This is a genomic window from Rhodoferax sp. ZS1R8, from assembly GCF_056521325.1.
Genome location: NZ_JBWMBA010000001.1, coordinates 627,384 through 739,114, shown reverse-complemented (window position 1 = coordinate 739,114; position 111,731 = coordinate 627,384). Strand labels below are relative to the sequence as shown.

At 61.9% G+C, this 111,731-nt stretch carries 107 protein-coding genes and 2 riboswitches (2 of these 109 cut by a window edge); of the genes, 50 read left to right on the top strand and 57 right to left on the bottom strand.

Annotated elements, in window-relative coordinates; all coding sequences use genetic code 11:
- The 8 genes from AC097P_RS03470 to metH all read right to left on the bottom strand — a co-directional run.
- On the bottom strand, positions 1–163 hold the 5' end (the start) of the coding sequence (locus tag AC097P_RS03470; protein ID WP_479608962.1) for a class I SAM-dependent methyltransferase. It extends 572 nt beyond the left edge of the window; 163 of the gene's 735 nt are visible here — the first part of the coding sequence; it begins with the start codon at positions 161–163; its stop codon lies off the left edge, out of view.
- Between the two features lie 11 nt (positions 164–174).
- The gene (locus AC097P_RS03465) at positions 175–456 is read right to left on the bottom strand and encodes a hypothetical protein (RefSeq protein ID WP_479608961.1); all 282 of its coding nucleotides are present in this window, start codon (positions 454–456) and stop codon (positions 175–177) included.
- Positions 457–556: 100 nt separating this feature from the next.
- A complete protein-coding gene (locus AC097P_RS03460) occupies positions 557–940 on the bottom strand; it encodes a prepilin-type N-terminal cleavage/methylation domain-containing protein (protein WP_479608960.1) in 384 nt (127 codons plus the stop codon).
- Positions 941–1,136: 196 nt separating this feature from the next.
- Positions 1,137–1,634: a hypothetical protein gene (locus tag AC097P_RS03455; RefSeq protein ID WP_479608959.1), complete on the bottom strand. Its 498-nt coding sequence runs from the start codon at positions 1,632–1,634 to the stop codon at positions 1,137–1,139.
- A gap of 4 nt (positions 1,635–1,638) precedes the next feature.
- Positions 1,639–2,877 (bottom strand): type II secretion system F family protein, encoded by a 1,239-nt coding sequence (locus AC097P_RS03450; protein WP_479608958.1) that lies wholly within the window; start codon positions 2,875–2,877, stop codon positions 1,639–1,641.
- 6 nt (positions 2,878–2,883) lie between these two features.
- Positions 2,884–4,650: a GspE/PulE family protein gene (locus tag AC097P_RS03445; protein ID WP_479608957.1), complete on the bottom strand. Its 1,767-nt coding sequence runs from the start codon at positions 4,648–4,650 to the stop codon at positions 2,884–2,886.
- A gap of 78 nt (positions 4,651–4,728) precedes the next feature.
- On the bottom strand, positions 4,729–5,322 hold the full coding sequence (locus AC097P_RS03440) for a DUF4124 domain-containing protein (protein ID WP_479608956.1): 594 nt from the start codon (positions 5,320–5,322) through the stop codon (positions 4,729–4,731).
- Between the two features lie 30 nt (positions 5,323–5,352).
- Positions 5,353–8,178, bottom strand: a complete 2,826-nt coding sequence (gene metH / locus AC097P_RS03435; RefSeq protein ID WP_479608955.1) for a methionine synthase — start codon at positions 8,176–8,178, stop codon at positions 5,353–5,355.
- A gap of 23 nt (positions 8,179–8,201) precedes the next feature.
- A riboswitch (S-adenosyl-L-homocysteine riboswitch) is annotated at positions 8,202–8,276 on the bottom strand.
- Positions 8,277–8,387: 111 nt separating this feature from the next.
- On the opposite strand from metH, the gene AC097P_RS03430 reads away from it, so the two are divergent.
- Positions 8,388–8,957 (top strand): cyclic nucleotide-binding domain-containing protein, encoded by a 570-nt coding sequence (locus AC097P_RS03430; protein WP_479608954.1) that lies wholly within the window; start codon positions 8,388–8,390, stop codon positions 8,955–8,957.
- A gap of 186 nt (positions 8,958–9,143) precedes the next feature.
- On the opposite strand, the gene AC097P_RS03425 is transcribed toward AC097P_RS03430, so the two are convergent.
- Positions 9,144–10,238 (bottom strand): homocysteine S-methyltransferase family protein, encoded by a 1,095-nt coding sequence (locus tag AC097P_RS03425; RefSeq protein WP_479608953.1) that lies wholly within the window; start codon positions 10,236–10,238, stop codon positions 9,144–9,146.
- Positions 10,239–10,265: 27 nt separating this feature from the next.
- Positions 10,266–10,356, bottom strand: a riboswitch (S-adenosyl-L-homocysteine riboswitch).
- A 150-nt stretch (positions 10,357–10,506) separates the two neighbouring features.
- Here AC097P_RS03425 and recQ point away from each other — a divergent pair.
- Positions 10,507–12,402 carry a DNA helicase RecQ gene (recQ, locus tag AC097P_RS03420; protein ID WP_479608952.1) on the top strand — a complete coding sequence of 632 codons (1,896 nt, stop codon included), beginning with the start codon at positions 10,507–10,509 and terminating at the stop codon, positions 12,400–12,402.
- 173 nt (positions 12,403–12,575) lie between these two features.
- On the opposite strand, the gene AC097P_RS03415 is transcribed toward recQ, so the two are convergent.
- Both AC097P_RS03415 and AC097P_RS03410 read right to left on the bottom strand, forming a co-directional pair.
- The gene (locus tag AC097P_RS03415; protein WP_479608951.1) at positions 12,576–12,878 is read right to left on the bottom strand and encodes a hypothetical protein; all 303 of its coding nucleotides are present in this window, start codon (positions 12,876–12,878) and stop codon (positions 12,576–12,578) included.
- Between the two features lie 158 nt (positions 12,879–13,036).
- Positions 13,037–15,370 carry an ATP-binding protein gene (locus AC097P_RS03410; RefSeq protein WP_479608950.1) on the bottom strand — a complete coding sequence of 778 codons (2,334 nt, stop codon included), beginning with the start codon at positions 15,368–15,370 and terminating at the stop codon, positions 13,037–13,039.
- Between the two features lie 65 nt (positions 15,371–15,435).
- Between AC097P_RS03410 and AC097P_RS03405 the strand changes: the two genes are divergently transcribed.
- The 3 genes from AC097P_RS03405 (at position 15,436) to AC097P_RS03395 (ending at position 19,156) form a co-directional block, all read left to right on the top strand.
- On the top strand, positions 15,436–16,665 hold the full coding sequence (locus AC097P_RS03405) for a threonine ammonia-lyase (protein WP_479608949.1): 1,230 nt from the start codon (positions 15,436–15,438) through the stop codon (positions 16,663–16,665).
- A gap of 81 nt (positions 16,666–16,746) precedes the next feature.
- Positions 16,747–16,890 (top strand): hypothetical protein, encoded by a 144-nt coding sequence (locus AC097P_RS03400; protein ID WP_479608948.1) that lies wholly within the window; start codon positions 16,747–16,749, stop codon positions 16,888–16,890.
- Between the two features lie 379 nt (positions 16,891–17,269).
- Complete coding sequence (locus tag AC097P_RS03395; RefSeq protein ID WP_479608947.1) at positions 17,270–19,156, top strand: phosphoenolpyruvate carboxykinase (GTP); 1,887 nt, start codon at positions 17,270–17,272, stop codon at positions 19,154–19,156.
- Positions 19,157–19,346: 190 nt separating this feature from the next.
- Here AC097P_RS03395 and AC097P_RS03390 read toward each other — a convergent pair whose 3' ends face one another.
- The gene (locus AC097P_RS03390; protein ID WP_479608946.1) at positions 19,347–19,751 is read right to left on the bottom strand and encodes a hypothetical protein; all 405 of its coding nucleotides are present in this window, start codon (positions 19,749–19,751) and stop codon (positions 19,347–19,349) included.
- A gap of 146 nt (positions 19,752–19,897) precedes the next feature.
- Between AC097P_RS03390 and AC097P_RS03385 the strand changes: the two genes are divergently transcribed.
- Together AC097P_RS03385 and AC097P_RS03380 are read left to right on the top strand one after the other, a co-directional pair.
- Positions 19,898–20,863 (top strand): LysR family transcriptional regulator, encoded by a 966-nt coding sequence (locus AC097P_RS03385; protein WP_479608945.1) that lies wholly within the window; start codon positions 19,898–19,900, stop codon positions 20,861–20,863.
- A gap of 5 nt (positions 20,864–20,868) precedes the next feature.
- The gene (locus AC097P_RS03380; protein ID WP_479608944.1) at positions 20,869–21,741 is read left to right on the top strand and encodes a metallophosphoesterase; all 873 of its coding nucleotides are present in this window, start codon (positions 20,869–20,871) and stop codon (positions 21,739–21,741) included.
- Between the two features lie 58 nt (positions 21,742–21,799).
- On the opposite strand, the gene AC097P_RS03375 is transcribed toward AC097P_RS03380, so the two are convergent.
- The 3 genes from AC097P_RS03375 to AC097P_RS03365 form a co-directional block, all read right to left on the bottom strand.
- Positions 21,800–22,699 carry a DNA ligase gene (locus tag AC097P_RS03375; RefSeq protein WP_479608943.1) on the bottom strand — a complete coding sequence of 300 codons (900 nt, stop codon included), beginning with the start codon at positions 22,697–22,699 and terminating at the stop codon, positions 21,800–21,802.
- Positions 22,700–22,796: 97 nt separating this feature from the next.
- Positions 22,797–23,426 (bottom strand): TetR/AcrR family transcriptional regulator, encoded by a 630-nt coding sequence (locus tag AC097P_RS03370; RefSeq protein WP_479608942.1) that lies wholly within the window; start codon positions 23,424–23,426, stop codon positions 22,797–22,799.
- A gap of 47 nt (positions 23,427–23,473) precedes the next feature.
- Entirely contained in the window at positions 23,474–24,391 is a 918-nt protein-coding gene (locus AC097P_RS03365; RefSeq protein ID WP_479608941.1) for a LysR family transcriptional regulator ArgP, read from the bottom strand.
- A 183-nt stretch (positions 24,392–24,574) separates the two neighbouring features.
- On the opposite strand from AC097P_RS03365, the gene AC097P_RS03360 reads away from it, so the two are divergent.
- The gene (locus AC097P_RS03360; RefSeq protein WP_479608940.1) at positions 24,575–24,745 is read left to right on the top strand and encodes a hypothetical protein; all 171 of its coding nucleotides are present in this window, start codon (positions 24,575–24,577) and stop codon (positions 24,743–24,745) included.
- A gap of 13 nt (positions 24,746–24,758) precedes the next feature.
- On the opposite strand, the gene AC097P_RS03355 is transcribed toward AC097P_RS03360, so the two are convergent.
- Entirely contained in the window at positions 24,759–25,691 is a 933-nt protein-coding gene (locus AC097P_RS03355) for a LysR family transcriptional regulator (RefSeq protein WP_479608939.1), read from the bottom strand.
- Between the two features lie 92 nt (positions 25,692–25,783).
- Between AC097P_RS03355 and aptA the strand changes: the two genes are divergently transcribed.
- Positions 25,784–27,163 carry an omega-aminotransferase AptA gene (gene aptA, locus AC097P_RS03350; protein ID WP_479608938.1) on the top strand — a complete coding sequence of 460 codons (1,380 nt, stop codon included), beginning with the start codon at positions 25,784–25,786 and terminating at the stop codon, positions 27,161–27,163.
- Between the two features lie 83 nt (positions 27,164–27,246).
- Positions 27,247–28,758 carry a CoA-acylating methylmalonate-semialdehyde dehydrogenase gene (locus AC097P_RS03345; RefSeq protein ID WP_479608937.1) on the top strand — a complete coding sequence of 504 codons (1,512 nt, stop codon included), beginning with the start codon at positions 27,247–27,249 and terminating at the stop codon, positions 28,756–28,758.
- Positions 28,759–28,785: 27 nt separating this feature from the next.
- On the opposite strand, the gene AC097P_RS03340 is transcribed toward AC097P_RS03345, so the two are convergent.
- Positions 28,786–31,170: a putative bifunctional diguanylate cyclase/phosphodiesterase gene (locus AC097P_RS03340; RefSeq protein ID WP_479608936.1), complete on the bottom strand. Its 2,385-nt coding sequence runs from the start codon at positions 31,168–31,170 to the stop codon at positions 28,786–28,788.
- Positions 31,167–31,775 (bottom strand): methylamine utilization protein, encoded by a 609-nt coding sequence (locus tag AC097P_RS03335; protein ID WP_479608935.1) that lies wholly within the window; start codon positions 31,773–31,775, stop codon positions 31,167–31,169. The genes AC097P_RS03340 and AC097P_RS03335 overlap by 4 nt, the downstream gene beginning before the upstream one ends.
- Positions 31,776–32,000: 225 nt before the next feature.
- Here AC097P_RS03335 and AC097P_RS03330 point away from each other — a divergent pair, with 225 nt between their 5' ends.
- Positions 32,001–33,347, top strand: coding sequence for a DUF3034 family protein (locus AC097P_RS03330; RefSeq protein WP_479608934.1), 1,347 nt, complete (start codon positions 32,001–32,003; stop codon positions 33,345–33,347).
- Between the two features lie 174 nt (positions 33,348–33,521).
- On the top strand, positions 33,522–35,492 hold the full coding sequence (locus AC097P_RS03325) for an ATP-binding cassette domain-containing protein (RefSeq protein WP_479608933.1): 1,971 nt from the start codon (positions 33,522–33,524) through the stop codon (positions 35,490–35,492).
- A 19-nt stretch (positions 35,493–35,511) separates the two neighbouring features.
- Here the strand turns inward: AC097P_RS03325 and AC097P_RS03320 are convergent, their stop codons facing one another.
- The 5 genes from AC097P_RS03320 to AC097P_RS03300 all read right to left on the bottom strand — a co-directional run bounded on the left by AC097P_RS03320 (position 35,512) and on the right by AC097P_RS03300 (position 40,603).
- Entirely contained in the window at positions 35,512–36,267 is a 756-nt protein-coding gene (locus AC097P_RS03320; protein ID WP_479608932.1) for a DNA-formamidopyrimidine glycosylase family protein, read from the bottom strand.
- 120 nt (positions 36,268–36,387) lie between these two features.
- Positions 36,388–37,641 carry a CaiB/BaiF CoA transferase family protein gene (locus tag AC097P_RS03315; RefSeq protein ID WP_479608931.1) on the bottom strand — a complete coding sequence of 418 codons (1,254 nt, stop codon included), beginning with the start codon at positions 37,639–37,641 and terminating at the stop codon, positions 36,388–36,390.
- 384 nt (positions 37,642–38,025) lie between these two features.
- Positions 38,026–39,216 (bottom strand): acyl-CoA dehydrogenase, encoded by a 1,191-nt coding sequence (locus AC097P_RS03310; protein WP_479608930.1) that lies wholly within the window; start codon positions 39,214–39,216, stop codon positions 38,026–38,028.
- Positions 39,217–39,332: 116 nt separating this feature from the next.
- Complete coding sequence (locus AC097P_RS03305; RefSeq protein ID WP_479608929.1) at positions 39,333–39,896, bottom strand: hypothetical protein; 564 nt, start codon at positions 39,894–39,896, stop codon at positions 39,333–39,335.
- An 83-nt stretch (positions 39,897–39,979) separates the two neighbouring features.
- The gene (locus AC097P_RS03300) at positions 39,980–40,603 is read right to left on the bottom strand and encodes a response regulator (protein WP_479608928.1); all 624 of its coding nucleotides are present in this window, start codon (positions 40,601–40,603) and stop codon (positions 39,980–39,982) included.
- Positions 40,604–40,742: 139 nt separating this feature from the next.
- On the opposite strand from AC097P_RS03300, the gene AC097P_RS03295 reads away from it, so the two are divergent.
- The 7 genes from AC097P_RS03295 to AC097P_RS03265 all read left to right on the top strand — a co-directional run bounded on the left by AC097P_RS03295 (position 40,743) and on the right by AC097P_RS03265 (position 48,546).
- A complete protein-coding gene (locus AC097P_RS03295) occupies positions 40,743–41,645 on the top strand; it encodes a LysR substrate-binding domain-containing protein (RefSeq protein WP_479608927.1) in 903 nt (300 codons plus the stop codon).
- 107 nt (positions 41,646–41,752) lie between these two features.
- Complete coding sequence (locus AC097P_RS03290) at positions 41,753–42,262, top strand: hypothetical protein (RefSeq protein WP_479608926.1); 510 nt, start codon at positions 41,753–41,755, stop codon at positions 42,260–42,262.
- A gap of 163 nt (positions 42,263–42,425) precedes the next feature.
- Positions 42,426–43,772: an NAD(P)-dependent oxidoreductase gene (locus AC097P_RS03285; RefSeq protein ID WP_479608925.1), complete on the top strand. Its 1,347-nt coding sequence runs from the start codon at positions 42,426–42,428 to the stop codon at positions 43,770–43,772.
- A gap of 106 nt (positions 43,773–43,878) precedes the next feature.
- Positions 43,879–45,192, top strand: a complete 1,314-nt coding sequence (preA, locus tag AC097P_RS03280; protein WP_479608924.1) for an NAD-dependent dihydropyrimidine dehydrogenase subunit PreA — start codon at positions 43,879–43,881, stop codon at positions 45,190–45,192.
- Between the two features lie 151 nt (positions 45,193–45,343).
- Entirely contained in the window at positions 45,344–46,786 is a 1,443-nt protein-coding gene (gene hydA, locus AC097P_RS03275; protein WP_479608923.1) for a dihydropyrimidinase, read from the top strand.
- Positions 46,787–46,940: 154 nt separating this feature from the next.
- The gene (locus AC097P_RS03270) at positions 46,941–48,131 is read left to right on the top strand and encodes a Zn-dependent hydrolase (RefSeq protein WP_479609463.1); all 1,191 of its coding nucleotides are present in this window, start codon (positions 46,941–46,943) and stop codon (positions 48,129–48,131) included.
- A 67-nt stretch (positions 48,132–48,198) separates the two neighbouring features.
- Positions 48,199–48,546, top strand: a complete 348-nt coding sequence (locus AC097P_RS03265; protein ID WP_479608922.1) for a low molecular weight protein tyrosine phosphatase family protein — start codon at positions 48,199–48,201, stop codon at positions 48,544–48,546.
- A 111-nt stretch (positions 48,547–48,657) separates the two neighbouring features.
- On the opposite strand, the gene AC097P_RS03260 is transcribed toward AC097P_RS03265, so the two are convergent.
- A complete protein-coding gene (locus AC097P_RS03260) occupies positions 48,658–49,704 on the bottom strand; it encodes an NAD-dependent epimerase/dehydratase family protein (RefSeq protein ID WP_479608921.1) in 1,047 nt (348 codons plus the stop codon).
- A 100-nt stretch (positions 49,705–49,804) separates the two neighbouring features.
- Between AC097P_RS03260 and AC097P_RS03255 the strand changes: the two genes are divergently transcribed.
- A complete protein-coding gene (locus AC097P_RS03255; RefSeq protein ID WP_479608920.1) occupies positions 49,805–50,716 on the top strand; it encodes a LysR family transcriptional regulator in 912 nt (303 codons plus the stop codon).
- A gap of 7 nt (positions 50,717–50,723) precedes the next feature.
- On the opposite strand, the gene AC097P_RS03250 is transcribed toward AC097P_RS03255, so the two are convergent.
- Together AC097P_RS03250 and AC097P_RS03245 are read right to left on the bottom strand one after the other, a co-directional pair.
- Positions 50,724–51,215 carry a GNAT family N-acetyltransferase gene (locus tag AC097P_RS03250; protein ID WP_479608919.1) on the bottom strand — a complete coding sequence of 164 codons (492 nt, stop codon included), beginning with the start codon at positions 51,213–51,215 and terminating at the stop codon, positions 50,724–50,726.
- 130 nt (positions 51,216–51,345) lie between these two features.
- Complete coding sequence (locus tag AC097P_RS03245) at positions 51,346–52,257, bottom strand: LysR family transcriptional regulator (protein ID WP_479608918.1); 912 nt, start codon at positions 52,255–52,257, stop codon at positions 51,346–51,348.
- A 97-nt stretch (positions 52,258–52,354) separates the two neighbouring features.
- Between AC097P_RS03245 and AC097P_RS03240 the strand changes: the two genes are divergently transcribed.
- The gene (locus AC097P_RS03240) at positions 52,355–52,981 is read left to right on the top strand and encodes an NADPH-dependent F420 reductase (protein WP_479608917.1); all 627 of its coding nucleotides are present in this window, start codon (positions 52,355–52,357) and stop codon (positions 52,979–52,981) included.
- A 92-nt stretch (positions 52,982–53,073) separates the two neighbouring features.
- Entirely contained in the window at positions 53,074–53,550 is a 477-nt protein-coding gene (locus AC097P_RS03235; protein ID WP_479608916.1) for a YybH family protein, read from the top strand.
- A 46-nt stretch (positions 53,551–53,596) separates the two neighbouring features.
- Here the strand turns inward: AC097P_RS03235 and AC097P_RS03230 are convergent, their stop codons facing one another.
- Both AC097P_RS03230 and AC097P_RS03225 read right to left on the bottom strand, forming a co-directional pair.
- Positions 53,597–54,577 (bottom strand): MYG1 family protein, encoded by a 981-nt coding sequence (locus tag AC097P_RS03230; RefSeq protein ID WP_479608915.1) that lies wholly within the window; start codon positions 54,575–54,577, stop codon positions 53,597–53,599.
- 37 nt (positions 54,578–54,614) lie between these two features.
- Positions 54,615–55,175 (bottom strand): fasciclin domain-containing protein, encoded by a 561-nt coding sequence (locus AC097P_RS03225; protein ID WP_479608914.1) that lies wholly within the window; start codon positions 55,173–55,175, stop codon positions 54,615–54,617.
- 161 nt (positions 55,176–55,336) lie between these two features.
- On the opposite strand from AC097P_RS03225, the gene AC097P_RS03220 reads away from it, so the two are divergent.
- Both AC097P_RS03220 and AC097P_RS03215 read left to right on the top strand, forming a co-directional pair.
- Positions 55,337–55,969, top strand: coding sequence for a LysE family translocator (locus tag AC097P_RS03220; protein ID WP_479608913.1), 633 nt, complete (start codon positions 55,337–55,339; stop codon positions 55,967–55,969).
- 34 nt (positions 55,970–56,003) lie between these two features.
- A complete protein-coding gene (locus tag AC097P_RS03215; RefSeq protein WP_479608912.1) occupies positions 56,004–56,354 on the top strand; it encodes a hypothetical protein in 351 nt (116 codons plus the stop codon).
- 54 nt (positions 56,355–56,408) lie between these two features.
- Here AC097P_RS03215 and AC097P_RS03210 read toward each other — a convergent pair whose 3' ends face one another.
- The gene (locus AC097P_RS03210) at positions 56,409–56,927 is read right to left on the bottom strand and encodes a hypothetical protein (protein WP_479608911.1); all 519 of its coding nucleotides are present in this window, start codon (positions 56,925–56,927) and stop codon (positions 56,409–56,411) included.
- A 39-nt stretch (positions 56,928–56,966) separates the two neighbouring features.
- Complete coding sequence (locus tag AC097P_RS03205) at positions 56,967–57,251, bottom strand: DUF2277 domain-containing protein (RefSeq protein WP_479608910.1); 285 nt, start codon at positions 57,249–57,251, stop codon at positions 56,967–56,969.
- 257 nt (positions 57,252–57,508) lie between these two features.
- On the opposite strand from AC097P_RS03205, the gene AC097P_RS03200 reads away from it, so the two are divergent.
- Both AC097P_RS03200 and AC097P_RS03195 read left to right on the top strand, forming a co-directional pair.
- On the top strand, positions 57,509–60,037 hold the full coding sequence (locus AC097P_RS03200) for a DUF6600 domain-containing protein (protein ID WP_479608909.1): 2,529 nt from the start codon (positions 57,509–57,511) through the stop codon (positions 60,035–60,037).
- A gap of 27 nt (positions 60,038–60,064) precedes the next feature.
- Positions 60,065–60,709, top strand: a complete 645-nt coding sequence (locus tag AC097P_RS03195) for a tRNA-uridine aminocarboxypropyltransferase (RefSeq protein WP_479608908.1) — start codon at positions 60,065–60,067, stop codon at positions 60,707–60,709.
- A 94-nt stretch (positions 60,710–60,803) separates the two neighbouring features.
- Here AC097P_RS03195 and AC097P_RS03190 read toward each other — a convergent pair whose 3' ends face one another.
- The 3 genes from AC097P_RS03190 to AC097P_RS03180 are packed head-to-tail and all read right to left on the bottom strand — an operon-like array spanning position 60,804 to position 63,444.
- Positions 60,804–62,012 carry a YbfB/YjiJ family MFS transporter gene (locus AC097P_RS03190; protein ID WP_479608907.1) on the bottom strand — a complete coding sequence of 403 codons (1,209 nt, stop codon included), beginning with the start codon at positions 62,010–62,012 and terminating at the stop codon, positions 60,804–60,806.
- A gap of 40 nt (positions 62,013–62,052) precedes the next feature.
- A complete protein-coding gene (locus AC097P_RS03185) occupies positions 62,053–62,430 on the bottom strand; it encodes a VOC family protein (RefSeq protein WP_479608906.1) in 378 nt (125 codons plus the stop codon).
- A 21-nt stretch (positions 62,431–62,451) separates the two neighbouring features.
- Positions 62,452–63,444, bottom strand: coding sequence for a threonine ammonia-lyase (locus tag AC097P_RS03180; RefSeq protein WP_479608905.1), 993 nt, complete (start codon positions 63,442–63,444; stop codon positions 62,452–62,454).
- Positions 63,445–63,546: 102 nt separating this feature from the next.
- Between AC097P_RS03180 and AC097P_RS03175 the strand changes: the two genes are divergently transcribed.
- From AC097P_RS03175 to AC097P_RS03165, 3 genes are all read left to right on the top strand, one after another.
- Complete coding sequence (locus AC097P_RS03175; RefSeq protein WP_479608904.1) at positions 63,547–64,020, top strand: Lrp/AsnC family transcriptional regulator; 474 nt, start codon at positions 63,547–63,549, stop codon at positions 64,018–64,020.
- A 49-nt stretch (positions 64,021–64,069) separates the two neighbouring features.
- Positions 64,070–64,282 carry a hypothetical protein gene (locus AC097P_RS03170; protein WP_479608903.1) on the top strand — a complete coding sequence of 71 codons (213 nt, stop codon included), beginning with the start codon at positions 64,070–64,072 and terminating at the stop codon, positions 64,280–64,282.
- A gap of 104 nt (positions 64,283–64,386) precedes the next feature.
- Positions 64,387–65,109, top strand: a complete 723-nt coding sequence (locus AC097P_RS03165) for a CPBP family intramembrane glutamic endopeptidase (RefSeq protein ID WP_479608902.1) — start codon at positions 64,387–64,389, stop codon at positions 65,107–65,109.
- A gap of 237 nt (positions 65,110–65,346) precedes the next feature.
- Here the strand turns inward: AC097P_RS03165 and AC097P_RS03160 are convergent, their stop codons facing one another.
- The 4 genes from AC097P_RS03160 to AC097P_RS03145 form a co-directional block, all read right to left on the bottom strand.
- Positions 65,347–66,216 (bottom strand): AraC family transcriptional regulator, encoded by an 870-nt coding sequence (locus tag AC097P_RS03160; RefSeq protein WP_479608901.1) that lies wholly within the window; start codon positions 66,214–66,216, stop codon positions 65,347–65,349.
- Positions 66,217–66,247: 31 nt separating this feature from the next.
- Positions 66,248–66,607: a nuclear transport factor 2 family protein gene (locus AC097P_RS03155; RefSeq protein WP_479608900.1), complete on the bottom strand. Its 360-nt coding sequence runs from the start codon at positions 66,605–66,607 to the stop codon at positions 66,248–66,250.
- A gap of 76 nt (positions 66,608–66,683) precedes the next feature.
- Entirely contained in the window at positions 66,684–67,307 is a 624-nt protein-coding gene (locus tag AC097P_RS03150; RefSeq protein ID WP_479608899.1) for a DUF4136 domain-containing protein, read from the bottom strand.
- 69 nt (positions 67,308–67,376) lie between these two features.
- The gene (locus AC097P_RS03145; RefSeq protein ID WP_479608898.1) at positions 67,377–71,054 is read right to left on the bottom strand and encodes an ATP-binding cassette domain-containing protein; all 3,678 of its coding nucleotides are present in this window, start codon (positions 71,052–71,054) and stop codon (positions 67,377–67,379) included.
- 104 nt (positions 71,055–71,158) lie between these two features.
- Here AC097P_RS03145 and AC097P_RS03140 point away from each other — a divergent pair, with 104 nt between their 5' ends.
- Positions 71,159–71,896, top strand: a complete 738-nt coding sequence (locus AC097P_RS03140) for an acetoacetate decarboxylase (protein ID WP_479608897.1) — start codon at positions 71,159–71,161, stop codon at positions 71,894–71,896.
- A 53-nt stretch (positions 71,897–71,949) separates the two neighbouring features.
- Positions 71,950–72,732, top strand: a complete 783-nt coding sequence (locus AC097P_RS03135) for a 3-hydroxybutyrate dehydrogenase (RefSeq protein ID WP_479608896.1) — start codon at positions 71,950–71,952, stop codon at positions 72,730–72,732.
- Positions 72,733–72,739: 7 nt separating this feature from the next.
- Here the strand turns inward: AC097P_RS03135 and AC097P_RS03130 are convergent, their stop codons facing one another.
- Positions 72,740–73,750: a hypothetical protein gene (locus AC097P_RS03130; RefSeq protein WP_479608895.1), complete on the bottom strand. Its 1,011-nt coding sequence runs from the start codon at positions 73,748–73,750 to the stop codon at positions 72,740–72,742.
- Between the two features lie 97 nt (positions 73,751–73,847).
- Entirely contained in the window at positions 73,848–74,558 is a 711-nt protein-coding gene (locus AC097P_RS03125; RefSeq protein WP_479609462.1) for a glutathione S-transferase family protein, read from the bottom strand.
- Positions 74,559–74,645: 87 nt separating this feature from the next.
- Between AC097P_RS03125 and AC097P_RS03120 the strand changes: the two genes are divergently transcribed.
- Entirely contained in the window at positions 74,646–75,545 is a 900-nt protein-coding gene (locus AC097P_RS03120; protein WP_479608894.1) for a LysR family transcriptional regulator, read from the top strand.
- Here the strand turns inward: AC097P_RS03120 and AC097P_RS03115 are convergent.
- Complete coding sequence (locus tag AC097P_RS03115; RefSeq protein ID WP_479608893.1) at positions 75,542–76,228, bottom strand: glutathione S-transferase family protein; 687 nt, start codon at positions 76,226–76,228, stop codon at positions 75,542–75,544. The genes AC097P_RS03120 and AC097P_RS03115 overlap by 4 nt on opposite strands.
- A gap of 134 nt (positions 76,229–76,362) precedes the next feature.
- Between AC097P_RS03115 and AC097P_RS03110 the strand changes: the two genes are divergently transcribed.
- Positions 76,363–78,411, top strand: coding sequence for a prolyl oligopeptidase family serine peptidase (locus tag AC097P_RS03110; RefSeq protein ID WP_479608892.1), 2,049 nt, complete (start codon positions 76,363–76,365; stop codon positions 78,409–78,411).
- A 158-nt stretch (positions 78,412–78,569) separates the two neighbouring features.
- Complete coding sequence (gene hisS, locus AC097P_RS03105; RefSeq protein WP_479608891.1) at positions 78,570–79,889, top strand: histidine--tRNA ligase; 1,320 nt, start codon at positions 78,570–78,572, stop codon at positions 79,887–79,889.
- 37 nt (positions 79,890–79,926) lie between these two features.
- On the opposite strand, the gene AC097P_RS03100 is transcribed toward hisS, so the two are convergent.
- The 3 genes from AC097P_RS03100 to AC097P_RS03090 all read right to left on the bottom strand — a co-directional run bounded on the left by AC097P_RS03100 (position 79,927) and on the right by AC097P_RS03090 (position 83,913).
- Entirely contained in the window at positions 79,927–82,065 is a 2,139-nt protein-coding gene (locus AC097P_RS03100) for a carboxy terminal-processing peptidase (RefSeq protein ID WP_479608890.1), read from the bottom strand.
- A gap of 142 nt (positions 82,066–82,207) precedes the next feature.
- Positions 82,208–82,852, bottom strand: coding sequence for a glutathione S-transferase family protein (locus tag AC097P_RS03095; RefSeq protein ID WP_479608889.1), 645 nt, complete (start codon positions 82,850–82,852; stop codon positions 82,208–82,210).
- Positions 82,853–82,908: 56 nt separating this feature from the next.
- Positions 82,909–83,913 (bottom strand): questin oxidase family protein, encoded by a 1,005-nt coding sequence (locus AC097P_RS03090; protein WP_479608888.1) that lies wholly within the window; start codon positions 83,911–83,913, stop codon positions 82,909–82,911.
- Between the two features lie 71 nt (positions 83,914–83,984).
- On the opposite strand from AC097P_RS03090, the gene soxR reads away from it, so the two are divergent.
- Positions 83,985–84,470: a redox-sensitive transcriptional activator SoxR gene (gene soxR, locus AC097P_RS03085; protein WP_479608887.1), complete on the top strand. Its 486-nt coding sequence runs from the start codon at positions 83,985–83,987 to the stop codon at positions 84,468–84,470.
- Positions 84,471–84,486: 16 nt separating this feature from the next.
- Here the strand turns inward: soxR and AC097P_RS03080 are convergent, their stop codons facing one another.
- From AC097P_RS03080 to AC097P_RS03070, 3 genes are all read right to left on the bottom strand, one after another.
- A complete protein-coding gene (locus AC097P_RS03080; RefSeq protein WP_479608886.1) occupies positions 84,487–85,089 on the bottom strand; it encodes a lytic transglycosylase domain-containing protein in 603 nt (200 codons plus the stop codon).
- A 170-nt stretch (positions 85,090–85,259) separates the two neighbouring features.
- The gene (locus AC097P_RS03075; RefSeq protein ID WP_479608885.1) at positions 85,260–86,279 is read right to left on the bottom strand and encodes a glycosyltransferase family 4 protein; all 1,020 of its coding nucleotides are present in this window, start codon (positions 86,277–86,279) and stop codon (positions 85,260–85,262) included.
- A gap of 276 nt (positions 86,280–86,555) precedes the next feature.
- Positions 86,556–87,464, bottom strand: a complete 909-nt coding sequence (locus AC097P_RS03070) for a DMT family transporter (RefSeq protein ID WP_479608884.1) — start codon at positions 87,462–87,464, stop codon at positions 86,556–86,558.
- Between the two features lie 132 nt (positions 87,465–87,596).
- Here AC097P_RS03070 and AC097P_RS03065 point away from each other — a divergent pair, with 132 nt between their 5' ends.
- Entirely contained in the window at positions 87,597–88,406 is an 810-nt protein-coding gene (locus tag AC097P_RS03065; protein ID WP_479608883.1) for an AraC family transcriptional regulator, read from the top strand.
- A gap of 82 nt (positions 88,407–88,488) precedes the next feature.
- Here the strand turns inward: AC097P_RS03065 and AC097P_RS03060 are convergent, their stop codons facing one another.
- The gene (locus AC097P_RS03060) at positions 88,489–89,028 is read right to left on the bottom strand and encodes an Rrf2 family transcriptional regulator (protein WP_479608882.1); all 540 of its coding nucleotides are present in this window, start codon (positions 89,026–89,028) and stop codon (positions 88,489–88,491) included.
- Positions 89,029–89,150: 122 nt separating this feature from the next.
- On the opposite strand from AC097P_RS03060, the gene nhaR reads away from it, so the two are divergent.
- The gene (gene nhaR / locus AC097P_RS03055) at positions 89,151–90,044 is read left to right on the top strand and encodes a transcriptional activator NhaR (RefSeq protein ID WP_479608881.1); all 894 of its coding nucleotides are present in this window, start codon (positions 89,151–89,153) and stop codon (positions 90,042–90,044) included.
- 2 nt (positions 90,045–90,046) lie between these two features.
- Here nhaR and AC097P_RS03050 read toward each other — a convergent pair whose 3' ends face one another.
- Positions 90,047–90,991: a tetratricopeptide repeat protein gene (locus AC097P_RS03050; protein WP_479608880.1), complete on the bottom strand. Its 945-nt coding sequence runs from the start codon at positions 90,989–90,991 to the stop codon at positions 90,047–90,049.
- A gap of 168 nt (positions 90,992–91,159) precedes the next feature.
- On the opposite strand from AC097P_RS03050, the gene AC097P_RS03045 reads away from it, so the two are divergent.
- The gene (locus AC097P_RS03045; protein WP_479608879.1) at positions 91,160–92,185 is read left to right on the top strand and encodes a sulfate ABC transporter substrate-binding protein; all 1,026 of its coding nucleotides are present in this window, start codon (positions 91,160–91,162) and stop codon (positions 92,183–92,185) included.
- 246 nt (positions 92,186–92,431) lie between these two features.
- Positions 92,432–92,683, top strand: coding sequence for a hypothetical protein (locus AC097P_RS03040; protein WP_479608878.1), 252 nt, complete (start codon positions 92,432–92,434; stop codon positions 92,681–92,683).
- Here the strand turns inward: AC097P_RS03040 and AC097P_RS03035 are convergent, their stop codons facing one another.
- Together AC097P_RS03035 and AC097P_RS03030 are read right to left on the bottom strand one after the other, a co-directional pair.
- Positions 92,684–93,229, bottom strand: coding sequence for a carboxymuconolactone decarboxylase family protein (locus AC097P_RS03035; protein ID WP_479608877.1), 546 nt, complete (start codon positions 93,227–93,229; stop codon positions 92,684–92,686). It abuts the gene before it with no gap.
- Between the two features lie 44 nt (positions 93,230–93,273).
- The gene (locus tag AC097P_RS03030) at positions 93,274–94,008 is read right to left on the bottom strand and encodes a hypothetical protein (protein WP_479608876.1); all 735 of its coding nucleotides are present in this window, start codon (positions 94,006–94,008) and stop codon (positions 93,274–93,276) included.
- Positions 94,009–94,118: 110 nt separating this feature from the next.
- On the opposite strand from AC097P_RS03030, the gene AC097P_RS03025 reads away from it, so the two are divergent.
- Positions 94,119–94,997 carry an AraC family transcriptional regulator gene (locus AC097P_RS03025; RefSeq protein ID WP_479608875.1) on the top strand — a complete coding sequence of 293 codons (879 nt, stop codon included), beginning with the start codon at positions 94,119–94,121 and terminating at the stop codon, positions 94,995–94,997.
- Between the two features lie 27 nt (positions 94,998–95,024).
- On the opposite strand, the gene AC097P_RS03020 is transcribed toward AC097P_RS03025, so the two are convergent.
- Positions 95,025–97,190 carry a TonB-dependent receptor gene (locus AC097P_RS03020; RefSeq protein ID WP_479608874.1) on the bottom strand — a complete coding sequence of 722 codons (2,166 nt, stop codon included), beginning with the start codon at positions 97,188–97,190 and terminating at the stop codon, positions 95,025–95,027.
- Between the two features lie 155 nt (positions 97,191–97,345).
- On the bottom strand, positions 97,346–97,945 hold the full coding sequence (locus AC097P_RS03015; protein WP_479608873.1) for a hypothetical protein: 600 nt from the start codon (positions 97,943–97,945) through the stop codon (positions 97,346–97,348).
- Positions 97,946–98,126: 181 nt separating this feature from the next.
- Here AC097P_RS03015 and AC097P_RS03010 point away from each other — a divergent pair, with 181 nt between their 5' ends.
- The 3 genes from AC097P_RS03010 (at position 98,127) to AC097P_RS03000 (ending at position 99,794) form a co-directional block, all read left to right on the top strand.
- Positions 98,127–98,561 carry a YeeE/YedE family protein gene (locus AC097P_RS03010; RefSeq protein ID WP_479608872.1) on the top strand — a complete coding sequence of 145 codons (435 nt, stop codon included), beginning with the start codon at positions 98,127–98,129 and terminating at the stop codon, positions 98,559–98,561.
- Positions 98,558–98,995 (top strand): DUF6691 family protein, encoded by a 438-nt coding sequence (locus AC097P_RS03005; protein ID WP_479608871.1) that lies wholly within the window; start codon positions 98,558–98,560, stop codon positions 98,993–98,995. Before AC097P_RS03010 ends, AC097P_RS03005 begins: the two co-directional genes overlap by 4 nt.
- A gap of 190 nt (positions 98,996–99,185) precedes the next feature.
- Positions 99,186–99,794: an RBBP9/YdeN family alpha/beta hydrolase gene (locus AC097P_RS03000; protein WP_479608870.1), complete on the top strand. Its 609-nt coding sequence runs from the start codon at positions 99,186–99,188 to the stop codon at positions 99,792–99,794.
- On the opposite strand, the gene AC097P_RS02995 is transcribed toward AC097P_RS03000, so the two are convergent.
- On the bottom strand, positions 99,721–101,787 hold the full coding sequence (locus tag AC097P_RS02995) for a prolyl oligopeptidase family serine peptidase (protein ID WP_479608869.1): 2,067 nt from the start codon (positions 101,785–101,787) through the stop codon (positions 99,721–99,723). The two genes, AC097P_RS03000 and AC097P_RS02995, sit on opposite strands and share 74 nt — an antisense overlap.
- Before the next feature lie 143 nt (positions 101,788–101,930).
- Here AC097P_RS02995 and AC097P_RS02990 point away from each other — a divergent pair, with 143 nt between their 5' ends.
- The 5 genes from AC097P_RS02990 to AC097P_RS02970 all read left to right on the top strand — a co-directional run bounded on the left by AC097P_RS02990 (position 101,931) and on the right by AC097P_RS02970 (position 107,919).
- Positions 101,931–102,932: a sulfate ABC transporter substrate-binding protein gene (locus tag AC097P_RS02990; RefSeq protein WP_479608868.1), complete on the top strand. Its 1,002-nt coding sequence runs from the start codon at positions 101,931–101,933 to the stop codon at positions 102,930–102,932.
- Positions 102,933–102,936: 4 nt separating this feature from the next.
- Positions 102,937–103,815: a sulfate ABC transporter permease subunit CysT gene (gene cysT / locus AC097P_RS02985; protein WP_479608867.1), complete on the top strand. Its 879-nt coding sequence runs from the start codon at positions 102,937–102,939 to the stop codon at positions 103,813–103,815.
- A complete protein-coding gene (gene cysW / locus AC097P_RS02980) occupies positions 103,812–104,708 on the top strand; it encodes a sulfate ABC transporter permease subunit CysW (RefSeq protein WP_479608866.1) in 897 nt (298 codons plus the stop codon). Before cysT ends, cysW begins: the two co-directional genes overlap by 4 nt.
- Positions 104,709–104,727: 19 nt before the next feature.
- A complete protein-coding gene (locus AC097P_RS02975; RefSeq protein WP_479608865.1) occupies positions 104,728–105,840 on the top strand; it encodes a sulfate/molybdate ABC transporter ATP-binding protein in 1,113 nt (370 codons plus the stop codon).
- Between the two features lie 93 nt (positions 105,841–105,933).
- Positions 105,934–107,919, top strand: a complete 1,986-nt coding sequence (locus tag AC097P_RS02970) for a sensor histidine kinase (RefSeq protein ID WP_479608864.1) — start codon at positions 105,934–105,936, stop codon at positions 107,917–107,919.
- On the opposite strand, the gene AC097P_RS02965 is transcribed toward AC097P_RS02970, so the two are convergent.
- Together AC097P_RS02965 and pyrE are read right to left on the bottom strand one after the other, a co-directional pair.
- Positions 107,916–108,566, bottom strand: coding sequence for an NUDIX domain-containing protein (locus AC097P_RS02965; protein WP_479608863.1), 651 nt, complete (start codon positions 108,564–108,566; stop codon positions 107,916–107,918). The genes AC097P_RS02970 and AC097P_RS02965 overlap by 4 nt on opposite strands.
- Before the next feature lie 39 nt (positions 108,567–108,605).
- Positions 108,606–109,121, bottom strand: coding sequence for an orotate phosphoribosyltransferase (gene pyrE / locus AC097P_RS02960; protein WP_479608862.1), 516 nt, complete (start codon positions 109,119–109,121; stop codon positions 108,606–108,608).
- 161 nt (positions 109,122–109,282) lie between these two features.
- Between pyrE and AC097P_RS02955 the strand changes: the two genes are divergently transcribed.
- Positions 109,283–109,723, top strand: coding sequence for a CC0125/CC1285 family lipoprotein (locus AC097P_RS02955; protein ID WP_479608861.1), 441 nt, complete (start codon positions 109,283–109,285; stop codon positions 109,721–109,723).
- Positions 109,720–110,163, top strand: coding sequence for a hypothetical protein (locus tag AC097P_RS02950; protein WP_479608860.1), 444 nt, complete (start codon positions 109,720–109,722; stop codon positions 110,161–110,163). The genes AC097P_RS02955 and AC097P_RS02950 overlap by 4 nt, the downstream gene beginning before the upstream one ends.
- Positions 110,164–110,266: 103 nt before the next feature.
- On the opposite strand, the gene AC097P_RS02945 is transcribed toward AC097P_RS02950, so the two are convergent.
- Positions 110,267–111,352 carry a patatin-like phospholipase family protein gene (locus AC097P_RS02945; protein ID WP_479608859.1) on the bottom strand — a complete coding sequence of 362 codons (1,086 nt, stop codon included), beginning with the start codon at positions 111,350–111,352 and terminating at the stop codon, positions 110,267–110,269.
- 87 nt (positions 111,353–111,439) lie between these two features.
- On the bottom strand, positions 111,440–111,731 hold the 3' end of the coding sequence (locus AC097P_RS02940) for a TetR family transcriptional regulator C-terminal domain-containing protein (RefSeq protein ID WP_479608858.1). The gene runs 389 nt beyond the window's last position; the window shows 292 of its 681 coding nt (coding positions 390–681); its start codon lies beyond the right edge, outside the window — the gene reads right to left on this strand; its stop codon occupies positions 111,440–111,442.

Below are 111,731 nucleotides of genomic sequence, written 5' to 3'. Positions count from 1 at the left end.
GGGAACCCCCGCAGCCCACGTGCAGGAAGCTGCGATGTCCGGGTTGTGTTGTCCAGTCGAACGTCGCTCCCGCTTTGGGTTGGCCATTGGCCCCACCGGACAGGCCCTGGCTACTTTTAAAACGCTCCAGCCACTGACTGCAAAGGCGTTCAAGCCAGGCCATAGGGTGCTTCCTCAGCCCACAAAGGCGTGCAAGACCATGGAAAAGAGAATTTGGCGCACTACATCAGGTGCATACCCGGCAGCGATCAAGCGTGGCTGCAAGCGGTACGCCACAGCAGCCCGGCCCCACAATCCTAGCCGGTACCGGTCGCGCACGCCGCGTGCTTGTGTGTTGAACTGCTCCAGTGCCTGCGCCCACTCTGCCTTGCTGGGAGCTTTGTTCTTCTTAGGCTTGGGTATGACTGCCATGAACGCAGACTCCAGGGCCTGCGTGGCTTCGGAATAACGGCTCAATTGCTGTCCCCAAAAAAATTGGGTTGCTGAAACTCAGCAACCCAGATCAACCCACCATTGGTATCGACTCTCGGAGCCGATGCCGCCCGCCGAAATGTGCTCAGGAAATGGCAATAGCAGTGAATGTCGACGATACCGCAGGTGTAACCGTTGTGTTGGCCACGGTGCAGGAGGTACCCGACGTAGCCGCCGCTCCAGCAGTGATGGAATACCCATTGGGTACGGCGCCGCCTTGAACGAGAGCTGCAACGTCAGAACAATTTGTAACTGCTGCGGTACCTGCCTTGGTTGTGCTGATGCTGCGGGACGCGTAGTTGATAGTAGAGGCGGCGGAAAGTGCACCGGCGACGCCATCAGTAGCGGCCCTAATAGCATCCGTCTTCAGATCCACAAACTTTGGCAGTGCCACCGCGGCCAGCACGCCCAAGATCACAATAACCATCACCAACTCAATCAGGGTAAAACCGCCTTGGTTCTGTTTCATAGTAGTCACCTCAGTTAATGTGCATAACCCGCTACAGGTAACGGGACCAACGATCGCTCTGTTCGATAGTTATAAACAAATTCTAGTAAAAATATATCGAGTTGTGCGTTAAGTTTGGGCGGCAAACGTATGAATTAGTTCACAAAATAGGCATAAATCGTAGCTTGCGCTACGCAGAATAATCGTATGGCAGGGGCTATAGGAGTTGCCCAAACCAGATATAGCGGTCCCGTGGGACCAGACGGACCTCAGCGGCTGTGATCACAATGTGGAACCAAACGGTGTCAGCCGCCTGCACAGGCTCCAGCCACTGTGGGTACAGCAGCCTGTAACCCACACAGCCGCAGGACGGGTCGTACAGCCAGTTGCCGGGGGAGGCTTTTTCGGCGTCCTGGATCGCTATTTCGCCAGCGAAGTTGGGCGGCAGGGCCTGCAATAAACGAAACGGGTTTGTTTCAGCGGGCGCCCCTCCTAAGGCTTGCATATGGTGTCGCAACTGTTCCACCAGTAGCGCAGCGCGCAGTTGCGCCAACGTGGACCAGACCCCGACCTTTTCCGCTTGGCCCTGAACTTCACGCACCTGCAGCCCGAATATCCATACCAAAGCCACGAGCACCAGCGACAGAATGCCCCACTCCACCATGCGTCGGCTCCAGAAGCCGCCGCCGTCGGAGTCCGTGCGTTGGGCGGCCACAGGCTTAGCCGCCGCCCTTGCCCATGGCTGCCTGGCCCAGGTTCCACAACGGCAGAAACACACCTAAGGCTAACAGCAGGACCAGCACTCCGATCACGGCCAGCAGTATGGGCTCGATGGCCGCCGACAGCCCCTTGATGTTGTAGTCGGTCTCACGCTCGTACATGCCGGCAATCTCGAACAACAAATTGTCCAGCTCGCCGGTTTCCTCGCCCACATTGATCATTTGCAGCACCACCGGGGTGAACACGCCGGTGGCAGCCGCGCAGCGCGAAATGCTCTCGCCCCGCTCGATGCCGTCGCGCATCTGCTCGATCCGTGCACCGATAAACGCGTTGTCCACGGTCTGCGCCACGACGGTCAGGGCCTGCACCAGCGGCACGCCGCTTTGGCTGGATAGTGCAAAGCTGCGGGCGAAGCGCGCCAGCGTGGCCTTCAGAATAATCTCACCGATGATGGGCAGCTTGAGCTTGCGCGAATCCCAGCGGTAGCGGCCATCTACCGTGCGCACATAGCTGCGTATGGCCACCGCCGCACCAATGCTGCCGGCGATCAGCAGCGGCCACCACTTGATCATCCAGGCCGAAAATGCCAGTAGGCCACGCGTGATCAATGGCAGCTGCGTGTTGAAGCCCGCAAACACCTTGGCAAAGACCGGTATCACAAAAATGTTGAGGATGATGACGGCAGCCGCCATAGCAATCATCACAAAAATCGGGTAACGCGTGGCCTGCTTGATGCGCTCGCGTACGTCCCGCTCAAACTCCATGTGTTCGTTCAGGCGCAAAAATACCTCGGTCAACCGCCCAGTCATTTCGCCGACACGAATCATTGAAATGTAAAAGCCCCCAAACAAGTCTTGGTGGCGTGCCATCGCGGCTGACAATTCGCGTCCTTGGTCCAGGCTGGAGCGTATGTCCTTTAGCAAGTCGACCATCGCTGGCTTGGTGGCCGAGGCCTGCAGGCCTGAGAAAGCGCGCAGAATTGGTACACCGGCCTTGTTCAGCGTGTACATCTGGCGCGAAAAGACCATCAGGTCTTCGTCGACTACGGGCTTGCGATTGAGCTTGTCCCACCAATTGTCGGTTTGCACCTCGGCTTCGACTTTGGCGAGACCGATAAAAACTGGCGTGACACCAATAGAGCGCAACTGATCCGCGACGCCGTTTTCGGTCATGGCATCGAGTTTTCCGTCGACCGCTTCGCCCCGGTTGTTACGTCCTCGCCATTCAAAAATCGCCATGCTGGGTTAGTCCATGGACTCGTCCGCGTCGCCCACGTCAAAGCCCACGCGCAGTGCCTCGGCCAGCGACGTTCGGCCCTGGCGCACCAGCTCCAGCGCGTGGAAGGCCATGGTCTGGCCCTTCATGCGCTCCCGCGCAGTGCGCATAAAACCCGCCGGGTCGGACTGCGATGCGGCATGGGTCAGTTCGGCATCCATTTCCAGCAGTTCGTACACACCCTGGCGACCAGAATAGCCCGTGCCGTTGCAAGCTGAACAGCCCAATCCGCGTTTAGGCGTTATCGTTTCCCCAGAGGGTTGCATGGCTTCAAGCCAAGCAGCCTCCTGTGCCGACGGCAGGTGGGGGGCCGCGCACTCTCTGCAATTGAGACGGATAAGACGCTGGGCAATCACTGCCTGCAAGGACGTGGACACCATGAATGGCGGAACGCCCATGTCCAACAACCTAAACGGTGTACTCATGGCATCCCGTGTATGCAGTGTGGACAGAACCAGGTGGCCGGTGATGGCAGCACGCATGCCAATCTCGGCCGTTTCGGCGTCCCGCATTTCGCCCACCAGCACGACGTCAGGGTCCTGGCGCAGAACAGCGCGCAGCACCCTTGAAAAAGTCAACTCAATTTTGTCGTTGACCTGGACCTGTGACAGGCCGGGCAAGCGATACTCGATAGGGTCTTCTACCGTGATGACCTTGAGTTCTGCTGCATCGATTTCTGCCAGCGCTGCATACAAAGTGGTGGTCTTCCCCGATCCGGTAGGCCCCGTGACCAACACCATACCGGCGCTGCGTCCGAGCACCTCGCGAAAGCGTTTGAGCATGTCGAGTGGCATGCCAATGCTGTCAAGACGGCGCATGCCGGTACCCTGGTTGAGCAGACGCATGACCGCCGACTCACCGTAAACAGTTGGTAGGGTGGATAGGCGCACATCGATGGTGTTATCCCGCAACCGTACGCTGAAGCGCCCGTCCTGCGGCAGTCGCTTCTCGGAAATGTCCAATCCGGCCATGAGCTTGAGCCGCTGCGCCAAAGCTGCGCCGATGCGCTTGTCGGCCTGGGTTTGAACCTGCAGCACGCCGTCCACCCGAACCCGCACTTGTAGCCCGTCTTCTTGCGGTTCGATGTGCACATCACTAGCGCCCACCTGCGTCGCATCTTCAAACAGCGACTGCAGCAGCCGCACGACGGGCGCGCCCTCCAGCCCGACGGTGGCGGTCAGTTCGCCGAAATCCACCGCATCGCCCAGGTCTTTCTCCAGCGCGCGGGCCAAGCCGCTTATTTCTTCGGTGCGCCGATACAGGCGGTCAAACGCGGGTACCAAACCACTCTCGGGGACCGCGGCGATGGCGATGTTGCGCTTGAGGATACGGCTGAGTTCGTCAAACGCAAACAGGTCTAAAGGATCGCCCAGCGCAACCAGCAGCGTATCCCCCTTGTCTTCCAGCACTAGGGCCTTGAAACGCCGCGCCGCCGACTCCGGCAACAGCTTCACCACGTCGGCCCGGAAGGGGAAGGTCTTGAGGTTGACAAAGGGAATGCGCAACTGGCGCGCCAAGCCGTTGGCCAACAGCTCCTCAGTGATGATGCCGGTCTCTATCAGCAGGCGCCCCATCTTCTTGCCGGTGGTGCGCTGCAAATCCAGGGTTTGTTGCAACTGCTCTTGAGAGATCAGGCGTTGCTGAACCAGCACATCGCCCAGACGCAGTTTCTCAGGACGACCGGGTGCTGGGCGGGGCGCGTCTGGCGCCGTGGGTGCGCTTGCTGCCATGTTCATGCGCTGATTCCTTGTGCGTGGAAGCAAAAATAATAGCACGGGGCGCTGAAAGCCCGCATGCTATTTACCTGCCCGGCGCTAAAACTTGTACTTGCTGGCGCAACCGCTGACGTGGTTGCGGTCGCTCGACATGCACTGGTAAAACGCCCGTTTATTGCCGCTCGACCCTTCGCAGTCGCCCAGCGAGGTCTCGGACTTGGCCTGGCGCAGCTTGGTGGCGGTAGCGTCGAATTCGGCCTGCGTGATGTAGCCGTCCTTGGTGTTGCGCTGGCCGACCTCGATCATGGTGTCGAACTGCGAGCGCACGTTGTCCACGGCTGTCGCGCAGGATAGCGGTGCGGTCTTGGGGTCTACCTTCTGCAGGCCTTTGACAAATCCGTCGCGCATCTCTTCGACACCTTTGGAGATTTTCTTGGTGCCGTCGGCGTTGTACTGTGGGGTGTTGGCGGTGGCGGCTTCGCTGGGGTTGTTGTTGCCGCCGAACCCGCTGGCGCTGTGCAGTTTGACGGGCTCGGGGCTCTTTTCTGCAGAGGGCGGTTGCTGTCCGTAGTGGACCTTGCCACTCGCGTCCACCCATTTGAAGACGCCTTGCGCAGCCGCAGGACAGGCCAACACCAGCAGCAGTGCACTCGCCAGCGTCGCAGTAACGGTTTTCCGGGCAATTTTGTGCATGATGCTCCCTCAGCTATTGAAAAAGATGGTCTAGAGATTAGGTGCCAGCAGCCGCTGCAAGTCCGTCGCCTTCATCTGGCGGCGTTGGGCCAGGTCTTGCAGTTGGTCGTCGCCGATCTTGCCGACATTAAAGTAGCAGCTGTCCGGGTGGCCAATATAGAAGCCGCTGACGCTGGCAGCCGGCGTCATCGCTAGGCTTTCCGTCACGCCCATTCCGATTTCTTCGCACTGGAGCAGCCCAAACATCTCCTGCTTGACGCTGTGGTCTGGGCAGGCAGGGTAACCAGGGGCTGGGCGAATGCCTTTGTATTTCTCGGCGATCAAGTCCGCGGCGCCCAGACCCTCCTGTGCTGCATAGCCCCACAGGTCAGTGCGCACGCGCTCATGCAAGGCTTCGGCAAAAGCTTCGGCCAGCCGGTCGGCCAGGGCCTTGAGCATGATGGACGAGTAGTCGTCGTGCGCGGCCTCAAAGGCCTGGGCGCGCTTGTCGGCCCCTATGCCGGCGGTTACCGCAAACAGGCCGGCGTAGTCGGGAACCTGTGAGCGTTTTTGGGCTGTAGCCCCCGCCGGAATAGCGTGAGCAGCTCCTGAATTGATAGCAATCTTTGGGGCGACAAAGTCCGCCAGACAGCGGCTGGGCATGGTCACACCATCCACCACCGGTTTCTCGGTTTGCTGGCGCAGGCCGTACCAGGTGAGCACGCGCTCGGTGCGGGTTTCGTCCGCGTAGAAGGCGATGTCGTCCTCATCCACACTATTGGCCGGATACAGCGCCACGACGGCGTTGGCGGTCAGCCAGCGACCGTCCACAATCTTCTTCAGCATCGCCTGGGCGTCAGCGTACACGCGCCGCGCCTCTACACCCACCACCTCGTCGTCCAGGATCTGGGGATAAGGCCCGGCCAGGTCCCAGGTCTGGAAGAACGGGCCCCAGTCGATGTATTTGGCCAGTTCGCCCAGGTCGAAATTCTTGAACACACGCCGGCCGAAGAACTTGGGCTTGGTAGCGGTGTAGCTACTCCAGTCGATCGTTGTCTTATTGGCCCGCGCTTTGTCCAGCGTCCACATCGGGGTCTGCTTCTTGTTGGCGTGCTGCTGGCGCACTCGGGCGTAATCTGCACTCAGCTCGTCCAGGAACTGGCTCGACTGGTCGCTCAACAAACTCTGCGCCACGCCCACGCTGCGCGATGCATCCGGCACGTAGACCACAGGGCCGTCGTAATGCGGGGCGATACGTACGGCAGTGTGCACACGGCTGGTGGTGGCGCCGCCGATCAGCAGCGGGATTTTCTTGATGCGGAAGTAGTCGTCCTTCTGCATCTCGCCAGCCACGTACTGCATCTCTTCCAGGCTCGGCGTGATCAGGCCGGATAGGCCGATGATGTCCGCCCCCTCAACCTTGGCGCGCGCAAGCACCTCGTGGCAGGGCACCATGACGCCCATGTTGACCACGTCAAAGTTGTTGCACTGCAAAACCACGGTGACGATGTTCTTGCCAATGTCATGAACATCGCCCTTGACGGTGGCGATGATGATCTTGCCCTTGGTGCGCACGTCGCGCCCGGCGGCTTCGTCCAACCGTTTTTCTTCTTCGATGTAGGGAATCAAATGCGCCACGGCGGACTTCATGACCCGCGCGCTTTTGACCACCTGGGGCAGGAACATCTTGCCCTGGCCAAACAGGTCACCGACGATGTTCATGCCGTCCATCAGCGGGCCTTCGATCACGTGCAGCGGGCGCCCACCGGTGGCCAGGATGGCGCGGTAGGCCTCCTCGGTGTCTTCGGTGATGAAGTCGGTGATGCCGTGCACCATGGCGTGGCTCAGGCGCTGGCCCACAGACACAGGCGCCTCGGGCGTGCCGCGCCATTCCAGCTTTTTGCTTTCGTCCTTGGCGCCGCTCTTGGCGGTCTCGGCGATCTCGACCAGGCGCTCACCGGCGTCTTCGCGGCGATTCAACACCACGTCTTCGACACGTTCGCGCAGCACAGGCTCCAGGTCGTCATACACGCCGACCATGCCGGCGTTGACGATGCCCATGTCCATGCCGGCGGCGATGGCGTGGTACAGGAACACGGTATGGATGGCCTCGCGCACCGGGTCATTGCCGCGGAAGCTGAAGGACACGTTGGACACGCCGCCGGACACCTTGGCGCCCGGCAGGTTGGCCTTGATCCAGCGCGTGGCTTCGATGAAGTCCACCGCGTAGTTGTTGTGTTCTTCAATGCCGGTGGCGATGGCGAAGATGTTGGGGTCAAAGATGATGTCTTCTGCCGGGAAGCCCACCTCGTCGACCAGGATGCGGTAGGCCCGCTCGCAGATCTCGATCTTGCGCTCAAAAGTATCGGCCTGGCCCTTTTCATCAAAGGCCATGACCACGGCGGCGGCACCGTAGCGGCGCACCAGCTTGGCCTGCTGGCGGAAGGCTTCTTCGCCTTCTTTCATGCTGATGGAGTTGACGATGCCCTTGCCCTGCATGCAGCGCAGGCCGGCCTCTATGACACTCCATTTGCTGGAATCGATCATGACCGGCACCCGCGAAATATCGGGTTCGCTGGCAATCAGGTTCAAAAAGCGGACCATCGCGGCCTGGCTGTCCAGCATGGCCTCGTCCATGTTGATGTCGATGACCTGCGCGCCGTTTTCCACCTGCTGGCGCGCCACGGCCAGCGCCTGCTCGAAATCGCCATTCAGGATCATGCGGGCGAAGGCCTTGGAGCCGGTCACATTGGTGCGTTCACCGATGTTGACGAAGGTGGCGCGGGGGGCGGCGCCGTCTTCCGAAGCGGCAGTGCCAATGGTTACCGGCTCCAGGCCGGACAGCATCATTGGGGGGACGGCAAAAATAGAAGACATGCATCTCACCTGTAAAACAGCGAACCAGGTGAGCGTCGTTGGGGACATCCAAGCCTGACTGGGCCACCGTGTGGCCTGCTGCAACGCTCCTTGGATAGTCCAATTTTACGGGAGAACTTCCGTGCTTTGCGGGCCACCGTGGTTTACTATCGCCGTCAAACCCAGCAAACAGCGGTTGTTTGCGTGGCAAAGAGACGGGCACCACGGTCATGAATTCTGACGACACCACCCCGGACACCCCACCCGAGGACCAGCGCATTCACGCCTTCGAAATGGCGGCCGAGCTGCTGACGGCGCCCAACGCGCTGATGCACCTGTCGCTCGAAGAAGCCCGGGTCGTCGTGGGTTACATGACCCCGCGGTTCATTCCGACCGAAACTACTTTTATTCGCGAAGGCGATGCCGCCGACGAGGGCTTTATGGCGCTGCTGCTGGAGGGCGAGGTGGTGGTTGAAAGCATCACCGTCAGCCGCACCGAGCCGCTGACGATCCGTGTACTGGGCGAGGGCAGCCTGGTGGGTGAGGTGGGGCTGGTGGACAAAGAACCGCGGTCGGCGTCGTGTACCACCAGTGCCGATTCGTTGTTTGCCATCCTGTCCCGCGAATCCTTTGAAGCGCTGATCAACGAAGAGCCGCGCATAGGCTCCAAGCTGCTGCTGGCCATAGCTGCCCGCCTGGCCGAGCGTCTGCGCGACAACGCCCGCAAGCTGCGCCTGTATGCCAAGCTGGCCAAGGCCATGCAGCTTGAGATTGACCGGGCGCTCGTCCAGCGGCCATAGGCATTCGCGAAATGTGCCTCTAGCCCCCGCGAATGCTTGTGATTGCGCTATCTAAACAGTAGCGCTCATTTCTGGGCGCCACGCCTCTGGGTGGCAGGACGTTTTGCTCCGTGTCCCCCGCGCCCTTGGGCGCTCCTCCTTAACCTGCGCAAAACGCCCTGCCACCCAGAGGCGTGGGTACTTCTATTACGCGGCTTCTTTGTAAAAGAAATTACGCCGCACGCTACGCCCCGGCAACGGCGCCACCGCATGGGCAATCGCGCCAATGTGGTCCGGCGTCGTGCCGCAGCAGCCGCCCACAATATTCACCAACCCCTCGGCCGCAAATTCGCGCACCAGGCGGCTGGTCACGTCCGGCGTTTCGTCAAAACCGGTGTCGCTCATCGGGTTGGGCAGGCCTGCATTCGGGTAGCAGCTGATAAACGTATCTGGCGCCACGCGGTTCAGCTCCTGGATGTAGGGGCGCATCAGCGCCGCGCCCAGCGCACAGTTCAGGCCGATCGCCAACGGCTGGGCGTGGCGCACGCTGTGCCAGAAGGCGGTCACGGTCTGGCCTGAGAGGATGCGGCCCGACGCATCGGTCACCGTGCCGCTGATGATGAGGGGTAAGCGTTCACCGCTGGCCTCGAAGTATTCGTCGATCGCAAACAGCGCGGCCTTGGCGTTCAGCGTGTCGAAGATGGTTTCGACCAGCAGCACGTCGCTGCCTCCCTCGACCAGGGCTTTGGTCTGGTCGTAGTACGCCTGGCGCAGCTCTTCAAAGGTCACGTTGCGCGCGCCGGGGTCGTTGACGTCGGGGCTGATGCTGGCGGTCTTGGGCGTGGGGCCCAGGGCGCCGGCGACAAAACGGGGCTTGTCGGGCGTGCTGTATTTGTCGCAGGCGGCGCGGGCTAATTTTGCCGAAACCAGGTTCATTTCCACGGCCAAGTCCGCCATGTCGTAGTCGGCCTGGGCCACGGTGGTGGCGCCGAAGGTGTTGGTTTCGATGAGGTCGGCACCGGCGGCCAGGTAGCGGTCGTGGATGTCAGAGATCACGTCCGGGCGCGTCAGGCTCAGCAGCTCATTGTTGCCTTTGACATCGCGGTGGAAGTCGGTGAAGCGTGTACCCTGCGCGCCCGGGCCGGCGTAGCCATTGCCCCGGTACTGCGCCTCGCCCAGCTTGAAGCGCTGGATCATCGTGCCCATGGCGCCGTCCAGAATGGCGATGCGGTTGGCCAGAATGCCGGGCAGGGCCTGGCCACGGGTGTAAGGCGGGGTTTGAAGCGGAGTGTTCTGGGTCATGGGATGCGGCTCACTTTCTGTTGTTAGACAAAGTGAGCGCAGTTGGCAAACCCAAGCCTGGCGGCCGTTGGAAAACCGTGTGTTACGGTGCCCGGCCACTGCAGCGCCCCTCGGGAAGCCTGTATTTTAGACCACGGCCACCTTCGCGCGCCACCACCCCGGCGGCCTTCATGCCCGACAATAGGGGATGCCCACAGCGTTCACGCCAGAATATTGTGTGCCATTTATGCCCCTAGCCCGCGTGCAGCGCGCGTAACCAGCTACTGTTTTGATAGCAACTGACTCATCCACCATTTCCAGCCAGACTCTGCACGCCATCCTTGAAGAAGTGTTTGGCTACCCGCAGTTCCGCGGTCCGCAGCAGGCCATCGTCGAACACGTGGCCAATGGCGGTGACGCGCTGGTGCTGATGCCCACCGGCGGTGGCAAGTCGCTGTGTTACCAGATTCCCGCTATCGCCCGCCAACGCGCGGGGCTGGGCGTGGCGCTGGTGATCTCGCCGTTGATCGCGCTGATGCACGACCAGGTGGGTGCCCTGCACGAGGCGGGTGTCAGTGCCGAATTTTTGAACTCGACGCTGAGCGGTGAAGAGGCCTACCAGATCGAGCAACGCCTGCTGCGCGGCGACATCACCTGCCTCTATGCCGCGCCTGAGCGGGTGACCAATCCGCGCTTTCTGGCTTTGTTGGACTCGCTGTATGAACGCAACCAACTAAGCCTGTTTGCCATCGACGAGGCGCATTGCGTCAGCCAGTGGGGCCATGACTTCCGCCCGGAGTATCGGGCGTTGACCGTGCTGCACGAGCGCTACGCCGGTGTGCCGCGCATCGCGCTGACCGCCACCGCCGACGACCTGACCCGTGCCGACATCCTGGAGCGCCTGCAGCTGCAGGATGCGCAGGCCTTTGTCAGCAGCTTTGACCGACCCAACATTCGTTACACCATCGTCGAAAAGCGCGAGGCCGTCCAGCAGTTGCTGCGCTTTATCGAGCGTGAGCATGAAGGCGACGCCGGCATTGTCTACTGCCAATCGCGCAAGAAGGTCGAAGACGTGGCGCAGACGCTGGTAGACGCCGGCATCCGCGCCTTGCCGTACCACGCAGGGCTGGACAGCCGGGTGCGCCAAGATCACCAGAACCGGTTTCTGCGCGAAGAGGGCATCGTCATGGTGGCCACCATCGCCTTTGGCATGGGTATTGACAAGCCCGATGTGCGTTTTGTCGCCCACCTGGACATGCCCAAGAATATCGAAGGCTACTACCAGGAGACCGGCCGTGCCGGGCGGGACGGTTTGCCCGCCTACGCCTGGATGGGCTATGGCCTGCAAGACGTGGTCAACCAGCGCCGCATGATCGACGAAAGCCCGGCGGGCGAGGAATTCAAGCAGGCGCTGCGCGGCAAGTTGGATGCCCTATTGGGGCTGGCGGAAGCAACGGATTGCCGCCGGGTTCGGCTGTTGGCCTACTTTGGCGAGCAGTTGGGCGATGGCCCGAGTTATCGTTGCCAGAACTGCGACAACTGCCTGAACCCCCCCGACATCTGGGACGGCACCGACGCCGCGCGCAAGCTGCTCAGCACCATTTACCGAATCCAGCAGTCCAGCGGCATGTCGTTTGGCGCGGGCCATGTCATGGACATCGTGCGCGGCAAAACCACCGAAAAAGTCACCCAACACGGCCACACGGCTTTGAGCACCTTTGGTCTGGGCGCCGATTTCAGTGAAATCCAGCTGCGTGGCGTGTTGCGCCAGCTGATTGCCATGGGCGCCGTGGCGGTGGATGCGGAGGCTTTCAATACGCTGCGATTGACCGAACAGTCCCGCGCCGTATTGAGGGGCGAGGTGCAGGTGCAACTGCGGGAGTCGGTTTCCGCCCCGGCGAGTCGCAGCAAGAGCAAGCGCCCTGGCGCAGGTTCAGCCGTGGTCAAGGCGCCGATTGCGCTGGATGGGGATGGCTTGGTGCGCTACGCGGCGCTGAAGGCCTGGCGTGCCGAGGTGGCGCGGGAGCACAACCTGCCCGCCTATGTGATTTTTCACGACGCCACGCTGGCGGCCATTGCCAAACGCGCACCACAGACCTTGGATGATCTGCAGGGTATCAGTGGGATTGGTGCTAAAAAGCTGGAAGCCTACGCCGAGGAAGTACTGCGCGTGGTGAACACGTAGCCCGGCTCGGTCTGGCTGCTCAAAGCAATCAAGCCCCAGAGCTGGGGTAGATGCCAAAGTGAGGTAAAGGGGGAGGCCGAAGGCCGGAGGACACGAACGGCGGCATTTACCCCAGCTCTGAGGCGGGCGCGTACAACTACAGTAGCGCCCCGCAAAAACCCAGGGGAAACGACTTAAGCAGCAGTCCGGTGACGGAAACAGGTCTCGTAAGACATCGCCGCACCAGACATCGTGTTCTGCAGGCGGGCAATCGCGCGACGGTGGCGCTTGCCACCCTTGGCGTCACAAACGTGCTGGCTGTGGTGCTGGATCAGGGCTTGCAGCTTGTTGCGGCAAGCGTCCAGGACACCGGCAAAATTCAGGGCGATATACGCGGAATAGTCGGCATTGGTGTGGCGAAATTCGTCAGACCAGTAGTCAAACAGTTGCCACTGGTAGGTGCCTTTTTCAGGGACCTTGATCGTCTCTTTGTTCATATCAACACGTCAAAATGAAGAAGAATGGATACTTGTCAGGGCGCCTGGCTTGTGCTTCCAACGGGCCGGCGATTGATGCATCCGCGTCGACATATGACGGTTGACGGGCTCAACCGGTTGACAGCGCTTCCCAATATTTGCGCTGGAAAACGTCCAAATTAGTGCATGAACCCTATTCCCCGGGCCTCCCGCACCTCGGGTTTGATACGGTGTTCGGCCTCCAGTTGCTCCAGGAACTCGCTTGGTTCCAGTTGGGCATCCAGAATGGCGTTCTGCCGTTTGACGGCTGAAAAGTCGCCAATGCAGAGCTGGTCCAGTGCCGTCAGCCGCTTTTCCAGGTCCCGGTCCAGCCGGTTGGCGTCCCCGGCGCAGGCGTCCGCGACAAATAGCGCCAACCGCTGCGCCCGGGTCAGCGGCTTGAACTGGATCTTGAAAGTAAACCGGCGCAATGCGGCCTGGTCCATGCGGTCCATCAGATTGGTCGTGCAGATGAAAATGCCGTGGAAACGCTCCATGCCCTGCAGCATTTCGTTGACTTCGGACACCTCGTAGCTGCGCTGGGCGCCGCGGCGGTCCAGCAAAAAACTGTCGGCTTCATCGAGCAACAGGATGGCGTTTTCAGTCTCGGCCTCGCGGAACATGGCGGCCATGTTCTGCTCGGTTTCACCCACGTATTTGCCCATCAGGTCGCTGGCTTGGCGCACGTGCAGGGGCTGGGCCAGCGTGGTGGCAATGTGCTCCGCCAGTGCCGTCTTGCCGGTGCCGGGCGGGCCGTAAAAGCACAGCGTGCCGTGGCCGCGAGCCTGTAGCGCCTGCACCATGCGGGGGATTTCAAACCGGCTTTCTACGTTTAGCAGCGCGGGGTCATAGCGCGTGGCCGCCAGCAGGCGCGCGCCGTCTGCCGACCGGTTGCCCAGCGCCTGGTCGGCGTTTTTCAGCTGGCGCTCGATCAGGGTCTCCAGCGCGTTGACCGCGTTGATCGGTGTCTCTTCAGCACTGGCCGCCAGCCCCGCAAAGCGTACGGCAGTGCGGATTTGCGCGGGCGTCAGGCCTTTGCGTTTGGCCAAGCGGCCTACAAAGGCTTCAGATACGGCCACCCCCGTTAACGTCCTACGCACCAGTTCCTCACGCGCCCCCGGCGGTGGTGATTTCAGTTCCAGGTGGTAGGCGAAGCGGCGGCGAAAGGCCGGGTCGATCTGCTCGATACGGTTGGTGACCCAAATGGTCGGCACCACATTGGATTCCAGCACCTGGTTGACCCAGGCCTTGCCGCTGACGCTGCCGTTCGGCGGCGCGGCCGTGGCGTCGGCCCGCGCCATCCACTGCGCAGCTTCGCTCGAAATGGGCGGGAACACGTCTTCCACCTCGTCAAACAGCAGCGCGGCTTGGGCACTTCCTTTGAGAAAAACCTGGGCGATCTGCAGCGAGCGGTACCGGTCGCGCCCGCTCAAAGAGTTGCCGTCGCGGTCGGCGTACTCCACTTCAAACAGCTCCAGCCCGGCGGACTGCGCCACCACCTTGGCCAGCTCGGTCTTGCCGGTTCCTGGGGGTCCGTACAGCAGCACGTTGATGCCGATCTCCTGCCGCGCCACGGCGTTGGCCAGCAGGTTGCACAGCACCCGGGCGTCGTCGGCAACAAATGCAAAGTCGTCCAGCCCCAGTGCGCTCTTGGCCGACAGGCGTGTGAACACGGCCATCAGCTCGGCCTGGTCACGGTAGGGGCGCATCAGCACCGGTGGCAGTTTTTCGCTGACCTTCATCAGGTCGGCCAGGTCGGTGATGTTGTGTTCGGAGATCAGGTTCTCCACCAAGCCAATACGCTCCAGCCGCGACCCTGCACGCAGCGCCTCGGCTACCTGGTCCGGGTTGACACCCGCTACTTCTGCAATTGCAGCGTAGGCCTCAGGCGCGTTGTTGACCTTGAATTCGACCAGGATGCTGCGCATGTCGCGCTGGTAGCGTGCCAGCGTGCCGTATAGCAGCAGGGCACGTTCTGCCTTGTTGAGCTGCAGCAGGCCGGCCAGTGCGTTGATGTTTTTCTCGACCAGCGTGGACTGGCGCTTCAACGAGTTGTGCAGCCATTCGCCGGTGACCGTCAGCACCGAGACCAGGTCCTTGGGCTGATCCTTGGCGTATTCGTCCAAAAAGAAATACAGCGTAGCTTCGTCATAGGGTCCGCGCCAGGTGCCATGGCGGGCCAGGAATTCGATGGCATCCAGAGACTCGTGGCCGCGCCACAGTTCGTTGCTGGCGCAGCGCCGGGCCAAAAATTCGCGCAACCGGGACAGCACCGATACCGGCCACACCAGGTGGCGGCCGGCCAGGCCGACGATGCCGCTGAAGTCGCGGCGCACGTTCAGCCCTGCGCCCTGGCGCGTGGCCAGCGTCAGCACGAAATGCGAACACATCAAATCCAGCACCGGCGCCTCCAACAGGCCCGGTGAGGGGATCAGATGCCCGCCCAGTGGCGGAGACAACAAACGCTTGGCCATCCAATGCCTCCAGCACAGTTGTGTTTACGGGGCCACCATACAGCAGACTGGCGCAAGATGGAAGTGTGGGGGACAAAAAGCAGCACAATGTCGGCATGATTGAATACCACGACATCCAAGCGGCCGAACAACGGCTGCAAGGCCACCTGCTGCGCACACCCTGCGTGGCGTCGCAGACCCTGTCCGACATCACCGGCGCGCAGGTGTTCCTCAAGTTTGAGAACCTGCAATTCACCGCCTCCTTCAAAGAGCGCGGCGCCTGCAACAAGCTGGCGCAGCTGACGCCCGAGCAGTCTGCACGCGGCGTCATAGCGATGAGCGCCGGCAACCATGCCCAGGGCGTGGCCTACCACGCGCAGCGCCTGGGCCTGCATGCTGTCATCGTGATGCCGCGCTTCACGCCCGGCGTCAAGGTCGAGCGCACGCGCGGCTTCGGCGCAGAGGTCATTTTGCATGGCGACACACTGGAAGAATCCCGCAGCCATGCGTTCGCGCTGGCCGAGCAGCGGCAGCTGACTTTTGTGCACCCTTACGACGACGACGCCATCATTGCGGGCCAGGGCACGGTGGCGCTGGAAATGCTGGAAGACGTGCCCGACCTGGACACGCTGATCGTGGCCATTGGCGGTGGCGGTTTGATCTCGGGCATGGCCACCGTTGCCAAGGCGCTGAAGCCAACGATGGAAGTGGTGGGTGTGCAGACCGTGCGCTTTCCCGCCATGTTCAATGCCATCCAGGGCACGCAGCATCCCCAGGGCACCAGCACGATTGCCGAGGGCATCGCCGTTGGCACGCCGGGGCGTATTCCTATGGAGATGATCCGCGCACGCGTGGACGACCTACTACTGGTTGACGAGGGCGATATCGAGCAGGCATTGGTCATGCTGCTGGAGGTTGAAAAGACCCTGGTCGAAGGGGCAGGTGCTGTCGGCTTGGCCGCATTGCTGAAGTACCCGGAGCGCTTCAAAGGCAAGCGCGTGGGCTTGGTACTGTGCGGCGGCAATATTGACCCGCTGCTGCTGGCTGCCATCATCGAGCGTGGCATGGTGCGGGCTGGTCGCCTGGCGCGTATCCGTGTCGGTGCGCGCGACGTGCCGGGTTCGCTGGCGCGCATCACCGCCACCGTGGCCGAGGCCGGTGCCAATATAGAAGAGGTGCACCACCAGCGCGCGTTCACGACGCTGTCGGCGCAGAACGCCGAGGTGGAACTGGTGGTCCAGACCCGTGGCCACGCCCATGTCAACGAGGTGTTGGCGGCGTTACGCCAGGCGGGTTTTGATGCCGAGTTGGGTTAGGCGCGCGGCGTTGCCGATGTCGCGGTCCGGCGGATAGGTAAAATCAGTACAAAATCCCATTCAAGTCCTGAAGGAATCTCCATGTCCGCTACCCCATCTACTCCAGCGCCTGACCACAAGGTCGATCCGGTTGAAGCCATTGTTCCGTTGATTCCTATCGTGCTGCCCGTGGTTGGCGGCGTGCTGATTTTCTTGTTGGCGTTCATCGCCGTCTACATGGCCTAAATTTGGTGTCAGGCCGCCTCAGCGCCTGTTGTTCCCGGTTGGTGTGACTGCCTGCGGCTTGCCCGCAGTGCCCACACCCACCGCCGCACCCCCCAATTCTGTTCCGTTGCACCCTAGCTGGCGTGGCTTTGTCACGTCTGCGCGGGCCGTGTTGTTATTGAAATGCGCATAACCCTATGCCGGCTTTGCATAATTGTTGCTGGTAACTTGCATGTAACTTCGGTACGAGTTCTTAAAATGGGGCATCCGCCCCTGGTGTCTGCGTGAGGTGTACGTGGGATGGGGACGGTTGTATCCACAGGTTTCTGCAAAACGTTTTCTCAAAGTCAAAGGGCGACTTTTATTTTGAAAAGACGATTTTCAAACTAGGAGCTACCGTATGAACGCACCCATGATGCAAGGCTTGAAGCTGAACACGCCCAGCTACGTCAAAAACCCCCGGCTCATTGCCTGGGTGGCCGACATGGCCGCACTGACCAAACCCGACGCCATTTACTGGTGCGACGGTTCCGAAGAAGAATACCAACGCCTGTGCCAGCAACTGGTCGATGCGGGTACCTTCAAAAAGCTCAACCCCGCCAAGCGCCCCAACAGCTTCCTGGCCTGCTCCGACCCCACCGACGTGGCCCGTGTCGAAGACCGCACCTACATCTGCAGCGCGCAAAAAGAAAACGCCGGCCCCACCAACAACTGGATGGCCCCGGCCGAGATGCGCAAGCTGCTGCAGTCCGGCCAGGACGACGGCACGCCCGCACTGTTTGACGGCTGCATGAAGGGCCGCACCATGTATGTGGTGCCGTTCTCGATGGGCCCGCTGGGTTCGCACATCGCCCACATTGGCATTGAACTGTCCGACAGTCCGTACGTGGCGGTCAACCAGCGCATCATGACCCGCATGGGCAAGGCCGTGTATGACGTGCTGGGTGTGGATGGCGATTTCGTCCCCTGCATGCACACCACCGGCGCCCCGCTGCAGCCCGGCCAGGCCGACGTGAAGTGGCCTTGCAACAAGACCAAGTACATCGTCCACTACCCCGAGACCCGCGAAATCTGGTCCTACGGCTCCGGCTACGGCGGCAACGCGCTGTTGGGCAAGAAGTGCTTTGCGCTGCGTATCGCGTCCACCATGGGCCGCGACCAGGGTTGGCTGGCCGAGCACATGCTGATCCTGGGTGTGACAAATCCCCAGGGAAAGAAGTACCACGTGGCAGCGGCTTTCCCCAGCGCCTGCGGCAAAACCAATTTCTCGATGCTGGTTCCACCCGAAGGTTTCGAAGGCTGGAAAGTCACCACCATCGGTGACGACATCGCCTGGCTCAAGCCCGGTGCAGACGGCAAGCTGTACGCCATCAACCCCGAAGCCGGTTACTTTGGCGTGGCCCCCGGCACCAATACGCTGACCAACCCCAATTGCATGGCCAGCCTGAACCAGAACGTGATTTTCACCAATGTGGCGCTGACCGACGATGGCGACGTCTGGTGGGAAGGCATGGAGAAGGACGCTGGCAACATGCCCGCGCATTTGATCGACTGGCAGGGCAAAGACTGGACGCCGGCCATCGCCAAGGAAACCGGCGCCAAGGCTGCCCACCCCAATGCCCGCTTCACGGTGGCCGCGACCAACAACCCCGCGCTGGACGCGCAGTGGAACGACCCCAACGGCGTGCCGATTGACGCCTTCATGTTCGGCGGCCGCCGCTCGACCACCGTGCCTTTGATCACCGAAGCGCGCAGCTGGACCGAAGGCGTTTACATGGCCGCGACCATGGGCTCCGAGACCACCGCCGCTGCCACCGGCCAGGCCGGCATCGTGCGCCGCGACCCGTTTGCGATGCTGCCCTTCATGGGCTACAACATGAGCGACTACTTCCAGCACTGGCTCAACATGGGCGACAAGCTGGCCCAGTCCGGCGCCAAGCTGCCCAAGATGTACGCCGTGAACTGGTTCCGCAAGGGTGATGACGGCAAGTTCGTCTGGCCCGGCTATGGCGAGAACATGCGCGTGTTGAAGTGGATGATCGACCGTATCGAAGGCACGACAACCGGCACTGAAAACGGCTTTGGCGTTAGCCCCGCCTATTCGGAAATCACCTGGACCGGCCTGGACTTCACGCCCGCCCAGTTCGCATCGGTCACCAGCCTGGACAAGGCCGCGTGGAAGGAAGAGTTCGCACTGCACAGCGAACTGTTCACGCAACTGGCCTATCACCTGCCCCAAGCCTTGGTAGACACCAAGGCCCGCCTGGAAGCCCAACTGGCGGCCTGAGGAAGTAGCCCCCACGCTGGTCGTTTCGCGTACTGCGCTGCCCCCCCCAAGGGGGTGCAGCCTTGCTTGGGGCGGCCCGGCGCAGCGCCCACGTACCCTGGGGCCCCAAGCTGGCCCCATGCAAAAAGCCACCCGAGGGTGGCTTTTGTATTGGCGCTGACGGGTCAGCGGCGATCAGCGACCTGAATGATCAGCCTTGTGTCTGGCGGATCGATGCCATGCGGATGTCAGCCATCACGCGGTGGTCGTGGCGGGCCAGTTCCCACATCTCTTCTTCTTGCAGGCGCGCAGTGCGGGCCGCGCGGTAGTTGCTGATCCAGCCGGCACCGGTGTTGGCGACTTTGCGCAACGGTGTGGCCAGCAGGGCCAGCGCGGCGAATGTCACAGTCCACAACGCCACCCAGGCGGCCAGCAGATGGCCGTCGGCCCAGCTGTCGATGACGTGGTCGGCGGCGACCAGCAGAGCGGCCATGACTGCGGCCAGCAGCATGCCGGCCAACGGGCGGGAATCATCGGCGGTGCGGGTGGGCTTGGTAGCGGCCTGAGCAGGCACGCGGGTAGAAGGAGTAGCAGTGGAGTGTGTGAGGGTTGTCATGGCAAATTCCTTCGCAGAGTTGACGGGAAATACTGGTTTAGCGGAGGCATCCAACGGAAGCATGGGGTGAATACTAAGGGTTAATACTAGTATTGGTCTACTTTATGTTGGTGATGTTTGGTATTCACGTTGATTATGATCGACGTATGCGTGACGTATCCCTGCGAAACTTGGACCTGAACCTGCTCAAGGTGTTTGATGTGGTCATGTCTGAGCGCAGCCTGACCCGCGCCGCCGAGCAGCTGGCGCTGACCCAGCCGGCGGTCAGCAATGCGCTGCGCCGCCTGCGCGAAGCGCTGGGAGACGAGCTGCTGGTGCGCAAGGGCAGGACGCTGGAGCCCACGCCCCGCGCGGAGGTGCTGTGGCCGGCTGTGCGGGCCTGTCTGCAGCAGCTGCAGGCCTCGCTGGCACCGCCGGACTTCGACCCCGGAAACGCCACGTCCACTTTCATACTGACGATGGCCGATGCCACGGCCGCCGAAGTGATGCCCGGTCTCTTGGCCGTCATCACCGCGCATGCGCCCCAGGTGTCGCTGCGCGTGGTGCCGCTGACCACGCGTGACCCCCGCCAGCTGCTGGAAGACGGCCATGCCGACCTTGCAGTGGGCCATTTCCCGTCGGTGCTGACCGACCTGACCGCGCGCGCCCAGGCGGGCGGCAGCGCCAGTTTTCTGCACCACCGCCTGTTCTCGGGCGACTATGTGTGTGTGATGCGCAAGGGCCACCCGCTGGCGCGCGAGCCACTGACACTGCAGCGCTTTTGCGACGCACGCCACATGCTGGTCAGCTTTTCGGGTCGGCCCTTCGGCTTCATCGACCAGGCCCTGGCCGCGCTGGGCCAGCGCCGCCATGTGGTGCTGACCGTCAACCAGTTCTTCACCGCTGGCAAACTCGTGGCGCAGTCCGATGTGCTGACCGTGCTGCCCCGCCATTTTGTTGGCGTAACCGGCTACGCGCAGGAGCTGGTGCTGCGCGAGCTGCCGTTCGAGGTGGCACCGATCCACGTAGACGCACTGTGGCACCTGCGCAAAGACGGCGACCGCGCCCACGCCTGGCTGCGCGACCAGATCGCCAAGCTGGCGGCCAAGCAAGCACCCCATCCGGCACCCTGATACCCATGCAGATCCAACTGCTGTCCGACCTGCACCTGGAGGCCCATCCTCACTGGAAGGCCGAGCCTGCGCCCGGCGCCGACCTGCTGGTGTTGGCTGGCGACATTGGCTCCTACCAGACCGGCTCGCAGCTGGCCCAACTGGGTGACCGCGACTTCGGCCTGAGCCAGTTCTCGCCACTGCAGGGCTGGCCCACGCCGGTGGTCTTTGTGCCTGGCAACCACGAATACGACGGCATGGACTTTGACGAGGCCCACGTCCGCCTGCGCGAAACCTGTGAGCGGCTCGGGCTGATATGGCTAGAGCGCGAGACTGTGGTGCTGGGTGGTGTGCGCCTTATCGGCACTACGCTGTGGTCGGACTTTGACGCGCTGGCGCCCGCTCCCGCCACACCCCAGACGCCCAAACCGCTCACCCGACACGGTGCGGCGCCGGTCAACCTGCTGGCCCAGCAGCTCAAGGTCCGCGACAAAGCCTTCCGCGCCGCCAACTACTACCTGCGCAAGACCGACACCACCCGCCACGGCGAGCCCTGGTTGGCCGAAGGTTTGCGCGAACAGGCGTTGGTGTGCCAAGACTGGTTGCGCGACACCCTGGCACAGCCGTTCGATGCGGGTCCCACGGTCGTCGTCACGCACTTCGCGCCCAGCCTGATGAGCGCTGACCCGCGCTACGGACTCACACCAGGCACGGCCGGCTTTTGCAATGCGCTGGACGATTTACTGCCCCACGCGCAGCTGTGGCTGCACGGCCACCTGCATGCGCCCAGCAACTATGTGCACCGCAGCTGCCGCGTGGTGGCCAATCCGCTGGGCTATGCGCGCAAGAACGAACAAGTCAGCTTCCAGCCCCGCAGTGTGATACCAATCGAGCTGTAGCCCTCGCGCAGCGTGCGCAAGCAGCTATGAAAACAGGAGCGTTCGAAGCAGGGGTCGCTCAGGGGACCTTGTCCGCCGCCACCCGCACAAAACTGGCAAAACGCGGCACTCCCGCGTCGGTCAGACCGCGAAAGCGGTAGGTGACGATGCTTCCCACGGGTGGCGGATCGCGCCGCTCTGCGTCCGACAAACCACTGCCGATCTTGAAGCGCACCCCGGGCGCCGCCGCATTACCGCTGGCCACACTCTCCACCAGCAGCGCACCCGCCATGCCGCGGTATTTGCCACGGCCCGCCTGGTAGCCCAGCACGCGGGCTTCGGCGTCTTCATGCGGTTTGACCTTCAACAGATCGTCATTGCGCGCGGCCGTGTACAGCGACGCGCCACGGTGCAGCACCAAGCCTTCGCCGCCAGCCTTGACGACGCGGTGCATCTGGCCCTGCAGCGCGGCGTGCGTCGTGGCGCGGGTTTGCACCACGGCCACGACCCAGGGCTGGTTGATCTGCGCCACGGCGGCGTTCAGCGCGGCAATGCGTTCGGTAAACGGCCCGCCGTGTGCCGGCATATCAAACACCATGAAGCGCATGCGGCGCCAGGCCGCGTCATCCGGCACCTGTTGGCGTACGGTGGAGGTAGCTTTTGCAAACTGGCCACGCCCGGCCCACAACTCGCCGTCCAAGGGCGTGGCGGGCCAGCCGGCGGTGAACCAGGTCGGCGCCTGCACGCGTTCGCCGCCGCGCGTCAGCAGTTGCTGGCCGTCCCAGTAGCCACGCAGGCCGTCGTATTTTTCGCTGACCCAGTAGTCGGCCAGGTCGACGCCGGGGTGGTACACCTTGGCCAGCATCAGCGCGGGGGCGTTGGGAGCAATCGTCTGTGCTTGGCCACCTGCCGGCGCCGATAGCGTCAGCACACAACCCAGCATGCACAGAAGGCGACTCCAGCGGACAGGCAGCTGCATCAGGGTCTCCTCATCGTTCGGTTTGGATGGTGTGGATCACCCGAGTGGCAAGACATATGCTCCTGAATGAGGAGCTGCTTACACATGTCCACAAGGGCTAGCGGGCATTTAGGCCATCAAAGCAAGTGGATAGCACCAGGTCGATGATCTCGGCATTCGAGTGCTGGCCGCCCATCTTCAAGAATTCCAGCACCGGGTCGCAGGCGCGGGCGAACAGCGTGTAGAGCACTGCGACGGCCGGCAGGCGCGTGTTGATGGCGCCCTCGGCCTGGGCCGCTTCAATCCATTCACCCAACTGGTCGCTGACCTCGATCAGGCCATTCATATAGTCGGCGTTGCCCATCAGCGTGGCGCGCAGGCTGGAGTTCTGGCTGGGTAATGACGGCATCTCGCCACCCAGTTTGAGCTCCATCGTCCAGCGCACGACCGTGCGCAGCTGGTCCAGCGGGCTGGCATCGGCCGGCAGGCCCTTGAGGTAATCCTGGGCGCGGCGCATCACGTGCACCATGGCGGCGGCGGCCAGGTCTTCCTTGCTGGGGAAGTGTTTGTACAGGCTGGCCTTGGCTATGCCGACCTGGGCCGCGACCTCGTCCACCGTCATGGCGTCGAAACCTTTTTCGGCCAGCAAGCGGTTAACGACGCGGATGATGGCGACCTCACGGGCCTGCAGCATCTGCGTTTTGAAAGAGACCTTGGGTGGGGCGGCGGCGATAGGACTGGATAACATGCCTACAGTTTAGCCGCTTGCGTCGGAAAATACAGCGTCAGATCAAATTATGACCGTGTAGTCTTTAGCGCAGCTGCGGCGGCAGTAGAGAGTGCCGACGTCAGCCGATCAATGACCACTGAATCCAGGTTCCAGCAATGCCAGTACAGGTTGACTGGCAGCGTCACCTGCGGCGCCAGGTTGACCAGCGCGCCGTTGGCCAGCAAGCCCTGCACCTGCAGCTCTGGCACCACGCTTGCGCCCCAGCCCGCCAGCACGGCGCGCACCTGGCCCTCGGAGCTGGGCACAAAGCGCTGGCTGAGCGCGACCCGGCGCAGGCCGCAGGCGCGGCTGACGAAATCGGTTTGCAGATCGTCCTTGCGGTTGAAGGCAATGAAGGGGATGCTGCGAAAGTTGTGCGGCGTGAGCCCCTGCGGGCAGTGCGCGCTGGCGTAGGCCGGGCTGGCCACCGCCACGTAGTGCATGACACCCAGCGGCATCACCTTGCAGCCGCGCAGTGCTTGCTTGAGCGTGGTCACGCAGCCCAGCACCTGGCCTTCGCGCAGCCACTCGTGCGTGAAATCCTGGTCATCGGTGATGATCTCCAGCGGCAGGCCGCCCGCCACCATCTCACCCAGCGCCGGCAGCGCCCAGGTGGCAATGCTGTCGGCGTTGATGGCGATGGAAATGCGGTCGTCTTCGCGCAGCGCGCCGGTGCCAGGGGTCAAGTCTTGGAGATCGGTTTCCAGGTCGGCGCGCAGCAGGCGCATCTGCATCGCGTGTTTGATCAGCAGGCGCCCGGCGGATGTGGGTTTGATGGGCCGGCTGCGCACCAGGAGCACGGTGCCGACCTGGGCCTCCAGCGCGCGCAGGCGCTGCGACACGGCAGACTGGGTAACGGACAGGCGCAGCGCCGCGCGCTCGAAGCCGCCTTCTTCGACGATGGCCGCCAGGCACTCCAACGCGTCGGAATCAAAGGTTCTCATAGTTCATGTCCGCCAAGCTGTTTGAGGGGCCTTCCCCGTTGCTCATTAGTTTACCTAATGTTTCCCGGCGTCGAAAATGCAGAAAAAGGGGGCTCTACAGCGCGGTGGCAACGGCCGCATTTGGGCGCCTTTTCCAACTTATGGCCTAATACTGCCTTTGCAAACTCGTCAGGACCGTTAAAAATGGGCAACAGAATCGTCACCGAAGCAGACCGTAAAGCCACTCCACGTCCCGCAACCCTTCCAGGTTTCACGCTGCCCACCGGCGGCCGCGGCCAAAAGGTGAGCCTGGAGCGCGGCGTCTCTACACGCAGCAAGAAGAACCCCGGCAAGCGCTCTAAAAAAGGCGGCTGATCGGGCTCTGGAGCTAGGCCCTGTGGGCCAGCTCCAAGCATTCCCGTAGTGCCCGTGTCGCCCTGGCAATCTGTGGCGACCTTCGCGTAATCGCAAAAAACTGGCAGTCGTATCTGAACACCGCCGGGTCGACGGCGCGCATCTGGCCTCCGCGTACAAAACTGTCTGCGTAGTGGTCGGGCAAAAAGCCCAGAAATTTCCCCGACAGAATCAGTGTTGCGATGGCCTCCTGGTCAAAGCCCGTTGCCTTGCGCGTGAGCCGCACCTGCTGGCTGATCTCCATATTCGGCGAGTGGTAGCCCAGGCCGGCAAACTGGTGGGCGCGCAGGCCATCCCAATCCTTGGGTTGCTTGGCCGCCGTCGCAGCAAACAGTGGATGCGCGCGGCCGCAGTACAGAAACATCACCTCGTCAAACAACAGCGTGTACGCAAGCAGGTCCGAACTGCGGTGGCCGGGGATGATGCCGATCTGGTACTGCCCGTCCAGCACACCGCGCTCGATGGCCGTCAGTGTGGCCACGTGCAGGTTCAGCGCCACATCGGGCGCCTGCTCCGTAAACATGGCAATGGCCTCGGCGATATGGGCTTGGGGGTTGCTGGCCGTCTTGTCAAACATCGCCACATGCAATTGCCCGCCCATGCGCTCGTGGATCTCGTCTACGCCGCTGCGAAAGGCATCGGTCGCAGCCAGCAGCGCCGTGGTCTGGGCATAGATCTTCTGGCCCTCCGGCGTTAGCGCAAAACCGGCTCGGCCGCGGCGGCACAGCGTCAGGCCCAGGCGGGTCTCCAGGTCCTTGATGTGGCGGCTGACGGTGGACGTGCCGATATTCAACTCCAGCTCGGCCGCCGCCATGCCTCCACAATCGACCACCGCGCGGAACACGCGCAACAGGCGCAAGTCCATGTCGCTGATCTGGCCGAGCACAGCCTTCTTCTTAACTTGCATAAAATAGCAACTAAATAGTGATAACTGTGACTTCATAAGAGTAACAGAGCGGAACACAATGGTCTACTGACCACAGCAGAAAGATCACCGCCATGAAGCTCAACGACGCCACGCCATCGACCGCCGTCACCAGCACCAGCGCCTTCCCCGGCGATGCGGCGTGGATGGAAGCGCACTGGATGCCCTACACCGGCAACCGCAACTTCAAGGCAAGCGCGTCCAATGGTGCGCGCATGATGGTCAGCGCCAAGGGCGCCTACTACACCGACAGCCACGGCCGGAAGATATTGGACGGCCTCTCTGGGCTGTGGTGTTGCGGACTAGGGCACGGCCGGGCCGAAATTACCGATGCGGTCAGCCGCCAGATCGGCACGCTGGACTATTCACCTGCCTTCCAGTTCGGCCACCCGCTGTCGTTTGAGTTGGCCAACAAGATCCGCGAACTCACGCCCGACGGGCTGGACTACGTGTTCTTCACCGGTTCTGGCTCCGAGTCGGCCGACACCTCGCTGAAGATGGCGCGTGCCTACTGGCGCGCCAAAGGCATGGGCACCAAGACGCGCCTAATCGGACGCGAAAAGGGCTACCACGGCGTCAACTTCGGCGGCATCTCGGTCGGGGGCATTGTGGGCAACCGCAAGGTCTTTGGCCAGGGCATCGAGGCCGATCACTTGCCTCACACCCAGCCCGCGGCAGGGTCGTTCTACAAGGGCATGCCGCCCACGGGAGTCGAGTTGGCCGACGAGTTGCTGAAGCTGATCGCGCTGCACGATGCGTCCAATATCGCGGCCGTCATCGTGGAGCCCATGTCCGGCTCGGCCGGGGTTGTGATCCCGCCCGTGGGCTACCTGCAGCGCCTGCGCGAGATCTGCACCGCCAACAACATCCTGCTGATATTTGACGAAGTCATCACCGGCTTTGGCCGCATGGGCGCCTACACCGGTGCGGCGGCGTTTGGCGTGACGCCCGACATCATGAACGTGGCCAAGCAGATCACCAACGGCAGCCAACCGCTGGGTGCGGTGGTCGCCAAGAAGGACATCTACGACACCTTTATGGCCCAGGGCGGCCCGGACTACATGCTGGAGTTTCCGCATGGCTACACCTACTCCGCCCACCCCGTGGCCTGCGCGGCTGGCATCGCAGCGCTGGATGTGTTGGTCAAGGAAAACATGGTCGAGCGTGTGGCGTCGCTGGCACCGTATTTTGAGCAAGCCGTGCACAGCTTGAAAGGCGCCAAGCATGTGGCGGACATCCGCAACTACGGGCTGGCCGCTGGCATCACGATAGCGGCAGTGCCCGGCGAGCCCGCCAAGCGGCCCTACGAAATCGCCATGCGCTGCCTGGAAAAAGGTTTCTACGTGCGTTACGGTGGCGACACCATCCAGCTGGCACCACCCTTCATCATCGAGAAGGCCGAGATCGACAGCCTGGTGAATGCACTAGGCGAGGCGCTGAACGCCACAGCCTGAATTTTGCTCCTGTTTTCATAGCTGCTTGCGCTCTATCCACGAGGGCTGCAGCCCAATTCAATATATAGAACTCTGGAAAACCCATGTCCCAACTCCCCACCATAGGCCATCTGATCGACGGCAAGCTGACCGACGGCAACGCCGACGCGCGTTCACAAAGCGTCTACAACCCCGCCACGGGCAAAGCCGAAAAACGCCTGTTGCTGGCCGATAAGACCACGGTAGAGCAGGCCATTGCGTCCGCCCAAGCGGCCTTCCCCGCCTGGCGCAACACGCCGCCGTTGAAGCGCGCCCGCGTCATGGGCAACCTCAAGGTCCTGCTGGAAAAGCATGCCGAGGAAATCTGCGCACTGATCACCGCCGAACACGGCAAGGTGCTGAGCGACGCCGCTGGCGAACTGCAGCGCGGCATTGAAAACGTGGAATACGCCAGCTACGCGCCCGAGCTGCTCAAGGGCGAGCACAGCAAAAACGTTGGCCCCGCCATCGACTCCTGGAGCGAATTCCAGCCGCTGGGTGTGGCCGCTGGCATCACGCCGTTCAACTTCCCGGCCATGGTGCCGCTGTGGATGTGGCCCATGGCCGTGGCCTGCGGCAACACCTTCATCCTCAAGCCCTCCGAGCGCGACCCCAGCAGCACGCTGCGCATCGCGCAACTGGCACTCGATGCTGGCCTGCCACCGGGTGTGTTGAACGTCGTCAACGGCGACAAGGAAGCGGTGGACACACTGCTAACCGACCCGCGCATCAAGGCCGTGAGCTTCGTAGGCTCCACGCTGATCGCCGAATACATCTACGCCGAAGGCTGCAAGCACGGCAAGCGTGTACAAGCCCTGGGCGGCGCCAAGAACCACGCCGTCGTCATGCCCGACGCCGACATCGCCAACGCGGTCAATGCGCTGATGGGCGCGGCCTATGGCTCGTGCGGCGAACGCTGCATGGCCATCCCGCTGGTCGTGGCGGTGGGCGATGCCACTGCCGATGCAGTCGTTGCGGCGCTGAAGGTCGAGATTGCAAAAATGCAGGTCGGCCCCGGCACCGATGCCAAGAGCGACATGGGCCCGCTAGTCACCAAGCCGCATTTCGAGAAGGTCAAGGGTTACGTGGACCAGGGCGTGAAGGAAGGCGCCACGCTGGTCGTCGACGGCCGCGGCGTCAGCGTCAGCGGCCATGAAGACGGCTACTTTCTCGGCCCCTGCCTGTTCGACCACGTCAAGCCCGGCATGGTGATTTACCAGGAAGAAATTTTCGGCCCGGTGCTGGGCGTGGTGCGCGTGAAGACCCTGCAAGAAGCCATGGACCTGATCGACGCCCACGAATACGGCAACGGCACCTGCATCTTCACGCGTGATGGCGAGGCTGCGCGTTACTTCAGCGACAACATTTTGGTCGGCATGGTCGGCGTCAACGTGCCGCTGCCCGTGCCCGTGGCCTACCACTCGTTTGGCGGCTGGAAGCGTTCACTGTTTGGCGATTTACACGCCTATGGGCCGGATGCTGTGCGCTTCTATACCAAGCGCAAGACGATCACCCAGCGCTGGCCGAGTGCGGGTGTGCGTGAGGGGACGGTGTTTGCGTTTCCTAGCAGCCGCTAATTAAACCGCATCATCCCACGGCGGCTTTCAGGCCGCCTGTTCGTGCTCCTGCTTCGCATTCCAGCTGACACACCAAGCCGCAAACGTATGTGCAGCAATCGGCTTGCTCATGAAGTACCCCTGCGCCTCGTCGCACTCCAGGGCCTTGAGCTTTTCCCAGATCAGCGCGTTCTCAACCCCCTCTGCCACCACGGTCAGGCCCAGGTTGTGGGCCAGGTCTACGGTGGAGCGCACGATCTTGGCGTCGTCCTCGTCGGTCTCCATGTTCATGACGAAAGACTTGTCGATCTTCAGCTCGTCCACCGGCAGGCTCTTCAAATAGGCCAGTGACGAATAACCGGTGCCGAAATCGTCGATCGACAGCTTGAAGCCGCGTTGCGACAGCAGGTTCAGCGTGCTCTGGGCGCGCTGCGGGTCGTCCATGATGGCGCTCTCGGTGATCTCCAGGCAGAAGACGCTGGCCGGTAGCTGGTACTGGGCCAGTACCGCATCGAGCCGGGCGGGAAATTCCAGGTCCAGCAGGTCGCGGGTGGACAGGTTGATGGCCAGCTTGAAGTCGGCACCCAAACCGCCCAGCGTTTGGCTGATGCGGGCGGATTCTTCAAACATCCACATCGTCAACTGCCGTACAAAGCCGGTTTGCTCCGCAAAGGGAATGAACTCCAGCGGCGGCACCAGGCCGCGCTGTGGGTGCTGCCAGCGCACCAAGGCTTCGGCCGCCACAACCCGGCCCGAAGCCAAGCCGATCTTGGGTTGCAAAAACAGGCGCAACTCGCCCTGGGCCACGGCGTTGCGCAGCTCCGACAACATGGACAGTGTTTCGCTGCTCGACGAGTCCAGCGACGCATCGTAGACCTGCATCAGCGTGGTGCGCGATTTGGCCGCGTACATGGCCACCTCGGCACGTGAAAGCAGGGCGTCCACATCTTGCGCATGCTGCGGGAAGCAGGCAATGCCCATACTGGCGCTCATGTCCACGGTCTGCTCTTCAAAGGCCAGCGGGAGTTCAAACGATTTGGCAATGCGCTGGGCCACGGCAACGGCGATATTGGCATCGCTGCCGGTCAGCATCACGGCAAACTCATCGCCGCCCAGCCGGGCTACCATGTCGCTGGCGCGCATTTCTTGCTGCGTCAGCCGCTTGGCCACTGCGATCAGCAATTGGTCGCCGAAGGAGTAGCCCAGCACGTCGTTGACGTGTTTGAAGCGGTCAATGTCCAGCATCAGGATGGCCATGTTTTTGCCGGGTTCGCCGTTGTCCGCACTCGCCGCCTGGATTTGCTCTTGCACTGCTTCGCGAAAGCGCGCGCGGTTGGGCAGACCGGTCAGGCGGTCCCAGTAAGCCAGTGTGCGGATCTCATTTTGCTGCGCGCCGATGCTGATGCGCATCGTGTCAAAAGCTTTCGCCAGGCCGCCGATTTCGTCGTGCCGGTCGGTGTGCTGCATGGGCATGTCGTACTGGCCGCGCCCCAGAATTTCGGTGGCGTGGACCAGCGAGCGCAGCGGTGTCGTCACGCGCCGTGCGGCAAAAACGCTGCCAATGGCAAACAGCACCACGCCCAGGCCGGTGATCCAGGCCAGCGCCACCTGGGCCTGTCTGAATGGCGCGACAACATCATTGACCGACCGGAATAGCAGCGTGCGCACGCTGCCAAACGAGCCGGCGTCCAGCTTGACGCTGCGGGCGATCAGGCGGTCGTCGTCCATCGGCAGCTCGGCCAGGTCCTGTGAAGAGGCTTCCAGCGCGCGCAGGGCGCCCACCGGCAAGGTCGTGGACACGACATGGCGGCCTTCACCCGGGGTTTCGCTGATAAGGGCCAGGTGCATTTCCGAGATGGCACGCATGTCGTCTAGCAACTTCTGGTTGATCGGAAAGCCCATCAGTACCCAACCCACGATGACAGGTGCGCGCACCGGCACCAGTACAAACTGGTAGGGCGTGCGACCCAGCAGCGCAACCTGGCTGCCGTGGACATCGCGCGCGGCAGGGTTGGTCAGGCGGCTGAGTACACCTTGAAGTTGCGTGCCGTCCTGGCCTTCACCGACGGCGCGCAGGCCCATGTTGGTGTCCATCAGGGCGGTGACAGTGGCGTTGATGCGGGCGCCGTTGTTCTCCAGCGCCGAGCGGATCGTGGCCTCATCCTGCGTGCTGATGGCTGCGCGAAAACCGTAGTCGGCGGCCAGGACCATGGCCCCCTGCGTCAATGTTTGTGCGTTCTGGTCCAGCAGGCGGCGCCATACCCGTTCGCCCACGAGCAATTCCTGGTCTACCTGCTGTTTGGCGCTCTGCTCAATGCTGATGCGCACCACGCTGAACACCGCGGCCTGCACGATCAGCAGCAGCACAAGTGACAGGAAGACGATCCGGGAGGACAGGCCCCAGTAGTCCGGCCGCCACTCAATTTTGTTCACGGTACGACACCCGCCAGGCGGTAGTTCAGGTTGGTATCGCCGCTACCCACCGTTAGCGCTTGCTCGGCGGCTGGCGCGCCCACTGCGAGACCCGGGTGCCAGACGCGCAGGCGGTAGTTGCCCGCCGGTACATCCCGCATGACGGCTGCGCCTTTGGCATCACCCAGCGCGAAAAAAGGTGTCTCCACGATGACAACCCAGGCGCTCATGTTGTCGTGGATGTTGCAGCCCAGCACCGCAATGCCGGGCTTGTCGAACACGACCGGGCTGGTCGCGGTGCCGGTGTAGAGCTTGAGTTCAAACGTCTTTGTGGGCGAGAACGAGTACACGTGGTGGCGCACGGTGTCGCGGTTCGGAAAGCTGACCGCGGAGCCTACCGGCACGATCAACACGCGGGGGGTGAACTGTTTGCTTACCTGCGCGATCTCGGCGCCGCTTACCGGTTTGGCCAATTGCTTGGCCTGGGCCGATTCCAAAAACACCACGCCTTCGGGCAGTGGCTTGCCTGTCGGATCTTGCAGTTGCACCGACACCGTAGCGGCCTGCGCCAGGGTCACCACCAGGGACCCGATCAACAACAGCAGAAACCGCAGGTTCAATGGCATGTCGGGATATGTGTGAGCGGAAAAGTCCAGTGTATAGCGCTTGTCAGAAAATCAACCGCGCGCGCAGGGAAAGCATACCCGCACTATTGCCATGCACATGGTTGCCGATTGCTGTCGCGTTGCATCCAAGCCCGGCATATACCGGCTGAGAGGTTGGGGCATAGCCTTGGGCTTATGATTTGGCTGTGGCTATGCCATCGCTTTCTTTGATTGCCTGAGGATTTCATGCTGCACCACCGCCCCGCGCGTTCCCCGCCGTTAGCATTTGTCTTTGCGCTGGGGGTGGCTATGGGCAGCCCTTCGGCGGTGCTGGCACAGCAAGGCGTTTCTCCCATCGCGGACACCGCTGCAACCTCATCGCTGTACCAGCACCTCGGCGGTAAAGACGGCATCAAGCTTTTGGTAAACGACCTGGTCGACCGCTTGCGTGCCGACAAGGCCATAGGCCCCATGTTCACCAACATCAAGCCCGCCTACCTGAAGGAGCAACTCACCGACCAGCTGTGCCGCGTCAGCGGCGGCCCCTGCGTGTACGAGGGCGAGGAGATGAAGAAGTCGCATGCTGACCTGAAGATCGGCACCGGCGAGTTCAATTTGCTGGTGGAAATTTTGCAAGACTGCATGGACGCGCGCCAGATCCCGTTTGGCGTGCAAAACCAGTTGCTGGCCCGCCTGGCGCCCATGCACCGCGACATCATCACCGCCAGCCCCGCGGCCAACCGCCAAGGCAAGCTGCTGCTGACCGGCGGTGTCAGCAGTGTGGACGGTGCGGCCGGCGGTGGCCTGACGCCGTGGGCCACGATCGGCAGCTACGCCAGCGACCAGGCCACTGGCTTCACCGCCCACGCGACCCGGGTCGCGACCAACGACTACGGCCTGAACACCTACGGGCTGGCAGTGGGCATACGCAACCGTTGGGAAGTGTCCTTGGCCCGTCAGTCCTTCGACACCGGGGTCACCGGGCCCGGGCTCGGCATACCCGGCCTGCAGTTGACCCAAGACATTCTGGGTGCCAAGTGGCGCGTCGCAGGCGATGCCATTCTGGACAGCGATACCTGGCAGCCCCAGGTGGCTGTCGGGGTGCAGTTCAAGTCGCTGCAATCCAGCGGGCTCGATGCCACACTATCTGCGCTGGGCGCCAAGAAGACTGGCACCGATGTGTATGTCAGCGCCACCAAGCTGTTTCTGGCCACGGGCATTCTGGTCAACGGCACGCTGCGCGCGACCAACGCCAACCAAAACGGACTGCTGGGCTTTGGCGGCACCTTGGGCGGCGCGCGCGACCAGTATCAGCTGATGCCCGAACTGTCCGTGGCGTGGCTTGCCAACCGCAACTTGGCCGTCGGCATGGAATACCGGCGCATGCCCAACAACCTCCAAGACCCAGGCGTCGCCGCGGGGCTGGGCGATGGCTTGCGCGCCCAGGATTGGAAGGATGTGTTCGTGGCCTGGGCACCGAACAAAACAGCATCGGTGACGCTGGCCTATGTGGACCTGGGTGTCATCGTGCCCGCCACCACCGGCAACCGCACGCAGACCGGTGCCTACCTGTCGGTGCAACTTGCGTTTTGACCGTTCCAACGTACCAAGCAGCGGAGCTGGGGTGAGCGCCAAAGTGAGGTAAAGGAGGAGCCCGCATAGCGGGCGGGGGACACGAACGGCGGCGCTTACCCCAGTTCTGTTGCGGACGCATACCGAACCGCGTCTCGGCAGATGAACGGTAGGGCCGGCGATAATCCAGACCACATGGCACTTATTACCTTACTTGACGCCCAGCTGGCATTCGGGCACGTCCCGCTTCTCGATCACGCTGACTTTTCCCTCGAAACCCAAGAGCGGGTGGGCCTGATCGGCCGCAACGGCGCCGGCAAATCCTCCATGCTCAAAATCCTGGGCGGCATGGAGCGCCCTGACGATGGCACCTTGCAGGTCCAAACCGGCACCCGTATCTCGTACGTGGCGCAAGAACCTATTCTGGACGGCGACGCTACGGTTTTTGCATCTGTCCGTTCAGGTTTGGAGCGGGTCATAGCCCTGATTGAAGAATACTGCCTGGGCCACGGCGACCTCGATGCGATGCAAAGCGAGATCGAAACCCTGGACGGCTGGAACTGGGAGCAGCGGGTCAACGAAACCCTGCAGCGGCTGCACCTGAACCCCGAAGCGATCATCAACACGCTGTCCGGCGGTACCAAGAAGCGCGTGGCCCTGGCCCAGGCGCTGGTGGCCCAGCCCGACGTGCTGCTGCTGGATGAGCCAACCAACCACCTGGATCTGGACTCCATCGAGTGGCTGGAAGGCCTCCTGGTGGACTTTAAAGGTTCCATCATCACCATCACCCACGACCGATCCTTTTTGGACAACGTGGCGACCCGCATTGTGGAACTGGACCGTGGCAAGCTGATGAGCTACCCCGGAAATTTTGCGGCCTACCTGGTACAGAAGGAAGAACAGCTGGCGCAAGAGGCGGTCATCAACGCCAAGGCCGACAAGCTGCTGGCGCAAGAAGAAGTGTGGATTCGCAAGGGCGTGGAAGCCCGCCGCACCCGCGCCACCGCCCGCATCGTGCGCCTAGACGAGCTGCGCAGCAAACGCGAAGCGCGCCGCGACGTCGTCGGCAGCGTCAACATGGACGTGAACACTGGCGACAAGAGCGGCAAGTTGGTGGCCGAACTGACCCACGTCAGCAAGACCTTTGGCGACCGCAAGATCGTCGACGACTTCACAGCCACCATCTTGCGTGGCGACAAGATTGGCCTGCTGGGCCCGAACGGTGCCGGCAAGACGACGCTGCTCAAACTCATTCTGGGCGACCACAAGGCCGACCCCGCGCCCGCCAATTCCCCCAAGCCAGAACCCGGCCACAGCCCTTGGGGCACGGTGCGCCAGGGTGCGAACATCACCGTGGCCTACTTCGACCAGATGCGCAACGCGCTGGACCTGGATTCCACGCTGGAAGACTTCATCAGCCCCGGCAGCGAGTGGATCGAGATCGGCAACCAGAAGAAACACCGCAAGAGTTACCTGGGCGACTTTTTGTTCTCGCCCGCGCGTGCAACTTCGCCGGTTCGCTCTTTGAGCGGCGGCGAACGCAACCGCCTGCTGCTGGCGCGCCTGTTCGCCCGCCCCGCCAATGTGCTGGTGCTGGACGAGCCGACCAACGACCTGGACATCGACACGCTGGAGCTGCTGGAAGACCTGCTGCAAAATTACGACGGCACCGTGTTCCTTGTCAGCCATGACCGTACCTTTTTGGACAACGTCGTCACCAGCACGATTGCGTACGAGGGTGACGCGAAATGGCGCGAATACGAAGGCGGCGTCAGCGACTGGCTGATCCAGACCAAGCGCGCCAACGCTATCAATGCGGCCCAAGGCAAAACCACGGCCAAGCCCTTTAACTATGAGCGTGAGCAGCTACAAAAGCAGGAGCAAGCTACGGCAGCCGTGTCCGCTGCTGCGCCGGTTGCACCACCGCCCGCCAAGGCGAAAAAACTCAGCTTCAAAGAGCAGCGCGAACTGGACGGTCTGCCCGACCTGATCGCCGCGCTGGAAGCCGAGCAGGTGGAAATCAACGAAGCGCTGGCCGACGGCAGCCTGTACGCCGTGGACAACGTGCGCGCGATGAAGCTGGCCACGCGCAACGCGCAGATCGATGATGAATTGATGGCTGCGCTGGAGCGCTGGGAAACCCTGGGCGACGGCCCGAAGAGTTGACGCCCCGCCGGGGGCCTGCCTAGGCGGGCGGGTTCGGCGTGGTGTACAGCTTCTGACACCGCTCACAGAAAAAGCTGCGCCTACGGGTTTTGCCCAAATGCGCCTTGGTAAGGGGTATGTCGCAGCGTGGGCAGATGCGTTTGGTGTGCGCCAGCCAATGGGCTTTCAGCACAAAGGCCTTTTTCCATGCCAGGAATTCAAAGCTGTATTTGCGCGCCTGCTCCACCAGTTCGCGCAGCTTGGCTGCGGGTAGTGCGCCCACCGTCGACGAGGGGTGTACGCGGATGCGGAACAACACCTCGTTCTTGATGATGTTGCCCACGCCCGAAAACACATCTTGCGCCAGCAGCGCATCGCAGACCAGGGTGTCCGGCATGGCCCGCAGTTGCGCGCGCGCGAACTTTGGGTCCCACTGGTCTGACATCACGTCCACACGCCAGTCGTACTGCGCATCCAGATCAGCATCCAGTTGGCGCACCGAGCAGGTGTAGAAATTCAGCTCTTCGCCGCCGTCAAATTCCAGGCTCAACCGCGGCTCGGCGTCTTTGCGTTCGTTGATGCGGTAGGTGCCAAACATCAGCATGTGGATGCGCAGGGCCAGTGTGGGCAACTGGATCAGGAAGTGTTTGCCCCAGGTGCGCAACGCGACAATTTGCTGGCCCGCCAGGCTGTCCATATCCACCGCCTTGGTGTTGCCGTGGGCACGCACGATGGTCTTGCCGGCGAAACCAGCAGCCTGTTCGCGCAGGATGACGAGGGAAGGTCCTTCGGGCACGCACTACTCCTGTTGGTGACTCCGTCGGGACGACGGATCAAGCGTGCATTCTGGGCGGCTGGTGCGTTCCCGTGTGTTGGGCAGCGCACCAACGTCCGATGACTGCAGTGTTTTGTCCTGCTACACCACGCCTTGGTCGCGCAGGCGGTCGATGGCCGCCGTGTCCAGGCCCAGCCCGGCCAGCACCGCGTCGGTGTGCTCGCCCAGCGCTGGCGGAGCGTTGCGCAGCACTGGCGGCGTGTCGGCCAGTCGCAGGGGGCTCGCCACAGATGCTATTGATTCAATAGCTGGTTGCGCACGTCCGGCGAGGGCTATAGCCTGATTGATCTTAAGCCCCCGGGCTACAACCTGGGCATCGGCAAAGGCCTCGTCGATGGCGTTGATGGGGCCGCACGGCACGGCTTTGTGTTCCAGCAGCGCCACCCACTGGGCCGTGGTGCGCGTGCGGGTGACGGCCTCTATCTGCGGGACCAGGTTGTCGCGGTTGGCCACGCGCAAGGTGTTGGTGGCATAGCGAGCATCCTGTGCCCACTCCATGTGTCCGGCGGCTTCGCAGAAGCGCGCGAACTGGCCATCGTTGCCCACGGCCAGCAGCATGGCGCCGTCCAGCGTCGGCAATGACTGGTAGGGCACCAGGCTGGGGTGGCTGTTGCCCTGGCGTACGGGCACCTTGCCGGTGTTCAGAAAGCCTGCCGCCTGGTTGGCCAGTATCGTCATGCCGACATCCAGCAAGGCCATGTCGATGTACTGGCCCACGCCAGTGCGGTGGCGCACCTCGATGGCCGCCAGAATCGCGCTGCAGGCATACACGCCGGTGAACAGATCGGTCAGCGCCACACCCACCCGCAGCGGCCCACCGCCGGGCGTGCCCGGCGGGTTGCCGGTGATGCTCATCATGCCGCTCATGGCCTGGATCATCAGGTCATAACCGGCGCGCTCGGCATACGGGCCGTCCTGGCCGAAGCCGGTGATGGAGCAGTAGACCAGGCGCGGGTTGATGGTTTTTAGGCTTTCATAGTCCAGCCCGTACTTGGCCAGGCCGCCGACCTTGAAGTTTTCTACGAGCACATCACTCTGCACCGCCATCTGGCGTATCAGTGCTTGGCCTTCGGGTTTGGCCATGTCGATGGTGACGGAGCGTTTGTTGCGGTTGCAGGCGGTGAAGTAGGTGGCGTGGGCGGTGTCCTTGCCTTCACTGTCCTGCAGGAATGGGGGGCCCCAGTGGCGGGTGTCGTCGCCATCGCCGGGTTTTTCGACCTTGATGACGTCGGCGCCGAGGTCGGCCAGCATTTGGGTGCACCAGGGGCCGGCAAGGACTCTGGAGAGGTCTAGGACTTTGATGTGGGGGAGGGCTGAGGGTTTTTCTTGGGTCATGGTGGATTCTGATTGGGTAACTTGGGGATTTGCTTTATGGGGTTGCTTCCTCACACCCCCCCCTCTCTCCCCCCGCCCTCTCTCGCCCCCGCCGGGGCGAAAGAGGGAGCCTAACAGCCATATTTGGCCGCGTGTGTAAACGAAGGGAGTGCACGCGCCGTGTGGCGTTGAGTCAACGCACTCTGGCGTGCCAACTCCAACAAGAGCGTGTACGTCCCACCTTAAGAAACAAGGCCACATATGGCTGTTGGCTCCCCTTTCCGCCCTGGCGAGGGTGGAAAGGGGCGGGGGGATAGGGGGTGGTGTGAGGAAGTAAAAACCAAAGCACCGCCTCCGAATCTCTACCCCACCCCGCTGGGTCCCAAGCAAGCGACAACAAAAGAATCAGAACGCCGCAATCCCCGTCTGCGCGCGCCCCAAGATCAGCGCATGGATATCGTGCGTCCCTTCATAGGTATTCACAACCTCCAGGTTCACCAAATGCCGAGCAACCCCAAACTCGTCCGAAATCCCGTTGCCACCCATCATGTCCCGCGCCAAGCGCGCAATATCCAGTGACTTCCCACACGAGTTCCGCTTCAAAATAGAAGTGATCTCCACAGATGCCGTCCCCTCATCCTTCATCCGCCCCAGCCGCAGGCACCCCTGCAGGCCCAGCGCAATTTCCGTCTGCATGTCCGCCAGCTTTTTCTGGATCAACTGGTTGGCCGCCAGCGGTTTGCCAAATTGCTTGCGGTCCATCGTGTACTGGCGGGCGCGTAGCCAGCAGTCTTCGGCCGCGCCCAGTGCGCCCCAGGCGATACCGTAGCGCGCAGAGTTGAGGCAAGTGAATGGACCCTTCAAGCCGCGCACCTCCGGGAACGCGTTTTCCTCCGGGCAAAACACGCCGTCCATGACGATCTCGCCGGTGATGGAGGCACGCAGGCCGACCTTGCCGTGGATCGCGGGCGCGCTCAAGCCGGCCATGCCTTTTTCCAGCACAAAACCGCGGATCGGTCCGACCTGGCCGCCCTCGGATACTTCCTTGGCCCAGACCACAAACACATCCGCAATCGGGCTGTTGCTGATCCACATCTTGCTGCCGCTCAACTTGTAGCCGCCCGCCACCTTGTGCGCGCGCGTGGCCATGGAGCCGGGGTCGGAACCGTGGTCGGGTTCGGTCAGGCCAAAGCAGCCAATCCACTCGCCGGTCGCCAGCTTGGGCAAGTACTTTTGACGCTGTGCCTCGGTGCCAAATTCAAAAATCGGCACCATGACCAGACTGCTTTGCACACTCATCATCGAGCGGTAGCCGCTGTCGACACGCTCCACTTCGCGGGCGATCAGGCCGTAGGACACGTAGTTCAGGCCGGGGCCGCCATATTGTTCGGGGATGGTGGGGCCCAGCAGGCCGAGTGCGCCCATCTCGCGGAAGATGGCGGGGTCTGTCGTGCCTTCGCGGAAAGCCTGGGTCACGCGGGGCAGCAGCTTGTCCTGGCAATAAGCAGCTGCGGCGTCGCGCACCATGCGTTCGTCATCGCTGAGCTGGCTGTCCAGCAAAAAAGGGTCTTGCCAGTTGAAGGATGCGTGGGCCATGGGGATATCTCCGTAACGGTTAGGGCAGTTTGGAGAGCATGGTAGCCCCGATGCCGCTGGGCGACAAACGAATGTTTGGCACCCAGATGTGCGTTCGGCGCACATCTGGGCCATCATCACGAGCTGGTCGTTATTAGAAACTTGGCCAACATCTGGTCCAGGGTCAGTTGTGCAACCGTTTCGCACAGGCTGTTCATGCCCTGCCAGGCATTGGCCGCATAGTCACCCGCCAGGAATTCCTTGCCGCGGAACGTGACGCGGGTCTCCAAAATGTCCTTGCCAGCCATGAAACCAAACATGACACGTGCGCCTGGCGGGCGTTGGCGGTATTTGATGACGACCATTTCAGCTGTCTCGCTGTCAGAAACGGTGTAGCCCTTAACCGCGGCCTTGGTGGCATAGGTTTGCTCAATCAGGGGCGAGACCTTTTCGTTGACCTCGCAGTCACCACAGTCCCATCGGACGACCAGTTTGGGGACTTGGTTGTTCGCCAAACTGGCCTTGGCTTCCTTGGGCGTGCTGGCTTGTGGTTCGGCAGACGGCTCGGCGGTGGGGCTCGTCTGCTCGGGAGCGCTTGTTGGTGCGGCCGGTGCTGGCGGAGTTTGTGCGCTGGCGATTGTCAGTTGCGCTAGCAGTAGCACCGCAGCACACAGGGAAGAAATGTATTTTGTTGTGATCATGGAGCCTCCGAGGGTCGTTGAAAAGACCTACATTCTCACCACTTCGGGCGGCGTGACCGCCGCTGGCCTCTTGCCAGGGCCGTTTAAAGCCGTTTGACCTTCTCGGCCTCGACCATGCCGGGTATGCCGTCGAGCTGCAATACCAGCTCGCCCCTGCGCAGAATCACATGTTTGACCGACTCGGTGCGGTTGGCATAGATCACTCGGTCGCCAGGCTTGTACTGCGGCAGGCTGGGCGGCGCCACGTAGACCGGACGGGTTTTCTGCGACTGCTGCTGACTGGCGACCGAGGGCTTGAGTTTGCTGGCAATGCCGGGGTGCAGCGGCGCCAATTGCTCCAGCGCCGTGCGCACGGCGGATCGCATGGCGTCGGCAGTGAAGGGCTTGGCCAGTAAAAACAGGGCGCCGGCTTCGTCCGCCTCTTGTTGGTAGACGGGGGTGGCAGCCTGCGACAGCAGCGCAAGGGAGCAACCGGGGCTCGACTTCTGGATGGTCTGGTGCAGCGCGATGCCGGTCATCGATTCCTTGGCAAAAGCGTCCGAAATCAGCAGGTCGGGCTTTAGTGACGCGGCCATTTCCGCCGCTGCGTGCGGGTTGGACGCAGTTTTGATGCCAGCCGCATCGAACCCATAGCCCATGAGCAATTGTTGCGTGAAGGTCTGCAACGCAGGACTGGGATCGGAGATCAGAAAGCTGACGGCGGACATGGGTGCTACCAAAAAAACGGGTGGAATTTCCGCTGTGAGTGCGCATTTTAGGGTGTGTATCCCATGGCCTGTCTTACATAAGGGCAACGTCGACAAGGCTGTGCGCGGGCGCATTCGGGGTAGCTACACTGGCCGCACCATGCGACGCAAGATTCCGGCTACCCACACGCTGCTGTGCTTCGAGGCCGCTGCCCGGCACGAGAGTTACACCCGCGCAGCACAGGAGCTGGCGCTGACCCAGAGCGCAGTCTCGCGCCAGGTGGCTGCGTTGGAGGAATATCTGGGTCAACCGTTGTTCACCCGCACACGCCACGGCGTGGTGCTGACGCCGCGTGGCCGTGAGTACGCCGCCCAGGTAACCGAGCGCCTGTTGGCACTGGAGCGTGACACGCTGAACGCCATGTCCACCCAGGGCACCCAAGGTGCTATTCACCTGGCGGCGGTACCTACATTTGCCACCCGATGGCTGATCCCGCGCCTGCCCCACCTGCAGGCGCTGCACCCGGACATCGTTGTGCACATCGAGACCCGCACCCGCCCCTTTCTGTTTGCCGATACCGGATTCGATGCCGCGCTGTATGCTGGCACTGCCGAGCAGGTGGCCAACTGGGCCGGCACGCAGGCCACGCTGCTGGTCAACGAAGAGGTGGTGCCGGTTTGCGCCCCCGGCCTGATAGGGCCCGCCGTGCAAACCGTCAGCCCCGAGGCGGTTGCCGAGCTGCCGCTGCTGCAGCAAAGCACGCGGCCCTTTGGCTGGAGCCAGTGGTTTGACGCCCAAGGCGTGACCGCACCGCACGCACTGTCCGGCCCGCGCTATGAATTGTTTTCTATGACCGCCACTGCGGCCATCCACGGCCTCGGCGTGGCACTGGTGCCGCGCCTGCTGATCGAGGCCGAGCTGGCGCGCGGCGATCTGGTCGTGGCCTGCGACCAGCCGCTACGGGGTGAACGGGCGTATTACCTGGTTGCGCCACTGCGCGGTGACGAACCGCAAGCCGTTATGCACTTTCGGCATTGGCTTGTCGGGTCAACCACAGGGTAAAATTTGGGTCTGCGCAGCCTTTTTGCTTTAGCTGACACCGCAGCCAGTTGTGCCATTTGTCTGTCACCAAATGGGACAAGTCTTTTAACCGTCCACCTTTGCTTTCCATGAAAACTTTTGCCTTAGCCGTGTCCGGCTGCCGTTCCGCGTTCGTCAAATTTGCGCTGTGTCTCCTTCCTTTCATGGCGTTGTCGGCGCCGGCCTCGGCCGTGTCGCTCAGTCTGGGTTCGATTTCCAATCCCCAGATCCCTGATGGCACGCTCACCGGCATCAGCAACGTTGGCATCATTGGCTCGACCTTGGGCTTCAACCTGACCCTGGCCAATATCGGCGCTCCTGCGCAGGTCTTTTTGGCCGCCTATGTGCCCGCCGGCACACTGGGCCTGACCGCAAATACCTGGTTCTGTTTCACTACGGACGGTTGGCAGCCCCTGGTGGGCTCCAACTACGTGCCCTTTATGACGGGTGTGGCGGGTGGCACCACATTGAACCTGTCGTTGCTGAAGAATGTGGACTTCAACTCCTTGCCCAAGGCCGAGGTCTATGTCGGCTACGGAACATCGGTGCAAGAAATGATTGCATCCGCGCGCTACAAAGGCGTGATGGCCATTCGCTAAACGCAGCCGCCCGACGCGGGCGGGTAATGGGCCTGTGCAGCGGCCCCACCCCGCGCCAACCAGTCACCACGGATAAACCCCTAGATACAGACTGGCATCACACTTGCTAGCATCCGGTGAAGATCCTGACTAAACGGTCAGATTTCACCACAGGAGTGCTAGCGTGTCCACCTATCCCCAACCCGATGTTCGCGCTGGCCGCCTGGTCGCTAGCGACTACGCCCAGCGCTTTGCGGACGCCACGCCCCGCCTGACCCGCACGCAAGCCCTGCTGGAGGCCGAGCGCTGCCTCTACTGCTATGACGCGCCTTGCGCCACAGCCTGCCCCACCAGCATCGACGTACCGTCTTTCATCAAGCGCATTGCCGATGACAACCTACGCGGCTCAGCGCGCACCATTTTGGAATCCAATCCGCTGGGGGGCATGTGCGCCCGGGTCTGCCCCACCGAGAACCTGTGCGAGGCCGTGTGTGTGCGCAACACGCAAGAAGACCGCCCGGTCGCCATCGGCCGCCTGCAGCGCCATGCCGTCGATGCGCTGATGGAAAGTGCCAAACCGCAGATCTTCACGCGCGAACCCGCCACCGGCAAAAAGATTGCCGTGGTCGGCGCCGGCCCCGCCGGCCTGGCCTGTGCCTACACGCTGGCGCGCAAGGGCCACGACGTGGTGGTGTTCGACGCCAAACCCAAGCCCGGTGGCCTGAACGAATACGGCCTGGCCAGCTACAAGACGCCCAACAACTTCGCGCAGCGTGAGGTGCAATGGCTGCTAGACATTGGCGGCATCACCGTCCAAAACAACTGGCGGCTGGAGACCACGGCCCAGCTGGCTGCCCTGCGAAAGGACTATGAAGCCGTGTTCCTGGGCATGGGCCTGGCCACTACCCATGCGTTGGGTGTGCCCGGCGAGACCTTGCAAGGCGTGCAAGATGCCGTGGACTTTATTGCCACGCTGCGCCAAACGCCCGACCTGTCCACCTTGCCCGTGGGTCGCCGCGTCGTGGTTATTGGCGGTGGCATGACCGCGGTGGATGCGGCCGTGCAAAGCAAACTGCTGGGCGCCAAGGTAGTGCATATGGTGTACCGCCGAGGGCGCGAATCGATGTCCGCCTCCAAGGTTGAGCAGGAATGGGCGCAGACCAATGGCGTGGTGCTGCACCAGTGGCTGGCGCCGGTTGATATTCTGGGCCTTGATGGTTGCGTGACAGGCGTGCGTTTTGCCGACCAGGCCATGGTGGACGGCAAGCTGCAGCCCACCGGCCGTGAGATCATGTTTGAAGCGGACACTGTGCTCAAGGCCATTGGGCAGAAACTGGGGAACCCGGTACTCGCGGAGGCAGGCTTTGCATTAGACGGCGGCCGCATGGCCACGGATGCGGTCGGCACGACCAACCTGAGCGGCGTGTGGGCTGGCGGCGACTGCCGTGCCGGCGGGTTGGACCTGACGGTCGAGGCCGTGGAGCATGGCAAGCAATCAGCAAACGCCATCCATGCCTACCTGAACGCGTGATCGCCCCGAACCTGGAGAAGACTATGTACCCCCAAGCTCACATTCGTTCACTGCCCCCCAAGGGGGCGCGTGCCTCCTTAGAGGCGGCTCGTCAGGAGGCATGATCATGGCCAATCTCGCTACCAATTTCGTCGGCATCCAAAGCCCCAACCCTTTCTGGCTGGCATCCGCCCCGCCTACCGATAAGGCCTACAACGTCAACCGCGCGTTTGAAGCCGGCTGGGGCGGCGTGGTCTGGAAGACGCTGGGCGAGGCCGGGCCGCCGGTCGTCAACGTCAACGGCCCGCGCTACGGCGCACTGCTGACGCCCGACCGCCGCCTGATGGGCTTCAACAACATCGAGCTGATCACCGACCGCGACCTGGAACTGAACCTGCGCGAGATCACGGAGGTCAAACGCAACTGGCCCGACCGCGCCATGATCGTGTCCTTGATGGTGCCCTGCGAAGAGCAGTCGTGGAGAAACATTCTGGCGCGGCTCGTGGATACCGGCGCCGACGGCATCGAGCTCAACTTCGGTTGCCCGCACGGCATGAGCGAGCGTGGCATGGGCGCGGCGGTGGGGCAGGTGCCAGAGTACATCGAGATGGTCACCGCGTGGTGCAAGCAGTACAGCCGGCTTCCCGTCATCGTCAAACTGACCCCCAACATCACCGACGTGCGCATGCCCGCCCGTGCCGCCAAAAAGGGTGGCGCCGACGCGGTGAGCCTGATCAACACCATCAACTCCATCATGGGCGTGGACCCGTACACGCTCAAGATGTCGCCCAACACGGGTGGCATGGGCAGCCACGGCGGCTATTGCGGCCCGGCCGTCAAACCCATCGCATTGAATATGGTGGCCGAGATCGCGCGCGATCCGCAGACCGCCGGGCTGCCCATCAGCGGCATCGGCGGCATTGGCAACTGGCGCGACGCGCTGGACTTCATCGCGCTGGGCTCGGGCACCGTGCAGGTTTGCACTGCCGCCATGGTCTACGGCTTCAAGATCGTGCAGGAGATGAGCGACGGTTTGTCCAATTACATGGACGAGATGGGTTTCACCAGTGTGAGCGAAATCGTTGGCAAAGCCGTGCCCACCGTCACCAACTGGCAGTACCTGAACCTGAACCACATCAGCAAGGCTGTCATCGACCAGGACAGCTGCATCCAGTGCGGGCGCTGCCATATTGCCTGCGAAGACACATCGCACCAGGCCATCACCAATATGAAGGACGGGATACGCTTCTTCGAAGTCAAGGAAGACGAATGTGTGGGCTGCAACTTGTGCGTGACCGTGTGCCCGGTGCCAGAATGCATCACACTGCGCGATTTGGCACCCGGTGAAAAGGACTTGCGCACCGGGCTGGTTGTGAGCGATAAATACGCCAACTGGACGACGCATGCGAACAACCCGATGCGCGGAGCCCCCACAGCTTAGGGGCTTAAGCAAAATCGGCCTCTAGCCCCCGAATGCACTGCGTATACCGCTATCAATTTAGGAGTAGATATATGAACCCCCACACTCACATATGTTCGTTGCCCCCCGAGGGGGCGCGTGCCACCTTTGAGGCGGCTCGGCAGGAGGCACTATGACAACTCTCTTTATCCGTGGCGGCACCGTCGTCAATGCCGACCGGGCTAGTCTGGCCGATGTGATCACCCAAGACGGCAAGATCACTGCCGTTGGCGAAAACCTGAGCGCCCCTGCCGGTGCCACGGTGGTGGACGCCGGCGGCCAGTATGTGATGCCCGGCGGCATAGACCCCCACACCCACATGCAGCTGCCGTTCATGGGCACCGTCACCATGGACGATTTCTACACCGGCACCGCGGCTGGGCTGGCCGGTGGCACCACCAGCATCATCGACTTCGTCATCCCCGACCCGCAAGAGAACATTCTGGATGCCTACCGCAAGTGGTGCGGTTGGGCCGAGAAGTCGGCGGGCGATTATTCCTTCCACGTCGCCATCACCTGGTGGAGCGAGCAGGTCCGCCAGGACATGGGCACGCTGGTGCAACACGAGGGTGTCAACAGCTTCAAACACTTCATGGCTTACAAAAACGCCATCATGTGCGACGACGAAACCTTGGTGAACAGCTTCAAGCGTTGTATGGAGCTGGGTGCCATGCCCACCGTGCATGCCGAAAACGGTGAGCTGGTCTACCTTCTGCAAAAGACCGTGGCCGACATGGGCATCAAAGGCCCAGAAGGCCACCCGCTATCCCGCCCGCCGATGGTGGAGGCCGAAGCCGCCAACCGCGCCATCGCCATTGCCGATGTGTTGAACGTGCCCATCTACGTGGTGCATGTGAGCTGCATCGAAGCGGCCGAGGCCATCGCCCGCGCCCGCGCGCGCGGCCAGCGTGTCTATGGCGAGGTGTTGGCCGGCCACCTGGTCATAGACGACAGCGTCTACCGCCACCCCGACTTTGCCACCGCCGCCGCGCACGTGATGAGCCCGCCGTTTCGCCCCAAGGGCAACCAGGAATTTCTGTGGCGTGGCCTGCAAAGCGGCAACCTGCACACCACGGCCACTGACCACTGCACCTTCTGCGCCGCGCAAAAGGCTGCGGGCAAGGACGACTTCAGCAAAATTCCCAACGGCTGCGGTGGTGTCGAAGAGCGTCTCGCCGTGGTCTGGGACGAGGGAGTCAACACCGGGCGGCTGACACCATCCGAGTTTGTGGCTGTCACCTCCACCAATACCGCCAAGCTGTTCAACATTTACCCGCAAAAAGGCAGTGTCAGCGTGGGTGCCGACGCCGACCTGGTGGTGTGGGACCCGGCGGGTACGAAGACTCTGTCGGTCAAAACGCAATTCAGCAAAGGCGACTTCAACATATTCGAAGGCCGTACCGTCAAGGGTATTCCCAGCCACACCATCAGCCAGGGCGAGCTGGTGTTTGTGCAGGGCGATCTGCGGGCCGTGCAGGGCAAGGGCCGCTACATCAAGCGCCCGGCGTTTGGCTCGAACTTTGCGGCGACCAAGCTGCGCGCAGCAACCCTGGCCCCCACCGCGGTCAAGCGGTGAAGCAAACGGTAGAGGAATCACCACCATGAGCAGCAAAACCAACGTCCCCATTGAAGTCGATACCGACGGCGATACCCATTTCGACACCCACATCGACACCGTTCTGGACATCTCCAACATCCACATCAACGGCGACCGCCTGTGGGCATCGCTGATGGAGCTGGCCAAGATTGGCGCCACGCCCAAGGGAGGTGTCTGCCGCCTCACCTTGACCGATCTGGACAAACAGGGCCGTGACCTGGTGCTGCGCTGGGCCGAGGAGGCAGGTATGAGCATCACCATCGACAAGATCGGCAACGGCTTCATGCGCCGCGCCGGCCGCAACAACAGCCTGCCGCCCATCATGACCGGCAGCCATATCGACACCCAGCCCACTGGCGGCAAATTTGACGGCAACTACGGCGTGTTGGCGGGGCTGGAAGTGGTGCGCACGCTCAACGATTTGTGCATCGAGACCGAAGCACCGATCGAGGTCGCCTTCTGGACGAACGAAGAAGGCTCGCGCTTTGTGCCGGTGATGATGGGATCGGGCGTGTTTGCCAAGGCCTTCACGCTGGAGCACGCGTATGCGGCGACGGACACCGAAGGCAAGACTGTCAAAGGCGAGCTGGAGCGCATAGGCTACGTCGGTACGCAAGAGCCTGGCGACCACCCAATCGGCGCGTATTTTGAGACGCACATCGAACAAGGCCCGGTGCTGGAGGACAACGACAAGACGATTGGCGTGGTCAGCGGCGTGCTGGGCATTCGCTGGTTTGATTGCACCGTGACCGGCATGGAAGCCCACGCCGGCCCGACCCCCATGGCGCTGCGCAAGGATGCGATGCTGGCTGCCACACACATCATGCAAGACGTGGTGGCCGCAGCGCATCGCCACCCACCACACGGCCGCGGCACCGTCGGCATGGTGCAGGTCTTCCCCAACAGCCGCAACGTGATTCCGGGCAGCGTGAAATTCAGCATCGACCTGCGCAACGCCACCGACGCGCTGGTGGATCAAATGGCCGACGAGGTCAAAGCCTTCGCCGCCAAGGTGGGCAAGGAACACCGCGTGGACGTGAAGATCGAATTGGTGTCCAGCTACTCGGCCATTGCCTTCCACCCCGACTGCGTGGACGCCGTAGGTCGCGCCGCCAAGAAGCTCGGCTACAGCCATATGCCCGCTGTGTCAGGTGCTGGCCACGACGCCGTCTACATGGCCAAGCTGGCGCCAGCGGGCATGATCTTCATCCCCTGCAAGGATGGCATCAGCCACAACGAGATTGAGGATGCGAAGCCCGAACACATTACGGCGGGGTGCAATGTGTTGTTGCATGCGATGTTGGAGCGGGCTGGGGTGGTGTGACGAATGGGGGTCGACCCAAGCATTGCATTTGCCATCGCCAAGCGCATTGATCCTACAAGAAGAAGTAATGTCCAAGTTAGACGAGAAGCTCAACGTGCTGTTCATCTGCAGCAGAAACCAATGGCGCAGTCCGACAGCGGAACGACTGTGGCGCAAGCACCCAACAGTCTCGGCCCGTTCTGCGGGGACCAGCCCCAATGCCCGTCACACCGTGTCCGTTGAAGACATCCAGTGGGCCAACGTAATCCTGGTCATGGAAGAAAAGCACAAGTCCAGGCTAACGGCAGGGTTCACCCGTCTACTGGACAACAAGCCGATCCATGTCTTGGACATACCAGATGAATACAAATTCATGGACCCAGAATTGGTCGAAATGCTGGAGCAGTCCGTCAACAGTCTTCTGGGGCTTGGGTAAATTCAACGGCTGGATTCCGTTGGTGTCATTCACCTGACGGTTCAGGTTCGGGCCGTTGACTTTCTCGGGCGCTGTTGCCACGAAAAAACTCCTTGCAATACAGGCTATCGCTTACGGTGCAACCCCGTTTGTTATCGCTCCGTAGGCCGTTTGCACAGCGTCGGACCTCGATGCAGTAGCATTCTCCGCCGCGAAACAGCCCATGCCTTCCAGCGCGGCCTCTACTGCCGCATCCAGCGGCGTATGCGGCTCATGGCCCAGCGCAGCGATGAGCTTGGTGTTGTCCATGGCCAGTGGCACATTCCACAGGTAGCGCATCTCACGCAGTTCACGCAGGGTTGCTACAAACGGTGAAGCCAGCGCGATCAGCAACCAGGGGAAGGCACGTACTGCAGGCTTGGCACCACCTCGGCGCGTGACGACGCGGCTGACGGATGCTGCCATTTGTGTGCCATCGGCATCCCAATGGCCTTGCATGTGGAAGGCAGCAAAAGGCGCCAGCGCTTCGCGGCGTTGGACCAGTTCCACCATGGTGCGCGCTACATCGGGCAGGTAAGACCACTGATGGCCTACGCCGCGCTTGCCCGGTAGCTGGATGGCCTTGACGGGTAGACCTGGCTTGACCAAGCCTTGGGAGAACCAGCTGTTGCCAACCTTGGGGCCGAAGAAGTCGCCCGCGCGCACCACAATCACCTTGCAGCCGTTGTTGCTGGCAACACGCAGTCGCTGCTCCAGCTCCACCCGTATCGCGCCCTTGCGGGTCAGCGGTTCTTGCGGTGAGTCTTCGCGCAGCAGCGGGAAAGCACTGGGGCCAAAGTTGTAGACCGTTCCGGGCAGTACGATGGTGGCGCCTTCGGCGCGGGCCGCGGCGATAGTGTTGTCCAGCATGGGCAGCACCAGCTCGGCCCAGCGCAGGTAGCCGGGTGGGTTGACTGCATGCACGATGACCGCGCAGCCGCGGGCTGCGGCCACCACGTCGGCACGGTTCATCGCATCACCGCGGATCCACACCATGCCGTCGCGCCGCTTCAGCGCCTGTTCACCACCGCGGCGCAGTGCACGCACCGTCCAGCCTGCGTCACGCAGTTGCCGAGCCACTTCGCCACCGATGCCGCCGGTTGCGCCCAATACCAATGCTGTGTTGCTGCTGTTTTCCATGTCGAAGCCCCTTGAAGAAAGTGTTGCGATGGATGGAGTGTCGAAGCGCTGGGGCTATTAAGCAATTGACCAACATATACCAGCAGCTATACATTTATGCATGACCAAAGACGCCAACGACAACGACAACGACATTGACTGGGAGCTTTACCGCTCGTTCCTCAACGTGATCAAGGGAGGCTCGCTCTCTGGCGCTGCGCGCGCCATGGGCATCGCACAACCCACGGTGGGGCGCCATATTGAAGCGCTGGAGAAGTCGCTGGGGGTGGTGCTGTTTACCCGCTCCCAACTGGGGCTGTTGCCCACCGAGGCGGCGTTGGAGCTGCAAAGTTTTGTGCAGGCCATGAGTAGTTCCGCCGCTGCGCTGCGCCGCGCCGCCGAGAGCCACGGTGCTGGTATCCGGGGCACGGTGCGCGTTACCGCCAGTGAGGTGATCGGGGTGGAGGTGCTGCCACCCATCGTCGCCGACCTGCAGCGTGCGCACCCCGATTTGAAGGTAGAGCTGGTGCTGACCAACCGTGTGCAGGATCTGCTCAAGCGCGAGGCCGATATTGCCGTTCGCATGACCCAACCCAAGCAGGAGCTGTTGATCGCCAGGCGTGTGGGCAAAGTGCAGCTCGGCTTGCACGCGCACACCAGCTACCTGCAAACACATGGCACACCCACGTCGCTGGCCGATCTGGCGCAGCACGCTTTGATAGGATTTGATGAAGAAACGCCCTATGTGCGCGCCGCAGCCAAAACCTTCCCGATGTGGACCCGCGACGCCTTTGCCGTGCGCACCGACAGCGATTTAGCGCAACTAGCCCTGATCCGCGCCGGCAGTGGCATTGGCATTTGTCAGGTGGCACTGGCGGCGCGCACCCCGGACCTGGTGCACCTGTTCCCTGGAAGCATTCCGCTGGAGCTGGAAACCTGGCTCACGATGCATGAAGACCTGCGCAACAGCCCACGCTGCAAAGCAACCTTTGACGCCCTTTTGCTGGGGCTGCAAGCCTATATGGGTGGCTGAGCGGCCTTTAATCGCTATGAAACTTGTACAGAGTGCATTCATAGCCGTCAATCGTTTCGCTATGCACCGTGTAGTTGCCCGCTGTTGCGGTTGGAATAATCTTCTTCCAGAAGGCTTGGGCCGAAGCGTTCTGGGTGACATGAAATATCTGCCAACATCCCTGAAATAGTGTCAGCAGCTGTGTGACAGCAGCGGTGCCGACACCGGTTCCACGAAAACGTCTGCCGACAAAGAAATATCCGATGCTGAAATCCGCATCCAGGTGCGTGACCTCATCGTCCACGGTCAGGAACCCGGCTGTTTCTCCGTTTACTGCAATTAAGAATGGCCTGGTGGATGGCTTCGCCCAGTACTCGGCTTTTGATCGGATAGAAAACCAACCTTCGTTGTTGAACGGTAGCGGTAGCCATTCGCTGAAGTCATACATATAAAACTGCATCATGTTTTCGATGCGTTTCAGGTCCTCATTCTTGGCTTCGAGCAATTCAATAGTGTTCATAACGAGTGATAAAACTAACAAGTTGGGTAAATTGCGCGCAACACCGTCAAGCAGATTTCGCTAGTCGTACCTGCCAGTCGGCTCGGGGTTCGCTGTACAAGCGTTGTGGCGGATTGCAACGTCGCCTGGTCTATCGGGTCAAGCCTGGTGATTCCGCACCAGCCCCAAATGCTTCGACAGCGAAGTCCAGGAAACTGCGCAGCTTGGGTGTCATGCGGCGGTCTGGGGCATAGAGGACATGAAAGGCCCGGGTAGGCACGGAAAACTCTGGCAGAACCGCAACCAGACTGCCAGATGCCAGGTCGCCGAGCACCAATTCACTGGGCTGCAGAAGCAGGCCCATGCCGGCACGCGCAGCCATCAGCAGCGACTCACCGCTATCGACCATCAGCTTGCCGGCAACTGGGACTGTGATCGCCCCCTTGGGTCCTTCAAATGTCCAGCGCGAGCGCAGTTCCGTATGTGAGAACCCCAGGCACTCGTGTTTTTCCAGGTCGCCAGGGTGTGTGATCGGAGGACACCGGGCCAGATACATCGGCGCGGCGCACAAACACAGGCGATAGGGAGCGAGCGCACGTGCCATCAGGCCACTGTCTGCCAACTCTCCCACCCGAAACGCGATGTCGAAACCCTCATCGATCAAATCGACGTTTCGGTTCGACAGCGACATTTCTATCGCCACGTCAGGATGCTTGGCCAAGTATTCGGGCAAGCGGGGCGATAGCGCGTGTACGCCGAAGGTAACCGGCGCGTTGATGCGCAGCCGGCCTCTGGGCGTAGCGCGGCTGATGGCCGCACCGCCTTCGGCCGCCTCTACTTCTGCCAGGATGGTTTTCACCCGCTCATAAAAATCCACCCCTGCTTCCGTGAGGTGTTGCCGGCGTGTCGTACGGTGGAGGAGGCGAACGCCCAGATGCTGCTCCAGCGTCTGCACATGTTTGCCGACCATTTGCGATGACATCCGCAACGCATCGCCAGCAGAAGAAAAAGAGCCTGTCTCCACCGCCTTGGCAAAGACCCCCATGCTGGTTAAACGGTCCATTGCAATGATTTTGTTTCAAGTGAGCAAAATTATCCAGTATTTATCTAATTTCGTTTCAAATTTACAGTTCAGTTTTCACTTAACAAGGAGCTAGTAAATGAAAGTCGCAATCATCGGAACCGGCAATATGGCCGCAGGTTTGGCATCCGTTTGGGCCGCAGCAGGGCATGAAGTCAGCATTGGGGCCCGCGACCTGGCCAAGGCCGCCGCGCTGGCCGACAAGGTCGGTCACGGGGCCGTGGGCGGAGGCATTGCCGCCGCTGCCAAATTGGCGGACATTGTTGTTCTCGCTGTGCCTTACGGTGCAGTAGCAGACGCCATAGAGCACGCTGGTGGTCTGGCTGGCAAGGTCTTGGTAGACATCACCAACCCTATCAGTCCGGATTACAAAGAGCTGGTCATCGGGCACACCACCTCTGCGGCGCAGGAGATTCAAAAACTTGCACCCCAGGCGCAGGTGGTAAAGGCCTTCAACACCATCTTTGCCCAGTTGTTGGCGCCAGAATCACGCCTCGGAAAAACATTGCAAGTCTTTGTGGCTGGAGACGACGCTGCGGCCAAAGCCAGCGTTTCGGACCTGGCCAAGTCCGCGGGATTTGAGCCTGTCGATGCCGGTCCGCTATCCAACTGCCGTTACCTCGAACCCATCGGCGAAATGAATATCCACTTTGGTTTCTTCTTGGGCAAAGGCCCGGTGGTAGCGCCAGCTTGGGTGCACGTTTAACCCCGAACTGGTCCCAGCAGCATCAACCATTTTGGTGCTTGGGCGAACACATTCACGGATCCAAATTCACTCACTTTTTTAAGAGACCCAACATGCCTACCATTCAAACGATTCTTGCGTCCCTGGTAATTGCCACAGTAGCGGCTCCTTCCTTGGCGTATGCCAAAGACATTCCCGACGAGCAGGCCATCCGCCAGGCGGTCACGCGCTACGAATCCGCACTCAATGCTGCTGACACGGCGACGATTGTGGATCTCTATTCGAAAGATGGCGTACAAATGGCGCCCGATGCGCCCGCCGCAGTAGGGCGGGATGCCCTCAAAGCGGTCTATGACGGAACGTTCAAGGCCATTGCACTCAACTTGAAGTTCACCGTGGATGAAGTGAAAGTGCTGGGCAAATCCTCAGCGCTGGTGCGTAGCCACTCCGCAGGCACACTGAAGGTCAATGGCATGGAGCAACCCGCAGGTCCTGCTGCCTTCAAGGAACTGTTCGTCCTGAACAAAAGTCCTGATGGCCAGTGGAAATTCACACACTACAGCTTCTCCGCTGCCCCGGTCGCCAAGTAGGACCGCAATGATGCTCGCGCGGTTGCGCGGCCTCGACCGTACACCACTACGACAGCGCCAGTTCAGCCAGCCTCAGCGCGCCGTTGAAACTACGCGCGCCGCCGATGAACAAGTTCAGGTGGCAGAACACGCTGTCTGGCACACCGGTCACAGCGGCCAGTTCCTGGTCGCGCAGGCCGGCCCAGCTTTTGGGCAGGTCCAGGCGCGCGGTGAACGAACCAGCCTCTACCGGCACGGTCTTGACCTGGTACTGGTCACCGTCGGAGTCTGGATAGATGACGAACATCACGTCGGGCATTTCCTCCACAACGACACGGCTCCACGGCATGCCGCCCTCTGCCAGGTGCAGCACGCGGCCGCCAAGCAGGCGCGGCGCGCTGCGCACGGTGTCTACGGCACTGATTTGTGCGACCTTCTTGCTGATGGCGTGGTCTAAGAATGTGCGGGTGATGGCAATGGCTTCGCGAAATCGCGCTTCCTGAAGCTGCGCCTTGGCTGCCGCGTCCATGCCTTTTTCTTCCATCCAGTGCGAGTTGAGCTGGGCGACCAGTGACGACAGGCCAAATATGCCGGGCGATACATCGCCCTGGCCGGTGTCGACAATGTCCAGGTACTGCACCAGCGAATGGTCGATGGATCGCACCACCTCATCCAAGGCCTCGGCGCCCAGGTTCTGGCCGTGGCGGCTGGCCCAGGCCTGCACATACGCACTGCCATGCGCCGACCAGACCAGACCTGCGCTGGCATAACCAACGCCGGGCACAATTTGACCATCCAGCTGCGGCGCGGGGCGGGAACCAGAAAAGCCGCGCTGGTGGTGGTCAAAGCGGCCGGTGGCCGCGTCCCAGCTGCCGCCTACGTCTACCGCGAAGTCGGCGGCATCAATCAGCTCTTGTTTGCGCGTGCGAATGAGTCGGTGCAATGGGAAAACCCCCATCAGAATCCCCACGCCAAAAACGTCGTCGGCATGGAAGCTGCCACTGTGCGTGGCAATGATGGGGGTTTCGGAGGGGGTGCTGTCATTCATGCGGCGATTTTAAAGAATCGCCGCATCGGGCACCGCCTTACTTAGGCAACAGCACCTTGTCGATGACGTGAATCACGCCGTTGGACTGGTACACGTCGGCGATGGTCACGGTAGCCGTGCCACCCTTTTCATCGGTAACCATGACCTTGGAACCGCTGGCCTTGGCGGTCAGCGTGCCGCCGCTCACGGTCTTGATGGTGGCCATGCCCTTGCCATCCGCGATCATCTTGCTGATGGCAGCTGCGTCAAACTTGCCGGCAACTACGTGGTAGGTCAGAACCGTGGTGAGCGTGCCTTTGTTCTCGGGCTTGAGCAGTGTTTCTACGGTGCCAGCAGGCAGCGCGCTAAAGGCTGCGTTGGTGGGGGCAAACACGGTGAATGGGCCTGGGCCTTTCAGTGTTTCGACCAGGCCTGCGGCCTTGACTGCTGCGACCAATGTCGTGTGGTCTTTGGAATTAACGGCGTTGTCGATGATGTCCCTGGATGCCAGCATGGGCGCGCCGCCAACCATGACGTCGGCCATGGCGGCCACGGACACGGCAGACATGATGAGAGCCAGGCTAAAGGATGCGAGCTTGCGGGTAGTAGTAGATGCCATGTAATTTTCTCCTGAGGATTTGGGAAGTAAGCCGAAATGTCGCGGCTGTACTGAATACGCGGCGCACGGGAGAACGGATTCAATTAAATTGCGGGCGGCGCGTCGGCAGTAGCGCATCTGCTAGCCTTATGGGCCATGATGTCCCCAACAAAGCAACGAACATGACCATTAGCATCTGGTGGATTTTTGTACTGATGACCTTCGTAGTCTCCGCCACGCCCGGCCCCAATATGCTGCTGGTCATGAGCACCAGCGCGCGTTATGGGCTCCGCGCTGCGGTGGTAGTTATGGTCGGTTGCATGACGGCCCTGTTGGCCATGATGGCGGTGTCTGCCGCAGGCCTGGGCGCGCTGCTGCATACCTTCCCTGCGGTATTTGATGTGCTGCGTCTGGCCGGGGCGGCCTATCTGGCGTACCTGGGTATCAAGTGCTGGCGCAGCCCGGTGCCAGAGAAGATGGCTGGCGATGCAGTGCCCACCGGGCTGCCCGCGGTCAGAAGCTCTGCCATCTACCGCCAGGGGTTCCTGGTGGCGGCGAGCAACCCCAAGGCCATCCTGTTTGCCGCGGCCTTCTTTCCGCAGTTCATCAACCCCGATACGGCCAAGTTGCCACAGTTCGCGATCCTGATCACGACCTTCACGGTGATCGAGGTGGCCTGGTATTTTGTCTATGCGGTCAGTGGCAAGTCGCTAGCCGTATACCTACGCCGCCCCGCAGTGATGCGGGGCTTCAACCGGCTGACCGGCGGCGTCTTCGTCGGCTTTGCGGCGGTGATGGCGGTCGCCCGCGAATGAGTGGGGTTTTGTTTACCACAGGCACAATGCCGCCATGAATTTGCTATCTGAACTTGTGGGCAGCATCCTGCGCGGCGTCGTCAAGTTGGTTCTGCTGGTCATGGCTGCAGTGTTTGCGCTCTGCGTGCTGGGCGGGGGGCTGCTCGTGGTCGCGGTGCTGGTGCTGCGCTTTTTGCTGACCGGCCGCAAGCCCGCGGTGGTGACTACCTTTACGCGCTTTAACCAGGCGGCCCAACAGTTTCGCCCCGGCTTCACGCCTGGCGCCAGTGCAGCGTCGCATGTGGGCAGTGCGGATATTGTGGATGTGGAAGCGCACGAGGTGCGCACCGTTCTGAACGCGCCAGCGGGGTCCGGGACCGGCAATCTTCCGCCGGGCCGCCCCTAGGAAAATTGGCCCCCTCGGGGGGCTGCGACCCGCACAGCGGCGGAGCGTGCAGGCCTAGTCATACGTTGCAACGGGCTGCGGTAGTTCGTCGTCCAGGTACAGCTCATACTCATTCCAGCCATCCTTGCCAAAGTGCACGTCGCATTCCGCGGCGATTTCGTCGAAGGATGTAAACTCCAGGCAGAACATGATGGTGTTGAAAAGCTGGCGGTAGGTGCGGCCGGTTGCGTCTTCCAGCTCCCCGTCCGGGTCATCCACATGGCGGCAGCAGTGCACCCACACGTAGTGGCCTTCCAGTTCGTCTTCGGCTTCGAGCACGCTCAATGCAAAGGCTTCGTCGTCAGCGCTGGGCGAGGGTGCAACCTTTGAAAGGCGAAAGCTCTGGCCATGCTGCGGGTGGGCCGGGTCCAGTTCGATGTCGACAGTTTGCCAGTCGGTTGAAATCTGTTCCGCCACTTCAGCCAGCTCCTGCTGCGTGATGTCGCCCTCCCAGTGCACATCGGTGATGTGGCGCGAGGTGCCGAACGCGCCGTCCCACAGGCTGGCTTTGTGTTTCATGAAGTCTGGGTGCATGGCTGAGTCTCTTTGGTGTGCGTTGTGGTGGGTGGCACTTTACACAGGTTTTGCGGGCGCACCAAACCGCAGCAGCGATGCAGCGCGCGCTTTGGCCGCCTCCACATCGCGGTTGCGCGGCTCGGCTTGGGTCACCATGGATGCGATCAGCACGCGTGCCGCCGCCGCCACGTCTTCGATAGCCTGCTCAAACGCTGCCTCGTTGGCCTTGGAGGGCACGCTGAAACCGCTGAGCTTGCGCACAAACTGCAGCGATGCATCGCGGATTTCCAGCTCGGTGGCCGGAGGCTCAAAGTTGAACAGCGTCTTGATGTTGCGGCACATGCGGGCTCCCGGTTGGCGCGCTGTGGCCATCCTACTATGCGCGCCCAACAGTTCCAAGTGTTCGGCACCGAACGGATGCGGCCAACCGGGCGGCCGAAGATAACTACGCACTGACACTGCACCGTATGCGATACGCGACGGTTGCGTACTGGTTTGCAACATTCGGTAAATGCGGCTGTCGTGTGTCTATCGCGATACCGGACTCACACGTTGCAGTTAAACGGCGCAACAGCCCATCGCATATGGAAGGAATCGCTATGCCCAATCCCCAGTTCAGAAAACCATGGTTCGCAGTAGCCATTGCATTGGTATCGGTATTCGCCAGTGGGTGGGCGCATGCCGATCCCCCGCTGCGGGTCGCACGGCTGGGCTATACCCAGGGCCAGGTCAGTTTTTCGCCCTCGGGCCAGCCCGATTGGGTGCAGTCTGTGGTTAACCGGCCGCTGACCACAGGTGACCGCTTGTGGGTAGACGCCAGATCGCGCGCCGAGCTGCAAATCGGCGGCTCTGCCATTCGCCTGGGCGAGAACACCAATGTGACTTTGCTCAATGTGGACGACAACATCACCCAGGTGCAATTGACGCAAGGCACTCTGAAGCTGCATGTGCGCCGCATCGACGCCAACCAGGTTCTGGAGGTGGATACGCCCAATCTTGCGTTGACGCTGCACCGGGCGGGCGACTACCGTTTAGACGTCAGCCCCAACGGTGATGTCACCGAAGTCAGTGTGCAAGGCAGTGGAGAGGCCCAGGTGTACGGCGATGGCGCGTCGTATGTTGTACGCGCGGGGCAGGGCTACCGCTTCTATGGCACGGGCCTGTCCGACTACGAAAGCGTCGTGGCGCGGGTGGATGACGACATGGACCGTTGGGCACGCGAGCGCGAGCGCCGTATCGATGCATCGGTATCCGTGCGCTACGTATCCTCTGAACTCGTGGGGTACGAAGACCTCGACGCCAACGGCACCTGGCGTGCCGATCCCACGTATGGCAATGTCTGGTTGCCTAGCCGTGTCCGCGTCGGGTGGGCTCCCTACCACGACGGCCATTGGGTTTGGGTCAACCCGTGGGGGTGGACCTGGGTGGACGCAGCGCCATGGGGTTACGCGGTGTCGCACTATGGGCGCTGGGCGCATATCGGTGGTGCCTGGGCCTGGGTGCCCGGCCCTGTGCGCGAGCGCGCGGTCTATGCACCCGCGCTGGTTGTGTTTCTCGGTGGCAACCGGTTTCAAGGTGGCTCGGTGGGCTGGTTCCCGTTGGCACCGCGCGAGGTCTACCAGCCCTCGTACCGCGTGAGCCACGGCTATTTCGACCACATCAACCGCAGTAATGCCGTGATTGCACCTGCCACCATCACCAACGTCTACAACACGCACGTTACTAACGTCACCAACGTTACTAATGTCACGAACGTGAACAATGTCACGAACTTTACGGGCATCCGGTACGTTAACCGTGACGTGAATGGGGCTGTAGTTGCCATGCCGGTGCATGCGTTTGCGCAATCGCAGTCTGTGGCGCAGGCCGGCGTGCCGCTGGCCAAAGGCGCCACTTTGCATGCAACGGTTGCCCCAGTGGCCGCGGTCGCACCACTTGTACAAAGCGTGCACGGCGGCGCTCCGAACGCCAGTGCCAAGCCACCCGTCCATGAGCACCCGGTCATCGCGCGCACCGCTCCACCGGCACCGCCGCTTGCGTTTGCCGCGCAGCAGCTGCAGCTCGCTGCCAAACCCGGAGTACCTGTGGACGACCAGCAGCGGCGCGCGCCACATAGGCCCGTTGCTATCGCCGAGCCTGCATCGCAAGTGAAGGTAATCGGTAACTCCAAGCCGCCGATTGCTTCCGCCGTGCCGCCTCAGGTGGCGCCCCACCAACTCAGAAATGAAGATGAGCATAAGCCTGAGGCTGCCAAGCTTGCGCCTATACCCACGCCTGCAGCTACTGCAGCTACCGCCACTGTGACCCAAGCCCGCCCGCCGGCCCCTCAAATCGTTGCGTCGCCCACCAACCCGGCAAAGGCCCCCGACGTGAGAGCGGATGCAGCAGCCCATCAGGCAGAGGCAGCCCGGGCAGCTACGGCGTTCGCCCAAGCCGAGAAGGCCAAAGCCGACGCAGCACGCAATGCCGAGGGGAAAGCGCAGGCAGACAGGGTCAAGGCTGCGGCTGACGAAGCTGCAAGAACTGAGGCAGCCCGAGTCGAAGCCGCCAGAAGCGACGCAGCGCGGGCCAACGCCGCGAGGGTGGATGGGGAAAGGTCCAGAGCCGCGCGGGATGATCTCCAGAGGGCCGGCGCCGCTCGGCAAGAGGCAGCCCGGCAGGATACAGCCCGGCAGGAGGTCGCCCGACAAGAGGCAGCCAAACAGGAAGCAGCCCGACAAGATATGGCGAGGCAAGAGGCGGCCAAGCGTGAAGCAGCTCGACAGGAGCAGGCTCATCAAGAGGCTGCAAGACGGCAAGAAGCCAGCAATGACGCAGCAAGGGCGGCGGCCGCCCGGGCCCAAGCCGAAAACGCAAGGGCAGCGCGAGACGAGGCCCTGCGGGACAGGGCGGCTAAAGAAGAAGCTGCTCGCGCCGTCGCGGAAAGAGCACAAATGGACAGAGCCAGGGCTGTAAGGGAACAAGAAGCCGCCCGTGCACACATGGCCAGAGTAGAGCCACCCCGTCCCGCCGCTGTACCCGCGCCCGCTCCTGCCCAAGCGCGGCCTGAACCCAGACGCGAACATGAGCAGGGCGCCAAATCCGCGGAAAAGAAAGGCAGGTCGGAGGATGGTGCCAAGCAGTACTAGCGCAAAACCGATGCAAACTGCATGCCTATGCAGTTACCACGACGCCTGATTTGCGCCACATGCCACAGGCCACGAAGCGCCTGCATCTGCCAATGGATCACACCCGTTGCGCACAAACCCGAGGTGCTGATCCTGCAGCACCCGCAGGAGGTGGACCACGCGAAGAACACCGCCCGGTTGCTGCATTTGAGTCTGCCTGGCAGTCAGATGCTGACGGGTGAGGCTTTTGATGCGGACCCGTTGCAGGCAGTACCACAGGCCGCCAAATACACCGTGCTGCTGTATCCCCAGTCCGCCCACGACCATGCACCCCTTGCAGACCCCACACAACTGCGGGACACCGCGCAAATTCGCTTGGTGGTGTTGGACGCGACCTGGCGCAAAAGCCGCAAGATGCTGCACTGCAGCCCGTGGCTGCAAGGCTTGGCACGCTTGTCGCTGAATGACACACCCGCATCGCACTACGTGATCCGCAAGGCCCACAAACCGGGCCAACTTTCAACACTGGAGGCCACGTGCGCAGCCCTGGCCCAGTTGGAGGGCGACGTCGACAAGTACCTGCCTTTGCGCAATGCCTTCCGTGGTTTTGTCGCGCAGCAGCAGGCCTTGGCCCCACTACAGGGTCGCGCGGGAGAGGTCCACGCTGACCTTGAGCCCGTCCGGCGTCTGTGACTGGTCCATGGTCAAGGTTGCGGCGTGTCCCGGAGGTGTTACATGCCAAATCAGGCGGTAGCCCTCGTGCAGAGAGCGTAAGCCGCTACTGAATTCATAGCGTTTTGTGGGCTGCCAGCGGATGGCGATGGGCCAGCCAGCCGTACAAAGCAACGCCCACCAGCAGGCTGGCAGCGGCCGTCTGCAGCGACAACACAAAACCCTGGCCAGGGTTCTTGCTGTGGGCCAGTACCAGCGCCACCCAGGGCGGGCCCGCGATCTGGCCCAGGCCATAGACCGCTGTCAGCAAACCGATAAAGCCTGACGCGCCCGCGGGGCGCAGACGGCGCACCTCTTGCACCGCAAACAGCGTGATGGCGGTGAGTGGCAGGCCTACGAACAGGCTGCCCAGCGCAAAACCCGCCAGGCTGGGCCACCACACGCCCAGCATGACGCCAACCGCCTGCACCATGTAGCTGCCCATCAACAAATGGCGCCGGTCCCAATGCACGGGCAGGCGGATGGTCACCAGAGCCCCGAGCCCCACGCCCACGCCGAACACCGGCCAGAACAGGTCCAGCCACACCGACCCTGGCAGCGTCTGGCGCGCAATCACCGGCAAAAACGTCGCGGTGACGATGTAGCCAAAACCGGCCATGCCATAGGCCAGCGCCAGCATGGCCATGGCACTTCCGCCCGCACCTGCGGTGGCGGGGGCGGGTGCGGCGGGAGCCACTGTGCCTTGCAGCTGCTTCCATACCCACGCGGTCAGCAACAGGGCCAACACTGCGGAGGCCATCCAACCCTGCGCGGCGGTCAGTCCACCTGCCACCATGGCAGACGCGGCCAAGCCGCTGACGGCAATGCCCAAGCCAGGGCCGACATAGATGACACCGGCCAGCCGGGGTGCACCCAGCGCAGACAGCCGCGCAAGGCACCAGCCCGAGGTGTAGATAAACACCACGGCACTGGCCACGCCTGCCAGAAACCGCCACAGCGCCCACAGCGCCGGCCAGTGCAGCGCAATGCCGGCAGTCAGCAGCACCGTGGCCGCCAACCCCAGGCGCATGGCCGTGGTGTGGACGATGGGTTTGAGCGCCGGCCAACGCGCCCATGCCCAGGGCTGCAGCGCGCAGGCCATGGCACCCAGCCAGTAGCCAATGTAGTTGGCCGTAGCCAGCCAGCTGGCGCCCGGCAGGTCGACCACGCCGTCGTGCAGCATCATCGGCAACAGGGGCGTGAACGCGAAGCGGCCAATGCCCATGGCCACCGCCAGGCACAGCATGCCGGCCAGCGCAATGGCAATCGGTTTTTGAACTTGCATCCGTCCGATTGTGCAGGTGCCGCAATACCTGCGTGCCAACTCAGGGTGCGTTGTTGGTCAGCACCTCGATGCGGTGGCCGTCCAGGTCGTGGAACATGGCCCCGAAATAGGTGGCGCTGATGTCCGGGCGTGTGCGTGGTGTGAAGATGTCCGGCCCGCCATTTGCCAGCGCGGCGGCGTGGGTGGCGGCCACCACATCACGCGAGGCCGCTCCCAGCGCAATGTGCGCGCCCTTGGCGGTGACCGGTTCGCCGTCTTCCACCGGGTACAGGAAGAGCGACCACTGCGATGCCGTGCCAAACGCTGCTTCGTTGCCGGTGTCGCGCAGCAGTTCAATGCCCAGCAGTTTCAGCGCCTGCTGGTAGAAGGCAACGGCTTGCGCATAGTGGCGGGTGCCCAGGGATACATGGTCAATCATTTGTTTCTTCTCCTTCAGGGTTTACATCAACCAGCGTGCAACTTGCTCTGCAGTCAAGTTGCTGCCGCATAAAACGGTTGCCAGGCGCTGCGTGCGCAGCTCGGGGTGCTCCAGCACCGCAGCCACGCCGACCACGCCGGCGGGCTCGACGACCAGTCCCGCGTGCTGGAAGACCAGGCGCATCGCGCGCTCAATGGCCTGTTCGCTGACCAGCAGCACGTCGTCCACGGTGCCCTTCATGTCGGCCAGCGCCTCGGGCACCGGCATGCGCACGGCGATACCGTCGGCAATGGTGTTGGCGATACCGCGGTTCACGGTGCGGCCCTTGTGCCACGATGCAGCCATCGCATCCGCACTCTGGGCACAGATGCCGATGACCCGCACGTCGGGGGCGTGGGCCTTCGTCCAGCGGCCCATGCCGGTCAGAAGTGCTCCATTGCCCAGCGGTACCAGCAGCGTGTCAAAGGCGCGCCGCGCCAGCATCTCGCGCGCAATCGTGCCCTGGCCCTCGGCAATGCTGGCCTCGCGGCCGTCCTCTACAAAATATCCATCGCTGCTGGCACAGAAGCGCTTGGCTTCTTCCTTGGCGCGGTCAAAGTCGTCGCTGTACAGGCGCACTTCGGCGCCCAGCGCGCGCATGCGCTCCACCTTGTAGGCATTGGCCGTGGTGGCGCTGTACACCACCAGCGGCCACCGCCGGGCGCGGCACACGTACGCCATGGCCTGGCCCCAGTTGCCGGCCGTGGCGCAGACCAGCGTGCGGCCGGCCAGCTGCTCGGCGTTCTGGTGTATGAAGAAGTCGGCACCCCGGCCCTTGAAAGAGCGCAGCGGATTCAGCGACTCCACCTTCAGCGCCAGCGATGGCACGCCCAGCGCCTGAGATAAGGGCTCGCAGTCAAACTGCGGGCTGTTCAGGAAAACCGGGTCCACCACCGCAGCAGCGTGCGCGATGTTGTGCAGCGACAAACGATGCGAGGAAAGGTGGGGAGAAGGAATATTGATAATGGCAGGCATGGCAAGAGTGTCCGCGCGGTGGCGCGGCGCCCGGCCGCTTTTTCGATGCAGTCTGTGCGGCTTGGCCGCATAGTGCATGCCGCCCACGCAGCAAAAAATTCAATGCCCTCAGACGTAGCAAGCCTAGACACCTTCGACCGCCAGATACTGGCCCTGTACCAGACGAACACCCGTTTGGCCGGGGAGCAGATCGGCGCCCAGGTGGGCCTGTCCGCCGCGGCCGTGCAGCGCCGCCTCAAGCGCATGCGCGAGGCGGGCGTTATCCAGGCCGAAATCGCGGTGCTGGACTGCCAACCGCTGGGCCTGGGCGTGACCGCCATCGTGCACGTAGACCTGGTCGATGAATCGGCCCACGCCACCCGCGCTTTCCGCGACAAGGTGACGGCCCGTGGTGAGGTGCAGCAGTGTTATGGGGTGACCGGTGCGGCCGATTACATACTGCTCGTCATCGTGGCGGACTTAGCTGCGTACGACGCGTTTTGCAAGGCCTGCCTGCTGCACGATGCGAATGTGCGCAGCTTCACGACGCATGTCGTGCTGGATGCGGCCAAGCGCACGGGGCCGCTGGCGTTCTGAGTGTTGCTGTGTTTGAGCGCGGCAGTCGGCGTACGTGAGAATGGGTGGGGTGATCGCCAAGTTCGACCTATCCGCAAAGGGGCGATTGCAGTCATTGGATTTTTGGCCGAATGTGACTCAAGAAGGTACATTGGAGACTTTCGCGGTGCTCCTAAGCCATGACGCGCGTGCGTTGCCGCAACAAAAGACCGAGGCTTGGCTCTATGCGTTTGCGCTGAACATGATGACCAATCTGGGCATGCCAGTGTCTGTGAAAATCTGAAGAGGGTCGAAAGTGCGGTCTACTGAACTCCATTTCGATTCATGCAAAATCGCCCCGCGATCGCCTCGACAATCGCTTATCGAAAGCCCAATAGAACCCGCGTGATGGACCAACTCATCGCCTACTTCATGTCCATCACACCCGCGTTTATCGTGGCCATGGCTTTGTTGGCCCTGTTGCCGCGGGAGCTCAAAGGTGTGCGCATTCTGGTGTACATCCTGTTTTTCGTCCTGGCGCGGGACGCGATGACGCCCCTCGGTTTTTGGCAGTTGAGCGCTAGTACACTGCGCTTCAACGCCTCGCCGTTGGTCCTGGTGGGCGTGGCGAGTGGATCCCTGTCGATGGTGTTGCTCACTTACCTGATGGAGCGGCGCAGCATGGACACCATCCGTTGGCTCGGACCAAGGCTTTGGTCTTCCCTGCTGTACGGCGCAGGCGGTGTGGTGGCGATTTCGCTGGTAGTGTTGACGTTGAAGGCCATGGTTCACCTGCCGGCTCCGCCCGCACCGGCCGACAACATGATTCCCGTGATGCTGCTATTCGCCTTGGCCGGCAACCTCTATGAAGAGTTTCTTTTTCGCGGATTGCTGCAGGCGCATTTGGAACATCATCTGCCTGGCGTCAAAGCGGCGTTGGCGTCGGGGTTATTCTTTTGTTTGTGCCACGGGTTTCTGGCCGTGACGGTGACCCAAGTGGGGACACCGATTTTGGCATTCACGTTACTCGAAGGCGTCGTGGCCGGACTGGTATTCCTGCGCGGCGGCGTCATCGGCTCCACGTTGGCCCACGGCGGGGCCATTTTTCTCTTGGCATCGGGTTGGATTTAGAACAACTGGTTGCGGATTTCGGAAAGGTGAAATTGACCGCCAAGCCAAATGAACCCTGAGTTCAGCCAAAACTGACATCATCTGGCCAAATCCGTCTGCGCTGCGTACCCGGCTGACGACGACAACGTCCGTACAGCCGCTATGTGTCTTTTCCTGCCCTTAGACGTGAAGAGGTTATGTGCGGTTTAACCGATCCTCGGGCAGCAGCGACCAGCTCAGCGATAAAGCGCAGGGGTACTAGCCTATCGGAATCGCGTAGTGCATCAGCGATGTGTCAGACGTCGGGTGATAGCGCGCGTCATACACCTCTAGATCCATACCCCCGCTATGCGATGCACCCGACGACAGCAGCCAGCTGGAGTAGATGTAGTTCACCGTGTTGTCTATGCCCTTGACTGCACCCTGGTGGCCAAACTTGGCATAGCGGGCGCTTGGCACTTCAATGGCGTGCATACCTTCGGGCAGCTCCGCCTTCTGGCGCACCTCGATCGCTGCAAAGTACTGCAGCTGGTCCGAAGCGTCACGCACCGGGCTGACCACGCCGTAGCACACGCCGGGCACGGCATGTGGTACCTCGCCTAAGCGGGGCAAGAAGCTGGCCCACAGCGGCGGCAGTTTTTTTGCCAGGTTGTTTTTCTCCGAATCAATACCGTAGAACAGCGTGCGCATGGCGACCAGTTGCATGGTGCGCTGTTCGTACACCTCGGGCACCAGTGACACATTGCGGTGGATGTGGCGCAGGTAGTCGGAGTCCACCTCCACCTTCTTCACCAGCAGAGAGCGGCTGCCAAAGGCGCGGTACTGGCCGGGTGTGAGGCTGAAACAGGACTTAAAGGCTCGGGTAAAACTCTCCTGCGTCTCAAACCCTGCGGCCAGTGCGATGTGCAGGATCGGCAGTTTGGTATCGAGCAACTGGTCCAAGGCCTTGGCGAACCGGCGGGCGCGTATGTAGGTCTTCAGCGTCTCGTTGGTCAGGGCGCGGAACACGCGCTGGAAGTGCCATTGGCTCATGCCGGCCGCCTTGGCCACGTCCGACAACGCGATGTCCGCGTCCAGGTGGGCTTCTACGTAGTCAATGCCCTGCCGGACACGTTTGAGGTACTGCATGTAAGAGGAGCGGAAAGGAACAGGCGGCCTCTCAGGCCGCAGCAAAGAAACCGGTCATGGCGACCAGTTTGCCATCACCGTTGTACTGGCCATAGCTGGTGCCTTCGCCAATCACCTGGCCCTTGCCATCGAGCATGTTCCACGTGGCCAGGCTTTGCTGGTGGTGTGTGCTGAAGGTCTTGGTCTGGAAGTGGCCGCCGGGTACCTGCTGGTGGAATGCGTCCATGTAGGCCGTCAGCTCCTGCCAGCCACGGGCTGCCGTGTTGGGATCGTTGTAGACACACTGTGGATCCAGGCTCTGCGCAAACAGGGCCTGCTTCTCTGCAGTGGTGGCGGCTTTCCAGGATGCCGTGTAGGTTTCCCAGGTCTGGTTTAAATTGTGGGGGTTCATCGCAACTCCAAAGTGGTTTAGAAAACCGGATTGTTGTGTGCGAAGAATCGTCCCTTTGACATTTTGTGCTTTTGATTCAAGGAGTACCCGCGGTGGGCTGCGGCTGCACGATGACCTTGCGCACACCCTGGGGTGGCGAAGGGAAGTCCACCAGTGCCGCGGTAAACAGTGCGGGCAGTACCCTGGCGGGGTTGTACCAGGCCTCTTCATTGGTGGCCGTGCTCTCGTAGACCAGCTTGCCGGTGGCCAGCTCCCGGATTTCGACGCGTACCTGGGTGGTGTAGCTCTCACGGTCCAACCAGGGCGATGCATAGAACGGCCGGTTAAGCCACATGCGGGGACGGCCAAACGGGTAACCAAACGGCCGGCCGAAGAACGGGTCCGGGTAGACCAGCACGATGTTGGACGTGCCGGCGCTGATCTGCACGCTGTAGCGCGCGGCTGCATCGTTGCGTGTGAAGCCGCGGCTCTGCAACGCTGCCTGAGCCATGGCTTCCAGCCGCTGTGCCTGGTCCGGGCTCTGTTCTTGCGATGGGGAGCGATCAAAACGGAACGGCCCGGGCTGCACCGGCTGGGCCGCAGTGGCAAAGCTATGCACTTCGGTTTCCACACTGGTAGCGACCGTGGCGCAGCCACACAGCAGCAGTGCGGCCGACACGAGCACGACTGCTAGAACGGGTTTGGAAAAAATGCTTTTCATACGCATGTGCTGTCTCCTCTCAGTGCATCTTTGTGGGCGTAAAGCTATGTTGCACTTTTAAGCAAGTTATCAAGTCTGCGGCGCCGTGACTGTGCGGTCCACCACGGTGGTACGCCCATGCTCCACATGTATCCACTGGTCGCACAGCGCCAGAGAGCTGGGCCTGTGCGCGATCAACACAATGGTGGTGCTGCGCAGGTGTTTTTGTATGGCTGCGCGTATCAGCTCATCCGTTTCCACGTCGACGCTGGCAGTGGCTTCGTCCATCAGCACAACGCGCGACTTGGATAGCAATGCGCGGGCCAGGCAGATCAGCTGGCGCTGGCCCGCGCTGATGTTGCGCCCGCCTTCCTCCAGCGGTGTCGCCAGACCCAGGGGCAGGTTGGCGACAAAGTCGGCCAACCCAATCTGCGTCAGCGCGGCCTGGATGTCGTCATCGCTGTACTCCTCGGTCACGTCAATGGATGCACGCAGCGGACCCAGGAATAGCACCGGATCTTGCGGCACGTAGGCGATCGCCTGGCGTAGCCGGGCATGGGGCACGTCGTTGATGTTGATGCCGTCGATCAGGATGTCGCCGTGCTCGACGCTGAGCGTGCGCAGCAGCGCCAGCAGCACCGTCGATTTGCCGGCCCCGGTGCGACCCAGCAGGGCTACGTGGCTGCGGGCGGCGACGGTGAACGTGGCGTCTTCCACCACAGGTGGCAGCTCGGGTGCGTAGCGCAGGCATGCTTGGCGGAACTCGATGTGGCCTGCCGTTGGCCAGTCGGCAGGTACCGGAACCGCGGGTGGCAAGCCTTCTTCCGCCGGCAGCTCGGCCCACTGCTGGCAGCGCTCCCACGGGACCAGCACGGTAGCCAGCGCAAAAAAGTCGCGGCACAGCCGGTCTATGCGCTCCAGCAGGCCAAAAGTCAGCGCCAGCAGCAGACCCACAGTACCCGCGCCCAGGTTCGGCATCCACGATCGGGGTCCCGACCAGAACAGAGGGAACACCAGGCAGCACATCAGCACGCAGGAAACGATGGTCAGGCGCATGCCCAGCCAGAATGCAAGGTTCCAGCTGCGCAGGTCGGCGTTCAACCGCAAGCGGTTAGCGGTATCGAAACGTTCGACCAGGTTGGCTTCGCGGCCGAAGGCGCGTAGCGTAGAGTGGCCGCGCAGGCCGTCGTTGAACAACGAAAACACCGGCGAGCGCACCACTGACGCAAGGCGTGAGTTCTCGCGCACCGCCACACCGTACAGGCGCGAGACCCGCACCGACACATACGTCGCAAGCGCGAACGGAAGGGCCGCCAATGCAGTTACGCCCACCACCCCTAGCGCGCTGGCCAGGGCGGTGGTGCCGCCCTGCGTAAATCGAAAGCCCCGGCTGGCAAGGTCCACGTCGAGCTGCTGAATGTCGGCCGAAAAGCGGTTCATCATGCGGCCCGAAGGCGTGGTTTCGAAGAAACGCAGCGGTGATTGCATGACGCCGGTCAGCATGTTGTCATGCGCCTTTTGTGCGGTGTGGGCACAGGCGCGCCGAAAAGTTGCCTGGGCCACGTAGCTGACCGCGAGGATCACCAGGGTGAGCATGGCAAAGGTGACAAAGAATCGTGCGGGGCTGATGTGGGGGTGCGTGCCATCCATGCGCGACATCAGGTATTGCTGCGACATCGGCAACGCGCTGGCTACAAACATCAGGCCCAGCACCAGCACCGCGCCCCATACGGCGTGCCCCGGCCAGCCACTCTCGCCCAGCGTCAGCAGCAGATTTTTCCACACGGCGGTGCGCACCCTGCCTGCTGCCTGGCCCTCCGTGGACGTCAGTGTTTCTTCCTTTTCAGATACCGTGTCTGCCGTGCCACCCAGCTGTTGCAGTACCGATGCATGGTCGGCGTGTCCGTCCAGTTCTATGCGCATAAAGTTGGAAAACTGGGCGTTGGTCGCGCGCAATTGGTCTAGCGTGCCGAACTCGCCGCGGCCATCGGTGTCGATAAACAGGATGCGGTCAAACCGGTCCAGGTGTGCCAGACGGTGGGTCACGCAAATGCGCAAGCGGTCTTTCCATTCACCGAACAACAGATCGTCCGCGATGCGCCGCTCGGTGCCCACGTCCAGTGCGGACAACGGGTCGTCCAGCACAATCACATTCGCCGGATGCAGCACTGCGCGGGCCAATGACACGCGCTGCTTTTGTCCGCCCGACAGGTTAAGCCCGCGCTCACCGATCTCGGTGTCCAGTCCACCAGGCCACTGGTTTACCTCTTGCGACAGGCTGGACAGTTGCAGTGCGCGGTGGATGTTCGCATCGCTGAGGTGTTCGCCGTCGCCATACAACGTCAGGTTGTCGCGCAGTGTGCCGCTGGCAATAAAAGTCTCTTGCGGACAGTATGCGAACTGGGGGCTACCACTCCATTGCACTGCACCACTGCTGGCCTGGTACTCAGACAGCAGCAGTCGCAGCAGCACGGTCTTTCCGGCGCCCACAGGGCCTACGATGGCTACGCTCTGGTTCGGCTGCAGCTCCAGTGCAATGTTGCGCAGTATGGGTTGGTCTTGCACGGCGCTGAAGCTCAGGTCCTTCAATTGCAGGCTTACCGGTCCAGCCTCTGCAGGCCTGGCTGGCTCGGCGTCCTTCAGGTTGAAATAGTCCAACAATCGCTTGGCCGACACTTGCGTCTGCGCCAGCGTGCCGGCCACATCGCTGAGCACGACGAACGGAAATTCCAGGCCCTGGAAGATCAACAGTGTGGGTAGCAGCATCGCAGCGTTCAACTCGCCGCCGCGCCAGATATAGAGCCCGTAGGTGGCCGTGGCCACGACCAGGCCGGTGCACGAAAACACCAGTGACGAACGCGTCTGCAGCAGCATCACCGAGATAAGGCGGTCGACCTCGGCGCCGCGTGCGCGCCGTGTACGACCCAAAAAGATGCCGGACCAGCCGGACAGCTTGATCACCTTGATGGCCGACAGAATCTGGGACAACAAATCCAGCCGGTCGTCGCGTGCCTTCAACAGATCAGTCTGGCGCCGGCTCGTTTCGCGCACGATGTATTTCAGCACTGGCACGCTCAGTGCCATGAGGCCCAAGCCAGCGAGTGCGGTCACGCCCAGGTATCGCCACAGCAGGACAGCGGCTAGGCCGATATGGACCATCACCATGCCGGCATCCACGATGCGCTCCACGCAGTGGCTGACGGCCGGCACGTCGACATGCATCAGGTTTTGGGTATTGCCCTGTGGCATTTCGTGGCGCACACGCGGGTCCAGCCGGAACCACTTCTTGGCAAAGGCCTGCATCAGCGCGCTGCGTTGCAACAGGTGGGCCTGTGAAAAAGCCTTCAGGTAGCGGATAAAGCTGACATTGGTGACATAGATGACCAGCGGAAACGCCAGCAGCAGCGCCACGTGCGCAGGCAACCACGGCGCGGCCTTGATGGCATTGAAGCGCGTCATGATCTGCTCGATCAGCAGCGGCGGTGCAGCCGCGGCCATGGTGGTGATGACCATGTACAGCATCGTCCACCACAGATGCGGACGGGTGGAGCGCAGGATGCTGCGCACGAAGGGCCAGGAGCCGTGTGCTGTATCGAGCTTCAACAGCGCGCGGCCGTGCGTCTTTTCCAGGGCCTCGAGCACCGGGTCGATGTTGTGCACACCGGGAGCGGGCTGGCCGCGCGCCATGCCCTGGAGTTGGGGTGTCAGGTGCCGCTGGTAGTCGTCAATCAGGGACCGCAATGCTGCAAACGGATGGCGCAAAAACATCTGACTGAGTATCGCATCTGTGTCTGGGAACACAGACTGTCACCCGTAAGTTCTGCAACATAGACTGTTCTGAATTTGACACACTTATCCACTGTACTTACACCATGAATATTGCTGACGTGAAGCGCAATGCGTTTGCCATGCCGCTGACCAGCCCCGCGTTTCCGCCAGGCCCCTACCGCTTTGTCAACCGCGAATTTCTGATCGTGACGTATCGCACCGACCCGGACGCTTTGCGCGCCGTGGTGCCCGAGCCGCTGCAAATTGTGGAACCGATCGTCAAGTATGAATTCATCCGCATGCCCGACTCCACCGGCTTTGGCGATTACACCGAATCGGGCCAGGTGATACCGGTGACTTTTGAGGGTGTGGCCGGGGGCTACGTGCACTCCATGTATTTGAACGACGAGGCGCCGATTGCGGGCGGCCGCGAGTTGTGGGGCTTCCCTAAAAAGCTGGCATCACCCCGGCTGGTGGTGGAGACCGATACACTGCTGGGCACGCTGGACTATGGTTCGGTGCGCGTGGCCACGGCGACCATGGGCTACAAGCACCAGGCGCTGGACCCTGCAAAGGTACGCGCTGCGATGTTGACACCCAATTTTTTACTGAAGATCATCCCCCATGTGGATGGCGGGCCGCGCATTTGTGAGTTGGTTCGCTACTTTCTGGAAGACGTGACCATCAAGGGCGCGTGGACCGGCCCGGCTGCATTGGAGCTCGCCCACCACGCACTGGCACCCGTGGCCCGCCTGCCGGTGCTGGAGGTTTTGTCGGGCACGCACATCCTGTCTGACATGACGTTGGGTATGGGCAGCGTGGTCCATGACTACTTGGCCTAGACCGGCGCACAAAGAATTCTCGCAACCCCTCACACATTGAAAGCACTACCACCATGAAACTCCAGGACAAAGTCTGCATCGTCACCGGCGCCGCCAGCGGCATCGGCAAGGAAATCGCACTGACCTACGCACGCGAAGGTGGCAAGGTCGTCATCGCGGATCTGAACAAGGACGCGGCGCAAGAGGCCGCCGACGAGATCATCAAAGCTGGCGGTACGGCGATGGCGGTTGCGATGGACGTGACGAGTGAAGACCAGGTCAATGCTGCCGTGGCCGAAGTCGTGGCCGTGTATGGCGGTGTGGACGTATTGGTGAGCAATGCTGGCATACAGATCGTGCACCCTATAGAAGAATTCCCGTTTGCCGACTGGAAAAAGATGCTGGCCATCCACTTGGACGGCGCTTTCTTGACAACCAAGGCCTGCCTGCCCCACATGCAGGCATCGGGCAAGGGCGGCAGCATCATCTACATGGGATCGGTGCACTCCAAAGAGGCTTCGGTATTGAAGTCAGCCTACGTCACGGCCAAGCACGGGCTCATAGGTCTGTGCAAAACCGTGTCCAAGGAAGGCGGCAAGCACGGCATCCGCGCCAATGTGATTTGCCCGGGCTTTGTGCGCACGCCGCTGGTGGAGAAGCAGATTCCCGAGCAAGCCAAGGCTCTCGGAATCAGCGAGGCAGACGTCATCAAGAACGTGATGCTGAAGGAGACCGTGGACGGCGAGTTCACGACTGTGCGCGACGTGGCGGATGTAGCCCTGCTGTTTGCCAGCTTCAACTCGAACGCGCTGACCGGCCAGTCGCTGGTGGTCAGCCACGGCTGGTTCATGCAGTAAAAAAGCGCTACTTCAGGCTGGCGCAATCCACGCCACCGACCGTTCGCACCTGTACCGGTGCGGTGGAGCCTTGCTCGTACTTGTTCCACACGCTCTCCGGCACGTTGCAGGTCCAGTTCTTGCCGCCGGCCTGCAGTTGCAGCACATAGCTTTCGCTGCGCTGCCCGGCCCGTTCAGCGCCCATCGCGTTGCCCGCCAGGCCGCCCAGATTGTTGCCCGTGTTGGCTGCTGCCAAGTTGCCCAGCGCCGGCCACATCGGCGCAGCGGCGGTCTGCGGCCCCGCTTTGACCGTGCGGTAGCCGCGCCAACGGTTGACCTGGAAGCGGCAGCGGTTGTCGTAGATGGGTTCTTCGCGGTAGCGCGTCGTGCATTCCTTGCGCTTGACAAAGGTGCCATCGCCCTTGTCGATGCGCGTGTCGTGGCAGGTCTGGCCGTCTTCGATGCGGCGGGTAGATCGCTGTTCGCGGCTCTGGCTGATGGAATACGCATCGCCCGGCACATTGTCGCACCAGGCCGAGTCGGACACCGGGCCAAACTGCTCGATCTGGATCTCACGCTGCCACGTCCGTCCGGCTACGGTCGCCGTGGTTTCATGCTTGCTGGTGAATAACATGCCCATCGCAACAACCGTCAAGGCTACCAGCGCGAAGGCCCAGCGCCACCAGCCGGGGCGTGGTTTCGCGGGTGGCGTTGTGGCTGCAACGGGCGCGGGTGTGGCGGCAGCGTCGACGATGGTGGCGACGGGCTTGGTGCCGTCCTTGCCGGCACCGCAATTGGTGCAATGCGCGGCGGCTGCGGAATTGGGCGAGCTGCAATACGCACAGCTCCAGTCCGCGCCGACAAACTGGTGGTTGCGGGCCTCGACCTCCTGGCCGGGCTCGGGGAAATAGCGCTTGGTCGGGTCTTGTGCCGCACCGCAGGTGGGGCAGTGGCGGTGCGAATCGCCGAGCAGCCCCTTGGTGTTGCACTGCATGCAGTCCCACAGCATTTCGTAGTAAATCTCTTTTTCTTCCGCCATATCCCGTCCCGTTTTGTTAGGTCCTGGTGTGCCTAGCTGGCAGCGGGATTATTGCGCGTATGTCCTCCATAGCTTTCTGCGGCTCGGGGCGCCGCGCTCAGACCAGCGCGATCTGGTCCATGCCCACCATGCGACGGGAAAGGGCCGATTGGCGTGCCAGCAGGAAGCTGCGCAGCAGATCGGGATAGTCGGCGCGCACGGCGTCGCGCACCGACGACCGTACTGCCAATGCTGCCCGCCAGACACGCAGCTTGGGCGTGTGGGCAAAGAAGCCAAAGTCATCGATACCGTCGAATACATCAAAGTAGCGGAAGATGGGGCCAAACACCGCATCGACCATGGAGAAATGCGCACCGGCAAAGTAGGGGCCTTCGGTGGACGCGGTGAGCGCTTCCTCGACCTGCTTGAACTTGGTTGCGATCTCTGCGGACTTGAATGCCAGTTGGCTGTCGTCGGGCGCAGCGTAGAAGCCTGCGATGGCATTCAGCACGCTGGAGCCGAACTCCATCCAGCCCCGGTGCTGTGCGCGGGTAACCGCATCGACTGAGTGCAGCGCGCCCGGTGTGGTCTCCTCCAGGTATTCGCAGATGACCGCGGATTCAAAAATGGCCTGACCATCCACCAACAACACGGGCGTCTTGCCCAGCGGCGAAATCTTCAAAAACCAGTCCGGCTTGTTCGCCAGGTCGATGTTGACGCGCTCAAAGGCGATGCCTTTTTCGGCCAGCACGATGGCGGCGCGCTGCACATAGGGGCACAGCAGGTGGCTGAACAGGGTGAGTTTTTCCGGCGCGGCGTGCGGCAGCATGCTGTTCATTGCAAATCTCCAGAGGGTTGCGGGTGGATGTAATGTACGATTTCGCATATGCAATGAAAATAGGCATGGATGCAAAGCATGAATGCACTAACGCAATACAAACTCAGCGCTGTGGATCTGGAAGTGGTGCTCGCCCTGGCCCGCACCGGCACATTGGCCGAGGCCGGGGAACGCCTGTCGCTGGATGCGTCTACGGTGTTCCGAACCATCCAGAAGGTGGAGAAGGGCTTGGGCCTGCGCTTGTTTGAACGTTCACGTGCCGGTTATCTGCCGTCGGAACTGGCGCAGCAATTGGCGGGGCATGGCGAACAGGTAGAGGCGCAACTGGAGGCTGCACGCTCGGTGCTGCAATTGCAGCCAGAGCAGGTGTCTGGCACCGTGCGCATCACGACCACCGATACGGTGCTGCATGGCCTGGTGGCACCTGCGCTGAAGGCCTTGCAGGCCAGCCATCCCTTGCTGGGTTTTGACCTGCACGCCGGTAACGAACTGGCCAGCCTGACCCGGCGCGATGCAGACATTGCGGTGCGCGCCACCAAGCGCCCGCCCCAGCATCTGGTGGGCAAACACATAGGGCCAATACGTGTGGCTTTGTATGCTGGCAAGAACGCGGGGAAGAAGGGCGGTGGTATCAAGCACTTTGACGGCACAGTGGCCGCGCAGGCAAGCTGGATAGCGCCCGACGACGCACTGCCAGAACACCCCTCCGTGGTGTGGCGCAAAAAACATTTCCCCAAGGTAGTGCCCCGCTACCGCGTCAACAGCATATTGACCGTGGCTGAATTGGTGGCGCAAGGCTTGGGCATTGGCATACTGCCGGTGTTTCTAGCGCAGCGGCGTACAGATGTTGTGCCGCTGACCGAGGTGCTGGACGAATGCCAGACCGAGCTGTGGTTGCTGACGCATACCGAGTCTCGCCATCTGCGGCGCGTGTCCGCCGTGTACGGCTATCTGTCGCAGAACCTGTTACTGGACTAGCTCATCACAACCGGGCCACCCTTGGCAATGCCGCGCTGGTATGCGGGGCGCGCCACCATGCGGTCGCGGTAAGCCAGTAGCTTGGCGTACTGGCGGGCGTTGGCACTGCGGGCCAGCGCAGCCTCCACCGCGAAACTCATCTGAAAGTCGGCAATGCTGATGGCGTCGCCGGCAAACCACGTGTTACGCCCCAAGTGGTCTTCAATAAAGGTGAGTGCAGTATTCAGATTCGGGTCAATCAGTTTGGCCTGAACGTTGCCGCACAGCGCCCGCGCAATGGGCCGCACAAAGAAGGGCATGGGTTGCTTGGGTATCGTCATGAACACCAGTTTCATGACCAGCCAGTTCATCAGCGAGCCTTCGGCATAGTGCATCCAGAAGCGCGACTGGCGGTAGGCCTTGCTGCCCGGCACGGGCAACAGCTGCGCAAGTTCGCCCTGAGCCTGCGCGCCGTAGCGTTCAGCCAGGTATTCCAAGATGGCACCCGACTCGGCAATGGTTTCGTCACCATCTGTGATCACCGGGGACTTGCCCAGAGGGTGCACGGCCTTCAGCGCAGCTGGTGCCAGCCGCGTCTTGGGATCACGCTGGTAGCGTTTGATCTCATAGGGCAGGCCCAACTCTTCGAGCAACCACAGCACGCGCTGCGAACGGGAGGTTTCCAGGTGGTGTACGGTGATCATGCCGATGATTATCCACACACTATCATGCTGGCTTCGTTTCAGGAGCCCGTATGCGTTTCTTTGCGCCCGCCGCACCCCGTTGGGTGTTGTGCTGCATCACTGCCCTCTCACTCTCTTCCATTGGAGCTCAAACCGTGTCACCCCCCGATGATCCTCACCTGTGGTTGGAAGAAGTGCAGGGCGAGCGTGCGCTTGCCTGGGCCCGCGAACGCAATGCACAGTCGCAAGTAGCGCTGGAGGCCGTGCCCGGCTTCGCCCAGACCCGTAGCAAACTACTGGAGGTGCTGGACAACCGTGACCAGATTCCCTACATCACCCGCCGCGGCGAACATGTGTGGAATTTCTGGAAAGACGCAACCAACAAGCGCGGTCTGTGGCGCCGCACCACGCTGGCCGAATACCGAAAGCCCCAACCCCAGTGGGAGACGCTGCTGGATGTGGATGCGCTGGCCAAGGCCGAGAACGAAAACTGGGTCTGGGCCGGCGCGGACTGTCTGGCACCCACGTACGCGCGCTGCCTGGTGTCGTTGTCACGGGGTGGCGCAGACGCACACGTGGTGCGCGAGTTTGACCTGAGTACCCGCAGCTTTGTCAAAGATGGTTTCGCGCTGCCGGAGGCCAAGTCCCGTATAGACTGGGTGGACGCCAACACCGTCCTGGTTGGTACTGACTTCGGCCCGGACTCCATGACCAAGAGTGGCTATCCGCGCATCGTCAAGGAGTGGAGGCGTGGCACGCCGGTGGCGGACGCACGCACCGTATTTGAGGGGCTGCAGGGCGACGTGTCGGCTTATGTCCAGGTGGACCGCACGCCAGGTTTTGAACGCGTGGTTGTCGGCCGCGCTACCGACTTCTACAATACCGAAGAATTCTTGGTGCAGGGCAAAGTGTTGCAGCGGCTGGACAAGCCGTCGGATGCGACGCTGCTGTGGAGCCGCGAGTGGGCCTTTCTGCAACTGCGCAGCGACTACACGGTAGGCGCCCAGACTTACAAGGCCGGTACGCTGCTGGGCATCCGACTCGATGCATGGCTGGGTGGCGATAGGCGCTTTGATGTGTTGTTCGCGCCCACGGCTACGCGCTCCATCGCCAGCGGCGGTGTCAGGTTCACGCGCGACCATGTGCTGCTGAGCATTCTGGACAACGTGGCCGGCCGCATTGAAGAACTCAGCTACCAAGAAGGCAAGTGGATACGCCGGGCGGTCGATGCACCCTTTCCCGGCACGCTGAGCGTGGCGAACCTGCACGACCCGTTTGTTAAAGACGATGCTTTGGCCAACAGCTACCTTTTGAACTACGCAGACTTCACCACGCCCGACAGCCTGTACCTGGGCCAGGCGGGCAGCGATAAACGCGAATTGCTGAAGAGCCGGCCACGCTTTTACGACACGGACGGCATGCGTGCCGAGCAGCAATTCGCCACCAGCAAGGACGGAACCAAAGTTCCTTACTTTGTTGTGTGGCCCAAGGGCGCCAAGGCCGATGGCAGCAATCCCACCATCCTCTACGGCTACGGTGGTTATCAGGTCTCGCAATTACCCAGCTACAGCGGTGAGTACGGCGTGGCCTGGCATGCCAAGGGCGGCGTGCTGGTCATCGCCAATATCCGCGGCGGTGGCGAGTTTGGCCCCACCTGGCACACATCCGCCACCAAGGCCAACAAGCAGCGCAGCTATGACGATTTTGCAGCCCTCGCCGAAGACCTGATCGCGCGAAAGATCACCAGCGCCAAACATTTGGGCATCTACGGTGGCAGCAACGGCGGCTTGCTGGTCGGTGCCGTTATGGTGCAACGCCCCGAGCTGTTTGGTGCCGTGGTGTGCGCCGTGCCCCTGCTGGACATGCGGCGCTACCACCATCTCCTGGCAGGCAACAGCTGGATGGCTGAATACGGCGACCCAGATGTGGCCGAGGAGTGGGCCTGGATCAGCCAATACAGCCCCTACCAGAACGTGAAAGCGGGTGTGCGTTATCCCAAGGTGCTGTTCACCACGTCCACGCGCGACGACCGCGTGCACCCGGCCCACGCCCGCAAGATGGTAGCGCGCATGCTGGAGCAGGGCCATAAGGACGTGCTGTACTACGAGAACATGGAAGGTGGCCATGGCGGCGCGGCCGACAACAGCCAGCGCGCGCAGTTGCAGGCACTGCGCTTTGCGTTCCTGTGGAGTGCGTTGAAGTAAAATTCGCCGCTAGCCCTCTAGAAATATAGCGATAGTGCTATGTAAATCATAGTGAATCCGAGTCGGGTGGCGCCAACGGAGTGCCCCTGTCGGCCGGCAATTTACACTTGAGCCCTGCCGCACCGGCACGCACCCCAATCCAGACTCCCCTACCTACCATGAGCAAGTTTGCCCCCATCAGCGGTTTCCCGGAATGGCTGCCCGAGCAGCGCCTGCTGGAACAGCAGTGCATGGACACCATCCGCCGCCAGTACGAGCTGTACGGCTTTGCCAACATCGAAACCCGCAGCGTGGAGCCCACGCAAGTGTTGTCCGGCAATGGCGACGACAAGGAAATCTATGTGCTGGCGCGTTTGCATGAAGACGCGGCCGAGGCCAAGAAGCCGCCTGAATTTGGTCTGCGCTTTGACTTGACCGTGCCCACTGCGCGCTATGTGCAGCAGTTCAAGGGCCAACTGAGCTTTCCGTTCAAGCGCTACCAGATGCAAAAGGTCTGGCGGGGCGAGCGCCCGCAAGAGGGCCGCTACCGCGAGTTCACGCAGTGCGATATCGACGTGATTGGCGACGGCGAGTTGCCCAGCTTCTACGACGCGGAGGTCGTGCGCCTGATGGCGGTGGTCACCAGCACGCTGCCGATTCCCCCCGTTACCTTGCGTGTCAACAACCGCAAACTGCTCCAGGGCTTTTACGAAGGCCTGGGCATTTCCGATACGAATGCCGTGCTGCGCGTCGTCGACAAGCTGGACAAGATCGGCGCACCCAAGGTCTCCGCGCTGCTGCAGACCGAACTGGGTCTGAGCGAGGCCCAAGCGGCGCAGTGCCTTGCCATTGCCAGCATCAAGACCGCTGACACGTCGTTTGTGGACCGCGTGCGGGCACTGGGTATCGAGTCCCCGCTCTTGGACGAGGGCCTGACCGAACTCACCGAAGTATTGGACAACGCCGCCGACCTGAACGCCGCCCGTTTGGGGGCCGGCCTGCCACCCTCGGTGTCCGCCGATCTGGCCATCGCGCGTGGGCTGGCCTATTACACCGGCATGGTGTGTGAAGGGCAGATGCAAGGCTTCGAATCTTCGGGCTCGGTGTGTGGCGGCGGGCGCTATGACAACCTGGCCGGCGACGCCAAGGTCAAGCTGCCGGGCGTGGGCATGTCCATTGGTCTGACCCGCATTCTGGGCCTGCTGTTTGCCAAAGGGCAGTTGAAGCCGACTCGCAAGACGCCTACCGATGTGCTAGTTGCGCTGAACGACGATGCCAGCCGCCCCGCTGCCAACGCACTGGCCAACCGCCTGCGTGGCCGCGGCATAGCCACCGACCTCTACCATTTGCCCAAGGCCTACGGCAAGCAGATCGAGGCGGCGTCCAAGCGCGGTATTCCGTATGTTTGGTTCCTGGGTGAGAACGCCAGCCACCAGGTCAAGAACCTGCTGACTGGTGAACAAACGGCGGTAGACCCGGATACCTGGTTGCCAGGCTGATAGGCAGCGACGGCCAAGTCGCTGGCTGAGCCGGCGTTTACTGCTGAGTTTGTTGTTGTCCGAGGGCGGGGACCTGCTTCAGGCGGGCAGCGAGGTTGACGCCGGGCTTGAGCAGGTCGACCTGGTCGCCCAGAATATTGGCAGCTTCGACCAGTAGTACGTCCTTGTCGTTCTTGCGCGCCTTTTCAGCGGCCAGCTCAGCGGCCACGTCGCGCTCACCGGCCTGCAGTCCATCGTCCTTGTCAGCATCGGCCTTGTTGCCGTCCTTGTCGTTCTTGCCTTTGGTAGCGGCCTTGCGCGCTGCCAGCTTGGCTTCCAGCGCATCCTTTTCCTTGCGGCGCTCAGCCTCATTCAGAGAAATAGCGTTCTGCTTGCGTATGCGGTTGAACTCGGCAATGTCTTCCTGCAGGTACTGAAAGTCTTTCTCGGCCTTGGTACGCGCCTTGTGCTGGGCCACCAGGATAGGCAGCTGCTCCCGTATCGAACCGCGCAGGGCATAGTTAGCGGGCGGGATTTGCGTCCACGGCAGGGGATTGTCCAGGCTCGCCTCACCGTACTCGCCAGTGTCCACCATGCCGGGGAATGTCACATCTGGTGTCACGCCGCGCAGCTGCGTGGTGCCGCCATTGATGCGGAAAAACTGCGCCGTTGTCAGCCGCAGTTCACCCAACTGGGGCTTGTCGGACTTGGCGATACGGTCCAGGCTGATCACGGATTGCACCGTGCCCTTGCCAAAGCTGGGTTCGCCCAACACCAGGCCGCGGCCATAGTCCTGAATGGCGGCGGCGAAGATCTCGGAAGCCGACGCGGAGTTGCGGTTAATCAGCACGCCTACTGGGCCCTCCCATACGGCATCCGACTTGGTGGCCGGTATCACGTGTACCTGCCCCTTGGCATCCCGCACCTGTACGACCGGCCCCCTGCCCGTGAACAGGCCGGTGAGTTCCACTACTTCGCCCAGCGAGCCGCCACCGTTGTTGCGCAGGTCCATCAGTACGGCGTCAACCTTCTTTTCCTTCAACTCTTTGAGCAGCTGCGCGACATCGCGCGAGGTACTGCGGTATTCCGGATCGCCCTTTTGCCTGCCGGCAAAGTCTTCATAAAACGACGGCAGCGTGATCACGCCAATGCTGTGGGTGACCTTGCCATCGGTGACTGTTTGCACCGAGGATTTGGCGGCCTGGTCTTGCAGCGTGATGGGCTTGCGCACCAGCGTCACAAATTTGTGCTTGCCCTCAGTGCCCGCCTCGGCAGGCAGTACCTCCAGTCGTACCACACTGTCGGCCGTGCCGCGTATCAGTGCGACGGAATCGTCCAGGCGTGCGCCCATAATGTCGGTAATGGGGCCGGTCTCGCCCTGGCCCACGCCGACGATACGGTCACCCACCTTCAACTGGCCGGACGTGGCTGCCGGTCCACCGGCCACCAACTCCCGTATCGTTGTGTATTCACTCGACTCGGTCAGCACCGCGCCAATACCAATCAGTGACAACCGCATCGAAATGTTGAAGTTCTCTGCAGAGCGGGGGCCCATATAAGCCGTGTGCGGCTCAATTGCCATCGTATAGGCGTTCATATAGGTGTTGAACGCGTCCTCGTTGTTGAGTCGGGCAATGCGCTTCAGGCTGCTGTCGTAGCGTTTGCCCAGCACGTCAACAATGCTCTTGTCGTCTTTGCCAGCCAGCTTGAGCCGCAGCCAGTCGTTCTTGACCCGCTTGCGCCACAGGTCCTGCACCTCGGCCTCGTTCTTGGGCCAGGCCTGTTTCTTGCGCACAAACTGGTAGCTTTCGGCGGTGGCAAAGTTGAAGCCGTCCTTGAGTAATGCGCGCGCATGGCCAAAGCGGTCATTGGCCCGTTTGACATACAGGTTGAAGATGGCGAAGGGCCGTGCCAGATCGTCGTTCAACATGTCGGCGCCAAGCTTGGTGCGAGACTCGGACAGCTGGTCGATGTCGGCCTGCGTGAAGAACAACTTTTCCGGATCCAGCGCCTTCAAATACTGGTCAAAGATCCGTGCTGACAGAGCCTCATCCACCGGCGTGGCCTTGTAGTGGTTGCGGGCCAGTTGCTCGGTCGCCATGCGCGCGGCCTTGGCCTCCTGCGTGTCCGGAACCAACACCGCAGCCTGGGCGGCCGTAGCAAAGGCGAGTAGGAAAGCCAGTAATTTCAGTTTCATCCGATGTCCGTTTCTATCGACCGGGTAAGGGGTAGGGGCAATGGTGCGCCGCAACGCGGTGCGTGTACCGTGGGTTCGAGCAGCCGTGATCCCGAAAGTTCAACGGCCTCCGTGTAAAACTATGTGTCCCTGTAAGCATCCGTTAGCCGGCCCAATGCTTGCGAAAGACGGGTGCTACGCGTTCGTGGGCCTCGATGCGCTCCACCAGGTCGGCAAAGGCAGGGCGGTGCTGCCGCAGGTAGGCGCGTGTGCCCGCCCACTTGCTGACCACCGCGGCCAGGATGTCCAGGGCGCCGGGCGCAGCACCTGTCAGGTAGGGCTGGGCGGCAAAGGTGTCGGCGAAGATGGCCCAGTGTTTGTGCAGTTGTGCACGGGCGCCCTGGCGCACTTTCTCCTGTGCGGGCTTGGTGGTGGCCGTGGTCCAGCGGGCCGGGTAGTCATTGATGCTCAAAGCCGCATAGCAGTTGGCAGCGATGAAGACCAGGCCGCGAATCGCCTGCGCGCGGGCGCTTGGGTCGGCGGGCAGCAAGCCGCTGTGCGGGTGCTCCAAGCCCAGGTGGACCAGAATGGCGGCACTCTCCGTCATCACCGATCCGTTGGGCAGCACCAACGTGGGAATCTGGCGCAGAGGGTTGACGGCGGCCAGCTCTTCAATGGCCGAGTCGCCCTCCCAACTCGAAGCACGCACGTTGCGGTAGGGCAGGGCGCACAGGTTCAGCGCGATTTCAACAGCCGCGGAGCCGGAGCCTTGGGAGCCGAACAGGGTGTGGGCGTGGTCGTTTGGCATAGTGGGAAGGCTCTGCACATCAATTATGGTCGTTTTCGTCAGACAGGGGGCTGACCTTACAGGCTGGTCACCAGTGCCGCCACGCGCCGGTACTTGCCCTCCCCATATGTGGCGGCCTCCTCACGACAGGCATGAACGAGTTTGATCACGTGGTCGTCGTCTGAGGCTAATGCCGCAGCGATGATGGCATCCCAGCCGGGGAGGGGGGCCTCGGCCATGGACGCGGTGTCCGGTGGCTTGACCTGGGCTGCGAGGTAGGCGGCCACAAAGTTCTGTGCCAGCAAGGCTTGCGCTAGTTCCGAATCGTCGAGCCACGCCGACAGTGTGCGCAGCGCCCGCAGACCGGTAATCATGTGTAAGACCGTGAAGTTGGGGCAGTGCACGTAGCGGTCTGCGGCCAGTTGGGCGAACTCTTGAATGCGTGCTGCCAGGCTAGACGCTGGCTCCAGGGCTGAGGCCAAGCTAGCGTAGACCGTGGACCGGCTGGCCTCTGCCATGCGGATGGAGATCAGTGGGCCGCTGGCAAGCCAACCTATAGATTCTTGTACTAGACGTGGTGCCCAGGCATGGAGGGAGAGTAGCGCGGTTGGTGTGGTCGGCGCCATCAGTGTTTGCCACCGCCAGGCCCAATACGCTAGCGCTGCTGCCAACTCCCGCTCATGGCCGGCTTGAAATGCATGCGCGGTGCGTATGACTCCATGGAAGGCCGCAGCGGCCACGCCTGATATCAGGTCCGGAAGCGCAAGCTGCAAGCTGGCTTGTATGCCTTCGCGTGCAACCAAGTCATTGAAGTAAGTCAGAAGCGCAGGGTAGGCGTCGGCTTGGCCGCGTAGCGCACGCCATTCCAAGTTATCCAGATTCGTCAGGGGGGCGGGTGCGGGGGCATGCATATTGCCGAAACGTCGGCTGTAGCTGGCGTAGAAGTGCTGCATGCGCTTGGGGCTGGCGCCCAGGCTGTACAAGGCATGCAGGGCCATGGGCAAATGGTTGGTCAACTGCCCACGGTACTCGGGTGGATGGTGCAGGTTGGCGTCAAGCAGTGCGCACAATGTGGCGCTCACGGAGTTTGATGGGGGAGGGTTCTGGTGCATAGTGGATTGGCCAATAACTACGAGATGGAAAGTCACCTATCATGCAAGTTAAAGTTAACTTGATGTCAAGCATGACCGAACACTTGATTCCTATTGGTGAGCTGGCGCGTCGCAGCGGTGTCGCAGCCAGCGCTCTGCGGTTTTACGAAGACCAGGGCCTGCTGGGCAGCCAGCGCAACAGTGCGGGAAGACGTCAATTTGCCCGTAGCGATTTGCGCAGGGTGGCGTTTATACGTGCCGCCCAGTCTGTAGGCCTATCGCTGGACCAGATTCGTGAGGCTCTGGCTAGTCTGCCCGGCGGCCGCACGCCGACACAGAAGGATTGGGTGCGTGTGTCCAGCGCCTGGCGGCCAGCACTGGATCAACGCATTGCCGACCTCATCCGCCTGCGCGACCAGCTCTCTTCCTGCATTGGCTGTGGCTGTCTTTCTCTGACCCAGTGCGCACTGTATAACCCCGGCGATGTAGCGGCGCGCCGCGGGTCCGGCGCCCGTTACCTATTGGGCGATCGTGCACCGAAAGCCTGATGGGTCGGTTTGGGATTCAACTGCGCCCAACATCCTTGTACCGCTGGTGCAATATCTTGACCCGCTGCACATAGACCTGGGTTTCAGAATACGGCGGGATGCCTGCATACTTTTGTACCGCTCCGGGGCCGGCGTTGTAGGCCGCTGCGGCCAGCGCGGTATCGTTTTTGAACTGCGCCAAGAGTTCGGCCAGGTACTGCGCGCCGCCCATGATGTTGTTGCTTGGGCTGTGCGAATCGACGACGCCCAGCATGCGGGCCGTGCCCGGCATCAGTTGCATCAGGCCCATCGCGCCCTTGTGCGAGCGTGCCCGCGCGTTGAAGCCAGACTCGGCATGGATCACGGCACGCACCAGCGCTGGGTCCAGCGCGTATTGGCGTGCGGCCAGGTCGATCTCTTCCCTGTATTCGTTGGCATGCAAACGGGTGGAATGCCAGTCGATGTTGGAGTTGACATTGCAGGCGTAGCACGAGGGGCTGAAGACCACGTAAGCCAATTTGGCTGGCGGCACGTCCGAGAAAGATACGACGCCACCCTTGATGTATTTGTAAACCTTGGGCCCGGTCTTCTTGGCGCTGTCATCGGCCGCGAATGCCACGGAGCAGATAGTGCCGCACATTGCGAGTACCCCTAGCCGTATAACCCAATGTGCCGCCTGCCACGTGCTGCGTACGCGCACACCTTGCTTTGTTGTGACTGTCATGTTGATAGAAGGATACGCTGTGATGGGCGCGTCGGCAATCTCCAGCCACCAGGGAATGCTAGCGATTTCTCCCGCTTATCAGCGGTTCAATGCTGTGATTCGTCCAGCGCAACCACGATGCTGTCAAAGTACCGCACTGTGGCGGATTCAGCGCAAAATTCTTGCGCAAAACGCAGTGCGCCGGATGCTATGCCGCTGCGCAACGCGTCGTCATCCATGAGTCGGGTCATCTGGTCTTTCAGATCCGCAACATCACCTGCCCGGGCGTGCATGCCGGTCTTTCCGTCCTCAATGTAATCGGCAACTCCCTCGGACCGGGTGACAACCTGGGCTTTGCCCAGATGCATGCCCGCCACGATGGTGACGTGTCCGCACGGCGTTTGGCTGCTCTGCAGGGGTATCACCGCAATCTTGGCGTTCTGGAGTACGTTCATGGTTTTCGCCAGCGGTAAATTTTTGTAGCTTGTCACGTTGTCTGGTACGGCGAGATTCAACAGACTCTTTTCCCGGGCAACGATGACGAAGCGGTAATTTGGCATGCGCCGGGCGGCTTCGACGAGGGTGGCGTAGTCGCGCCCTTCGCCACCAATAGCCGCTATGTAGTCGCCTTCAATCAGTGGCGCGGTATCTGACAGGCTGGGTGGGTTAGCGCCCCAGTGAATCATGTCGATTTTCCCCTGGGGGATACCGAAAAGGTCTGCATACAAATCGACCTCCATCGTGGAGTACGTCGTGAAACAGTCAATCTTCGCAAACTGTTTACGCATGAAGCGGAGCATCCAGCTGCCAGGAACTTCCGTGAAATTGAAGGAAAACGCGAGGAACTTGCCGTGCTTTCGCCGTGAGGGAAGGAAGAAAGCCACCCACAACGCATACAGCGGACCGTGGGTAACGATGATGTCAACGTCACCCCTGTGAAAAGCCCGAGCCGCCTGCCAGCACGTACGAATCCGCGAGAGCCGCTCGGTCATGGCAAAGCGCTCCCATACGCGCACAGGATGGGCGCTAAAAAATTGCCACTCGGCAGCGCTAAGCGCAGGTGTCTTGCCCTGTAGCCATGTCCACTCTCTGGGGGACCAAGGTGCGGCGATTATTATTTTTTGCATCCATTTCCCTGGTTAAAGGCGGCGGTACCCCCGTACCTGTTTCGGGGACCGCACTTTTCACTGTTGAGTTGCTGTAAGCCGGCGGTTTAAGCAGCCCCTCCCGGGATGCCCAAACCCTCGTGGGCTTATGTAACAGTTTGTAATTATCGCAGATGGGTGTAACTGCTGCGTGGGTGGCATTTATCCGACGGTTCTTATCGCCGCGGTTGCGGCGCGTATGGGGGGTGTCTGCGGCTGCCGTGCCGTTCCACGCGCTTGGTCGCCGGGTGTTTACCGCTAAAGCCGTTGAGCGTGTTTGCCCCCGACACTGACCAGCACAATGCCGAGCAGCACCGGCACGGCGCCGACCAAAAAACCGCCTTCAATAGGCTCCTGCAGCAGCCAGGCGCCCAGCACCATGCCAAACAGCGGCGTCATGAACGAGAACACGCCCAAGCGAGAAGCCAGGTATTTGCGCAGCAGCCAGAACCACAGCAAAAAGCTGGCGAACGACACCACAAGCGAGTGGAACAACAGGCTCACCCAGATGCGCGGCGTGGGCTCAAAGTGGGCCTGTCCCGTAGCAAAGGCCGCGCCCACCAGCAGCACGCAGGCCGCCACCAATTGGTACAGCAGGGTCTGCGTGGCCGGCGCGGTGGCCAAAGTGGAGCAGCGGATGACCACGGTGGTAGCGCCCCAGGCTGCACCGGCCAGCAGGCCCAGAAAGTCACCCCACAGCACATTGCCAGGTGCCGGGCTTACGCCCGTACCGCGGCTGAAGAAGGCCAGCGCCAGGCCGCCAAAGGCCAGTGCAATGCCAAGCCACTGTACGGCGCCCAGGCGTTCGGCCGGCAGCTTCCAGTGCAGGCCCAGCGCCGCAAAGATCGGCGCGGTGTACAAGAACACCACCATGTGCGAGGCGCTGGTGTGGCGCAGGCCCTCACCGACCAGCAGGAACTCCAAGCCAAACAGCAAGCCCACCACCAGACCGGCGCGCCCGGTCTGCGCCAGCGCCAGGCGCTCGCCCCGCGCCAGCATGACCAGGCCGACCAGCGCAGCGGCTACACCCGAGCGCAGCCCGATCTGGAAGATGGGTGCAATCTCGGCAGCGGTGGCCTTCAGCGCCACCTGTTGCAGACCCCACACCAGGCACAAAAGCAGCATCAGGCCTACTGCCTGTCCGTCCAGCGCTTTGCGCGTATCCATGGTTCGATCCCTAGAGGTTTGTCAGCGTTGGCGGATTATCAAGTTGACGCCTTCGCTTGATATAGTGAATAACCGACAAGTCATAGCGCGTGACCGCCATCCGCTCGCCAACCGCATCCACGGCCCAAAACCATGCCAATACTTTCGCCCAAGCTGGAGATCCCGCTGCACAGCCCGCAGCTGCCAGCGCCCATCATGTTCCGCAGTGCCTATGTGCCGGCGCAAGGCGTTTATCCGCAGCACCAGCACGCGTGGGGCGAGTTTGTGTATTCGTTCAGCGGCGTCATGGAGGTCAAGGTGGCAGAGCACCACTACCTGGCGCCGCCGCACTACGGCATTTGGCTGCCGCCGGATCTGCAGCACGTAGGCCTGAACCGGCTGGAGGCGCACCACTGCTCGCTATACATTGCGCGCCCGGGTTGTGTGGTGCTGCCCGCGACGCCCTGCGCGCTGACGGTGAGCCCGTTGGTGCGCGCGCTACTGGAGCACCTGCGCCAGTTTCCGCCAGAAGATCTGGCCACGGCTGAAGGGGCGCGCCTGCTGCAGGTGTTGCTGGACCAATTGGCCCAAGCCCCACGCGCCGGCAGCTACCTGCCTGGCTCCGACGACCCGGCGCTGAGTGCCGTGCTGCGCGTGCTGCAGGCGCAGCCAGGTGACAACCGCTCGTTGGCGGAACTCGCCCGGGCCGCCCATAGCACCGAACGCACGATGATGCGCCGCGCCCAGCGCGACCTGGGCATGTCGGTGGCTGAATGGCGCCAGCGTCTGCGCGTGGTCAGGGCCATGCCGATGCTGGTGGCCGGTCAGACCGTGGAGACCATCGCGCTCGACCTAGGCTACGGCAGCGCGTCCGCCTTCATCAGCATGTTCAAGCGCCTAGTGGGCACCACGCCGGACGAACACCGCAAAGGGGCGGCAAGGCCGGCTGCAGCCAAAGCCTGAGTGTCCAATCGGGCTGTAGCCCTCGTGCAGCGCGCGTAAGCCGCTATGAATTTCATAGTGACATTGAGGCTTGCGCTAAAAACTAACCGCGGCCGGCCCAGGCGTTGGCCAGCGCAAACACCGAGTTCGGCGTGCTGGCGCGGGGCTTTTCCTGCTTGGGCTTGGCAAACACGCCCTTTTGCACCGGTCGGCGCTCTTGCACCTGGAATCCCTTGGCCTTTTGCTCATCGGCCAGGCTTTGCAGCGTGACCGTCTTCAGGTAGGCCAGCACCGTGGTTTGCAGCGCGTCCCACAAATCCTGGGTCATGGCTTGGGCGCTGGCCGAGGTCTCGCGCGGGCTGCCTTCGGTTTGCGGGGCGCTGGCGCCGTCTTCAATCGCGCCGACGATGTCGGCCACCGAAATAGTGGCTGCCGCGCGGGCCAGCGTGTAACCGCCGCCCGGGCCGCGGGTGCTTTCGACGAGGCCCTGGTGGCGCAGCTTGGCAAACATCTGCTCGAGATAGGACATGGAAATACGGTGGCGTTGTGCCAGATCGGCCAGCGGCACGGGCGTGGATGTCTGGCGCAAGGCCAGGTCAATCATGGCAGTGATGGCAAATCGGCCGCGTGTACTCAATCGCATGGGGTTTACTCCTTCCAGCTCAAAAGGTGGCTGGTGAAATATGAATGTATGCGCCACAATGCTTCGCGTAAATTCGAATTTGTAACAATTTAACTTCGTAAAAACGGAAGTATTGAGCCGCCATGAACTTCAAACACCTTCACTACTTCTGGGTTACGGCCAAAGCCGGCGGCATCATGCGCGCAGGTGAGCAATTACACACTACGCCGCAAACCTTGTCAGGCCAGATCAAGCTATTGGAAGACTGGTTTGGCCGCAAATTGTTCCGTAAGAGTGGGCGCAAGCTGGAGCTGACCGAAGACGGCCACCTGGCGATGGGTTACGCCGACCAGATCTTTGCGCTGGGCACCGAGCTGGAAACCGCCGTGCGCCAGGCCCATGGCGGCCAGCGGCTGCTGGATTTCAGGGTTGGCGTGGCTGATTCGGTAACCAAATCCATCGCTTACCGCTTGTTGGAGCCGGCGCTGGCGGTGGCTGAGCCCGTGCGTCTGGTCTGCCACGAGGGCAAGTTCCCCGACCTGCTGGCCCAGCTGGCGCTGAATCGGCTGGACCTGGTGATTGCCGACGAGCCGATGTCCAAGCGCCTGAACGTCAAGGCTTTCAACCACCCATTGGGCCGCACGGCCATGAGCTTTTTCTGCGCTCCATCCCTGAAGGGGCAACTCAAGGGGGTGTTTCCCCACTGCCTGAACGACTTCCCGTTGCTGATCCCCGGGGCCCAGGCCTCGGTGCGCCAGCAGCTGGAGGGGTGGATGACCCGCCACCAGATCCATCCGCGCATCATTGGCGAATTTGATGACGGCGCGCTGATGAGTGCGTTTGGGCGCGAGGGGCGGGGGGTGTTTATTGCGCCTACCGTGATGGAGCGGGACACCGTGTCGCAGTTTGGTGTGGAGGTGATCGGGCGGACAGAGGAACTGGTGGACGAGTTCTTCGCGGTCTCTGTGGAGCGGCGCATCACCCACCCCTGTGTGGTGGCAATCACAGGGGTGGCGCGGGGGCAGCTGTTTGGGTGAGGCTAATCTAAAGTCGCCTGCATGCGGTCCGCATAGTGTTTCGCCCGGACCGCGTCGCCACGGGCGCGGTAGAGGGCCTCCAGTTCTTCGTACACGTAGCGATTCGGCGCCTTGGCGGCCTCGTACTCACGTTCGAGACGTAATTGGGTTTGCAGCGCCTCATCTATGCGACCCAGGGCGCGCAGCGTCCATGCCACCATCCAATGCGCGACCCGGATGGACTCGGCATTCGTGCCTTGCTCCCGCTGCACGACTGCTTGCTGGAACTGGACCAGGGCTTTGTCAAACTGACCGAGTTGGTGCAGGGCGTAGCCCACGTTGTTCCGAACGGATGCCTCCCATTTCTTGGCCTCCGGCTGCGAGGACGCTTCCACCACGGCTAGGGCTTCTTGTCCCCACTTGAGTTGATCAGCGGGCGCGGTGTCTACGAATGCCAGCATGTGAATGGCATCAATGGCCAAGCCATCCAGATGCGCAAGCTTGGCAATAGCAAGCGCGTCTTCGTAAGACGCACGCGCAAGACGCTTGGACTCCGCGGTTACGTTTTGCGGCGTGTGCGCAGCGGACGCGTAGGTGCGACCCAGTTCGAGCGCGTAGCGGGCGCGGGCCTCGGGGCCGGCGGTTGATACCTCTTTGGCAATGGATTGGAGGAGGCTCTGGGCCTCAGAGAAGTCTTTGCGGAGACCAAACGTCCGCGCAATCTGGGTCTGCAGAATCAGTGCGTCGTCACCGGTGGCAGAAGCAAGCTTGACGCGGAATCGTTGTTCACTGACTTCGGGCTTGCTGAAGTCCCAGAGCGGTGCGAGGTCTATGGCCATAGTGGTAGTCGCAGTAACGAGCAGTGTGGTGGTGAGGGCGAAACGGTACCAAGCGCGCAGCGGTTGTCGCAGTGGGCGGGGCCGTGGCATGCAGCCCGGACCGGTCAGGTTGCTACTGTCGTTGTGCATGAAACTGCGGAGGATCGTCGTCGGTTCTGGATTGTGGGCCAAACGCCGCTATCGTCTAATAGATGTTTAAGTAATTTGAAACCAATTATTCAGTAGTTCGAGTTTTAACGCGAGGCTTCCAGAATCCAACCCATCGCACTGTTCGCGTTGCATTTTTCTGGAGTCCACATGGTTGCCCGCACATCTTCCCGACGGTTCTTTACCGCGTTTGCCCTGACCGCCGCACTGGCTGGCGCCAGCCTCAGCGCCATGGCGCAAAAGCCGGTCGAGTTGCTGAATGTCTCCTACGACCCCACCCGCGAGTTGTATGTCGAATTCAACGCCGCCTTCACGAAATACTGGAATGCCAAGACCGGCCAGGACGTCTCCATCAAGCAATCGCATGGGGGCTCGGGCAAGCAGGCCCGGTCCATCATCGACGGCCTGGACGCTGACGTGGCCACGCTAGGCCTGGCCGGTGACACCGATGCGCTGGTCAAAAACGGTGGTTGGGTCACGCCCGATTGGCAGAAAAAGCTGCCACACAACGCATCACCGTACACATCGACCATCGTGCTGGCCGTGCGCCAGGGCAACCCCAAGAACATCAAGGACTGGGACGATCTGATCCGCCCGGACGTCAAGGTCATCACCCCCAACCCCAAGACATCGGGCGGCGCCCGCTGGAACTACCTGGCGGCCTGGGAATTTGCCAAGCGCAAGTTCGGCTCTGACGCCAAGGCCAAGGAATTTGTTGCCAAGCTGTATGGCAATGTGCCCGTACTAGACACCGGTGCCCGTGGCTCCACGATCACCTTTGCGCAGCGCAACCAGGGTGACGTGCTGATCGCCTGGGAAAACGAGGCCTACCTGCTGGAAAAGGAATTCGGCTCCAAGTTCGACATCGTCGCGCCCTCTTTGAGCATCTTGGCGGAACCGGCCGTTGCGGTGGTGGACAGGAACGTGGACAGGAAGGGTACCCGCGCCGTAGCCCAGGCCTACCTGGCATACCTGTGCACCGAAGAAGGCCAGGACATTGCCGGCAAAAACTTCTACCGCCCCGCCGTGTCGGAGAAGGCCAAGGCCAAGTACATCAAACAGTTCGCGCCCATCAAACTGTTCAAGATCGATGAGGCCTTTGGTGGCTGGGCCAAGGCGGACAAGGAGCACTTTGCCGATGGCGGCAGCTTTGACCAGATCTACGTGAAGCGCTGAGCAATCAAAGCAGTCACGCCAGCCGCGCTGGCCATCACGCTGGTCAGCCTTAAGCGACTTTAGTCTGTAGCCCCCGCCGGACGCGCGTAAGCAGCTCACTTTTTGATAGCAATGTTCAACCCCAATGTCAAGGGCGAGGCGGTCATCGTGTTTTAGCAGAGAGCGTGTGCGGGGTCGCACAGATGCCATAGCGTGCAAAAAATAAGATGGCCCATCGAAACTTGAACCCGCAGTGGTGGAGGGGCCATGGATTGGATCGACCTCTTGCAATGGCCTGCGTTTGCCGCGTCGGTAGCGGCTGCGTGGTTGGTGGGCTCAACCCGCGAGCGCTTGCGGTTCTGGGGGTTTTGGACCTTCTTTGCGAGCAACTGCCTGTGGGTCGTATGGGGCTGGCCCGCACATGCATGGGCCCTGGTAGCGCTGCAGTTTTGCCTGGCTGCAATGAACATTCGGGGTCTGAAGAAGGCAGACCCCGATGCTCCGAAAAAAGAGACCTGATCAGACGACCGGGTTCAGGTTCACCTTGGGAAAGTCCAGCGGCACATCGAACGCCACGTTGACATAGTTGGTGAAGATGTTCAGCGCGACATGGGCCAGGATCTCGACGATGTGCTCGTCGGTGTAGCCTACAGCGCGCAGTGCGGCGATGTCGTCATTCGACAGTTGTGCGCGGTTGCGCACGATCTTGCGTGCGAAGTCCAGCGCGGCTTGCGTCTTGGGGTCTGCAGAGCGGCCGGCTTGCGCAGCTGACATTTCATCCGCACTGGCGCCAGCCCCCTTGCCCAGCACCGTGTGGGCTGCCAGGCAGTATTCACAGCGGTTCTGGTCGGCAATGGCCACGGCGATCTGCTCGCCCAGTTTGGCCCCCAATACGCCCGAGCCGAGTGCGCCAAAAGCACCCCACATGCTCTTCAGCGCAGCGGGCGAGTTGGCTACCGCCTTGAACATATTGGGCGTCGCGCCAAAGGCTTTATGGACCTGGGCCAGCAAAACCTGGCGCTCGGCTGTGGTGTCGGTCGGGTTGATAAGTTGTACGCGTGACATGGTAAGTTTCCTTGAAGTGAAAGTGAAGGGTTGGGGGATCAGGATCAGTGGTCGACTTTGCCGGGTAGCGACAAATTGCCCGAGGCGACTTTGAAGACGTCTGCCACGCACAGCAGCGGGTTGTGCACGCTGGCATTGACGCGCAACGCGGCCGTCACGCCATCAAAACTGGCTGCCTGGACGACGCCAATGTCGTCGAACGGCACCTTGACCTCCAGCGATTTGCCTTTGAACACCGGGTTCCAGCCGGGGCTGTCGATCAGGATGGGCAGGCCAGGCCATGTCTTGGGCAACTTGGGCTTGGCGCCTTCGGGAATATCCACCACCTTCAAGGCGCCTGGTCCGCAGGCTTCATCGGTCTGCAGCACGACCCAGTGCGAGTGCCATTCGCCACCACCGCCGGCGAACAGCGGGGTGTCGTTGAAATCGGGGTGGCTGGTCACCGCAAAGGCCAGGATGCCGCTTTTGGCTTCGAAACCTACGGCGGACGGGTCTATGGTGGTCGGCCACACGTAGGAGAACACGGTGCTGCCGGCCAGCTTGCCGGTCTTGCCCGGCTTGTTGGCGCCGGCCTTGCCCGACACCGCGATATGGAAGGTCGCGATGTTGCCCTCAGTGGTGATGCGCGTATGGAAAACGTCAAACGGCGCTTTGACCTTGGCGCTGGGCGCGGTTTGGATGCCGCCCGTGTGCGTGCCGTCGTGTGCCACTGCGGCATGCGCAGTACCGGCACAGGCCAAGGCCACGGTGAGTCGCGTGAGTGTTGAATGCAATGTCATGGAAATACCTCTTCAGTTGGAGTGGTGCAACGCTGCACAGAAAGAAGTTTCGCCCTTTGGCGCGTATCATTGGTATCTGTTAATCCATAAAACATACCCATTCGTACAAAATGAGTACTCACCCCATCCAGGCTTTGGACAGGCTCTCGTCGCTGTTGGAGCGATTCCAGGTGTCGGCGCGGCTGTTCCACACCGGTGCGCTATGTGGTGTCAGCACCTTCGATGCAGAGCCCGGCAGGGGCTTCTTTCATGTGCTGCGCAAGGGTGAGATGGTGGTCACCCACAGCAAGGGCGCGCAGGTGCTGCGGCGCATTGAGGCGCGAGAGCCCACGCTGTTTTTCTACCCCCAGCCCCTGGCCCATCAGTTCCACAACGCGCCCGAAGAGGGCTCGGATTTCACGTGCGCGTCTGTCCACTTTGAGGGTGGTGCCAGCCATCCGCTGGTACGGGCCTTGCCGCCGCTGATCGTGCTGCCGTTGGCCAGCGTCCCACGCCTGTCGGCTGCGTTGGACCTGCTGTTCCAAGAGGCAGACCAGCTGCGCTGCGGCCACCGACTGATGGTGGACCGTTTGTTCGAAGTGGTGCTGCTGCAGCTGCTGCGCTGGCTGCTGGACCATGGTGAGGAGGGCGGTGTGGCGATGGGCCTGGTGTCCGGCTTGGCGGACCCCCAACTGGCCCGCGCACTCACCGCCATGCACGAGAGCCCGCAGGCGCCATGGTCGGTAGAGACCTTGGCAGACCAGGCGGTGATGTCGCGCAGCGCGTTTGCGACGCGGTTCAAAAAAGTCGTGGGTGTTGGCCCGGCAGACTACTTGACCGATTGGCGCATGGCCTTGGCCAAGAAGCAGCTCCACCAAGGGCGCTCAGTGAAACACATCGCCCAGGAGTTGGGCTACGCGAACGCGTCAGCCCTGTCCCGTGTATTTGCACAACGCGCGGGCATGTCGCCCCGGCAGTGGCTGGAGCACCGTACGGCGTTTAACGCGTAGAGTGCCCCTGCGCAGTTCCGGCACACCTCAAAAATGTGAGGTCAATGTCAAGCGCACGCTGCGTGGCTCCACCGGGTGAAAGTGCCGGTCCGCAACCCCCTCCACCGGTTCACCTTTGAGCCGCGATACATAGTAGTAGTCGATGTCACTGGCTTTGCTGTCAAACACATTGAACACGTCCAGCGCGAGTTTGGTTTTGCGGCTGAGCTGGTAACCCACGCGCAAGTAGGCCAGCGTTGTGGCATCGGAGCGTTGGCTGTTGTCTTCGATCAAAGGCCGCGGACCAAAGTAGCGCAACTGGAACTGACCCGACCACGGGCCCCTATCGCTCACTGTGGCCCCCACTGACACCACGGTTTCAACCGAGCCGGGTATATAGCGCCCAGCGTTCGGCGCATCACCCTGCGGTGCATTGAACGCGGCACGCGAGAAGGCAATGTCGGCATCAAGCAGCAACCACGGTGTAGCGCGGTAGTGGTTGTTGAATTCGACACCGTAGCGCCGGCTGGCGCCGCTGGCCGCGGTATCGCCCGCATCACCGGAAAAAACCAACTCCGAGCCAATGTCGAGTTGCCACAGTGCCAGAGAACTTTGCAGCCCCGGGATGGCTTCTGTGCGCAACCCCAGCTCGCTGCCGGTCGTGCGCACCAGCGCGGGAGCCGGGTCTATCGGAGTTCCTTCCTTCGGTGCGATGCGCGCTGTAGCGCCCCGGGCATCGTTGCTGTGGAAGCCGCCTCCAAGGTTTACAAAAAACTCGGTCTGGTTCCACGGCCCCAGTATCAATGACAGCTTGGGACTGGTCAGGTCGGCGCTGTTTTGGCCCGAATTGTCGGCGATGGAGCTGCGCACGTCGACGTCCATGCGGTCGTGGCGCAGCCCCAACAGGGTGCGAAAGGTCGGTGTCCATGCGGTGGAGTTTTCTGCGTACACACCCAACAGGCTTTGGCGCACTTGGCTCTCTTGTACGGTCGCGGTGCGCTGCCCGGCAAGGCCCTGGTACAGACCGACGGGGTCCAGCCGGTCCGTGCGCAGGCTGGCGCCAACGGTGGTTGTACTGTCCAGGCCGCCGAAGGGTGTGGCAAACGATCGGCTGGCGGCACCGCCCAGCACGGTGCGGTTTTCTGCCTGGATGAACTGGTCGGCGTTGCCAGGCGGTTCTTGCTGGTCCAGGTTGTAGGTGAAGTTGGACACCAGATTCAGCTTGGATGCGATGGCGTAGGCATTGGCCTTGAAGGTGCCGGTGTCCGCCTTGCGCTCGGTTTGAAAGGACAGGCTGTAGCGTTCGGTGTTGCCGCCGTCGGTAGGGTCCAGCGCGCCGAAGCGGGACACCAGGCCCTGGTCTACAGCGCGTTGTGGAATCTGGTCGGTGGAATGCCAGGCTGCGGTGTAGGCCATGGCGGTGAAGCTGGTTTTAGCGCTCTCGGTGTTGGTGCTGTAGCGCAAGACACCGTTGGCCCGGTGAAAGCGCTCGGGCTCTTGCCAAGGGCCGTTGTTGTGGGCGGTTTCCAATGCGTAGAGCAGCTTGCCGTCCTGCCAGGGAACGGACTGGCTCAGCAGCGCACGGGCGTAGCTGTTTTCACCCAGCGTGAGGGACGCAATGCCCTCTGGCAGGGTGTCGAACAGCCCGAGCCGCGCCACGCCGGCCGAACTGAAGTCGCACTCGTCCGCAAAGTAAGGACCCTTTTTGTAGCTGATGCGGTTCACCAGTTCGGGAATCAGCCAGTTCAGGTCGCTGTAGCCATGGCCATGGGCGTGCGTTGGCATGTTGACGGGCATGCCGTCCACGTAGGTGGCGAAATCGGTTCCGTGGTCGAGGTTGAAGCCGCGCAGAAAGTATTGGTTGGCTTTGCCGTCGCCGCTGTGCTGCGTAACGATGACTCCGGGCACAAACTCCAGTACCTCGGCTGGACGCAATGTCGGGCGGTTTTCGATCAGCTTTGACGTGACCACGCCTTGGCTGGCGGCATCGGAGGTGCCGACGGCGTTGTCATACGTGCCCCGAATGACCACTGGCGCCAAAGCGGCAGCCGGGTCAGAGGTGGTACTAGCTGTGCTTGCCGACGATTGTGAGAAGGCCGGTGCCGCGGCGAGCGCCATGCAAAGCATGCAAGCCCGGGAGATGGTGCTGCGGGAGGGGGCGATCAAGCGGGTGTTGGCCTTGGATGGGCGTTTAAAAGGGGAGCGAGTTTCCACAGGGGACTCCTGGAATGGATTTGAACAACGGGTGGGGCCCAACAGAATCTGTGCGCCAGCAAGGCGACACGTCCACGGCAGGGCTCGCGGACGGGGTTATGCAGATTCAGTGGGGTGGCGCAGACGCGCGGTACGTGTGCCGCTGCCGCGCACAGTTACGCCGCAACGACCGATGGGATTTGAAGACGCGGAGGGCGCAAGGGTGGTGGGATGTGCCGGGAGGCAAGGGTGGCCGCGTGCCCCACGGGCCAAGGGCCGCTGCCGCCATGGACGGCCTCAAAGGCCAACACGCCCCTGGGCGTACCGACGGTGGGCAACAACAAAGCCGCAGCGTTGACGGGGCTATCGGCGTTATCGGCTGCTTTTGCTGCTCCGTCCAAGGCGAGAACACTGGTATCGCCGGGCGCATGGTGGTGGCGCTCAAGCGCGTCATGGTCATGCGTATGGCCGAGGCTTTCGCGGGTTGCTGGCCGGTTGTGGGGGGGCCACAGCAACGGTTCCGGGGCGACGCTCAAGAATTGTCCATGGCCCCACGCCTTCTGTTGCTCCCACCGTGCTGTCCAATCGCTGGCCAGCTCAGAAACTGCCGTGAATACAAATGTGGCGTGGGTTTGCGGCGCTAGGCCGGAGTGTTTGTGCAACGAGCCTAAAACCTGTTGTTGCGTGATGGTCAGCCCCAACAGAGATACAGCGAGCAGCAGCAACCACACCAGGGCCTTCTGGCCGGTGGTGTGGGCTACGTGTCGTTGGGTCATTTGGTATTTCGCGCCTGAGATCAGTTTCACAGCTGAATACGCGGAGAAACGTGATTTGGATTCGAAGTTTGCTGCGGCGGTGAACCCAAAGGGTATCAGACGACTGCCCCGCTCCCGCTCCCACTGTTGGCATGAAGCTGTGTATGGTCCAGAGGCCCTTGCCCATTACCATAGCGGGTCTATGCACCACTTTACACCTCTGTCTGCCGCACTCGGCGGGTTGCTCATCGGCCTGGCTGGCGTGCTGCTCTTGTTGCTCAACGGCCGTATCGCAGGCGTCGCCGGCATTATGGGCAACGCGCTTGCCAAGCCGGTGCGCGAGAACCTTTGGCGCATGCTGTTTCTGCTGGGCCTGGTGCTGGGTGCCGGGGCGTACTACGCGTGGTCGGGCGTGGGCGTGGTGGGTGGCCGCCAGGGCTTTCCGGTTGCGTTGCTGGTGGTTGCCGGCTTGCTGACCGGCTTTGGCACATCGCTGGGCAGTGGTTGCACCAGCGGACATGGCGTCTGCGGGCTGGGGCGTTTGTCGCTGCGCTCGTTGGTGGCCACCGTCACCTTCGTGTCGGTTGCGATCGCCACAAGCTTTGTCGTGCGGCATGTTGTGGGCGTTGCACCATGAGCGCCAGCGGTGGCATCTTGCGTGGTCTGGTCGCTTTGATAAGCGGCACGGTGTTTGGCCTGGGCCTGGCCGTGGCGCAAATGACTGACCCGCGCAAGGTGCTGGATTTTCTGGACATCGCCGGCCAGTGGGATGCCAGCCTGCTGTTCGTGCTGGCCGCCGCGACGGGCCTGTACGCCGTGGCCCACTTCTTCATCAAGAAGCGGTCGGCACCGCTGCTGGACGTGCAGTTTTTCTGGCCAGTGCTAACTGCTGTCGATGCGCGGCTAGTGGTGGGCGCAGCGCTGTTCGGTGTTGGTTGGGGCCTGGCTGGCTACTGCCCGGGGCCGGCCGTGGCCTCGCTGGGCTTTGGCAACCCCGAGGCCCTGTGGGTGCTGCCCTCCATGCTCGTGGGCATGGGCTTGCAGCGCTGGACCGCACGCAAGCGGCGCTAGGCTCGACTCTTCGCGTCATACGTCAAATGGGGTTACAGCCCTCATGCAGTGCGCGTAAGCAGCTATAAAAAAGTAGCGTACTCTCGGGCAAATCCATATCCCGATACGCACATAAACAAAGAACAACATAGTTGTTGGACTTTTGCGAAGAGCTGCTCACAATCCGCTTCACCCTTGGCAACAGCAACCGATGGCAACCGCACCCACCATCATCATCGTGCCCGGCTGGCGTGACTCCGGGCCAGGCCACTGGCAGACGCTATGGGCCTACAGCTTGCCCGGTGCGCAGCGCACACAGCAAGATGACTGGGTAGCGCCGGCGCGCAAGGCCTGGGTGGATTCGCTGTCGCGCCAGATATTGGCGTCCGATGGCCCGGTGGTGGTTGCAGCCCACAGCCTGGGCTGCATCGCCACCACACATCTCCCGCCCGAAGCCGCGGCGCGCATCCAAGGCGCATTGCTGGTAGCCCCTGCCGACCCTGAGCGCCGCAGTGTTTTGGCGGACTTTGCACCGGTGCCCTCCCAGTCCTTGCCCTATCGCAGCATTCTGGTGGCCAGCAGCAATGACCCCTATTGCCCAGTGCGCACGGCCGGTGCCTATGCGCGTGCCTGGGGCAGTGAGTTTGTGCGCCTGCAAAACGCGGGGCATATCAATGTGGAAGCCGGCTTTGGCGCGTGGCCACTGGGGCTGGCGCTGCTGCAATCGTTGATGGGTGAGGGCTGGTTCAGCTTCGAAGGTATTTCTCAAACCAGTCCAGGTAGCGCTGCTGCACGTCACGCCGGTAGCTTGGCAGCTTGAGGCTGTGGTTTTGGCCTGGGTAGATCACCAATTGCGTATCCACGCCCAGCGTCTTCAGGGCCTGGTACATCTGTTCGCCACCGCTGATGGGCACGTTGAAGTCCGACTCGCCACCCAAAAATAGTGTGGGTGTGCGTATGCGGTCGGCATGGAAGAATGGGTAGGACACCTTGATCCACAGGTCTTGCGCCTTCCACGGTGGCCCCATTTCGCGTTCGTATTGCACGCTGTACTGGTCGGAGCCGAACATGCTGAGCTGGTTGGCGCTGCCGGCACCGCTGACGCCAGCTTTGAAGCGTGTGTCGCTGGCAATCAAATAGTCGGTCAATATGCCGCCATAGCTCCAGCCGCCCAGGCCCAGGCGCGCCGGATCGGCTATGCCTTGCTGCACCGCCCAGTCCACGGCCCCCAACAGGTCTTGCACTTCCTTGTTGCCCCAGTCTGCGTAGATGGCTTGCTGGTAGGCATCGCCCCGGCCGCTGCTGCCGCGGTAGTTTGCCTGCAACACCACATAGTCACGGGCACTCAGCAGTTCGCGCATCACCTCATTGAACCCGCCCAAGCGGTGCCCGTCTTGTCCATTGGGGCCGCCGTGTATGAACAGCACCGTGGGATATTTTTGTCCTGCCTGGTAGTTGGGGGGCAGTGTTACCAGGCCATGTACCTCGGTTCCGTCCTTGCTGGCAGCGCTGAATTCCCGCGTTTGGCCCCATTGCAGGGCTGCCACCCAGTCGTCGTTGTGGTGCGTCAGACGTTGCAAAGCAGATGTTTTGCCTGCGTGTTTGAACAGGTGCACTTCGTCCGGCTGCTTGGCATTGCCAGCCAACACGGCCAGCGTGCCGTCACCTGCGATGGAGAGGTAGGAGGCGCTGGCCTGGGTGGGCGTGAGCCGCTCTACCGCGTTGACGCTACCCGGGCCCGCGTCGACACGCACCACATAGCTGCTGCGGTCATCGTCGACGGTGCCATACAGGCTGCGTCCATCCGGTGCCCAGGCGATGGCGTTCTGGAAGCCACGCTCCAGCCCTTGGCTTAGTACGTCCACCGGCCCACCGTCCCGGCTGACCCGGGCCAAGCGGTAGCGCTGGTAGGCTGACAGGCGCACCCCGCCGCCCATCAGGAAAGCCAGGTGGCGGCCATCGGGGCTCCACAACGGGTAGCTGTCTTCGTCGGTGGTGAAGGTGGCTAGTTTGCGTGGCGCGGCCGCTTGCTGGCCTGCCTGCGTGGGCATGTCCATCACCCACAGGCTGGTTTCCTCTGTGCGATCCGCTTCTGCGGAGCGGTTGCTCAGAAACGCCATCTGCCGCCCGTCCGGCGACCAGGCCGGCGCGGTCTCGCCAAAGCTGCCGCTGGTCAGTGGGCTGAGCTTGGACGTGGCCAGGTCCAACACATACAAATGGTTTTTCAGCGCGCTTAGATAACCGTCAATGTCTTTCTTGAAATTGAACCGGTCGATGACGATGGGTGGCTTGGTCTTGCGCTTCCAGCCTTCCATCTGCTCGGGTTCTTCGCGCGGGTCCACGTCGGGCACCACCAGCACCATCTGCTTGCCGTCAGGCGACCAGCGGTAGTCGCTGATGCCGCTCTTGCTGGTGGTGACCTGCTCGGCGTCGCCCCCGCTGCGGCTCAGACGCCACACTTGGGCGTTCTTGCGCGCGGCCTCGTCTTCCCCGCGCGATGCGAGGAATGCCAGCCACTGGCCCTGCGGGTCCCAGCGGGGTTTGCCGTTGACGTCTCCCGCATGCGTCAGGCGCACGTGCTGCTTGCCGTCGGTGCTGCTCATCCACAGGTCTTTTTGCAGCTTGTCTTTTTCTGCGTTTGCCGTCTGCACCGTGTAGGCCACCCACTGCCCGTCGGGCGAGATCTGGGCTTCGGCCACGGTGCGCAGGGCCTCTGCGTCTGCGGTCTGCATGGGATGCGGGGAAGCGGCCCCTGCGGGAGCAGAACCCAGACTGGCCAGCAAGACCAGGAGGATGGCGATGTGTTGAATCATGGCGAAATCTTTCGCGTGCGGTAGAGATGCTGGAATATACAAACAACTAAGAATTCGTTGGAAGCCCAGGCCTAACTGGGCAGAATCGCGGAAACACTTTGCTGGACTCCCCGTTTCCAGCTTCCGAAAACACTGGATGCCCCATGAGCTTCAAACAAAAAGCGACGCTAGCCCTCGCCGTTATTGCACTTAGCGCTAGTAATTTGGTAGCAGCCCAGACCACGTTGCTGAATGCGTCGTACGACGTGGCGCGCGAGTTCTACAAGGACATCAACACCGCCTTCATCGCCAACTACAAGAAAACCACCGGCAAGGACATCAAGATCGACCAGTCGCACGGCGGCTCCAGCGCCCAGGCGCGGGCTGTCAATGATGGCCTGGACGCCGATGTGGTGACCATGAACACCACGACCGACGTCGACTTTTTGGCCAGCACCGGCGCGGTCGCCAAGGACTGGGCCAAGAAATTCCCCAACAACGCCGCACCCACCAGCTCCACGATGCTGTTCCTGGTGCGCAACAACAACCCCAAGGGCATCAAGGACTGGGACGACCTGATCAAGCCCGGCGTGCAGGTCATCGTCGTCAACCCCAAGACTGGCGGCAATGGGCGCATGGCCTATCTGGCGGCCTGGGGCCAGGTCCGCAAAAAGGGCGGCACCGACGCGCAGGCGGCCGAGTTTGTCGCCAAGCTGTACAAGAATGTGCCGGTGCTGGCCAAGGGCGGGCGTGACGCCACCACGATCTTTTTACAACGCAATATCGGCGATGTGCTGATCACGTTTGAATCCGAGGTGGTCTCGGTCGACAAGGAATTTGGTGCTGGCAAGGTGGATGCGATTCACCCCACGGTATCCATCGTGGCCGAGAACCCGGTTGCCGTGGTCGAACGCACGGTGGCCAAGAAGGGTACCGCCGAGCAAGCCAAGGCTTACCTGAACTTCCTGTACACCGACGAAGGCCAGGAGATTGCGGCCCAGCACGCGATCCGCCCCACCAACCCGGCCTTGTTGCAGAAGTACGCCAGCACCTTCAAGCCCATCCAGCTGTTCCGGGCAGAAGAGTACTTTGGCTCTTTCGCGGAGGCGCAGAAGACGCATTTCAACGACGGCGGTCAGTTCGACAAGCTGTACACGGTCAAGTAAGCGCATGTCGGCTTCGCTTACGACCGACTGGCCGCAGGCATCGCGGCCGGCGAGACGGCCCACGCGCCGTGTGCTGCCAGGCTTCAAGCTGACGCTGGGCTTCACCTTGTTCTACTTGAGCATCATCGTGCTGATCCCGCTGTCGGCGCTGGTGTTCAAGACCTTCACGCTGACATGGGATCAATTTGTGTTTGCAGTCAGCAGCCCACGGGTTATGGCCGCCTACCGGCTGACCTTTGGTGCATCCTTCATTGCCGCGGTGGTCAACGCCGTCTTTGGTCTTTTGATTGCCTGGGTGCTGGTGCGCTACAGCTTCCCCGGCAAGAAGATTATTGATGCGCTGGTGGACCTGCCGTTTGCGTTGCCCACTGCCGTGGCCGGCATATCGCTGACCGCGCTGCTGGCCAGCAACGGCTGGATCGGCAGCCTGCTGGAGCCGCACGGCATCCAACTGGCTTTTAACCGCAACGGTGTTGTGATTGCGTTGATCTTCATCGGCCTGCCCTTTGTCGTGCGCACCGTGCAGCCAGTGCTGGAAGATGCCGAAAAGGAACTGGAAGAAGCCGCCACTTGCCTGGGTGCGACGCGCTGGCAGACTTTTCGCTACGTGATCTTCCCCACCGTGGCGCCCGCGCTGCTGACCGGCTTTGCAATGGCCTTTGCGCGCGCCATTGGCGAATACGGGTCCGTCATCTTCATCGCCGGCAATATGCCCATGGTGTCCGAGATCACACCGCTGATCATCATCGGCAAGCTGGAGCAGTATGACTACGCGGGTGCCACCGCGGTGGCTGTTGTGTTGCTGGTCATCTCGTTCGCAATGTTGCTGCTCATCAATGCACTGCAAGCCTGGCAGCGCCGCCGATCCGGGGCACAGTCATGAACAGTAATACCACCGTACGGCGCGCAAGCTCTGGCACCACCGAGCCGGCCTGGGTCAAGTGGACGCTGATTGGCCTGGCGCTGGGTTTTATCTTCTTGTTCCTGATACTGCCCTTGGCGGCCGTCTGTGCCGAAGCCCTGCGCAAGGGGCTAGATGCTTACCTGGATGCCTTCAAAGAGCCCGATGCCTGGAGCGCGATCCGCCTAACTTTGATCACCGCTGCCATTGCGGTACCGCTGAACCTGGTGTTTGGCGTGGCTGCTGCCTGGGCTATTGCCAAGTACGAATTCAAGGGCAAGGCCTTCTTGACGACGCTGGTGGACTTGCCGTTTTCGGTGTCTCCTGTTGTGGCGGGCCTGATCTATGTGCTGATGTTTGGTGCGCAGGGCTGGTTCGGCCCATGGCTGCAGGCGCATGACATCAAGATTGTTTTCGCTGTGCCCGGCATTGTGCTGGCGACGATCTTCGTGACCTTTCCCTTCATTGCCCGGGAATTGATCCCGCTGATGCAGGCCCAGGGCACCGAGGAAGAGCAGGCCGCACAGGTGCTGGGCGCGAGTGGTTGGCAGACCTTCTGGTATGTGACGCTGCCCAACATCAAATGGGGACTGATCTACGGCGTGATCTTGTGCAACGCCCGGGCCATGGGTGAGTTTGGTGCGGTGTCGGTAGTATCCGGCCACATCCGCGGCCAGACCAACACCATGCCGCTGCACGTGGAAATTTTGTACAACGAGTACCAATCGGTGGCTGCGTTTGCGGTGACCTCGCTGCTGGCCCTCTTGGCCCTGGTCACGCTGGTCATCAAGTCCTTTGTCGAGTGGCGGTTTGAGCGCGAGCAAAAAGCTGCGGCAGCATTGCCACCTGAGCGTCCCATGGTCGCCCAGCCCTGAAATATTTTCGAGAAATACCATGAGCATTGCTATCCGCAACGTCAGCAAAGACTTCGGCACCTTCAAGGCCCTGCGCGATGTGAGCCTGGACATAGAGTCGGGCGAACTGGTCGCGCTGCTGGGCCCCTCGGGCTGCGGCAAGACCACACTGCTGCGCATCATTGCCGGTTTGGAGACGGCTGACCAGGGCAACATTTTGTTCAGCGGCGAAGACACGACCGACGTGCATGTGCGCGAGCGCAACGTGGGCTTTGTGTTCCAGCACTATGCGCTGTTCCGCCACATGAGCGTGTTCGACAACGTGGCCTTTGGTCTGCGCATGAAGCCACGGGCCGTGCGCCCGTCCGAAGCGGTCATCAAGCAAAAGGTACACGAGTTGCTGGGTCTGGTGCAGCTGGATTGGCTGTCCGACCGCTACCCGGCGCAGTTGTCCGGCGGCCAGCGCCAGCGCATTGCGCTGGCCCGCGCGCTGGCGGTAGAGCCCAAGGTACTGCTGCTGGACGAGCCCTTTGGCGCGCTCGATGCCAAGGTGCGCAAAGAATTGCGCCGCTGGTTGCGCCGCCTGCACGACGACCTGCACGTCACCAGCATCTTTGTGACCCATGACCAGGAAGAGGCGCTTGAAGTGGCCGACCGCGTGGTGCTGATGAACAGCGGCAGGGTCGAGCAGATCGGCTCACCCCAGCAGGTGTGGGACCACCCGGCCAGCCCCTTTGTCTATGGCTTTTTGGGTGACGTGAATCTGTTCAACGGCCGTGCGCATGAGGGTGAGATGCTGATCGGTGCCGACCACCACGGCGTGCGTTTGGCCAGCCCCGAGCACAGCCAGACACAGGACGCGAAGGCCTTTGCTTACGTGCGGCCGCACGACCTGGATGTACGCCGCTATGTCGCAGGTAGCCATCCAGCCGGCAGCAATGGCCCGCGCGGCATCCCGGCCAAACTGGTACGCGCCATTGTGGTCGGGCCGATCGCACGGCTGGAATTGCTGCCACTGGACGCATCAGCCGCAGGCAGCGGCGACATCATCGAGGCGCAGATTCCCGCGCAGCAGTTCGCCGAAATGGCCTTCAAGGAAGGCGAAACCCTGGAGTTGACACCCCGCAAGGCCAAGGTGTTTGTAGCGCAATAGAAAAAGCGCCTCAAACGGGGTTTCCTGCGGCCTGTGTATTGACAAATGGCCAGCCAAGGCTGACATTGGGACTGTCGCATCGTTGGGTTCTCTATGACATTGGCCACTCGCACAGCACTCTTGCTCAGTGGCATCTTCACTGCTGTCTTCGGCGTGGCCGTCTGGTTGTCGCTGCAATTTTTTGAGGAACGCTATGTCATGCTGGCGGGCCGCCACCAGCTGACCACGCTGCAGGGCTATGCAGAGTCGATAGAGGGAAAGATCGGCACCGTGCACACCACGCTGGCAGGCGCCGGCAAGCTGGTGGACAGCAAGTTGCTGGGCAATCCCAAAGAGGCGCAACGTTTCCTGGATTCGCGCACATTCTTGCAGCGCAACTTCAACCAAGGCCTGTTTCTGTTCGACACCGCGGGGCACCTGGTCGCTGCCAGCCCCGCAACGGTGTCCGCCAACCGCTCCGCGACGATCACCGACACGGAGACCCAGCTCGTGCGGCGCACACTGAGCCTGCGCGAGCCACAGATCAGCGCGCCCTTTGCCATCCCGGGGGCACCCAAGGCGCCGCTGATAGCGCTGAGCGCGCCGGTCTTTGGTCCGGACCAGTCGCTTATCGGCGTCATCCAGGGCAGCCTGCAACTTTTGGACAAAAACTACGCGGGTGGACTGTCCCAGGTCAAGGTCGGCGATACCGGCTATTTGTACCTTCTGACCCGTGACCGCACGATGCTGTTGCACCCTGACCCTGCACGCAGAATGGAACTGGCTGCCAGGCCTGGGCAAAACAAGGGGCTGGATCGCGCCATTGACGAGCATTTTCAGGGCACGACCGAGACGGTCAACTCCACCGGTCTGCATGCGCTGGCCACCTTTGTCGAACTCAAATCCTTGGGCTGGATTCTGGGTGCCAACTTTCCGATGGCCGAGGTGCGCCAGCCATTTCACCAGTCTGCGAATACCGTTGTGGGCTTCGCCTTGGTTGCCAGCTTGCTGCTCTTCGTGCTGATCGCGCTGCTGGTGCGCAGAATGCTGCTGCCGGTGCGGGTGCTGACGCAGCACTTGGCGGCGGTAGGCCAAGGCAAGGCCCAACCGATTGCGCTACCCCCCGCGGGCGAACTCGGACTGATGACGCAGGCCTATAACCAGATGCTGACTGACCTGCATGCCAGTGAGGCCGCGCGCATGGATGGCGAGTGGCAGCTGCGCGAACTGAATGCCGATCTGGAGCAGCGCGTGCGGCAGCGCACCGAAGAACTGGAGACGACCAACGCCGAGTTGACGGACACGCTGCGTGCCAACCTGACCATCAAAAACGAACTCGTACGCTCCGAGAAGCTGGCTGCGCTCGGCAATATGGTTGCCGGGCTGGCCCACGAGCTCAATACGCCGGTGGGCAATGCCTTGCTGGCCGCCAGCGCGCTGCGCGCACGCACCCAGGATATTGGCGCCAGGATGGATGCCGGCGCCATCAAGCGCAGTGACTTCAATGAGTACAAGGTCGACAGCATTGGTGCCGCGCTCCTGGTCGAGAAAAACCTGCACCGCGCCGCCCACCTGATCGACAGCTTCAAACAGGTGGCGGTAGACCAGACGGCGGAGCACCGGCGCAACTTCAACGTGGACCAGACCATTGCAGAGGTGCTGTCCACGTTGGAGTACCAGATGCGCGGCCGACCGATCTCCGTGCATGTGGATCTGCAAGCCAACATAGCGATGGACAGCTACCCCGGGCCACTGGGTCAGCTCATCGTCAACTTCTTCACGAACGCGCTGGCCCACGCTTTTCCAGACAATGCCGCTGGCAACATCTGGATCAGTTGTACACGCAACGGCGAAGACAGCGTCCGCATCGCCTTCAAGGACGATGGTTGCGGCATACCGGACGCGAACCTGGGCAAAGTCTTCGACCCTTTCTTTACGACCCGCTTGGGCCAGGGCGGCAGCGGTCTGGGGCTGAGCATTGCGTTCAACATCGCCACCGGCATGCTGGGCGGTACGCTCGAACTGGTCAGTGCGGTGGGCAAAGGCACCACGTTCACGGCGGTGCTGCCTTGCGTGGCACCCACGCGGGGCCCGGCTTAATCGCCAGCGGGCTCCGCGGGTCCTCTGTTTGCATGCGCGCTTAACTTGGCAATGAAGCGACCCATGTGCGGATCACTGCGCTGCAAAGGAATATTCTCGAAAGCAAACCACTGAACGGTATGGAACTCGCTCGTATCAAAGTGGATGTTTTGCGAACGCTTGGCGTCGACCACGTACCACAAAGACACGTCAATGTGCCCAGCGGTCAAGCCGACAGTCTCAGTGCAGGTAATCATCAGCGGCGGACCGACAGCGTGCTCTGCTGCGAAGCCCAGTTCTTCCTGCAGTTCGCGCGCAACTGTTTCCCGTGGATGTTCGCCCGGCTCCACATGCCCGCCAGCGGGTAGCCACAGTTGCGCGTTCTTGTGGTCTACCAGCAGGATGTGCTGCGCCCGCGCATCGATGACGGCAAAGTACGAGACCAGGTGTTTCGGTGGCGTCGCGGGTTTGGCCTGGCGGATGAGCTCTACCCCCGAGTCCACCCACGCCAGTGCGTCTGCTTGCTGTTGCGCTTCCAGCGGGTCCAATGGCGATATGGATGCAATCTCAGAGCGGATGTGCTGTCGGTGCAGGACTTCGCCATCGTCGGTGGTTTTGTGTTCGCTCAAGGTGCGGGCTTGGGCGAGCAGGGCTGCCAGAGGGTTCACTGGCTAACCCCAGTGGTTAGAGAACGATTGACCATGCCATCACCCACGTTCAATCTCTTCAAAATTAAACAATGCTTTGAGCGTCAACCCCGCCGCCTGCAGTGCTTCAGCGCCCCCGCTTTGCCGGTCGATGACACATAGGGCGATCTCTGGCACCATGCCGTCGGCCTTCAGCTTGGCCATCGCATCAATGATCGCGCCGCCGCTGGAGACAACGTCCTCGACCAGGATGAAGCGCTTGCCTTGCAGCGAGGCGCCCTCCGCATAGCGGCAGGTTCCGTAGTCCTTGGGTTCCTTGCGTATGAAGGCGGCGGGAATCTGGGTGATCTGGCTCAACATCGTGACGATGGGGATGCCGCCCATTTCCAACCCTGCCAGCACTTCGGTACCTGGTGGTACCAGCGGCGCCATGGCTTCAGCAATGGCGCGTAGCAGCGCCGGGTCTGACTCGAATTGGTACTTGTCGAAATAGGTATTGCTGGTAAGGCCCGAGCGTAGGACAAAGTGTCCTGAGATGCGGGCGCTGCTACGTATCCGGGTGGCGAGTGTTTGCATGCCGGCCATGCTACTGCATCACGTTATACGGTCGTACTGGTTTCAGGCTCCTTGGGAACAAGGAGCCGACCCGTCGAATTCTGCCTTTGAGCTTCCGCAAGACGGCACAACGGTACCCGAAATGAGTTTCTCTATACTCGTTGTTTCAAAAAAAGGGAGGGATGGCAATGATAAGAAACTGCCTCGCCGTACTGGCGGTGTGCGTTGGCATGCAGGGATGCGCGACCGCGTATTCGAGTTCAGGGTTGACCGGCGGCTATTCGCAAGCGCGCGTCAATGAGCGTCTGATCAAGGTCTATTTTTCCGGCAACGGTTTCATCACGGCTGATCGGGTTCAGACCTTTGCGCTGTATCGTTGTGCCGAAATTGCGCGGGACGCCAAGAAGTCCTATTTCACGGTTTACGACAGTCTCTTGGCGGCTGCGCGCGACATGCCCTCCAAGCAGCCGGGCGTGGGAACGCTGGGTGGGAAACCTCTGGCGTTCGCTTTCGTGGCGTTGGAAGACGGGCCACGTCCAGGCGCACAAGAAGTGGGCGCTGTTTTGGCCGCGCTGGCGCTGCAGGTACAGCCTGAGGCGAGTCCTGCAGGAGCGCAACGATGATCCGCAAAAGCTGGTCCAGATATTCCACGCTCACACTGCTCACCGTACTGTTGTCGGGATGTTTGACGACCTACGTGGCCCGTCCTGACGAGCCCATGGTGACGGTACACACAGTTGGCTTTGGTCAGCCGCAAATGTGCAAAGACGGCCAATACTATTTGGCTCCGAAGCACAAGAGCCTAGAAAATGCCGTCAATGTCCCTGCTGGCGATCGCATCACCGTGGGTGCAAACCTGGTATCGGATGGCTACCAGGTCGTCCACTACTGCCGACCATTCCTGAGTTTTCAGCCAAAGGTCGGTCAGACCTATTTCATGAACAGTGCGATGAGCGGAGATGGCCGGTGCGGCGTGGAGTTGGTGCGCGAGGATACTTCCAGCAGGACGGGATTGGCGGTCGAGCCTTCGGTGGCCCGCCCGACGTGCTCTGGCACCAAATAGTCCATCGTTTGCATTGCATCCTGGGCGCTAGCAGGTCAAGGTTCGGTGGAGCAATCAGACCCCTGACGCGCAGCGCGGGTGGAGCGCACGGTCGTGGCAAGCCTCACATGCGGTTGTACCGGTTCACCAACCGCATGCCCTGCTGGCTTCCCGGGTTGTCTCGGGCAAAGGCCTCGCGGGCGCGGGCGTAGCCGTAGTTCCAGTGTTCTTCCATGTGCTGCACAAAGACCGGGTAGCTGGGCGGTGCTTCCAGGCGGACGCGGTTCTCGCGCCAGGCCAGCACCTTTCGCAGATAGGGTTTGGCCAGGGCCTGCTCGATGTCGGACGTGTCTATCCACACATCTGCGTGCTGGGCGTGCACCTCGCGCAGGCGCTGGTTGGCATCGGTGCCCAGCACGGCCCGCCAGGCCGGGACCGACATCACCTGGTCAAACGGGGCCTTGAATTCGATGACCACACGGTCCGCCAGCAGGTGGGCCATCTCGATGGGGAACAGGTCGACCACACCGCCCATATAGTGCGCGCCTGCGTGCGGGTGGCAGTTGAAATAGTACATGTCGGAGACGGATATCCGCGCTGCCACGCCCAGCGGCATGCTCGTGTCGGTGACAACGTGCGGCGCCACGGCGCTGTTGTTCAATCCCGGCGCACCCAGCGGTGCCGACGCGCCGTCCAGCAGCTGCGCTGCGCGGGGATTGCAGAACACGGTTTGCTCGAACAGCTTGCGCCGCCCGCGCCGATGGCCCACGTCGGCTGGCGTGTACAGCAGCTTGCCACCAACCAGCGCCACATCGGGACCACGGGCAGCACCCGGTAGTGCCAGCTGCGGCAGCGCCGGCAGTGCAAACAGGTAGTTGCCAAACAGGTCGGGCACACGCGGTGCCGGGTGCCGGTTGAGGGCGCGGCCGGCCACGCCCAGCAGTGTGCGGTGGATGGTGGCGGCCTCGGCAGGGCGGATCGCACTCCAGAAGCGGTGCATCTCAGGCGATGCCAGCCAGGCTTTTTGTGCGGCTGGGTCCGGCAGCGTGTGGATCACGGCAGCGGCGATGGCGCCACCGCAACTGGCCAGCACCAGGTCGGGCGGTTGGCCGGCGTCACAGGCAGCCGCATACATGCCCAGGTAGATGCCGAAGCGAAAGCCGCCTCCGGACAAGACCATGCACTGCCGGTATTTGTTTTGTGTTTGCACAGGTGTGGCAAAAAGGGTTGGCTGCTGGACGCTACGTTTTTAATAGCTGCTTACGCACGTTCCACGAGGGCTACAGCCCGATTTGGCTTACAGGCCACAGCCACGCATCAGCAGGGACACCACATGCTCGGTGGCCCGCGCGTGGTCCTTGGACGATAGCGCCTTGCGCCCCAGCACCGCGCAGACCTGGACGTCAAAGTCGGCATAGGTCTGCGTGGCTGCCCAGATCGTGAAGAACAGATGGGTGGCATCTACCGGTGCCATGCGTCCGGCGTCTATCCAGCCCTGGATGACCGCAGATTTTTCTACGACCAGTGGGCGTAACTCGGATTTCAAAATGGCTTTGACCACCGGTGCACCGTTCAGCATCTCGTTGGCG

What these genes read in the sequence shown, in the direction of transcription:
- AC097P_RS03330 (WP_479608934.1), top strand. Translation starts at nt 32,001, where the DNA reads ATGCTGCACCACCGCCCCGCGCGTTCCCCGCCGTTAGCATTTGTCTTT.
- AC097P_RS03305 (WP_479608929.1), bottom strand. Translation starts at nt 39,896, where the DNA reads ATGATCACAACAAAATACATTTCTTCCCTGTGTGCTGCGGTGCTACTG.
- AC097P_RS03400 (WP_479608948.1), top strand. Translation starts at nt 16,747, where the DNA reads ATGTCCGCTACCCCATCTACTCCAGCGCCTGACCACAAGGTCGATCCG.
- AC097P_RS03160 (WP_479608901.1), bottom strand. Translation starts at nt 66,216, where the DNA reads ATGCAGTACCTCAAACGTGTCCGGCAGGGCATTGACTACGTAGAAGCC.
- AC097P_RS03205 (WP_479608910.1), bottom strand. Translation starts at nt 57,251, where the DNA reads ATGTGCCGCAACATCAAGACGCTGTTCAACTTTGAGCCTCCGGCCACC.
- AC097P_RS03250 (WP_479608919.1), bottom strand. Translation starts at nt 51,215, where the DNA reads ATGAACACTATTGAATTGCTCGAAGCCAAGAATGAGGACCTGAAACGC.
- AC097P_RS02955 (WP_479608861.1), top strand. Translation starts at nt 109,283, where the DNA reads ATGGCAATGATAAGAAACTGCCTCGCCGTACTGGCGGTGTGCGTTGGC.
- AC097P_RS03380 (WP_479608944.1), top strand. Translation starts at nt 20,869, where the DNA reads ATGCAGATCCAACTGCTGTCCGACCTGCACCTGGAGGCCCATCCTCAC.
- metH (WP_479608955.1), bottom strand. Translation starts at nt 8,178, where the DNA reads ATGTCTTCTATTTTTGCCGTCCCCCCAATGATGCTGTCCGGCCTGGAG.
- AC097P_RS03145 (WP_479608898.1), bottom strand. Translation starts at nt 71,054, where the DNA reads ATGTTTTTGCGCCATCCGTTTGCAGCATTGCGGTCCCTGATTGACGAC.
- AC097P_RS03415 (WP_479608951.1), bottom strand. Translation starts at nt 12,878, where the DNA reads ATGAACAAAGAGACGATCAAGGTCCCTGAAAAAGGCACCTACCAGTGG.
- AC097P_RS03220 (WP_479608913.1), top strand. Translation starts at nt 55,337, where the DNA reads ATGACCATTAGCATCTGGTGGATTTTTGTACTGATGACCTTCGTAGTC.
- preA (WP_479608924.1), top strand. Translation starts at nt 43,879, where the DNA reads ATGGCCAATCTCGCTACCAATTTCGTCGGCATCCAAAGCCCCAACCCT.
- AC097P_RS03370 (WP_479608942.1), bottom strand. Translation starts at nt 23,426, where the DNA reads ATGTTATCCAGTCCTATCGCCGCCGCCCCACCCAAGGTCTCTTTCAAA.
- AC097P_RS03345 (WP_479608937.1), top strand. Translation starts at nt 27,247, where the DNA reads ATGTCCCAACTCCCCACCATAGGCCATCTGATCGACGGCAAGCTGACC.
- AC097P_RS03240 (WP_479608917.1), top strand. Translation starts at nt 52,355, where the DNA reads ATGAAAGTCGCAATCATCGGAACCGGCAATATGGCCGCAGGTTTGGCA.
- cysT (WP_479608867.1), top strand. Translation starts at nt 102,937, where the DNA reads ATGTCGGCTTCGCTTACGACCGACTGGCCGCAGGCATCGCGGCCGGCG.
- AC097P_RS02975 (WP_479608865.1), top strand. Translation starts at nt 104,728, where the DNA reads ATGAGCATTGCTATCCGCAACGTCAGCAAAGACTTCGGCACCTTCAAG.
- AC097P_RS03030 (WP_479608876.1), bottom strand. Translation starts at nt 94,008, where the DNA reads ATGACATTGCATTCAACACTCACGCGACTCACCGTGGCCTTGGCCTGT.
- AC097P_RS02950 (WP_479608860.1), top strand. Translation starts at nt 109,720, where the DNA reads ATGATCCGCAAAAGCTGGTCCAGATATTCCACGCTCACACTGCTCACC.
- AC097P_RS03070 (WP_479608884.1), bottom strand. Translation starts at nt 87,464, where the DNA reads ATGGATACGCGCAAAGCGCTGGACGGACAGGCAGTAGGCCTGATGCTG.
- AC097P_RS03215 (WP_479608912.1), top strand. Translation starts at nt 56,004, where the DNA reads ATGAATTTGCTATCTGAACTTGTGGGCAGCATCCTGCGCGGCGTCGTC.
- AC097P_RS02970 (WP_479608864.1), top strand. Translation starts at nt 105,934, where the DNA reads ATGACATTGGCCACTCGCACAGCACTCTTGCTCAGTGGCATCTTCACT.
- AC097P_RS03100 (WP_479608890.1), bottom strand. Translation starts at nt 82,065, where the DNA reads ATGAAACTGAAATTACTGGCTTTCCTACTCGCCTTTGCTACGGCCGCC.
- AC097P_RS03445 (WP_479608957.1), bottom strand. Translation starts at nt 4,650, where the DNA reads ATGAACATGGCAGCAAGCGCACCCACGGCGCCAGACGCGCCCCGCCCA.
- AC097P_RS03315 (WP_479608931.1), bottom strand. Translation starts at nt 37,641, where the DNA reads ATGACCCAAGAAAAACCCTCAGCCCTCCCCCACATCAAAGTCCTAGAC.
- AC097P_RS03260 (WP_479608921.1), bottom strand. Translation starts at nt 49,704, where the DNA reads ATGGAAAACAGCAGCAACACAGCATTGGTATTGGGCGCAACCGGCGGC.
- AC097P_RS03130 (WP_479608895.1), bottom strand. Translation starts at nt 73,750, where the DNA reads ATGGCGGAAGAAAAAGAGATTTACTACGAAATGCTGTGGGACTGCATG.
- hisS (WP_479608891.1), top strand. Translation starts at nt 78,570, where the DNA reads ATGAGCAAGTTTGCCCCCATCAGCGGTTTCCCGGAATGGCTGCCCGAG.
- AC097P_RS03065 (WP_479608883.1), top strand. Translation starts at nt 87,597, where the DNA reads ATGCCAATACTTTCGCCCAAGCTGGAGATCCCGCTGCACAGCCCGCAG.
- cysW (WP_479608866.1), top strand. Translation starts at nt 103,812, where the DNA reads ATGAACAGTAATACCACCGTACGGCGCGCAAGCTCTGGCACCACCGAG.
- AC097P_RS03095 (WP_479608889.1), bottom strand. Translation starts at nt 82,852, where the DNA reads ATGCCAAACGACCACGCCCACACCCTGTTCGGCTCCCAAGGCTCCGGC.
- AC097P_RS03045 (WP_479608879.1), top strand. Translation starts at nt 91,160, where the DNA reads ATGGTTGCCCGCACATCTTCCCGACGGTTCTTTACCGCGTTTGCCCTG.
- AC097P_RS03050 (WP_479608880.1), bottom strand. Translation starts at nt 90,991, where the DNA reads ATGCACAACGACAGTAGCAACCTGACCGGTCCGGGCTGCATGCCACGG.
- AC097P_RS03325 (WP_479608933.1), top strand. Translation starts at nt 33,522, where the DNA reads ATGGCACTTATTACCTTACTTGACGCCCAGCTGGCATTCGGGCACGTC.
- AC097P_RS03460 (WP_479608960.1), bottom strand. Translation starts at nt 940, where the DNA reads ATGAAACAGAACCAAGGCGGTTTTACCCTGATTGAGTTGGTGATGGTT.
- AC097P_RS03135 (WP_479608896.1), top strand. Translation starts at nt 71,950, where the DNA reads ATGAAACTCCAGGACAAAGTCTGCATCGTCACCGGCGCCGCCAGCGGC.
- AC097P_RS03235 (WP_479608916.1), top strand. Translation starts at nt 53,074, where the DNA reads ATGCCTACCATTCAAACGATTCTTGCGTCCCTGGTAATTGCCACAGTA.
- hydA (WP_479608923.1), top strand. Translation starts at nt 45,344, where the DNA reads ATGACAACTCTCTTTATCCGTGGCGGCACCGTCGTCAATGCCGACCGG.
- AC097P_RS03295 (WP_479608927.1), top strand. Translation starts at nt 40,743, where the DNA reads ATGCGACGCAAGATTCCGGCTACCCACACGCTGCTGTGCTTCGAGGCC.
- AC097P_RS03255 (WP_479608920.1), top strand. Translation starts at nt 49,805, where the DNA reads ATGACCAAAGACGCCAACGACAACGACAACGACATTGACTGGGAGCTT.
- AC097P_RS03120 (WP_479608894.1), top strand. Translation starts at nt 74,646, where the DNA reads ATGAATGCACTAACGCAATACAAACTCAGCGCTGTGGATCTGGAAGTG.
- AC097P_RS03165 (WP_479608902.1), top strand. Translation starts at nt 64,387, where the DNA reads ATGGACCAACTCATCGCCTACTTCATGTCCATCACACCCGCGTTTATC.
- pyrE (WP_479608862.1), bottom strand. Translation starts at nt 109,121, where the DNA reads ATGCAAACACTCGCCACCCGGATACGTAGCAGCGCCCGCATCTCAGGA.
- AC097P_RS03060 (WP_479608882.1), bottom strand. Translation starts at nt 89,028, where the DNA reads ATGCGATTGAGTACACGCGGCCGATTTGCCATCACTGCCATGATTGAC.
- AC097P_RS03300 (WP_479608928.1), bottom strand. Translation starts at nt 40,603, where the DNA reads ATGTCCGCCGTCAGCTTTCTGATCTCCGATCCCAGTCCTGCGTTGCAG.
- AC097P_RS03245 (WP_479608918.1), bottom strand. Translation starts at nt 52,257, where the DNA reads ATGGACCGTTTAACCAGCATGGGGGTCTTTGCCAAGGCGGTGGAGACA.
- AC097P_RS03180 (WP_479608905.1), bottom strand. Translation starts at nt 63,444, where the DNA reads ATGCCTGCCATTATCAATATTCCTTCTCCCCACCTTTCCTCGCATCGT.
- AC097P_RS03440 (WP_479608956.1), bottom strand. Translation starts at nt 5,322, where the DNA reads ATGCACAAAATTGCCCGGAAAACCGTTACTGCGACGCTGGCGAGTGCA.
- AC097P_RS03075 (WP_479608885.1), bottom strand. Translation starts at nt 86,279, where the DNA reads ATGCAAAAAATAATAATCGCCGCACCTTGGTCCCCCAGAGAGTGGACA.
- AC097P_RS03195 (WP_479608908.1), top strand. Translation starts at nt 60,065, where the DNA reads ATGCAGTTACCACGACGCCTGATTTGCGCCACATGCCACAGGCCACGA.
- soxR (WP_479608887.1), top strand. Translation starts at nt 83,985, where the DNA reads ATGCAAGTTAAAGTTAACTTGATGTCAAGCATGACCGAACACTTGATT.
- AC097P_RS03015 (WP_479608873.1), bottom strand. Translation starts at nt 97,945, where the DNA reads ATGACCCAACGACACGTAGCCCACACCACCGGCCAGAAGGCCCTGGTG.
- AC097P_RS03155 (WP_479608900.1), bottom strand. Translation starts at nt 66,607, where the DNA reads ATGAACCCCCACAATTTAAACCAGACCTGGGAAACCTACACGGCATCC.
- AC097P_RS03010 (WP_479608872.1), top strand. Translation starts at nt 98,127, where the DNA reads ATGCACCACTTTACACCTCTGTCTGCCGCACTCGGCGGGTTGCTCATC.
- AC097P_RS03115 (WP_479608893.1), bottom strand. Translation starts at nt 76,228, where the DNA reads ATGATCACCGTACACCACCTGGAAACCTCCCGTTCGCAGCGCGTGCTG.
- AC097P_RS03425 (WP_479608953.1), bottom strand. Translation starts at nt 10,238, where the DNA reads ATGACCCAGAACACTCCGCTTCAAACCCCGCCTTACACCCGTGGCCAG.
- AC097P_RS03125 (WP_479609462.1), bottom strand. Translation starts at nt 74,558, where the DNA reads ATGCTGCCGCACGCCGCGCCGGAAAAACTCACCCTGTTCAGCCACCTG.
- AC097P_RS03000 (WP_479608870.1), top strand. Translation starts at nt 99,186, where the DNA reads ATGGCAACCGCACCCACCATCATCATCGTGCCCGGCTGGCGTGACTCC.
- AC097P_RS03190 (WP_479608907.1), bottom strand. Translation starts at nt 62,012, where the DNA reads ATGCAAGTTCAAAAACCGATTGCCATTGCGCTGGCCGGCATGCTGTGC.
- AC097P_RS03225 (WP_479608914.1), bottom strand. Translation starts at nt 55,175, where the DNA reads ATGGCATCTACTACTACCCGCAAGCTCGCATCCTTTAGCCTGGCTCTC.
- AC097P_RS03150 (WP_479608899.1), bottom strand. Translation starts at nt 67,307, where the DNA reads ATGAAAAGCATTTTTTCCAAACCCGTTCTAGCAGTCGTGCTCGTGTCG.
- AC097P_RS03450 (WP_479608958.1), bottom strand. Translation starts at nt 2,877, where the DNA reads ATGGCGATTTTTGAATGGCGAGGACGTAACAACCGGGGCGAAGCGGTC.
- AC097P_RS03360 (WP_479608940.1), top strand. Translation starts at nt 24,575, where the DNA reads ATGGGCAACAGAATCGTCACCGAAGCAGACCGTAAAGCCACTCCACGT.
- AC097P_RS03430 (WP_479608954.1), top strand. Translation starts at nt 8,388, where the DNA reads ATGAATTCTGACGACACCACCCCGGACACCCCACCCGAGGACCAGCGC.
- AC097P_RS03375 (WP_479608943.1), bottom strand. Translation starts at nt 22,699, where the DNA reads ATGCAGCTGCCTGTCCGCTGGAGTCGCCTTCTGTGCATGCTGGGTTGT.
- AC097P_RS03175 (WP_479608904.1), top strand. Translation starts at nt 63,547, where the DNA reads ATGCCCTCAGACGTAGCAAGCCTAGACACCTTCGACCGCCAGATACTG.
- AC097P_RS03080 (WP_479608886.1), bottom strand. Translation starts at nt 85,089, where the DNA reads ATGTGCGGCACTATCTGCTCCGTGGCATTCGCGGCCGATGACAGCGCC.
- AC097P_RS03355 (WP_479608939.1), bottom strand. Translation starts at nt 25,691, where the DNA reads ATGCAAGTTAAGAAGAAGGCTGTGCTCGGCCAGATCAGCGACATGGAC.
- AC097P_RS03265 (WP_479608922.1), top strand. Translation starts at nt 48,199, where the DNA reads ATGTCCAAGTTAGACGAGAAGCTCAACGTGCTGTTCATCTGCAGCAGA.
- AC097P_RS03310 (WP_479608930.1), bottom strand. Translation starts at nt 39,216, where the DNA reads ATGGCCCACGCATCCTTCAACTGGCAAGACCCTTTTTTGCTGGACAGC.
- AC097P_RS03025 (WP_479608875.1), top strand. Translation starts at nt 94,119, where the DNA reads ATGAGTACTCACCCCATCCAGGCTTTGGACAGGCTCTCGTCGCTGTTG.
- AC097P_RS03185 (WP_479608906.1), bottom strand. Translation starts at nt 62,430, where the DNA reads ATGATTGACCATGTATCCCTGGGCACCCGCCACTATGCGCAAGCCGTT.
- AC097P_RS03200 (WP_479608909.1), top strand. Translation starts at nt 57,509, where the DNA reads ATGCCCAATCCCCAGTTCAGAAAACCATGGTTCGCAGTAGCCATTGCA.
- AC097P_RS03410 (WP_479608950.1), bottom strand. Translation starts at nt 15,370, where the DNA reads ATGGCCAAGCGTTTGTTGTCTCCGCCACTGGGCGGGCATCTGATCCCC.
- AC097P_RS03230 (WP_479608915.1), bottom strand. Translation starts at nt 54,577, where the DNA reads ATGAATGACAGCACCCCCTCCGAAACCCCCATCATTGCCACGCACAGT.
- AC097P_RS03035 (WP_479608877.1), bottom strand. Translation starts at nt 93,229, where the DNA reads ATGTCACGCGTACAACTTATCAACCCGACCGACACCACAGCCGAGCGC.
- AC097P_RS02995 (WP_479608869.1), bottom strand. Translation starts at nt 101,787, where the DNA reads ATGATTCAACACATCGCCATCCTCCTGGTCTTGCTGGCCAGTCTGGGT.
- AC097P_RS03270 (WP_479609463.1), top strand. Translation starts at nt 46,941, where the DNA reads ATGGAGCTGGCCAAGATTGGCGCCACGCCCAAGGGAGGTGTCTGCCGC.
- AC097P_RS03385 (WP_479608945.1), top strand. Translation starts at nt 19,898, where the DNA reads ATGCGTGACGTATCCCTGCGAAACTTGGACCTGAACCTGCTCAAGGTG.
- aptA (WP_479608938.1), top strand. Translation starts at nt 25,784, where the DNA reads ATGAAGCTCAACGACGCCACGCCATCGACCGCCGTCACCAGCACCAGC.
- AC097P_RS03290 (WP_479608926.1), top strand. Translation starts at nt 41,753, where the DNA reads ATGAAAACTTTTGCCTTAGCCGTGTCCGGCTGCCGTTCCGCGTTCGTC.
- AC097P_RS03335 (WP_479608935.1), bottom strand. Translation starts at nt 31,775, where the DNA reads ATGCCATTGAACCTGCGGTTTCTGCTGTTGTTGATCGGGTCCCTGGTG.
- AC097P_RS02990 (WP_479608868.1), top strand. Translation starts at nt 101,931, where the DNA reads ATGAGCTTCAAACAAAAAGCGACGCTAGCCCTCGCCGTTATTGCACTT.
- AC097P_RS03365 (WP_479608941.1), bottom strand. Translation starts at nt 24,391, where the DNA reads ATGAGAACCTTTGATTCCGACGCGTTGGAGTGCCTGGCGGCCATCGTC.
- AC097P_RS03005 (WP_479608871.1), top strand. Translation starts at nt 98,558, where the DNA reads ATGAGCGCCAGCGGTGGCATCTTGCGTGGTCTGGTCGCTTTGATAAGC.
- AC097P_RS03140 (WP_479608897.1), top strand. Translation starts at nt 71,159, where the DNA reads ATGAATATTGCTGACGTGAAGCGCAATGCGTTTGCCATGCCGCTGACC.
- AC097P_RS03210 (WP_479608911.1), bottom strand. Translation starts at nt 56,927, where the DNA reads ATGCACCCAGACTTCATGAAACACAAAGCCAGCCTGTGGGACGGCGCG.
- AC097P_RS03390 (WP_479608946.1), bottom strand. Translation starts at nt 19,751, where the DNA reads ATGACAACCCTCACACACTCCACTGCTACTCCTTCTACCCGCGTGCCT.
- AC097P_RS03395 (WP_479608947.1), top strand. Translation starts at nt 17,270, where the DNA reads ATGAACGCACCCATGATGCAAGGCTTGAAGCTGAACACGCCCAGCTAC.
- nhaR (WP_479608881.1), top strand. Translation starts at nt 89,151, where the DNA reads ATGAACTTCAAACACCTTCACTACTTCTGGGTTACGGCCAAAGCCGGC.
- AC097P_RS03040 (WP_479608878.1), top strand. Translation starts at nt 92,432, where the DNA reads ATGGATTGGATCGACCTCTTGCAATGGCCTGCGTTTGCCGCGTCGGTA.